General features: G+C 72.6%; 102 protein-coding genes and 2 pseudogenes (2 of these 104 only partly in view). 54 read left to right on the plus strand and 50 right to left on the minus strand.

Annotated features, from left to right (window positions below; all coding sequences use genetic code 11):
* Positions 1–219, minus strand: the start of a protein-coding gene (locus IO20_RS0134710; protein WP_030550141.1) for a dihydrofolate reductase family protein. It extends 354 nt beyond the left edge of the window; only the first 219 of its 573 coding nucleotides appear in the window; it begins with the start codon at positions 217–219; the stop codon falls past the left edge of the window.
* A 100-nt stretch (positions 220–319) separates the two neighbouring features.
* Complete coding sequence (locus tag IO20_RS0134715) at positions 320–2,350, minus strand: HelD family protein (RefSeq protein WP_030550139.1); 2,031 nt, start codon at positions 2,348–2,350, stop codon at positions 320–322.
* A gap of 256 nt (positions 2,351–2,606) precedes the next feature.
* On the opposite strand from IO20_RS0134715, the gene IO20_RS0134720 reads away from it, so the two are divergent.
* Both IO20_RS0134720 and IO20_RS0134725 read left to right on the plus strand, forming a co-directional pair.
* Positions 2,607–2,819 (plus strand): hypothetical protein, encoded by a 213-nt coding sequence (locus IO20_RS0134720; RefSeq protein WP_030550136.1) that lies wholly within the window; start codon positions 2,607–2,609, stop codon positions 2,817–2,819.
* 48 nt (positions 2,820–2,867) lie between these two features.
* On the plus strand, positions 2,868–3,206 hold the full coding sequence (locus IO20_RS0134725) for a hypothetical protein (RefSeq protein ID WP_030550134.1): 339 nt from the start codon (positions 2,868–2,870) through the stop codon (positions 3,204–3,206).
* A 15-nt stretch (positions 3,207–3,221) separates the two neighbouring features.
* Here IO20_RS0134725 and IO20_RS0134730 read toward each other — a convergent pair whose 3' ends face one another.
* Both IO20_RS0134730 and IO20_RS0134735 read right to left on the minus strand, forming a co-directional pair.
* The gene (locus IO20_RS0134730) at positions 3,222–4,862 is read right to left on the minus strand and encodes a DNA repair helicase XPB (RefSeq protein WP_030550131.1); all 1,641 of its coding nucleotides are present in this window, start codon (positions 4,860–4,862) and stop codon (positions 3,222–3,224) included.
* 85 nt (positions 4,863–4,947) lie between these two features.
* Positions 4,948–7,572 (minus strand): helicase C-terminal domain-containing protein, encoded by a 2,625-nt coding sequence (locus tag IO20_RS0134735; protein ID WP_245685166.1) that lies wholly within the window; start codon positions 7,570–7,572, stop codon positions 4,948–4,950.
* A 72-nt stretch (positions 7,573–7,644) separates the two neighbouring features.
* Here IO20_RS0134735 and IO20_RS0134740 point away from each other — a divergent pair, with 72 nt between their 5' ends.
* Complete coding sequence (locus IO20_RS0134740) at positions 7,645–8,535, plus strand: hypothetical protein (RefSeq protein WP_030550127.1); 891 nt, start codon at positions 7,645–7,647, stop codon at positions 8,533–8,535.
* 4 nt (positions 8,536–8,539) lie between these two features.
* Here the strand turns inward: IO20_RS0134740 and IO20_RS0134745 are convergent, their stop codons facing one another.
* From IO20_RS0134745 to IO20_RS0134755, 3 genes are read right to left on the minus strand one after another with little or no spacing between them, the layout of a single operon-like run.
* Positions 8,540–9,388, minus strand: a complete 849-nt coding sequence (locus IO20_RS0134745) for an ABC transporter ATP-binding protein (protein WP_031127845.1) — start codon at positions 9,386–9,388, stop codon at positions 8,540–8,542.
* The gene (locus IO20_RS0134750) at positions 9,385–10,446 is read right to left on the minus strand and encodes a FecCD family ABC transporter permease (RefSeq protein WP_030550124.1); all 1,062 of its coding nucleotides are present in this window, start codon (positions 10,444–10,446) and stop codon (positions 9,385–9,387) included. The genes IO20_RS0134745 and IO20_RS0134750 overlap by 4 nt, the downstream gene beginning before the upstream one ends.
* Positions 10,443–11,447, minus strand: coding sequence for a FecCD family ABC transporter permease (locus IO20_RS0134755; RefSeq protein ID WP_030550121.1), 1,005 nt, complete (start codon positions 11,445–11,447; stop codon positions 10,443–10,445). The genes IO20_RS0134750 and IO20_RS0134755 overlap by 4 nt, the downstream gene beginning before the upstream one ends.
* A gap of 132 nt (positions 11,448–11,579) precedes the next feature.
* On the opposite strand from IO20_RS0134755, the gene IO20_RS0134760 reads away from it, so the two are divergent.
* A complete protein-coding gene (locus IO20_RS0134760; protein WP_030550120.1) occupies positions 11,580–12,239 on the plus strand; it encodes an HAD family hydrolase in 660 nt (219 codons plus the stop codon).
* On the opposite strand, the gene IO20_RS0134765 is transcribed toward IO20_RS0134760, so the two are convergent.
* On the minus strand, positions 12,227–12,505 hold the full coding sequence (locus tag IO20_RS0134765) for a membrane protein (RefSeq protein WP_030550119.1): 279 nt from the start codon (positions 12,503–12,505) through the stop codon (positions 12,227–12,229). The genes IO20_RS0134760 and IO20_RS0134765 overlap by 13 nt on opposite strands.
* 141 nt (positions 12,506–12,646) lie before the next feature.
* Here IO20_RS0134765 and IO20_RS42115 point away from each other — a divergent pair, with 141 nt between their 5' ends.
* On the plus strand, positions 12,647–13,030 hold the full coding sequence (locus IO20_RS42115) for a cold-shock protein (protein ID WP_030550118.1): 384 nt from the start codon (positions 12,647–12,649) through the stop codon (positions 13,028–13,030).
* Between the two features lie 10 nt (positions 13,031–13,040).
* On the opposite strand, the gene IO20_RS0134775 is transcribed toward IO20_RS42115, so the two are convergent.
* The 4 genes from IO20_RS0134775 to IO20_RS0134790 all read right to left on the minus strand — a co-directional run bounded on the left by IO20_RS0134775 (position 13,041) and on the right by IO20_RS0134790 (position 16,653).
* Positions 13,041–13,895: a 1,4-dihydroxy-6-naphtoate synthase gene (locus tag IO20_RS0134775; RefSeq protein ID WP_030550117.1), complete on the minus strand. Its 855-nt coding sequence runs from the start codon at positions 13,893–13,895 to the stop codon at positions 13,041–13,043.
* 22 nt (positions 13,896–13,917) lie between these two features.
* Positions 13,918–14,691 carry a futalosine hydrolase gene (locus IO20_RS0134780; protein WP_030550116.1) on the minus strand — a complete coding sequence of 258 codons (774 nt, stop codon included), beginning with the start codon at positions 14,689–14,691 and terminating at the stop codon, positions 13,918–13,920.
* A 7-nt stretch (positions 14,692–14,698) separates the two neighbouring features.
* A complete protein-coding gene (locus IO20_RS0134785) occupies positions 14,699–15,178 on the minus strand; it encodes a hypothetical protein (RefSeq protein ID WP_030550115.1) in 480 nt (159 codons plus the stop codon).
* Between the two features lie 95 nt (positions 15,179–15,273).
* The gene (locus IO20_RS0134790) at positions 15,274–16,653 is read right to left on the minus strand and encodes an MFS transporter (protein ID WP_031127848.1); all 1,380 of its coding nucleotides are present in this window, start codon (positions 16,651–16,653) and stop codon (positions 15,274–15,276) included.
* A gap of 537 nt (positions 16,654–17,190) precedes the next feature.
* Between IO20_RS0134790 and IO20_RS0134795 the strand changes: the two genes are divergently transcribed.
* Positions 17,191–18,120, plus strand: a complete 930-nt coding sequence (locus IO20_RS0134795) for a DUF3027 domain-containing protein (RefSeq protein WP_030550106.1) — start codon at positions 17,191–17,193, stop codon at positions 18,118–18,120.
* Between the two features lie 180 nt (positions 18,121–18,300).
* Entirely contained in the window at positions 18,301–21,522 is a 3,222-nt protein-coding gene (locus tag IO20_RS0134800; protein WP_051874469.1) for a sacsin N-terminal ATP-binding-like domain-containing protein, read from the plus strand.
* A gap of 45 nt (positions 21,523–21,567) precedes the next feature.
* Here the strand turns inward: IO20_RS0134800 and IO20_RS0134805 are convergent, their stop codons facing one another.
* Positions 21,568–22,017 (minus strand): SRPBCC family protein, encoded by a 450-nt coding sequence (locus tag IO20_RS0134805; RefSeq protein ID WP_030550102.1) that lies wholly within the window; start codon positions 22,015–22,017, stop codon positions 21,568–21,570.
* Between the two features lie 267 nt (positions 22,018–22,284).
* Between IO20_RS0134805 and IO20_RS0134810 the strand changes: the two genes are divergently transcribed.
* Positions 22,285–22,893, plus strand: coding sequence for an HIT family protein (locus IO20_RS0134810; protein ID WP_030550100.1), 609 nt, complete (start codon positions 22,285–22,287; stop codon positions 22,891–22,893).
* A gap of 275 nt (positions 22,894–23,168) precedes the next feature.
* Here IO20_RS0134810 and IO20_RS0134820 read toward each other — a convergent pair whose 3' ends face one another.
* Together IO20_RS0134820 and IO20_RS0134825 are read right to left on the minus strand one after the other, a co-directional pair.
* Entirely contained in the window at positions 23,169–25,577 is a 2,409-nt protein-coding gene (locus tag IO20_RS0134820; RefSeq protein ID WP_030550098.1) for an HAD-IC family P-type ATPase, read from the minus strand.
* A 121-nt stretch (positions 25,578–25,698) separates the two neighbouring features.
* A complete protein-coding gene (locus IO20_RS0134825; RefSeq protein ID WP_030550096.1) occupies positions 25,699–25,986 on the minus strand; it encodes a DUF2530 domain-containing protein in 288 nt (95 codons plus the stop codon).
* 177 nt (positions 25,987–26,163) lie between these two features.
* On the opposite strand from IO20_RS0134825, the gene IO20_RS0134830 reads away from it, so the two are divergent.
* A complete protein-coding gene (locus IO20_RS0134830) occupies positions 26,164–27,609 on the plus strand; it encodes an NCS2 family permease (protein ID WP_030550094.1) in 1,446 nt (481 codons plus the stop codon).
* Here IO20_RS0134830 and IO20_RS0134835 read toward each other — a convergent pair.
* The gene (locus IO20_RS0134835; RefSeq protein ID WP_031127850.1) at positions 27,579–27,833 is read right to left on the minus strand and encodes a hypothetical protein; all 255 of its coding nucleotides are present in this window, start codon (positions 27,831–27,833) and stop codon (positions 27,579–27,581) included. The two genes, IO20_RS0134830 and IO20_RS0134835, sit on opposite strands and share 31 nt — an antisense overlap.
* A 201-nt stretch (positions 27,834–28,034) precedes the next feature.
* Between IO20_RS0134835 and IO20_RS0134840 the strand changes: the two genes are divergently transcribed.
* The 5 genes from IO20_RS0134840 to IO20_RS0134860 all read left to right on the plus strand — a co-directional run bounded on the left by IO20_RS0134840 (position 28,035) and on the right by IO20_RS0134860 (position 32,063).
* Complete coding sequence (locus IO20_RS0134840) at positions 28,035–28,478, plus strand: MarR family winged helix-turn-helix transcriptional regulator (RefSeq protein ID WP_030219227.1); 444 nt, start codon at positions 28,035–28,037, stop codon at positions 28,476–28,478.
* A 27-nt stretch (positions 28,479–28,505) separates the two neighbouring features.
* Positions 28,506–29,843: an MFS transporter gene (locus tag IO20_RS0134845; RefSeq protein ID WP_030550091.1), complete on the plus strand. Its 1,338-nt coding sequence runs from the start codon at positions 28,506–28,508 to the stop codon at positions 29,841–29,843.
* A 193-nt stretch (positions 29,844–30,036) separates the two neighbouring features.
* Complete coding sequence (locus IO20_RS0134850; protein ID WP_030550089.1) at positions 30,037–30,252, plus strand: hypothetical protein; 216 nt, start codon at positions 30,037–30,039, stop codon at positions 30,250–30,252.
* Positions 30,253–30,289: 37 nt separating this feature from the next.
* Positions 30,290–30,886, plus strand: a complete 597-nt coding sequence (gene thpR, locus IO20_RS0134855) for an RNA 2',3'-cyclic phosphodiesterase (protein WP_030550088.1) — start codon at positions 30,290–30,292, stop codon at positions 30,884–30,886.
* 187 nt (positions 30,887–31,073) lie between these two features.
* A complete protein-coding gene (locus IO20_RS0134860; RefSeq protein ID WP_030550087.1) occupies positions 31,074–32,063 on the plus strand; it encodes an aldo/keto reductase in 990 nt (329 codons plus the stop codon).
* A gap of 43 nt (positions 32,064–32,106) precedes the next feature.
* Here the strand turns inward: IO20_RS0134860 and IO20_RS0134865 are convergent, their stop codons facing one another.
* A complete protein-coding gene (locus IO20_RS0134865; protein ID WP_078945998.1) occupies positions 32,107–32,646 on the minus strand; it encodes a MarR family winged helix-turn-helix transcriptional regulator in 540 nt (179 codons plus the stop codon).
* Positions 32,647–32,700: 54 nt separating this feature from the next.
* Here IO20_RS0134865 and IO20_RS0134870 point away from each other — a divergent pair, with 54 nt between their 5' ends.
* Complete coding sequence (locus IO20_RS0134870; protein WP_030550086.1) at positions 32,701–33,102, plus strand: carboxymuconolactone decarboxylase family protein; 402 nt, start codon at positions 32,701–32,703, stop codon at positions 33,100–33,102.
* Between the two features lie 6 nt (positions 33,103–33,108).
* Here IO20_RS0134870 and IO20_RS0134875 read toward each other — a convergent pair whose 3' ends face one another.
* Together IO20_RS0134875 and IO20_RS0134880 are read right to left on the minus strand one after the other, a co-directional pair.
* Positions 33,109–33,789, minus strand: a complete 681-nt coding sequence (locus tag IO20_RS0134875) for a GDSL-type esterase/lipase family protein (protein ID WP_030550085.1) — start codon at positions 33,787–33,789, stop codon at positions 33,109–33,111.
* Between the two features lie 64 nt (positions 33,790–33,853).
* Entirely contained in the window at positions 33,854–34,702 is an 849-nt protein-coding gene (locus IO20_RS0134880) for an alpha/beta fold hydrolase (RefSeq protein WP_030550084.1), read from the minus strand.
* A 106-nt stretch (positions 34,703–34,808) separates the two neighbouring features.
* Between IO20_RS0134880 and IO20_RS0134885 the strand changes: the two genes are divergently transcribed.
* Both IO20_RS0134885 and IO20_RS0134890 read left to right on the plus strand, forming a co-directional pair.
* Positions 34,809–35,825 carry a membrane protein gene (locus IO20_RS0134885; RefSeq protein WP_030550083.1) on the plus strand — a complete coding sequence of 339 codons (1,017 nt, stop codon included), beginning with the start codon at positions 34,809–34,811 and terminating at the stop codon, positions 35,823–35,825.
* Positions 35,826–35,941: 116 nt separating this feature from the next.
* The gene (locus IO20_RS0134890; RefSeq protein ID WP_030550082.1) at positions 35,942–36,310 is read left to right on the plus strand and encodes a cupin domain-containing protein; all 369 of its coding nucleotides are present in this window, start codon (positions 35,942–35,944) and stop codon (positions 36,308–36,310) included.
* Between the two features lie 70 nt (positions 36,311–36,380).
* On the opposite strand, the gene serC is transcribed toward IO20_RS0134890, so the two are convergent.
* On the minus strand, positions 36,381–37,499 hold the full coding sequence (gene serC / locus IO20_RS0134895; RefSeq protein WP_030550081.1) for a phosphoserine transaminase: 1,119 nt from the start codon (positions 37,497–37,499) through the stop codon (positions 36,381–36,383).
* A gap of 51 nt (positions 37,500–37,550) precedes the next feature.
* Between serC and IO20_RS0134900 the strand changes: the two genes are divergently transcribed.
* A complete protein-coding gene (locus tag IO20_RS0134900) occupies positions 37,551–40,325 on the plus strand; it encodes an FAD-binding and (Fe-S)-binding domain-containing protein (protein WP_030550080.1) in 2,775 nt (924 codons plus the stop codon).
* A 1,904-nt stretch (positions 40,326–42,229) separates the two neighbouring features.
* Here IO20_RS0134900 and IO20_RS42520 read toward each other — a convergent pair.
* Positions 42,230–42,916, minus strand: a pseudogene (locus tag IO20_RS42520) (eCIS core domain-containing protein); the annotation flags it as partial.
* Between the two features lie 229 nt (positions 42,917–43,145).
* Positions 43,146–44,003, minus strand: a complete 858-nt coding sequence (locus IO20_RS0134910) for a LysR family transcriptional regulator (protein ID WP_030550078.1) — start codon at positions 44,001–44,003, stop codon at positions 43,146–43,148.
* Positions 44,004–44,202: 199 nt separating this feature from the next.
* On the opposite strand from IO20_RS0134910, the gene IO20_RS0134915 reads away from it, so the two are divergent.
* Positions 44,203–45,159, plus strand: a complete 957-nt coding sequence (locus IO20_RS0134915; RefSeq protein ID WP_030550077.1) for an EamA family transporter — start codon at positions 44,203–44,205, stop codon at positions 45,157–45,159.
* A 58-nt stretch (positions 45,160–45,217) separates the two neighbouring features.
* Positions 45,218–45,595, plus strand: a complete 378-nt coding sequence (locus tag IO20_RS0134920; protein WP_030550076.1) for a VOC family protein — start codon at positions 45,218–45,220, stop codon at positions 45,593–45,595.
* A gap of 21 nt (positions 45,596–45,616) precedes the next feature.
* On the opposite strand, the gene IO20_RS0134925 is transcribed toward IO20_RS0134920, so the two are convergent.
* Positions 45,617–45,985 (minus strand): ArsR/SmtB family transcription factor, encoded by a 369-nt coding sequence (locus IO20_RS0134925; RefSeq protein ID WP_031127853.1) that lies wholly within the window; start codon positions 45,983–45,985, stop codon positions 45,617–45,619.
* A gap of 110 nt (positions 45,986–46,095) precedes the next feature.
* Here IO20_RS0134925 and IO20_RS0134930 point away from each other — a divergent pair, with 110 nt between their 5' ends.
* The 8 genes from IO20_RS0134930 to IO20_RS0134960 all read left to right on the plus strand — a co-directional run bounded on the left by IO20_RS0134930 (position 46,096) and on the right by IO20_RS0134960 (position 55,327).
* A complete protein-coding gene (locus IO20_RS0134930; RefSeq protein ID WP_030550074.1) occupies positions 46,096–47,073 on the plus strand; it encodes a quinone oxidoreductase family protein in 978 nt (325 codons plus the stop codon).
* Positions 47,074–47,339: 266 nt separating this feature from the next.
* Positions 47,340–47,525 (plus strand): DUF1272 domain-containing protein, encoded by a 186-nt coding sequence (locus IO20_RS39430; protein WP_030550073.1) that lies wholly within the window; start codon positions 47,340–47,342, stop codon positions 47,523–47,525.
* Positions 47,522–48,013, plus strand: coding sequence for a hypothetical protein (locus tag IO20_RS0134935; protein WP_051874467.1), 492 nt, complete (start codon positions 47,522–47,524; stop codon positions 48,011–48,013). Before IO20_RS39430 ends, IO20_RS0134935 begins: the two co-directional genes overlap by 4 nt.
* A gap of 159 nt (positions 48,014–48,172) precedes the next feature.
* On the plus strand, positions 48,173–48,961 hold the full coding sequence (locus tag IO20_RS0134940) for a TIGR03084 family metal-binding protein (protein WP_030550071.1): 789 nt from the start codon (positions 48,173–48,175) through the stop codon (positions 48,959–48,961).
* Positions 48,961–50,652, plus strand: a complete 1,692-nt coding sequence (locus IO20_RS0134945) for an acyclic terpene utilization AtuA family protein (RefSeq protein ID WP_030550070.1) — start codon at positions 48,961–48,963, stop codon at positions 50,650–50,652. The genes IO20_RS0134940 and IO20_RS0134945 overlap by 1 nt, the downstream gene beginning before the upstream one ends.
* Positions 50,653–50,686: 34 nt before the next feature.
* Positions 50,687–52,288: an acyl-CoA carboxylase subunit beta gene (locus IO20_RS0134950; RefSeq protein WP_030550068.1), complete on the plus strand. Its 1,602-nt coding sequence runs from the start codon at positions 50,687–50,689 to the stop codon at positions 52,286–52,288.
* Between the two features lie 19 nt (positions 52,289–52,307).
* Positions 52,308–54,197 (plus strand): acetyl/propionyl/methylcrotonyl-CoA carboxylase subunit alpha, encoded by a 1,890-nt coding sequence (locus IO20_RS0134955; RefSeq protein ID WP_030550067.1) that lies wholly within the window; start codon positions 52,308–52,310, stop codon positions 54,195–54,197.
* Positions 54,194–55,327, plus strand: a complete 1,134-nt coding sequence (locus IO20_RS0134960; protein WP_030550066.1) for an acyl-CoA dehydrogenase family protein — start codon at positions 54,194–54,196, stop codon at positions 55,325–55,327. The genes IO20_RS0134955 and IO20_RS0134960 overlap by 4 nt, the downstream gene beginning before the upstream one ends.
* Here IO20_RS0134960 and IO20_RS0134965 read toward each other — a convergent pair.
* Positions 55,285–56,157 (minus strand): sporulation protein, encoded by an 873-nt coding sequence (locus tag IO20_RS0134965; protein WP_030550064.1) that lies wholly within the window; start codon positions 56,155–56,157, stop codon positions 55,285–55,287. The two genes, IO20_RS0134960 and IO20_RS0134965, sit on opposite strands and share 43 nt — an antisense overlap.
* 191 nt (positions 56,158–56,348) lie before the next feature.
* On the opposite strand from IO20_RS0134965, the gene IO20_RS0134970 reads away from it, so the two are divergent.
* From IO20_RS0134970 to IO20_RS0134980, 3 genes are read left to right on the plus strand one after another with little or no spacing between them, the layout of a single operon-like run.
* The gene (locus IO20_RS0134970) at positions 56,349–57,923 is read left to right on the plus strand and encodes an AMP-binding protein (RefSeq protein WP_030550062.1); all 1,575 of its coding nucleotides are present in this window, start codon (positions 56,349–56,351) and stop codon (positions 57,921–57,923) included.
* Complete coding sequence (locus tag IO20_RS0134975) at positions 57,920–58,666, plus strand: enoyl-CoA hydratase family protein (protein ID WP_030550060.1); 747 nt, start codon at positions 57,920–57,922, stop codon at positions 58,664–58,666. Before IO20_RS0134970 ends, IO20_RS0134975 begins: the two co-directional genes overlap by 4 nt.
* Positions 58,654–59,313 carry a TetR/AcrR family transcriptional regulator gene (locus IO20_RS0134980; protein WP_063761400.1) on the plus strand — a complete coding sequence of 220 codons (660 nt, stop codon included), beginning with the start codon at positions 58,654–58,656 and terminating at the stop codon, positions 59,311–59,313. The genes IO20_RS0134975 and IO20_RS0134980 overlap by 13 nt, the downstream gene beginning before the upstream one ends.
* Here the strand turns inward: IO20_RS0134980 and IO20_RS0134985 are convergent.
* A complete protein-coding gene (locus IO20_RS0134985; protein ID WP_030550056.1) occupies positions 59,310–60,377 on the minus strand; it encodes a M4 family metallopeptidase in 1,068 nt (355 codons plus the stop codon). The genes IO20_RS0134980 and IO20_RS0134985 overlap by 4 nt on opposite strands.
* Before the next feature lie 368 nt (positions 60,378–60,745).
* Here IO20_RS0134985 and IO20_RS0134990 point away from each other — a divergent pair, with 368 nt between their 5' ends.
* On the plus strand, positions 60,746–61,789 hold the full coding sequence (locus IO20_RS0134990; protein ID WP_030550054.1) for an isopenicillin N synthase family dioxygenase: 1,044 nt from the start codon (positions 60,746–60,748) through the stop codon (positions 61,787–61,789).
* Here IO20_RS0134990 and IO20_RS0134995 read toward each other — a convergent pair.
* Complete coding sequence (locus tag IO20_RS0134995; protein WP_030550052.1) at positions 61,768–62,868, minus strand: citrate synthase 2; 1,101 nt, start codon at positions 62,866–62,868, stop codon at positions 61,768–61,770. The two genes, IO20_RS0134990 and IO20_RS0134995, sit on opposite strands and share 22 nt — an antisense overlap.
* Positions 62,869–63,142: 274 nt before the next feature.
* Here IO20_RS0134995 and pdxH point away from each other — a divergent pair, with 274 nt between their 5' ends.
* Together pdxH and IO20_RS0135005 are read left to right on the plus strand one after the other, a co-directional pair.
* Complete coding sequence (gene pdxH / locus IO20_RS0135000; protein ID WP_030550050.1) at positions 63,143–63,790, plus strand: pyridoxamine 5'-phosphate oxidase; 648 nt, start codon at positions 63,143–63,145, stop codon at positions 63,788–63,790.
* Between the two features lie 104 nt (positions 63,791–63,894).
* Complete coding sequence (locus IO20_RS0135005) at positions 63,895–65,226, plus strand: PAS domain-containing protein (protein WP_030550049.1); 1,332 nt, start codon at positions 63,895–63,897, stop codon at positions 65,224–65,226.
* 71 nt (positions 65,227–65,297) lie between these two features.
* Here IO20_RS0135005 and IO20_RS0135010 read toward each other — a convergent pair whose 3' ends face one another.
* Positions 65,298–66,053, minus strand: a complete 756-nt coding sequence (locus IO20_RS0135010) for an SIS domain-containing protein (protein WP_030550047.1) — start codon at positions 66,051–66,053, stop codon at positions 65,298–65,300.
* A 150-nt stretch (positions 66,054–66,203) separates the two neighbouring features.
* Here IO20_RS0135010 and IO20_RS0135015 point away from each other — a divergent pair, with 150 nt between their 5' ends.
* The 4 genes from IO20_RS0135015 (at position 66,204) to IO20_RS0135030 (ending at position 71,583) form a co-directional block, all read left to right on the plus strand.
* Positions 66,204–66,893 (plus strand): iron-dependent transcriptional repressor DtxR, encoded by a 690-nt coding sequence (locus IO20_RS0135015; protein ID WP_030550046.1) that lies wholly within the window; start codon positions 66,204–66,206, stop codon positions 66,891–66,893.
* 621 nt (positions 66,894–67,514) lie between these two features.
* On the plus strand, positions 67,515–68,519 hold the full coding sequence (locus tag IO20_RS0135020) for an alpha/beta fold hydrolase (protein WP_030550044.1): 1,005 nt from the start codon (positions 67,515–67,517) through the stop codon (positions 68,517–68,519).
* A gap of 113 nt (positions 68,520–68,632) precedes the next feature.
* Complete coding sequence (locus IO20_RS0135025) at positions 68,633–69,859, plus strand: FG-GAP-like repeat-containing protein (RefSeq protein ID WP_030550042.1); 1,227 nt, start codon at positions 68,633–68,635, stop codon at positions 69,857–69,859.
* A gap of 617 nt (positions 69,860–70,476) precedes the next feature.
* Positions 70,477–71,583, plus strand: a complete 1,107-nt coding sequence (locus IO20_RS0135030; RefSeq protein ID WP_030550041.1) for a hypothetical protein — start codon at positions 70,477–70,479, stop codon at positions 71,581–71,583.
* Positions 71,584–71,609: 26 nt separating this feature from the next.
* Here the strand turns inward: IO20_RS0135030 and IO20_RS0135035 are convergent, their stop codons facing one another.
* The 10 genes and pseudogenes from IO20_RS0135035 to IO20_RS0135075 all read right to left on the minus strand — a co-directional run bounded on the left by IO20_RS0135035 (position 71,610) and on the right by IO20_RS0135075 (position 79,513).
* The gene (locus IO20_RS0135035; RefSeq protein WP_030550039.1) at positions 71,610–71,831 is read right to left on the minus strand and encodes a hypothetical protein; all 222 of its coding nucleotides are present in this window, start codon (positions 71,829–71,831) and stop codon (positions 71,610–71,612) included.
* 38 nt (positions 71,832–71,869) lie between these two features.
* Entirely contained in the window at positions 71,870–72,610 is a 741-nt protein-coding gene (locus tag IO20_RS0135040; RefSeq protein WP_030550037.1) for a VOC family protein, read from the minus strand.
* A 71-nt stretch (positions 72,611–72,681) separates the two neighbouring features.
* On the minus strand, positions 72,682–72,918 hold the full coding sequence (locus tag IO20_RS41920) for an alpha/beta hydrolase (RefSeq protein WP_245685167.1): 237 nt from the start codon (positions 72,916–72,918) through the stop codon (positions 72,682–72,684).
* Between the two features lie 602 nt (positions 72,919–73,520).
* Positions 73,521–74,216 (minus strand): annotated as a pseudogene (locus tag IO20_RS42250) (alpha/beta fold hydrolase); the annotation flags it as partial.
* A gap of 86 nt (positions 74,217–74,302) precedes the next feature.
* Positions 74,303–75,169 carry a GNAT family N-acetyltransferase gene (locus tag IO20_RS0135050; protein WP_030550035.1) on the minus strand — a complete coding sequence of 289 codons (867 nt, stop codon included), beginning with the start codon at positions 75,167–75,169 and terminating at the stop codon, positions 74,303–74,305.
* Positions 75,170–75,266: 97 nt separating this feature from the next.
* The gene (locus IO20_RS0135055) at positions 75,267–75,830 is read right to left on the minus strand and encodes a dihydrofolate reductase family protein (protein WP_030550034.1); all 564 of its coding nucleotides are present in this window, start codon (positions 75,828–75,830) and stop codon (positions 75,267–75,269) included.
* A 249-nt stretch (positions 75,831–76,079) separates the two neighbouring features.
* The gene (locus IO20_RS0135060) at positions 76,080–76,985 is read right to left on the minus strand and encodes a GNAT family N-acetyltransferase (protein ID WP_030550032.1); all 906 of its coding nucleotides are present in this window, start codon (positions 76,983–76,985) and stop codon (positions 76,080–76,082) included.
* A gap of 61 nt (positions 76,986–77,046) precedes the next feature.
* Entirely contained in the window at positions 77,047–77,790 is a 744-nt protein-coding gene (locus IO20_RS0135065) for a VOC family protein (protein WP_030550030.1), read from the minus strand.
* A 34-nt stretch (positions 77,791–77,824) separates the two neighbouring features.
* Positions 77,825–78,940 (minus strand): DUF6183 family protein, encoded by a 1,116-nt coding sequence (locus tag IO20_RS37990; protein ID WP_157850877.1) that lies wholly within the window; start codon positions 78,938–78,940, stop codon positions 77,825–77,827.
* A gap of 6 nt (positions 78,941–78,946) precedes the next feature.
* Positions 78,947–79,513, minus strand: a complete 567-nt coding sequence (locus tag IO20_RS0135075; RefSeq protein WP_031127867.1) for a GNAT family N-acetyltransferase — start codon at positions 79,511–79,513, stop codon at positions 78,947–78,949.
* Between the two features lie 162 nt (positions 79,514–79,675).
* Here IO20_RS0135075 and IO20_RS0135085 point away from each other — a divergent pair, with 162 nt between their 5' ends.
* Complete coding sequence (locus tag IO20_RS0135085; protein WP_030550024.1) at positions 79,676–80,146, plus strand: carboxymuconolactone decarboxylase family protein; 471 nt, start codon at positions 79,676–79,678, stop codon at positions 80,144–80,146.
* Between the two features lie 98 nt (positions 80,147–80,244).
* Here IO20_RS0135085 and IO20_RS0135090 read toward each other — a convergent pair whose 3' ends face one another.
* From IO20_RS0135090 to IO20_RS0135100, 3 genes are all read right to left on the minus strand, one after another.
* The gene (locus IO20_RS0135090) at positions 80,245–81,897 is read right to left on the minus strand and encodes a hypothetical protein (protein WP_030550022.1); all 1,653 of its coding nucleotides are present in this window, start codon (positions 81,895–81,897) and stop codon (positions 80,245–80,247) included.
* Positions 81,897–82,757 carry an ABC transporter ATP-binding protein gene (locus tag IO20_RS0135095; protein ID WP_030550021.1) on the minus strand — a complete coding sequence of 287 codons (861 nt, stop codon included), beginning with the start codon at positions 82,755–82,757 and terminating at the stop codon, positions 81,897–81,899. Before IO20_RS0135095 ends, IO20_RS0135090 begins: the two co-directional genes overlap by 1 nt.
* A gap of 75 nt (positions 82,758–82,832) precedes the next feature.
* Positions 82,833–83,498 (minus strand): bifunctional DNA primase/polymerase, encoded by a 666-nt coding sequence (locus IO20_RS0135100; protein ID WP_030214652.1) that lies wholly within the window; start codon positions 83,496–83,498, stop codon positions 82,833–82,835.
* A 294-nt stretch (positions 83,499–83,792) separates the two neighbouring features.
* Between IO20_RS0135100 and IO20_RS41930 the strand changes: the two genes are divergently transcribed.
* Both IO20_RS41930 and IO20_RS0135110 read left to right on the plus strand, forming a co-directional pair.
* Positions 83,793–85,160 carry an NsdA family TPR-like regulatory protein gene (locus IO20_RS41930; protein WP_369405426.1) on the plus strand — a complete coding sequence of 456 codons (1,368 nt, stop codon included), beginning with the start codon at positions 83,793–83,795 and terminating at the stop codon, positions 85,158–85,160.
* 108 nt (positions 85,161–85,268) lie between these two features.
* The gene (locus IO20_RS0135110; protein ID WP_030550017.1) at positions 85,269–86,687 is read left to right on the plus strand and encodes a hypothetical protein; all 1,419 of its coding nucleotides are present in this window, start codon (positions 85,269–85,271) and stop codon (positions 86,685–86,687) included.
* Between the two features lie 9 nt (positions 86,688–86,696).
* Here IO20_RS0135110 and IO20_RS0135115 read toward each other — a convergent pair whose 3' ends face one another.
* On the minus strand, positions 86,697–87,986 hold the full coding sequence (locus IO20_RS0135115; RefSeq protein ID WP_030550015.1) for an ABC transporter substrate-binding protein: 1,290 nt from the start codon (positions 87,984–87,986) through the stop codon (positions 86,697–86,699).
* A 180-nt stretch (positions 87,987–88,166) separates the two neighbouring features.
* On the opposite strand from IO20_RS0135115, the gene IO20_RS0135120 reads away from it, so the two are divergent.
* Both IO20_RS0135120 and purU read left to right on the plus strand, forming a co-directional pair.
* Positions 88,167–88,610 carry an SCO4402 family protein gene (locus tag IO20_RS0135120; RefSeq protein ID WP_030550013.1) on the plus strand — a complete coding sequence of 148 codons (444 nt, stop codon included), beginning with the start codon at positions 88,167–88,169 and terminating at the stop codon, positions 88,608–88,610.
* Positions 88,611–88,680: 70 nt separating this feature from the next.
* Positions 88,681–89,532: a formyltetrahydrofolate deformylase gene (gene purU / locus IO20_RS0135125; protein WP_030550011.1), complete on the plus strand. Its 852-nt coding sequence runs from the start codon at positions 88,681–88,683 to the stop codon at positions 89,530–89,532.
* Between the two features lie 15 nt (positions 89,533–89,547).
* Here the strand turns inward: purU and IO20_RS0135130 are convergent, their stop codons facing one another.
* Positions 89,548–90,834: a maleylpyruvate isomerase N-terminal domain-containing protein gene (locus IO20_RS0135130; protein WP_030550009.1), complete on the minus strand. Its 1,287-nt coding sequence runs from the start codon at positions 90,832–90,834 to the stop codon at positions 89,548–89,550.
* Positions 90,831–91,412, minus strand: a complete 582-nt coding sequence (locus IO20_RS0135135) for a sigma-70 family RNA polymerase sigma factor (RefSeq protein ID WP_030550007.1) — start codon at positions 91,410–91,412, stop codon at positions 90,831–90,833. Before IO20_RS0135135 ends, IO20_RS0135130 begins: the two co-directional genes overlap by 4 nt.
* A 185-nt stretch (positions 91,413–91,597) precedes the next feature.
* On the opposite strand from IO20_RS0135135, the gene IO20_RS0135140 reads away from it, so the two are divergent.
* Positions 91,598–92,041, plus strand: a complete 444-nt coding sequence (locus IO20_RS0135140) for an STAS domain-containing protein (RefSeq protein ID WP_063761399.1) — start codon at positions 91,598–91,600, stop codon at positions 92,039–92,041.
* On the opposite strand, the gene IO20_RS0135145 is transcribed toward IO20_RS0135140, so the two are convergent.
* Positions 92,013–93,527 (minus strand): class I adenylate-forming enzyme family protein, encoded by a 1,515-nt coding sequence (locus IO20_RS0135145; RefSeq protein WP_030550003.1) that lies wholly within the window; start codon positions 93,525–93,527, stop codon positions 92,013–92,015. The two genes, IO20_RS0135140 and IO20_RS0135145, sit on opposite strands and share 29 nt — an antisense overlap.
* A 165-nt stretch (positions 93,528–93,692) precedes the next feature.
* Between IO20_RS0135145 and IO20_RS0135150 the strand changes: the two genes are divergently transcribed.
* The 4 genes from IO20_RS0135150 (at position 93,693) to IO20_RS0135165 (ending at position 97,785) form a co-directional block, all read left to right on the plus strand.
* Positions 93,693–94,907, plus strand: a complete 1,215-nt coding sequence (locus IO20_RS0135150) for an amidohydrolase family protein (protein ID WP_030550001.1) — start codon at positions 93,693–93,695, stop codon at positions 94,905–94,907.
* Positions 94,907–96,040 carry an acyl-CoA dehydrogenase gene (locus IO20_RS0135155; protein WP_030550000.1) on the plus strand — a complete coding sequence of 378 codons (1,134 nt, stop codon included), beginning with the start codon at positions 94,907–94,909 and terminating at the stop codon, positions 96,038–96,040. Before IO20_RS0135150 ends, IO20_RS0135155 begins: the two co-directional genes overlap by 1 nt.
* Positions 96,041–96,045: 5 nt before the next feature.
* Positions 96,046–96,906 (plus strand): acyl-CoA dehydrogenase family protein, encoded by an 861-nt coding sequence (locus IO20_RS0135160; protein WP_030549998.1) that lies wholly within the window; start codon positions 96,046–96,048, stop codon positions 96,904–96,906.
* A gap of 363 nt (positions 96,907–97,269) precedes the next feature.
* A complete protein-coding gene (locus IO20_RS0135165; RefSeq protein WP_245685168.1) occupies positions 97,270–97,785 on the plus strand; it encodes an ATP-binding protein in 516 nt (171 codons plus the stop codon).
* Positions 97,786–97,849: 64 nt separating this feature from the next.
* On the opposite strand, the gene IO20_RS0135170 is transcribed toward IO20_RS0135165, so the two are convergent.
* Positions 97,850–98,776 carry a cyclase family protein gene (locus IO20_RS0135170; protein ID WP_030549995.1) on the minus strand — a complete coding sequence of 309 codons (927 nt, stop codon included), beginning with the start codon at positions 98,774–98,776 and terminating at the stop codon, positions 97,850–97,852.
* Between the two features lie 101 nt (positions 98,777–98,877).
* Here IO20_RS0135170 and IO20_RS0135175 point away from each other — a divergent pair, with 101 nt between their 5' ends.
* The 3 genes from IO20_RS0135175 to IO20_RS0135185 all read left to right on the plus strand — a co-directional run bounded on the left by IO20_RS0135175 (position 98,878) and on the right by IO20_RS0135185 (position 102,174).
* The gene (locus IO20_RS0135175) at positions 98,878–99,810 is read left to right on the plus strand and encodes an SDR family oxidoreductase (RefSeq protein ID WP_030549991.1); all 933 of its coding nucleotides are present in this window, start codon (positions 98,878–98,880) and stop codon (positions 99,808–99,810) included.
* Positions 99,807–100,856: a Zn-dependent alcohol dehydrogenase gene (locus IO20_RS0135180; RefSeq protein WP_030549989.1), complete on the plus strand. Its 1,050-nt coding sequence runs from the start codon at positions 99,807–99,809 to the stop codon at positions 100,854–100,856. The genes IO20_RS0135175 and IO20_RS0135180 overlap by 4 nt, the downstream gene beginning before the upstream one ends.
* Positions 100,857–100,926: 70 nt before the next feature.
* A complete protein-coding gene (locus IO20_RS0135185; RefSeq protein WP_030549987.1) occupies positions 100,927–102,174 on the plus strand; it encodes a hypothetical protein in 1,248 nt (415 codons plus the stop codon).
* Here the strand turns inward: IO20_RS0135185 and IO20_RS0135190 are convergent.
* Positions 102,126–103,115, minus strand: coding sequence for a GlxA family transcriptional regulator (locus IO20_RS0135190; RefSeq protein WP_030549985.1), 990 nt, complete (start codon positions 103,113–103,115; stop codon positions 102,126–102,128). The two genes, IO20_RS0135185 and IO20_RS0135190, sit on opposite strands and share 49 nt — an antisense overlap.
* Before the next feature lie 64 nt (positions 103,116–103,179).
* On the opposite strand from IO20_RS0135190, the gene IO20_RS0135195 reads away from it, so the two are divergent.
* Entirely contained in the window at positions 103,180–104,439 is a 1,260-nt protein-coding gene (locus IO20_RS0135195; protein WP_030549983.1) for an MFS transporter, read from the plus strand.
* Positions 104,440–104,533: 94 nt separating this feature from the next.
* Positions 104,534–105,862, plus strand: a complete 1,329-nt coding sequence (locus tag IO20_RS0135200; RefSeq protein ID WP_030549981.1) for an MFS transporter — start codon at positions 104,534–104,536, stop codon at positions 105,860–105,862.
* Here IO20_RS0135200 and IO20_RS0135205 read toward each other — a convergent pair.
* Genes IO20_RS0135205 through IO20_RS0135215 form a run of 3 tightly spaced genes read right to left on the minus strand, consistent with a single transcriptional unit; the run spans position 105,859 to position 109,547 of the window.
* Positions 105,859–106,467, minus strand: a complete 609-nt coding sequence (locus IO20_RS0135205; protein WP_245685169.1) for a flavin reductase family protein — start codon at positions 106,465–106,467, stop codon at positions 105,859–105,861. The genes IO20_RS0135200 and IO20_RS0135205 overlap by 4 nt on opposite strands.
* Positions 106,468–106,520: 53 nt before the next feature.
* Positions 106,521–107,309, minus strand: a complete 789-nt coding sequence (locus IO20_RS0135210; RefSeq protein WP_030549977.1) for an enoyl-CoA hydratase/isomerase family protein — start codon at positions 107,307–107,309, stop codon at positions 106,521–106,523.
* A gap of 15 nt (positions 107,310–107,324) precedes the next feature.
* Positions 107,325–109,547: an acetate--CoA ligase family protein gene (locus IO20_RS0135215; protein ID WP_030549974.1), complete on the minus strand. Its 2,223-nt coding sequence runs from the start codon at positions 109,545–109,547 to the stop codon at positions 107,325–107,327.
* Between the two features lie 224 nt (positions 109,548–109,771).
* Between IO20_RS0135215 and IO20_RS37995 the strand changes: the two genes are divergently transcribed.
* Positions 109,772–111,484: a VCBS repeat-containing protein gene (locus tag IO20_RS37995; RefSeq protein WP_051874464.1), complete on the plus strand. Its 1,713-nt coding sequence runs from the start codon at positions 109,772–109,774 to the stop codon at positions 111,482–111,484.
* Positions 111,485–111,548: 64 nt separating this feature from the next.
* Here IO20_RS37995 and IO20_RS0135225 read toward each other — a convergent pair whose 3' ends face one another.
* Positions 111,549–112,567 carry the 3' portion of a flavin-containing monooxygenase gene (locus IO20_RS0135225; protein ID WP_031127877.1) on the minus strand. Its footprint extends 184 nt past the window's final position, so 1,019 of the gene's 1,203 nt are visible here — the last part of the coding sequence; its start codon lies beyond the right edge, outside the window; its stop codon occupies positions 111,549–111,551.

Consider the following 112,567-nt stretch of genomic DNA (forward strand, 5'->3'; position numbering starts at 1 on the left):
CTCCATGGCGGGCCAGACGGGGCTGAACGCCTCGTAGCTGACGCGGCCGAGCAGCATCGCGCCGGCCTCCTGCTGCTCGCGTTCCTTGAGGGCGTAGACCTCGGGGAGGAACTCCACGTCCTTGAAGGTCCACCCCGAGTTCCGGTAGCCGGGCTCGCCGCCGGGGGCCTCCACGACGCCGTCGAGCGAGACGAAGGCGGAGCTGATCAGGGTGCGCATGGGGTTCTCCCGTTTCGGTCATGGCTGGTGTTCATCGGCAACTATCACGTAAGACCGGGGGCTCCACCGAAACTCATCGGTCCCGCAACGCCGACTTCGATCAGGATTCCAACTGGAGCGGGAGCGGCGCCGCGTGAACGATCGTCAGCCCGGACACCGCGCGGGTCAGTGCCACGTACAGGCGGCGCAGGCCCGTGCGCTCGTCCGGTTCGCCGTCGACGACCGCCGCCGGTTCGTCCAGGACCACGTAGTCGTACTCCAGGCCCTTCGCGAGCGTCGCCGGGACCAGCGTCAGCCGGGACTCGGCCGTCGTCTCCTCGCCGGGGGAGAGGTACGCGAGCCCGGCGGCCGTCAGCGCCTCCGCCAGCGGGGCGATCCGCGCGTCGGCGGCGATCAGGCCGATCGAGCCCTCGTGTGCGAGGGCCTCGGCGCAGGCCGCGACCACGTCCGCGTCGAGCGTGTCCGCCTCCGTGCGGCGCACGGCGAGCGAGCCCGGGTTCTCACGGACCGACTCGACCGCCGCGAGCCCCGGAGACATGTGCGGAAGCAGCCGGGAGGCGTACGCGATCACCTCGCGCGGTACGCGGAAACCGGCGGTCAGCTCCTCCACCACGGCCTCCGGCTTCCCCAGGTGCCCGAGCGCCTCCGCCCAGCTCGCCGTCGCCCACGGGGTGGTGCCCTGCGCCAGGTCGCCCAGGATCGTCGCCGAACCGGTCGTGCAGCGCCGGCCCACCGCCCGGTACTGCATCGGGGACAGGTCCTGCGCCTCGTCGAGGACCACGTGCCCGAGCGAGTGCGTCCGCTCCACCAGGTCCCGGGCCTCGTCGATGAGGACCGCGTCCGCCGCCGACCACTTCGCCGTCTTCACGCTCCGCGCGGGCTTCGCCCACAGCAGCAGCTTCTGTTCGTCCTCGGTGAGCAGTCCCTCGGCGTGCTCCGCGAGGAACTCGGGGTCGCCGAGCAGCCGGAGCACCAGCTTCTCGGGCTCCACCGGCGGCCAGCACTCCTTCACGACCGCCTTCACGGCCGTGTTCCGCGCGACCGTGTTCTGCACCCGGTCGTCGGGCGCCTCGCCCGCCTGCTCCATCCGGACCAGGACGGCGTGCGCGATGCGCTGCGGGAGCGCCTCGCGGGCCGCGCCGTACCGGATGTCACGGTCCATCAACTCCCGTACGATCTCATCCAGTTCGTATGCGGGAACCCGCCAGCGGCGCGAGCCGCGCACCACCATCAGGGGTTCCTTCGGCAGCGTGATGTGGGAGCGCACGGCCCGGCGCAGCACTTCCGCCATCCGGGCGTCGCCCTTGACGACCGCCGTCGCCGCCTCGTCCGTCCCCCGCACCTCGACCTGCCCGACGAGGTCGTCGACCGTCGCCTGCTTCACCTCCAGCTCGCCCAGGGCGGGAAGCACCTGCTCGATGTAGTGGAGGAAGGAGCGGTTCGGTCCGACGACCAGGGTCCCGGTGCGGGCGAGCCGCTCCCGGTGCGCGTACAGCAGGTACGCGACGCGGTGCAGGCCCACGGCCGTCTTCCCGGTGCCGGGACCGCCCTGCACGCACACGGTCCCGGACAGGCCGGACCGGACGATCCCGTCCTGCTCCGGCTGGATCGTGGCGACGATGTCCCGCATCGGTCCGACACGGGGTCGCTCGATCTCCGCCTGGAGCAGCCGGCTCGTCCGCTCCAGTTCCTGGGGGTCGGACAGGTGCTCGTCCTCGTACGCGGTGAGCTCGCCGGCCGTGTACCCGAAGCGGCGGCGCAGGCCGACGTCCTGCGGGTCCTTCTTCGACGCCTGGTAGTACGGCTGCGAGACCGGCGCGCGCCAGTCGATCACCATCGGGTCGCCGACGGCGTCGTGGACGTGCCGCCGACCGATGTAGAAGCGCTGCCCCTCCTGCGTGGTGTGCAGGTAGTCGAGCCGTCCGAAGAACAGCGGGGTGTGGGAGAGGTCGGCGAGCGCCTTGACGCGCTCCTCGATCTGGCGCCCGAGGACGACGGAGTTGACCCAGTTCGCCGTGACGTTCGTGATGTCGAGCGCCTCGACGTCCTCGCGCATCGCGCGCAGGGCGGCGCGGGACGAGGCCAGATGGTCGCGCTCGCGCGCGAGCGGATCGGGATCGGACACGGACACGTCGGACACGTCGGACACGGGGAAGCCTCCGGGCAGGTGGATACGCGGACACGTCGAGTGGCCGCCGGTTTCCGACCGGGCGGCGGCTCTCCACGGAGGGAGGCGGGGAAGCTGGCGAGTGTAACTCCGGCGGGGAGCGCGGGGCGAATGCTTTCCGGCCGTTCGTACCCGTAGGGGGCAAGGTCCGTCGTGAGGGGGACCCTGGTTCCACCCCCAGGCCGATGTGTTCGGAATGTCCGGATTCCATCATGGAGACATGACCGCGACGACGTTCACCCTCGTGACCACGATCCCCCGCCCCCGCGTCCGCCCGCTGAGCACGGCGTTCCGCGTGATCCGCGCCTTCGGCGGCGCGGCGGCCGGAGTCGTCCTCCTCGGCGACTACGGCCCGTCGGAGGCGGGGGTGAGGAACCCCCGCCCGGAGCACATCGCGAACCCGCGCCGTGAGTACGCGCCCGGTCCGGACTGAGTACGGGAGCGGTTGGTGGCGCCCCATGGCCCCTGATGTGATCGGAACATGACGACGAAGCCTTCCCAGGACGAGACCGCCGAGGCCGCGACCACTCCGGACGCGACCGCCGAAGCCGAGTCCGCCCCGTACACCTTCGACCTGCGCCTCGCCGCCGCCTGCGGACTGGTCTTCCTCCTCGCCTGCCTGGTGGCCACCGCCTCGATCGCCCTCGCCGACGCCATCGAAGGCGACGGATCCGGCGGCTTCCTCATCACCGCCGGCTTCTGGTCACTGGCCTTCGGAGCCGTCGCGGGCGTGGCGGCGCTCGTCGTGCCCCGCCGCGCCCTCGTCACCGCCCAGTACTGCCTGGGTGTCGCCGGCCCGCTCCTCGCCCTGATGGACTGAACGACCGGCCGACCGCTACGGCGCCAGCAGCTCGTCCGCGTCCACGATCCGGTACGCGTATCCCTGCTCGGCGAGGAACCGCTGCCGGTGCGCCGCGAAGTCCTGGTCGATGGTGTCCCGGGCGACCACCGAGTAGAAGTGCGCCTGGTGCCCGTCCGCCTTCGGCCGCAGCACCCGGCCGAGGCGCTGCGCCTCCTCCTGCCGCGACCCGAACGTGCCCGACACCTGGATCGCGACGGTCGCCTCCGGCAGGTCGATGGAGAAGTTCGCGACCTTCGACACCACGAGCACGCTGATCTCGCCGGTACGGAACGCGTCGAAGAGCTTCTCCCGCTGCGCGTTCGACGTCTCGCCCTTGATGACGGGCGCGTCCAGGTGCTCGCCGAGCTCGTCGAGCTGGTCGATGTACTGACCGATGACGAGGATCTGCTGCCCCTCGAACTTCTTCACCAGGGCCTCGGTGACCTTCCGCTTCGTCGCCGTCGTCGCGCAGAAGCGGTACTTCTCCTCGGCCTCCGCGGTCGCGTACGCGAGCCGCTCCGAGTCGGTGAGGTTGACCCGGACCTCGACGCAGTCGGCGGGCGCGATGTACCCCTGCGCCTCGATCTCCTTCCACGGCGCGTCGAACCGCTTGGGCCCGATCAGCGAGAACACGTCCGACTCGCGGCCGTCCTCGCGCACCAGGGTCGCGGTGAGACCGAGCCGCCGCCGGGCCTGCAGATCGGCGGTGAACTTGAAGACGGGCGCGGGCAGCAGGTGCACCTCGTCGTAGACGATGAGGCCCCAGTCGCGGGAGTCGAACAGCTCCAGGTGCGGGTAGACGCCCTTCCGCCTGGTCGTCAGCACCTGGTACGTGGCGATGGTGACCGGCCGGATCTCCTTCTTCGTCCCGCTGTACTCGCCGATCTCGTCCTCGGTCAGCGAGGTTCGCTTCACCAGCTCGCTCTTCCACTGCCGGGCGGACACGGTGTTGGTGACGAGGATCAGCGTGGTCGCCTTGGCCTGCGCCATGGCTCCCGCCCCGACCAGCGTCTTCCCCGCGCCACAGGGCAGGACGACCACGCCGGAACCGCCGTGCCAGAACCCCTCGACGGCCTGCTTCTGGTACGGGCGCAGGGCCCAGCCGTCCTCGGCCAGGTCGATCCGGTGCGCCTCGCCGTCCACGTACCCGGCGAGGTCCTCGGCGGGCCAGCCCAGCTTCAGCAGCGTCTGCTTGATCTGGCCGCGTTCGGAGGGGTGCACGGCGACGGTGTCGGCGTCGATCCGGTCCCCGACCAGCGGCTGCACCTTCCGCGACCGCAGGATCTCCTCCAGGACCGGCCGGTCGGTGCTGGTCAGGACGAGCCCGTGGGTGGGGTGCTTGGACAGCGTCAGCCGCCCGTACCGGGCCATGGTCTCGGCGATGTCGACGAGCAGCGCGTGCGGCACGGGATAGCGCGAGTACTCGACGAGCGCGTCGACGACCTGCTCGGCGTCGTGGCCCGCGGCCCGCGCGTTCCAGAGCCCGAGCGGCGTCAGCCGGTACGTGTGGATGTGCTCCGGCGCCCGCTCCAGCTCCGCGAACGGCGCGATGGCCCGCCGGCAGGCATCGGCGAGCTCGTGATCGACCTCCAGGAGCAGGGTCTTGTCACTCTGGACGATGAGCGGTCCACTCACGTGATCAGGTCCTTCCGACACCGTGCCGTTCCCGTAACGGCCAATCCTCCAGTGTGCCTGATGGGGGCCGCTGCCGGTGGGGGCGCTACACCTGCTCGTCCGCCAGTTCCGCGACGCCCGTGATGCGGTGCAGCGGGTACGTGCGGACCTCGTCGGCCGTGTGGTCGTAGCCCGTCACGAAGCCGCCCTCCACGCGGACCGGGGCGATGACCCGCTGGCTCGCCGCGCCCTCCGCGTTGACGTAGCCGATCCACACCGCCGAGCCCGTCATCGCCGCGGCCTGGACGGTGGCGAGCGTCTCCGCCGCCGACGTGCGCGGGAGGGTGCCCGCCGCCGCCGGGGCGGCCGCCGGTTCCTTCCGTACCGCCGTCGCAGCCCGGTCGCCCGCCCGGATCGCGCGCACCGCCGCGCCGAGCAGCGTCGCGTCGGGCGCGGGCGGCCCGTCCGGGACCGGGACGGGGGCCGTGCGCGCCGGCGTGCGGTACGCGTCGGTGCGGGTGATCAGGACGTCGCCCTCCGCCGACTCGGCGGCCGGCGCGTATCCCATCGACCGCAGCCCGTCGAGCAGCGACGCCGGGTCCGCCTGCGCCGCCAGGACCGTCGGCGCGATCCTCCGCAGCCCCAGCGCGGCCGACCGCCGGTCCGCGAGGATCTCGCCGAGGACGGCGTCGTCGTCGCAGCGCACGTACGCCGACGCCGCCCCGACCCGCAGATGGCCGTGGCGTCTCGCCACGTCGTCGATGAGGTAGGCGAGCGGCTGCGGGACCGGCGTACGGGAGTGCGCCTTCAGGAATTCGTGCAGGTCAGAGGCGGTCTGCCCGGCGTCGAGGGCCCGCCGCACCGACCCCGGCGTGAACCGGTAGACGGTGGCGCCACCCTTCGATTCCACGTCCGCGAGCACGGCGAGCGCGTCGGCCAGCGGGCGCCGCAGCGGCCCCGGCGCGACCGCCGTCAGGTCCGCCTGGAGGAGGACGTGGTCCACGGCCTCGGGAAGCAGCGGCGCGAGCAGGGTCGCGGCCCGCCCGGCGGCCACCGAAGGTTCGACACCGCCGCCGTGGTCGGCCGGGCTCGCGGCCTCGGCCAGCGGCAGGTTGAGCAGGGCCCGCGCCGGGCCCGACAGGGCGCCCCGCCCCGTGAGCCCGAGGAGTTCCGCCTCGGCGAGCGTCCAGCGGGCCAGCCGGGACCGCAGGTCGGTCGCTCCAGCGGGCCGCCCGTCCGATCTCCCGTCCGATCTCCCGTCCGGCCGCCCGTCCGGTCTCCCGTCACCGTGCTTGTCCTCACCCGGCTTCCCGTCACCGGCCTGTGCCGCCGCCGCGCCCCGCAGCGGCCGCTCCCAGCGGAGCCGCGCGAACAGCGTCTCCGGGTCGGCGGCCGCACCCGGCGGCAGCGTCGCGAGCAGTTCGAGCACCCGATGCCGGACCTCCGGCGCCGGCGCCCGGTCCAGGTCGGGTCCGAGGGCGGCGAGCGTACGGCCCTTCGTGTCCTGGCCGCCGACCAGACCCGGCGTACGGGTCGACGTCAGCCACGGGGTCACGAGCAGCGCCCAGCGTTCCGCGGGCGGCAGGTCCAGCCAGTGGTCGTAGGCGGGCGTCGGCGCGTACCGCTCGTCCGCCTCGCCGTCCGACGCGAGCAGCCCCGCCCCGTAACAGAGCTCCAGCCAGAACGCGGCCGTCTCCTCCGTGACGTCGAGCGCCGCCGCCGTCCGCTTCAGGTCCCGCACCGCGAGCCCGCCCGCGCGCAGCACCTGCGGGCCGCCCCGGTCCCAGGACTTCAAGAGCTCCTCGACCGTCGCGAGCGTCACGTGCGCCTGCCCGGCCGCCGCACTGTCCACCACCTGTGGACGGTACTCGCGCAGCACCCCCAGCTCCGGCGGCAGCGGCTCCGGCGCCCGGTGCGCCCGCCCGCCCCGCAGATGCAGCGCCACCTCGCGCGGCAGCACCATCGTCCGCGCCGACACCGGAAGCAGCAGCCCCCGGTCACGCAGCCAACGCACCGGAGGCGCCGGATTCGCCGACACCTCCCCGTACGGCGGGCCCCACACCAGCCGGTCCAGGACTCCCAGCGCCTCGGGGGACGCCGAATCGAGCAGCGCGCCCATGCGGTCCCGGTCCGTGAACAGTCCCGCCAGCGCCGCCACCGCCGACACCGGATCGTGCGTCGCGGGCAGCCCCGCCGCCGCGATGATCTCCTGCACCCGGCCCGGCGACATCCCCGACGTGGCCTCCGCGACCGTCGGTCCCAGACCCGTCGGCGACGGATGCTGCGCCGAAGGCGCAAGGATCTCCCGGGCGGTCCGCACCAGCTTCAGGCGCTCGTCCTCGCCCCACACGAGCGCCTGCTCACGCAGCAGCGCCAACGCGCCCGGCAGCGCCGCCTCGATCTCCGGATCACCGTCGTCGCCGGTGAGCAGCGCCAGGAGTACGGGGTACGGGGCCGGGTCCGGGGCGACGGCCAGCGCTTCGGCCGTCTGGAGCGCGAACCGGTCCAGCCGCTCGATGGCCCGCACCACGGAACCCCGCGTACCGGCACGGGTCGCCAGCTGCGTCAGGTCGTTCGGTACGGGACTCAGCAGGTCCGGCCGGGCCCGCAGCAGCGCGGCGAGCCCCTCGTCGCCCCGCGCGCGCAGCGCCTCCGCGAGTGTGCGGGGCGCCGCGGCGGCGCCAGTTCCCTCGGGCACGTGCGCCTCCCGGTCGAGCTCACCGATCCCCATCCGCACCACGTTAGCCGCTGCGCAGGCGCTAACGTCGGGCCGTACCGGGCGAACCGGCCGTGGAGGGGCACCGTGGGGATCGAGAGCGACCAGTTGGTCTACGACTATCTGAGCCGGGTCGGCGATCTGGCACAGCAGCGGCAACTGCCGGCGAGCGACCGGATGAAGCTGGTGTCGACACTCCGCGACGAGATCGACCGCCGCCGCGCCACGCACGGCGAGGAGAGCCCGTCGGCGGTACGCGGCATCCTCGGCGCCCTGGGCACGCCGGACGAGGTGGTGGAACGGGCGGACCCGGGCGCCTCGGCCCTGGTACCGGAGCCCCGCAAGGGCGACGAGCCTGTCCCGGCCCCCTCCGACGAAAGCCGTGTCACCGACTGGTGGCGTGCCGACGACACCGACGACGCCGACGGCGTCCTGGGCTTCGTAGGAGGCCTGGAACGCCCGGACCTCTTCAGTCCGCCGCCCCCGGAACACGACGAGGAGGACGAGGAGGACAGGAAGCCGGAGCCCGCCCTCGGCAAGCGCCGCCGCCTGGCCCGAATCCTCCGCCGCCGCAGCCCGGAGGCGGAGGCGACAGCGGAACCGACGGCGGAACCGGAGACGGCACCGGCCCCCCGCCCCCGCCTCGCGAACCCCTTCGTCCTGCTCGCCGCGCTGCTGCTGCTCGGCGGGGCGGCCTTCAGCTCACTGATCGCCCTGGCCGCGGGCTGGCTCCTCGCGTACGGCTCCCGCCGCCTGACCCCGGGCGAGATCAAGGCCGCCGTCCTGGTGATCCCGGGCGCGGCCGCCGCGTCGGGAGCGGTCTGGCTGTGGGGCCGCGTGGAGGGCCGCTGGGGAGCGGAGGTGGCGGCGGGCGGGGAGGCGCTGGGAGCAGCGATCTCGGAAACCTGGCCGTGGGTCCTCAGAGGCGCGGCCATCACCTCGGCCCTGTTCCTCCTGTGGCGATCCCGCAGACACTGACGTATCAGCCCCGCAGCGGCTTCGACAGGCTCGCGTCCGGCTCCGGCTCCCCGTCCTCCTCCGTGTCCGGGCGCCACGGAGCCCCCGGTACCACCAGGGGCGAACCCGTCACCGGGTCCGGGACGACGACCGACGTCAGGCCGAACACGTCCCGTACGAGTTCCTCCGTCACGATCTCGCCCGGCGGGCCCTCCGCGACCACCCGGCCCGCCTTCATGGCGACCAGGTGGTCGGCGTACCGGGCGGCCTGGTTCAGGTCGTGGAGGACCAGGACGACCGTGCGGCCGCGCAGCCGGTTCAGGCGGCGGACCAGGTCGAGGACCTCCACCTGGTGGGAGATGTCCAGGTAGGTGGTGGGCTCGTCGAGGAGCAGCAGGTCGGTCTCCTGCGCGAGGGCCATCGCGATCCACACCCGCTGCCGCTGCCCGCCGGAGAGCGCGTCGACGGACCGGTCGGCGAGCGCGGCGACGTCCGTGCGTTCCATGGCGTCGGAGACGGCCCGCTCGTCCTCCTCGGACCACTGCTTCCACCAGGCCTGGTGCGGCTGCCGGCCGCGCGAGACCAGGTCGGCGACGGTGATCGCCTCGGGCGCCACCGGCGTCTGCGGCAGCAGTCCGATGGAGCGGGCGATGCGCTTCGTGGGGAGCTTCGCGAGTTCCTCGCCGTCGAGGAGCACCGCGCCGCCGGCCGGCTTGAGGAGCCGGCCGAGCGCCCGCAGGGTGGTGGACTTGCCGCAGGCGTTGGGGCCGACGATCACGGTCACCTTGCCGTCGGGGATCGCGAGGTCGAGTTCGTGGACGACGGTGCGGTCCTCGTAGGCGAGCGTCAGCTCGCGCGCGGTCAGCCTGCTCACGCCTTGCCTCCTGCGGATGCGGTACGGCTCCGGACGATGAGCCAGATCAGATACGGGGCGCCGACCGCCGCCGTGAGGACTCCCACCGGCAGTTCGACGGGGGAGAGGAGCCGCCTGCCGAGCAGGTCGGCGAGGACGACGACCGCGGCGCCGGTCAGCGCGGAGCAGAGCAGCGGGATCTGCGCGGTCCTGGTCATGCGCCGGGCGATCTGCGGGGCGAGGAGCGCCACGAAGTCGACGGGCCCCGCGACGCCGGTCGCGACGGACGCGAGGACGACGCCGACGGCGACGAGCCCGAGCCGGACGCCGCCGAGGCGTACGCCGAGCGCGGTCGCCGTGTCGTCGTCGAGGGACACGGTCCGCTGGGCGCGGGCCGCCCACAGCACGGCGGGCAGCATGAGGAGCAGCGTCCAGCGGATGGGCGCGGACTCGTCCCAGCCGCGCCCGTTGAGGGAGCCGGTCATCCAGATCTGGGCCTGCTGGGCGACGAGGTAGTCGCCCTTGGTCATGAAGAGGGTGGTGAGGGACCGCAGGGCGATGGCGAAGCCGATGCCGATGAGGACGAAGCGGGTGGCGTGCAGTCCGCCGCGCCAGGCGAAGACGTACACGAGCGCGGCGGCGAGGACGCCGCCGGCGATCGAGAGGTACGGCAGGACGGTGTACGAGGTGAGGCCGAAGGTCATCGCGGCGACGGTGACGGCTCCGGCGCCCTGGCTGATGCCGATGATGTCGGGGCTGGCGAGCGGGTTGCGGGCGACGGTCTGGATGAGCGCGCCGGCGATCCCGAAGGCGGCGCCGACGGCGAGGGCGACGACGAGCCGGGGCTCGCGGAGTTCCTCGACGACGAACGTGGAGGGCGACGGCTGCCCGAGCAGGATCCGTACGACCTCGGTGGGGCCGACGAACCGTTCGCCGACGCAGAGGTAGGCGACGGAGGCCGCGGCGAGCAGGAGCAGCAGGCCCACGGCGACGAGGGCGGAGCGCCGGTGGAGCAGGAAGGAGGCGCGTCCGGCGCGGACGATCCCGTAGCCCGCGGGCCTCAGGTTCACGGTGGTCACGCGGGCACCGCCTTCCGGCGTACGAGCGTGACCAGGAACGGCACGCCGATCAGGGCGGTCATCACTCCGGCCGGTACCTCGCCCGGCGGGAACACGATCCGTCCGGCGACGTCGGCGACGAGCAGCATCACCGGGCCGATGACGGCGGCCATCGGCAGGACCCAGCGGTGGTCGGAGCCGACGATGGCCCGTGCGATGTGGGGGACGGCGAGGCCGACGAAGGCGACGGGTCCCGCGGCGGCGACGGCCGCGCCGGTGAGGACGGTCGCGCCGATCCCGCCGACGATCCGTACGGTCGCGACGCGCTGCCCGAGCCCCTTGGCGACGTCCTCGCCGAGCGCGAGCGCGTCGAGCCCGCGGGCCACGGAGACGACGAGGACCGCGCCGAGCAGCAGGAAGGGCCAGATCTGGCCGACGATCTGGGTGTCGCGGCCGTCGAGCGAGCCGATCTGCCAGAACCGGAACTCGTCGAGGGCGGAGGCCCTGGTGGTGAGGATGCCGGTGGTGACGGAGAGCAGCAGCGCGTTGATCGCGGCGCCGCCGAGCGCCAGCTTCACGGGGGTGGCGCCGCCGCGTCCGCCGGAGGCGACGGCGTGGACGGCGACCGCGGCGAGCGCGGCTCCGGCGAAGGCGAACCACACGTAGCCGGTGAGGCTGTGCACCCCGAAGAAGGCGATGGCGAGGACGACGCCGACGGAGGAGCCCTGGCTGATGCCGAGGATGCCGGGGTCGGCGATCGGGTTGCGGGTGATGCCCTGGAGGGCGGTGCCGGCGAGCGCGAGGGCGGCACCGACCATCAGCCCGATGAGCGTGCGGGGGACGCGCAGCTGCCGTACGACCTCGGCGTCGGGGCTCGTACCGCCGTGCAGCAGGGCGTCGAACACCGTGGACGGGGCGATGGCGCGGGCGCCGACGGCGAGGCTGAGGAGGACGGCGAGGAGCAGGGCGACGACAGCCGCCGAGGTCGCGAGGACCCGTCTGGTACGGAAAGCGGCTGGCATCAGGACCCATCGGGTGGTGCGTCGGGGGTGCGGCGGTGGTACGTCGGGAGTGCGGGGTTCGGTAAGGCTTGGCTCAGTGTAAGCAGCACCGAGATTCGAACACCCGACCCGGAGGTCCCCCAGAATGAGTGCATGACGACCACGCCCGCCACGCCCGCCGCCCCCACGCCCCCGCCCGCCCCCGGCTCCCCGCTCACCGTCGGCTTCGACCTCGACCTGACGCTGATCGACACCCGCCCCGGCATCAGGGCGGCCTGGCAGGCCTTCGCCGCCGAGACCGGCGCCGAGATCGACGCGGACCTCGTCGTCACCCGCCTCGGCCCGCCCCTCGAACACGAGATGGCGTACTGGTTCCCCGAGGAGCACGTCACGGAGATGGTGGCCCGCTACCGGGCGCTCTACCCGACGTACGCGATCGAGCCCTCGCACCCGATGCCGGGCGCCCGGGACGCGATCGAGGCGGTACGCGAGGCCGGCGGGCGCACCATCGTCGTCACCGCGAAGAACGGCCCGCACGCCGAGCTGCACCTCGCGCACCTCGGCATCACCCCGGACGCCGTCGCGGGCGGCCTGTGGGCCGAGGGCAAGGCGGAGGCCCTGCGCGCCCACGGCGCCCGGGTGTACGTCGGGGACCACGTCGGGGACGTCCGCGGCGCCATGACGGCGGGCGCCCTGTCGGTGGCCGTGGCGACCGGCCCCTGCGCCGCCGAGGAGCTGAAGGAGGCCGGCGCGGACGTGGTCCTGCCTGACCTGACGGACTTCCGTCCCTGGTGGGAGGGCTACCTGGCCTGAACCGGTGCGGCGGCCCCGGCCTTGGCCTGCCGCCGCTGCGCGGCGATGGCCCGCAGCACACCGGCGCCGGCGACGAGGAATCCGACGCCCATCAGCATGGAGACGGTGTACGCGACGGTGGGGAACGGGTCGGTGCCGAGGAACAGCGGAGCCACGGTGACCAGCGTCGCCACCGCGCCGACGGCGAAGAGGACGACACCGGCCTTGACGAGGCCGTCACCCGGAGCGCTGTCGTTCGCCGGTGCGGCAGGGGTTTCACTACGCATCCAGCCAGGGTAGTTCCCAGGCCACAGGAACACACCGGCACCGTCTTGTCACCGGCCTCCGGGCCATTAGCCTTGGTGCCGGCGGGTCGGTGGACCCGCTGTTCGCCATACCCGACGACGAGTACGAGGACGAGGACAGACGTGCCTACCGGCAAGGTCAAATGGTTCAACCCCGAGAAGGGCTTCGGCTTTCTCTCCCGTGACGACGGCGGCGACGTCTTCGTCCACTCGTCGGTGCTCCCTGCCGGAGTCGACGCACTGAAGCCGGGGCAGCGGGTGGAGTTCGGGGTCGTCGCCGGTCAGCGCGGCGACCAGGCGCTCACCGTCACGATCCTCGACCCGACCCCGTCCGTCGCCGCGGCCCAGCGCCGCAAGCCCGACGAACTGGCGTCCATCGTGCAGGACCTGACGACGCTCCTGGAGAACATCACACCGGCCCTGGAACGGGGCCGCTACCCGGAGAAGACCCAGGGCAAGAAGATCGCCGGCCTGCTGCGCGCGGTCGCCGACCAGCTCGACGTGTAGTCCGGAAGGTTCAGGGGAACGACAGCGCGTCCGGGCCGAGGGGCGGTACGAGTCCCTCGGCCGCGGCGCGGGTGAGCAGCCCGCGGACCGCCGCGTAGCCGTGCTCGCCGAGGTCGGCCGTGAACTCGTTGACGTAGAGGCCGATGTGCTGGTCGGCCACCTTCGGGTCCATCTCCTGCGCGTGCTCCAGGACGTACGGGCGGGAGACCGACGGGTCGTCCCAGGCCATCCGTACCGAGGCGCGGGCGGCCTCGGCGAGCCGCTCGAGGGTCTCGGCGCCCAGCGAGCGGCGGGCGACGATCGCGCCGAGCGGGATCGGCAGCCCGGTCGTGGACTCCCAGTGCTCGCCCATGTCGGCGAGGCAGTGCAGTCCGTACTCCCGGTACGTGAAGCGGGCCTCGTGGATGACGAGCCCCGCGTCGACCTTCCCGTCGCGTACGGCGGGCATGATCTCGTGGAACGGCATCACGACGACGTTCCCGACCCCGCCCGGCACGCTCTCGGCCGCCCACAGCCGGAACAGCAGGTACGCGGTGGACCGCTCGCTCGGCACCGCGACCGTCTTCCCCGCGAGATCGGCCCCGGTGCCGTCCTCGCGCGTGAGGACCAGCGGCCCGCAGCCGCGGCCCAGGGCGCCGCCGCAGGGCAGCAGCGCGTACTCGTCGAGGATCCACGGCAGCACGGCGTACGACACCTTGAGGACGTCGTGGTCGTCGTCACCGCCCTCCGCCCAGCCGTTGGTGACGTCGATGTCCGCGAAGGTCACGTCGAGCCGGGGCGCCCCGGGGACGCGGCCGTGGGCCCAGGCGTCGAAGACGAAGGTGTCGTTCGGGCAGGGCGAGTAGGCGATCTTCAGCTTGGTCACGACGGCTCCAGCTCCAGCTTGGTCACGACGGGTCAAGGTCCACGAAGACGGTCTTGCCGAGCAGCCCGAAGGCGTGCCCGAGCGATTCCAGGGCCTCGCCGATGCGCCAGGCGGCGCGGTCGCGGGGGCCGACGGCGTTCGACACGGCGCGGATCTCGACGGCGGGGACGCCGTACGCGGCGGCGGCCTCGGCGACGCCGAAGCCCTCCATCGCCTCGGCGGCGGCTCCGGGATGGCGTGCCGCGAGTTCGGCGGCGCGTCCGGCGGTGCCGGTGACGGTCGAGACGGTGAGGACGGGCCCGACGGTGTGCGCCCGGCCCCCGGCGGTGAGGGCGGCGGCGATACGGCCGGTCAGGGCCTCCGGCACGGCGTGCGCGGACCGGCCGAAGCCGAGTTCCTCGACGGTGAGGTAGCCGTCGGGGGTCTGGGCGCCGAGGTCGGCGGCGACGACGGACGCCGAGACGACGACCGACCCGATCGGCGCGAGGGGGACGAATCCGCCGGCGATCCCGGCGGAGACGATCAGGTCGTAGGGGGTGCCGGCGCCCGCTTCCGTCAGCGAGGCGTACGCGAGTGCCGTTCCCGTCGCGGCGGCGACGGCCGCGGGACCGACCCCGCCGACGAGCACGTCGACGAGCACGCCGGCGCGACCGGCCGGCGCCGACCCGTCCGTGTGGCGGCGCAGGACGAAGCCGCCCGGCAGCGGGACGAGCTCCTGGCCGCCGAGGCCGAGGCCGGCGGAGACGGAGTCCGCCTCCGCCGCCACGGCCGTCACGATCAGGATCCGGTGGAGCACCGGAGGATCAGGATTCCTTCTTCAGCTGGAAGTGCCAGACACCGGTCAGCTTCTTGCCGGTGTTCTCGACGATGGTCACCTGGGTCTTGTCGGTGGCCTCGCCGCCCTGGCTGGAGAAGAAGGCGCTGGCCGGAATGGTCCGGTACGTCTTCTTGTACGGCTCCGGCTCGGCCTGCTGGCCGCCGAGGAAGATCGTCCAGCCGTTGTCCGCGATCTCGGGGTCGACCCCGAAGCGGACCTTGTCGTCCATCGCGACGGTGATGGTCTTTTCGGCCTTCTTGTTGAGGCACTGCTGGATCTGCGACTCCTTGATGGCGTCGCCGTCGTTGTAGCAGGCGGCCTCGGAGTGGATCGAGTCGGTCCCGACCGTCACGGTCGCGAGCGGAGTCGGCTTGTCGCAGGCGGAGAGAACGAGGAGCCCGGCGGAGACGGCCCCGAGGGCGACGGCGGCCCGGCGGCCCGAGCCGGAGAAGAACGCAACGGTCATGAGCCGAAGGCTATCGGGCCGCCGCGCCCGCGCCACGCCGGGGTACGGCGTGCCGCCTTCCGGTACGGATCCGTACCCGGTCCGAACGAGAGGCCTCAGGCCACCGGGGTCTTCGGGCGGCCCTTGGAACCGGGCCTGCGCCGGGCCTCCGCGAGGAGGCCGCGGACCGCGAGCAGCGCGCCCACGCCCAGGAACCCGGCCGCCACGGCCATCCCCAGGGCGCCGTTCAGCGGCAGGGCGATGCCGATCGCGCCGCCCACCACCCACGCCATCTGCAGGGCCGTCTCGGAGCGCGCGAACGCCGAGGTCCGCACGACCTCCGGCACGTCCCGCTGGATCAGCGCGTCGAGGGACAGCTTCGACAGGGCCTGCGTGAGGCCCGCGACCGCGCCCAGGACGGCCACCATCACCCCGCCGAAGAACACCGCCGCGCAGATCGCCGTACCGCAGACCACGCTGATCATGGTGGCGATGATCACCTCGGGGCCGTGGCCCCGTTCCCGGAGCAGCGAGCCGACGGCCGTGCCGCACGCGTTGCCCACGCCCGCCGCCACGCCCACGATCCCCAGCGACACGGCGGCGCTCTGCCCCGACAGCGGGTGCTCGCGCAGCAGGAACGCCAGGAAGAAGATCAGGAAGCCCGACAGCATGCGCTGGGCGGCGTTCGCCTGGAGGCCGTGCAGCACCGAGGGGCCGACCGTCCGCAGACTGGGTTTCTTCTCGCCGTGCGTCAGCAGGTGCGCCCGCCGCTCGCCCTTCGCCGAGTCCACCTTGGGCGGCATCCGCAGCGCCCAGAACGCCCCCAGCAGGAACAGCGCGCACGCCCCGTACAAGGGATACGGCGGCCCGACCATCTGCAGCCCCGCCCCGACGGGCGCGGCGATCCCGGTCGCGAGCAGCCCGGCCAGGGTGACCCGGGAGTTCGCCTTCACGAGTGAGAACCCCGGTGGCAGGAGCCGCGGCACGACCGCGCTGCGCACCACCCCGTACGCCTTCGAGGCCACCAGGACCCCGAGCGCCGCCGGATACAGCTCGATGCCGCCGGTGGCGACCACCGCCGACATCATGATCGCGAGGACCGCGCGGGTCAGCATCGCGCCGGCCATCGCCGCCCGCCGCCCGTGCGGGATGCGGTCCAGGAGCGGACCGATCACCGGGGCGAGGAGGGTGAAGGGGGCCATCGTGATGGCGAGGTACAGGGCGACGCGGCCGCGGGCCTCGTCGGTCGGCACGGAGAAGAAGACGGTGGACGCGAGGGCGACGGTGATCATGACGTCCCCGGCGCCGTTCACGGCGTGCAGCTCGATCAGCTTGCCGAGCCCCGACTCGCCCGCGCCGTGCGCGTGGGTGGCCTTCCTGATGCCCTTGGCCGTCCCCGTGAAGGGCAGGTGCAGGGCGCGGCCGACCGACCGGCCCGCTCGGCGGAGCGGTCCGGCATGATCTTCGGATCGTGCGGGAGACCGTGCGGCTGCCACTCCGTCATAGTGCCCCACCGGCACGCCGGACGAACCGTGGCGCGGCGGGGAAGGCCCCTTCGGACCGCCTCGGGAACCCCACCCGAGGCACTCCGACGGCCCTCGGACCGGACGTGCAGCACCCCTCCCACCAGCCTCGGACGCCCCTCCGAGCCGTCCTGCGACCGCCCTCCGACTCTTGTCCAATCGTTCTCCAGCGGTCCTCAAGCCGCCCTCCAGCTGCCCTCCGGCCGGTCTCCGAACGCCCTCCGACCCCCCTCCGGCCGTCCGCGATCCGGGCCACTTGGGGCGGGCAGGTGGGCTGACGCCCGCGAACGGGGTAGCGTGCGTAGCGCGTCACCGGCGGAAGCTCTCGGCCGCGCGCCTCTTCGGCATCCCGCAGAATGGATGACGATAGGTGTGCCCGAGACATGCGAGACAAGTCGGGTGCGCGGACGTCGATGCGGCCCTCAGGTCCGCTCCGCCCGCCATCCGCGGCTTCGCTCCCGCCCCTCGGCCGGCGCACCCGTGAGACGGCGTAGGAGAGAAGCGATACCTGTGAGTGCTGCGACGACGCGAAGCGGTAGCCCGCGTACCCCGCGAGCCACGCGTACCCCCGACCGCCTGTGCGCGGAGGCCGTGGACCTCGCGCGGGAGGCCGCCGAGGAGGCGGCCGCCCCCGGCGTCGTCGGCGCACACGTCGAGGTGGTCGCGGAGGGTGACCGCGTCGTCACCCACTACTTCGAGTCTAAGGAACCCGGCTACCGGGGCTGGCGCTGGGCGGTCACCGTCACCCGCGCCTCCCGCGCCAAGAACGTCACGCTTGACGAAACCGTCCTGCTGCCCGGCTCCGACGCCCTCCTGGCCCCCGAGTGGGTGCCGTGGAGCGAGCGGCTCCGCCCCGGCGACATGGGCCCCGGCGACCTCCTCCCCACCGAGCAGGACGACCTGCGCCTGGAGCCCGGCTACACGGGCGAGGACGCGCCGCCGCCGAACTCCGTGGTGTCGGAGGAGCTGGAGGAGCACCTCGACACCGAGGACGCCGAGATCGTCACCCGTACCCCCGCGCGGGGGACGGTCGCCGCGGTCGCCGAGGAACTCGGCATGCGCCGGGCCAGGGTCCTTTCCCGGTACGGCCTGCACGTGGCGGCCGACCGCTGGGACGAGGCCTTCGGCGCCGCTACGCCGATGGCGCAGGCGGCCCCCGCCTCCTGCGAGTCCTGCGCCTTCCTGGTGCCGCTCGCCGGCTCCCTGAAGCAGGCGTTCGGCGTCTGCGCCAACGAGTTCTCCCCGGCCGACGGCCGCGTCGTCTCCCTCGCGTACGGCTGCGGCGGCCACTCGGAGGCCGCGATCATGCCGAAGCCGCCGCGCCCCGCGCCGCCGGTCTTCGACTCGACGGCCGTGGACGCCTTCCCGCTCCGTCCGGCCAAGGACTCCGGCTCGACGACGGAACCGGACGACTCCTTCGAGGACCTGGGGCACTCGTAGGCCCTGAAATCGCGGCCCGCCCCTGACCCGCACCGGACCCGTCCGGAGGCGTGGGAGGAGCGGGAAGCGGGACTCACGACCGACCCGGCCTGGCGGCAGGGCGGGTGCGGCGCGCGGTACCTTCGGGCCCCGGGACTTCGGGTCCCGGAAGCACGACACCCCCCGCGCCCCGCCCCCAGAGTGGAGTCAGACGTGAGCGTCAGCGTCCGGACGACGACCGACGGAACCGACCCCTTCGGCACCGCACGGCTGCGGCGGGGCGTGCTCGACGCCTGGGGCGCCTCGCCCGCCCGCTTCCGGGAGGACGCCAACGCCGAGGAGGACCTCGCCCTCGGCGGCTACCGCGACCGCCTCGTCGTCGAACTCGCCCAGAACGCCGCCGACGCCGCCCACCGCGCGGGCGTCACCGGCCGCCTCCGCCTCACCCTGCACCCCGCCGACCACGAGGGCCCCGCCGTCCTCGCCGCCGCCAACACCGGCGCGCCACTGGACGCCGCGGGCGCCGAGTCGCTGTCCACACTCCGCGCCTCCGCCAAGCGCGAGCAGACCTCCGGCGCCGTCGGCCGCTTCGGCGTCGGCTTCGCCGCCGTCCTCGCGGTGACCGACGAGCCCGCCGTCCTCGGCCGGCACGGCGGCGTCCGCTGGTCCCTCGCCGAGGCCCGCGGCCTCGCCGCCGAGACCGCCCGCTACAGCCCCGGCCTGGGCGACGAACTGCGCCGCCGCGACGGCCACGTACCCCTCCTGCGGCTTCCGCTGCCCGCCGAGGGCACCGCCCCCGAGGGCTACGACACCGTCGTCGTCCTCCCGCTGCGCGACACCGCCGCCCGCGACCTGGCCGAACGGCTCCTCGCCTCCGTCGACGACGCCCTGCTGCTCACCCTCCCCGGGCTCGCGGAGATCGTCGTCGAGACGGCCGAGGGCGTACGGACCCTCCGCCGCTCCGAGGACGACGGCTACGTCCGTGTCGACGACACCGCCACCGGCACCCACCGCTGGCGGACCGTCTCCCACGGCGGCCCGCTCGACGCCGAACTCCTCAAGGACCGCCCGGTCGAGGAGCGGCTCCGCCCCCACTGGTCCGTCACCTGGGCCGTCCCCGTGGACACCGAGGGCGCCCCGCGCCACCCGCGTACGACCCCGGTCGTGCACGCCCCCACGCCCACCGACGAGCCCCTCGGCATCCCCGCGCTCCTCATCGCCTCCCTGCCCCTGGACACCGCGCGACGGCACCCGGCGCCCGGCCCGCTCACCGACTTCCTGGTGCAGCGCGCGGCCGACGCGTACGCCGAACTCCTCGCCGAATGGCAGCCGGTGACGACCGCGACGCTCGACCTCGTCCCCGGCCCGCTCGGCAAGGGACCCCTCGACGGGGCGCTGCGCGAGGCCATCCTCGACCGGCTGCCGAGGGTCGCGTTCCTGGCACCGGCGGCCCCCTCCGAGGAACTCCCGGCACTCCGCCCGATCGAGGCCGAGGTAGCGGAGGGCGCGGGCGCGGAGACGGTCGCCGTCCTCGCGGAGGTCTTCCCGGCGCTCCTCCCGGCGGGCCTGGAACGCCGGCCGGAGCTGCGCACGCTCGGTGTCGGCCGCGTACCCCTGACGGAGGCGATCGACCGCCTGGCGGGGGTGGACAGGCCCCCGACGTGGTGGTGGCGCCTGTACGACTCCCTGGCGGGCGTCGACCCGGACCGCCTGACGGGCCTCCCGGTGCCGCTGGCGCAGCCGGACGGGGCACGGGGCACGGGGGCGGAGCCGAGGTCGGACGCGAGGTCGGACGCGGATACGGAGCCGGGGTCCCACTCCGAGGGAGGACCCGCCACCCGCGTCCGTACGGCGATCGGCCCCCGCCAGGTCCTCCTTCCGCAGGACAGGACTCCCGCGGAACTGACCCGGCTCGGCCTGAAGGTGGCCCACCCCGACGCCGCCCACCCGCTCCTGGAGAAGCTCGGCGCCCTGCCCGCCACACCCCGCGCGGTCCTCACGACCCCGCAGGTACGGGCGGCGGTCGCGGCCTCGCTCGACGCGGGCGAGATCTGGGACGAGGAGGCGCTGGACGCGGAGGAACTCGCGGACACGGTCCTCGCGCTGGTCAGGGACGCGGATCTCGACCCCGGCGACGAGCCCTGGCTCGGCGCGCTCGCCCTCCCCGACGAGGACGGCGAACTCTCTCCGGCGGGCGAACTCGTCCTCCCCGGCTCGCCCTTCGCCGCCGTCATGCGCGAGGACGAACTGCCGTACGTGGACGCGGACCTGGCCGCGCGCTGGGGCGAACAGCCCCTCGCCGCCTGCGGAGTCCTCGCGAACTTCGCCCTCGTCCGCGCCACCGACCTGCTCCTCGACCCGGACGAGGTCGAACCCCGCGAGGGCGACTACCCGGAGCCGGACGACGCCGGACTCCTCGACGCGGTCGACGTGTGGTGCGAGGACGTCCTCGACCGGCTGCCGGAAACGCCGGTGCCGCCGGTGGCGACGGAGATCGTGGCCGTACGGGACCTGGACCTCGTCGACGACGACGCCTGGCCGCAGGCCCTCGCGCTCCTGGCGCGGCCCCCGCTCAGGGACGCCCTCACCCAGCCGGTACGGGTCCTCCTGCCGGACGGCACGACGGAGACGGTCCGCTCGTACACGGCGTGGTGGCTCCGCGACCACCCGGTCCTGGACGGCCGGCGTCCGGCGGGCCTGCGCGCGGCGGGCTCGGACCCCCTCCTCATCGGCCTGTACGACTCCGCCGACGCGACCGGCTTCGAGGACGAGCAGGTCCTCCGGGCCCTGGGCGTCCGCACCTCGGTGACGGCGCTCCTCGAGGAACCGGGGGGCGCGGCGGAACTCCTGACCCGCCTGGCGGACCCGTCGAGGGAGGTCACGGGAGTCCAGCTGCACGCCCTGTACACGGCCCTGGCGGACCTGGACCCGGACCAGGTGACGCTCCCGGACGAACTGCGGGCGGTGGTCGACGGCGAGCTGGTGGTGGTCGACGCGTCGGAGGCCCTCGTGGCGGACGCCCCGGACCTCCTGCCCCTGACGGACGGGGTGCCGCTGCTGCCGGTGGCGCCGTCGCGGGCGGCGGACCTGGCGGAACTGTTCCAGGTACGGCGCCTGAGCGAGGCGGTGGAGGCGGAGGTCACGACGGTGGGCGAGGAGCACGAGGTCCCGCCCTCGGTCCACGCCCTCCTGGGCCCGTCGACGCCGTCCTCGTACCTCGAACACGAGGAGCTGCAGGCGGGCGGGGTGGAACTCGACTGGCGCCACACCCCGGACGGCGTCGTGCACGCCTCCACCCTGGAGGGCGTGGCGGCGGGCCTGGCCTGGGCGGCGGGCCAGTGGCCCCGCCGCTTCGAGGTGGCGGCCCTCCTGGAGGACCCGTCGAGGACGACGGAACTGGCGAGGGACCGCTGGTTCGACTGAGGGGTGGGGGACAGAGGGCGCCCTGCAGGGCGCCCCGCCCGGCCCCTACCGGGCGCCGGACTCCATCAGCTCCTTCAGGTGCTCTTCGTTCCGCGGCATCTCCTTGCGGATGTGCGGTTTGACCATGAACGGGACGAGGACCTTGCCGATGCCGTGCGACTCGAAGTCGATCGACAGGGTCAGCCGGGACCGCCGGCCGTCGTCGAGCGGCTCGATCGTCCCCTGGACGTCACCGCGGACCGGCCCGTCGACGCCGTGGAAGTGCCAGCTGCGCGACGGGACGAGCTCCCTGACCTCCATGGTCATGGGCATCTCGCGGCGCCCGATGCGGCGCTTGACGTGGATCCGGGAGCCGACCGCGAGCGGCCCGTCACTGAGCTTGCGCGCGGCGACGGCGCTCTCCTGCCACTCCGGCATGTGGGAGGGGTCCATCACATAGGAGAAGACTTCCTCGGGGCTGCGGGAGATGTCGATGGATTTCTCGATACGGGACATTGTGCCCCCTCGGTTAGTTCCTAGGACAAAATCATCCCACGCTTGAGGGCGACGGGGCGAGGCCTTGCGAGCCCTGGTGTGGCGGCCGGGGGCTCGGTGCGTAGTGGGGCCTGAAGCCCGGCCATCCGACCTCCCCGACCTGCTGAGCGCCGCAGGGCCGCCCCCTTCGACTTCCGCACACCGCGTGCCGGTCGAGACGGACCCACCTACCCCCGCCGCGAACCCCCCGCCCTTGCGGGGCGGCGAGGTCCAACTAGCCTTCGGGCCATGGCTTTGCGACCTGATGAGTTCTACGACCACGCGCTCGCTGCGACGGATGGTGAGCGCCGGCTGCCGCTCGCGCGGATGACGGGGTGGGATGTCAGCCCGTTCGAACCGGACGGGCTGCGCGTCGCGCCCCTGCGGCCTCCGGTGCTGCCCGAGCCGCCGCGCCACGGCGAGGACCCGTCGAACTGCGACGCGTGTCGTGACCAAGGCGATGGAATCTGGTTCAACGACAGTTGGCGGCTCACTCGGATCGCCGGAGTCGGTGTGCCGCTGGTGCTCATGCTCCATCCCCGCGAGCACTACGACATGGCTGACCTGCCCGATGAACTGGCGGCCGAGTTGGGGGTCCTGACCACTCACGTCGTCCGCCATGTGCAGGCCCTGGCGCACATCTCGCGCGCCCACGTCTACCGCATCGGGGACGGAGGCGCGCACCTGCACATCTGGTTCTTCGCCCGGCCCGAGGGGCAGGCGCAGCTCTACGGATCGTGGATGCCCGTCTGGGACGACCTGCTGCCGGAATACCCGGCGGATGTCGCGGAGGCGGACGCGGCCCTCGTGGCGGACGCGCTGGTCGCCTCCATCGGCGGCCGCCGGAAGGCCACGTGACGGGTTTCTGACGCCCGGACGCTCCGGGGCGTGCTCCGCCACGTCCCGGTGCTGCTCGACGCCCTGTTGATCAACGGCAGAGAACTGCCCAACCCGCCCCTCCCGCTCCCCAACTGGCCTTCCCACACGTTCGGGTGAAGGAGCGCCCGGAGTGCGGACGGATGCGGCACGGTCTGCCGCAACAACGGCATATGACAAGTCGGCCCCCGAAGCCGGACGCCCTCCACCGGCCCTCCGCCCTCCACCGGCCAGCCGCCTGACCGGTCCGGTGGCCTCTACGTCGGGAACCTGCGGCTCACCCAGTGCCATGACAGTTCGAGCAGCATGCCTCCCGCGGCCGCGATGACCACCGCCGCCCACGGCATCGTCGTGCCCACCAGTTTCAGGGCGAAGAAGTCCTGGAGCCAGGGGATGATCAGGACCAGGAGGAAGGCGCCTCCCATCGTGGCGACCAGGGTGAGGCGCCACCACGTGTAGGGGCGGGCGATGATCGCCAGGACCCACATCGAGACCAGGAACAGGGTGAGCGTGGCCGCGCTGGTCTCCGCCTCCAGGGCGCCCGCGCCGCTGTAGTGGTGGCGGGCCAGGAGGTACGTGGTGAAGGTGGCCGCCGCCGCGATGACGCCGCCGGGGATCGCGTACCGCATCACCCGGCGTACGAAGTTCGGCTTCGCCCGTTCCTTGTTGGGGGCGAGCGCGAGGAAGAAGGCCGGCACGCCGATCGTGAGGGTGGAGAGGAGCGTGAGGTGGCGGGGGAGGAAGGGGTACTCCACCTGGGAGACCACCACCAGGACCGCCAGGAGGACCGAGTAGACGGTCTTGGTGAGGAAGAGGGTCGCGACCCGCGTGATGTTGCCGATGACCCGGCGGCCCTCCGCCACCACCGACGGGAGGGTCGCGAAGCTGTTGTTCAGCAACACGATCTGGGCCACGGCCCTTGTCGCCTCCGAGCCCGAGCCCATCGACACGCCGATGTCGGCGTCCTTCAGGGCCAGGACGTCGTTGACGCCGTCGCCCGTCATGGCGACCGTGTGGCCGTGGGACTGGAGCGCCGCCACCATGTCCCGCTTCTGCTGCGGGGTGACCCGGCCGAAGATCGCGTTCTCGTCGAGGACCTTCGCCATTTCCTCCCGGTCGGTGGGGAGGGTGCGGGCGTCCACGGTGTTCGCCGCGCCGGCCATCTCGAGTTTTCCGGCCACCGCGCCGACCGAGATCGCGTTGTCGCCCGAGATGACCTTCGTGGCGACGTTCTGTTCGGCGAAGTAGGCGAGGGTGTCGGCCGCGTCAGGACGTAGGCGCTGTTCCAGGACGACGAGGGCCGTCGGGTGGGCGTCGTTGGCCACCTCGGGGGAGTCGAGGTCGTGGGGCGTGCTCGCGAGGAGCAGGACCCGCAGGCCCTGCTCGTTGAGGTGGTCGATCTCCTGGAGCGTCGGGTCGGCCGCCTTGAGCAGTACGTCGGGGGCGCCCAGGAGCCACGTGGAGTTCTCGCCGTCGCCCTCGCTGAACGCGGCGCCGCTGTACTTGCGCGCCGAGGAGAACGGCAGCGCCTCCGTGCACCGCCACTCCACCGTGTCCGGGTAGGCGTCGATGATGGCCTGGAGCGAGGCGTTCGGGCGCGGGTCGGATTCGCCGAGCGCGCCGAGGACCTTCCGTACGTACGTCTCGTCGCTGCCGTTCAGCGGGCGGAGTTCCGTGACGTCCATGCCGCCCTCGGTCAGCGTGCCCGTCTTGTCCAGGCAGACGACGTCGACGCGGGCGAGCCCTTCGATGGCGGGGAGCTCCTGCACCAGGCACTGCTTGCGGCCAAGGCGTACGACTCCGATCGCGAAGGCGACCGAGGTGAGCAGGACGAGGCCCTCGGGGATCATCGGGACGATGCCGCCGACCGTGCGGGCGATCGAGTTCTTGAGGTCGTTGTCCTTGACGACGAGCTGGCTGATGATCAGCCCGATCGCGGTCGGGACCATCATCCACGTCACGTACTTGAGGATCGTGGAGATGCCGCTGCGCAGTTCGGAGTGGACCAGGGTGAAGCGGGAGGCCTCTTCGGCGAGCTGGGCCGCGTACGCCTCGCGGCCGACCTTGGTGGCCGTGAAGGCGCCGCCGCCCGCGACGACGAACGAGCCGGACATCATCGGGTCGCCGGGTTTCTTCACCACCGGGTCGGCCTCGCCGGTGAGGAGGGACTCGTCGATCTCCAGGCTGTCGGCCTCGGCGACCTCGCCGTCGACGACGACCTTGTCGCCCGGACCGAGTTCGATGAGGTCGCCGAGGACGATCTCGGAGGTGGAGAGTTCGGCGGTGACGCCGTCCCGCCGGACGGTCGGTTTGGCCTCGCCGATGACGGCGAGTCCGTCGAGGGTCTTCTTGGCGCGGAGTTCCTGGATGATGCCGATGCCGGTGTTGGCGATGATCACGAAGCCGAAGAGGCTGTCCTGGATCGGCGCGACGATCAGCATGATCACCCAGAGCACGCCGATGATCGCGTTGAAGCGGGTGAAGACGTTGGCGCGGACGATGTCGGTGGTCGAGCGGGAGCTCCGTACCGGTACGTCGTTGACCTCGCCGCGCGCGACGCGTTCGGCGACCTCGGCCGAGGTGAGTCCGGCGGCGCGGTGCACGACGGGTGGTCCGGGCGCCTCGGTCTCGCTGCCGTCCGTGTCGATCTTCGCCCGCTGAGTCATGTTTTCGACGGTACGACCGGAACCGGGCGTTCACCTGCCGAGCAGGGCGAAGATCCGACCAGGGGAGGAGGGGAATGGTCCTGTGGTGCTACGGAACCAGGGCCTGTGCCAAGCGGCAGGCCTACGCGCCCGGTGTCGCCCCGGGGGTGGAACCCGCCGCCTTCGCCGCCTCGTGCCGCTTGATCGCCGCGTCCCGCTTCCGTACGTACCAGATGCCGATCAGGCCGAGTCCCGCGCCGGCCAGGCAGGTCCACACCCACCAGGTGAGGTCCCGGTCGTCGAACCAGCCGTAGAACGGGACCTGGACGAGGAAGAGGACGAACCAGAGGATCGTGCCGCCGGTGATGGTGGCGACGACGGGCCCTTCGAGGGGCTCGGGTGCCTCGTGCTTCGGTGTCCACTTCGCCATGCGCCCAGTCTAGGTGGCGGGGGAACGGGGCCGGTGGGGGAGCGCACCTCACGAGGTCTACGCGCGGAGATAGACGCTCGCTCATTCATGTGTTCATACTGAAACGGTTTGCCTCTGGCGGGTTTCCTTCGTATGAACCGCCAAAAAAGGAACTTCTCCGAAGAGGACCCCACCCCCATGAGCACCACGGCCCCCGCCAAGGCCACGTCCCCCGAGGGCCCCGGAGCCCCCGCCTCGGGACTCGACCGCTACTTCAGGATCTCCGAGCGCGGCTCGACCGTCGCCCGCGAGGTCCGGGGCGGCTTCGCCACCTTCTTCGCGATGGCCTACATCATCGTGCTGAACCCGATCATCCTCGGCAGCGCCAAGGACATGTACGGGAACCAGCTCGACAGCGGCCAGCTCGTCACCGCCACCGTCCTCACGGCGGCGTTCTCCACCCTCCTCATGGGCGTCATCGGCAACGTCCCGATCGCCCTCGCCGCCGGCCTCGGCGTCAACACGGTCGTCGCGCTCCAGCTCGCGCCGAAGATGTCCTGGCCGGACGCCATGGGCATGGTCGTCCTCGCCGGCGTCGTCGTGATGCTGCTCGTCGCGACCGGCCTGCGCGAGCGCGTCATGAACGCGGTCCCGGTCGGCCTGCGCAAGGGCATCGCGATCGGCATCGGCCTCTTCATCATGCTGATCGGCCTCGTCGACTCGGGCTTCGTCTCCCGCATCCCCGACGCCGCGCACACCACCGTCCCGCTCCAGCTCGGCGCCGACGGCCACCTCACCGGCTGGCCGGTCCTGGTCTTCGTCCTGGGCACGCTGCTCACCCTCGCCCTGATCATCCGCAAGGTGCCGGGCGCGATCCTCATCTCGATCGTCGTCATGACGATCGTGGCGATGGTGATCAACGCGGTCGCGACCATCCCGTCCTGGGGTCTGACCACCCCGGAGTGGCCGGGCAACCCGGTCGCGTCGCCCGACTTCGGTCTGGTCGGCGAGGTCAGCCTCTTCGGCGGCTTCGAGAAGGTCGGCTACCTGACCGGCGTCCTCTTCGTCTTCACCGTGCTGCTGTCCTGCTTCTTCGACGCCATGGGCACGATCCTCGGCGTCGGCGACGAGGCCAAGCTGATCGACAAGGACGGCAACTTCCCCGGCATCAACAAGGTGCTGCTCGTGGACGGTCTGGCCGTCGCCTCCGGCGGCGCGACCTCCTCCTCGGCCACCACCTGCTTCGTGGAGTCCACGGCGGGTGTCGGCGAGGGCGCGCGCACGGGTCTCGCGTCGGTCGTGACCGGTGGTCTGTTCTCGGTGGCGCTGTTCCTCACGCCGCTGGCGACGATGGTCCCGTCCCAGGCGGCGACGCCCGCGCTGCTCGCGGTCGGCTTCCTGATCCTGGCCGGTTCGGTCAAGGACATCGACTGGAGCGACTTCACCATCGCGGTGCCGGCGTTCCTGGCCATGGTGATGATGCCGTTCACGTACTCGATCACGAACGGCATCGGCATCGGCTTCATCGCGTTCAGCGTGCTGCGGCTCGCGGCCGGCCGGGGCCGTGAGGTCCCGGCGGCCATGTACGTCGTGTCGGCGGTCTTCGTCTTCTACTACGCGATGCCGGCACTCGGCCTCACGTGATCCCGGGGCGCGTCGGCCACCGGTTCCGTGCCGGTGGCCGTGTCGGCCGCCCCGTAGAACTTCTCCGTCTCGTCGACGGCGGTCTTGAACCGTTCGTCGAAATCCTCGCGAATGAGCGTCCGGGCGACATAGTCCTGGACGCTCATTCCTCTTTTCGCGGCGTGGCTTCTGAGCCGGTCGAGCAGCTCACCGTCGATGCGCAGGCTGAGCACTGTCGATCCCATGCCGTTCAGGGTCGGGGCAGCCGGGGCCTCTTTGCGTCACTTTCTGGATCCGGCTCACTCGTTTGGGTGATACATGGATGCCGAAGCGTGACCTTCTCGCGTCGTTGTTGCCGGAGGTGCGCGCGTGTATGGCTGTGATCCGTGCGACGTTGACGCATTCCGGTTGGTATTTAGCGAGGGTAATGAGTTAGGCTAACGAACATGCCTGACCTGTCCCACGGCACCGCCGATGACGCTGCGGCCGTGAACGCGCTCCGCTCCTCCGTCATGCGACTGGGCCGACGCCTCAAGCACCAGCGCGTCGACGAGTCGCTGAGCCCCACCGAGATGTCGGTACTCGGCACCCTCGCGCTCTGCGGCACCGCCACCCCCGGCGAGCTCGCCCGCAAGGAGCACGTCCAGCCGCCGTCGATGACCCGCATCGTCGCGCTGCTCGAAGCCAAGGGACTGGTCCGGCTGGAGCCGCACCCCGACGACCGCCGGCAGAAGGTGGTCAGCCCGACCGAGCAGGCCGAGGCCATGCTCGAAGAGTCCCGCCGCAAGCGGAACGCCTGGCTGGCCTCCCTCGCCGAGGGCCTGGACGAGGACGAATGGGCCAAGCTGCGCGCGGCCGCCCCCGTCCTGGAGAAGCTCGCCCATCTGTAGACCCGCAGCCGAGGAGGCGAACGCACTTTGAGTACGGGACCCGGAGCAGACTCCGCACCCGTCCACAAACCCACCCTCAAGACCCGTGGGCGGGGGGAAACCTTCTCCTCGCTCCGTATCCGCAACTACCGGCTGTTCTTCACCGGAGCCATCGTCTCCAACACCGGTACGTGGATGGCCCGCATCACCCAGGACTGGCTGGTCCTGAGCCTCACCGGCTCGGCCGCCGCCGTCGGCATCACCACGGCCCTGCAGTTCCTGCCGATGCTGCTCTTCGGCCTGTACGGCGGTGTCATAGCCGACCGCTACCCGAAACGGCTCCTGCTGCTCTTCAGCCAGGCCGCCCTCGGCATCTGCGGCCTCGCGCTCGCCGTCCTCACCCTCTCCGGCCACATCCAGGTCTGGCACGTCTACCTGATCGCCTTCCTCCTCGGCATGGTGACCGTCGTCGACAACCCGGCCAGGCAGGCCTACGTCGCCGAGATGGTCGGCCCGGACCAGCTCCGTAACGCCGTGTCGCTCAACTCGGCGAACTTCCAGTCCGCGCGGCTCGTCGGCCCCGCCGTCGCCGGCGTCCTCATCGCCGGAGTCGGCAGCGGGTGGGCCTTCCTCCTCAACGGACTGTCCTTCCTCGCCCCCCTCGTCAGCCTCCTGCTGATGCGGACGAGCGAACTCCACAAGGTGGAGCGCGCCCCGCGCGGCAAGGGCCAGCTCCGCGAGGGCCTGCGGTACGTGGCCGGGCGGCCCGACCTGATCTGGCCGATCGTCCTCGTCGGCTTCATCGGCACCTTCGGGTTCAACTTCCCGATCTGGCTCACCGCCTTCTCCGGCGACGTCTTCCACGTCGGCGCCGGTACGTACGGCTTCCTCAACACCCTCATGGCGGCCGGCTCGCTCGTGGGCGCCCTCGCGGCGGCCCGGCGCGGCTCCACCCGGCTGCGGATGCTGGTCCTCGCGGTCGGCGTCTTCGGCGTCCTGGAGATCGCGGCGGCCCTGTCGCCGACGTTCTGGCTCTTCGCGCTGCTGCTCGTGCCGATCGGCATGATCGGCCTCACGGTCAACATCACCGCCAACTCGGCCGTCACGATGGCGACCGACCCGGCCATGCGGGGCCGCGTGATGAGCCTCTACATGATGGTCTTCGCCGGTGGCACGCCGATCGGCGCGCCGCTCCTCGGCTGGGTCACCGACACGTACGGCGCGCGCGTCGGCTTCGCCACGGGCGGTGTGATCTCGCTTGCCGCGGCGGTCGTCGTCGGCCTGGTGCTCGCGAAGATCGGCGGCCTCAAGGTCGCGATGGCCTGGCGCCACGGGCACCCGCAGGTGCGGTTCGTGGCGCGCGAACGGCTGGCCACCGCGGCGTAGCCCTTGGGCGGGCGGCGGGCTGGTGTTCGGCGTGTGGGTGGCCCCCCCGCCGGGGCCGGGGCCTCCGCGGGGGGCACGAGACGACGTCGGCGTCCTTCCGGGGGACCGTCCGCCCCCGCGCCACCGGCACCGGCGTCCCTCCCCGACGGCTCGCTCGGCATCGACTGGGCCGGGGAGACGGGCGGGTGGACCGGTGACGAAGATCGGCGGCGGCTGGAACGTGTACGCCGACATCGTCGGCATCGGCGACGGCAACAAGGACGGCCGCCCCGACCTCTACGCCCGGACACCGGCGGGCGAGACCTACTTCTACCCCGGCACGGGCGACTACAACATCCCGTTCAAGCCCCGGTCCGCCACCCAGACCGGCGTCGCCCCCGCCGAGACGGCGTACAACCAGCTCTTCTGAGACCTGGTCCGGCCGGGTCTCCTGCCAGACTTGTCCCATGAGGCTATTCGCCGGTGTCCTGCCGCCCCCGGAGCAGCTGGCCGAGCTCGCGCACGTCGTGGACCGGCTGCACCGGCTCCCGGGGGCGGACGGGCTGCGCTGGACCTCGCGGCCCGGGTGGCACCTCACGCTCGCCTTCATGGGCGAGGTCGACGAGGAGCTGCTGCCCGAGCTGAGCGTCCGGCTCGCCCGTGCCGCGCACCGCACGCCGCCGTTCCCGCTGCGGCTGCACGGCGGCGGGCACTTCGGGCGGAGGGCCCTGTGGACCGGGGTCGCCGGGGACCTGGACGAGCTGCGGCTGCTCGCCGAGCGCGCCGACGCCGCCGCGCGCAGGGCGGGGGTGCCGATGGACGAGCACCGCCGCTACCAGGGGCACCTGACGCTCGGGCGCGGGCGGACGGACGACGTGGACCTCCATCCGTTCCTCGACGAGCTCCACGCCTTCGAGGGCACGCGGTGGCAGGTGGGCGAGCTGGAGCTTGTCCGCTCGAACCTGCCGGTGAGCGGGGTGCCGGGCGAGCAGCCGCGGTACGAGAAGGTCGGCGGCTGGCCCCTCGAGGGAGCCGGGGGCGGGCGGGACGTCCGGGCGGGTTAACCTCGAAGGGTGGATCCCAAGACCCGTAACCGAATCATGGCCGGCGTGCTCGTACTGATGTTCGCGATCATCGCGGTGGCATCCGTGGCAGGCCTGTAGGGCCTGTCCTGGCGCCGCGGGCGCGCGCCTGCCACTCCGTGGGAACCCCCTTGCTTCGAGCGCACTCGAAGCAGTTGGCTTGACGTCCATGGAGTACACACAGCTCGGACGCACCGGACTCAAGGTCAGCCGACTCGTCCTCGGGACGATGAACTTCGGACCGCAGACGGACGAAGCCACCAGCCACGCCATCATGGACGCGGCGCTGGACGCGGGGCTCAACTTCTTCGACACCGCCAATGTGTACGGCTGGGCCGAGAACAAGGGGCGGACGGAGTCGATCATCGGCTCCTGGTTCGCGCAGGGCGACGGCCGTCGCGACAGGACCGTCCTCGCCACCAAGGTCTACGGCAACATGGGCCCCGACGGCGAGGCCTGGCCCAACCACGACAAGCTGTCGGCGCTGAACATCCGCCGCGCCGTGGAGGCCAGCCTCAAGCGCCTCGGCACCGACTACATCGACGTCTACCAGTTCCACCACATCGACCGGTCGACCCCCTTCGACGAGATCTGGCAGGCCGTCGACGTCCTGATCCAGCAGGGCAAGGTCCTCTACGCCGGTTCCTCCAACTTCCCCGGCTACAAGATCGCCCAGGCCAACGAGACCGCCGCCCGGCGCGGTTCCGTCGGCCTCGTCAGCGAGCAGTGCCTCTACAACCTGTACGAGCGGCGCGCCGAGATGGAGGTGATCCCGGCCGCGCAGGAGTACGGCCTCGGGGTCATCCCCTGGTCGCCGCTGCACGGCGGTCTGCTCGGCGGCGTCCTGAAGAAGGAGACCGAGGGCAAGCGGCGCACGGAGGGCCGCGCGGCGGCCACGCTGGCCGACCCGGCGGTGCGGACGCAGTTCCAGGCGTACGAGGACCTGCTCGACAAGCACGGCCTGGAGCCGGGCGAGACGGCCCTCGCGTGGCTGCTCACCCGGCCGGGCGTGACGGGGCCGATCGTCGGCCCGCGGACGCCCGAGCAGCTGACGAGCGCGCTGCGCGCCCTGGAGGTGGAGCTGAGCGAGGAGCTGCTCGCCTCCCTGGACGAGATCTTCCCGGGCCCGGGCCCGTCCCCGGAGGCCTTCGCCTGGTGATCCCTAGGGGGCGCCAGGGGGCGTCACCCGTAAGGACCATGCCTCAGGGGGCGCCGAGCCAGCTGGTGGCGTCCAGGCGGAACGCCGTCTCCGCGGGGACGACGTTCCGCAGGGACGTCTCGATGTCCCGGACGCGGTCCGCGCCGAGGGTCGCGACCCATTCCGCCCGCAGTTCGTCGAAGATCACGGCGGAGCGGGCGAGGGCCTCGTACCCGTGCGGGGTGAGGTGGACGAGTTTGCGGCGGGCGTCGGTGGGGTCGTCGGCGCGCTGGGCGTAGCCGAGGGCGAGCAGTCGGTCGACGGTCTTGCCGGCGGCCTGCTTGGAGACGCCGAGGCGCCGCCCGATCTCGCTGGCGGTGGCGCCCCGGGAGCCGATGGCCTGCATGGCGAAGCCGTAAGCGGGGCGCATGTCGGGGTGTCCCTCGTCGGCGAGTCGGGCGTGCAGCCGGTCGATGAGGGTGCGGAAGCCGCCGAAGAGGAGCAGGGGCAGCTCGAACCCCGGCCCGTCGGCCCTTTCCGCTCTTTCTCCCTTGCCAGTATCGACAACCTGGTTTACTTTTTCCCTCGACACATGGTCAACCATGTTGTCGATTCTAGTCCATCCAGGGGGAGCCCGACCTTGTCCGTGCCCGAAAGCATGACCGCCCGCGCCGCCAACGCCGTCACCCTCCTCAAGGAGTCGCCCGAGACCCTCGACGGCTTCATGAGGCTCAGTCAGATCTTCGAGTCCACCACCCTCGACCCGCACTCCCGCGAGACGGTCATCCTGACCGTCGCCCACCGCAACCAGTGCCACCTGTGCGTCGACATGCACGACGCCAAGATGGCCGCCCTCGGACCGGCACCCGAGCCCGAACGCCTCGACGCCGTACGGAGGTTCACCCTCCAGGTGCTCGCCACCTCCGGCGCGGTCGACGACGCCGAACTGGCCGCCTTCGAGAAGGCCGGCTACACCCGCCGCAACGCCCTGGAGGTCGTCCTCGGCGTCGGCACGTACACCCTGTCCACCTTCGCCAACCGCCTCACCCGCGCGGCCTGAGCGCGACTACCGGGCGTACGGGCCGCCCAGGCCCCACGCCTGGTGCATCGCGTCGGCGAACGCCCCGGCCAGTTTGTGCTCGCCCGTGGGACCCGGGTGCGTGCCGTCGTAGGTGTCCGCGTCGAGGTCGTACGACTCCGGGACGGTCGCGAGCAGCAGTGGCGAGGCCGCCGTGTCCAGGTCGGCGACCGCCTTCGCGAGGAGCTCGTTGAAGCGGGCGCACTCGGCCGCGAAGGGGGCGTCGTAGCCGGCGCGGACGTTGGGTATGACCGGCAGGAGGACGGCGCGGACGTGCGGGTTCGCGGTGCGGGCCGCCGCGACGAAGGCCCGCACGTTCTCGTGGGTCTGCTCGCTGTCGGTGTAGAAACCGAGGTCGATCAGACCGAGGGAGATGAGCAGCACGTCGGCCCGGGTCGCCGTGACCGTCTCGCCGATCACCGGCGCCATGTGCAGCCAGCCCTCGCCCCAGCCGGCCAGGTGGCGCCGGGCGGGGGCGGGGAAGGCGGGGTCGGCGTACGCCTCCGAGGTCGCCGCGTCGTCCTCGGGGACGTAGAGCCGCGAACGAGGGCCGACGATCTCGTACGCGCCGGGAAGTGTGGACTCCAGGTGCCGCCACATGCGGTACCGCCAGGTCCAGTCGCCGGCGCGTCCGATGGTCATGCTGTCGCCGACGAACAGAAAACGCATGGTCATATCATCGCGGACGCCGTCCCGGACCTGCGACGTGATCCGGGACACGAGCCCCGGCCCGTCAATGCTTGAGGAACCCGTCGACCGCAGCCGTGAACCACTTCGCGTCGTCGTGCCACGGATAGTGCCCGCCGCCCGGGAGGACGGCCGTCTCGGCCTTCGGGAACAGCTCCGCGTACGCCGTGGCCGTCGGCACCGGGGTGTTCGCGTCGCCCTCTCCGGCGACGACGAGCACCGGACGCCCGAACTCCGCGAGCACCGCGCGCGTGGCCGCCGGATCGTAGGCGCCCTCGCTCCCGTAGACCCCGGCGCCCTCCCCGTTCCGCTGCCGGACGGTGGCCGCGTCCCGTTCCCGCGCGGCCTCGTCCCACGTCCCGTGGAAGAACGGCGCGACCGCCTTGAACGTCTCGGCCGACCCACGCCCCGCCGCGAGCTCCTCCAGAGCCGCGTATGCCTCCGCGAACCACGGCTCGCCGCTCCGCAGCCGCGCCGCCGCGAGCCGCTCCGCGCCGGACGTGTCGAGCCCGGCGGCAGCGGTGCCCGGCGTGACCAGGACCAGCCGGGCGACGCGCTCGGGGAACCGGGCGGTGTAGAGCGCGGCCAGGTTCGCGCCGGCCGAGTGCCCGAGGAGATCGACCGTGTCGAGCCCGAGGTGCACGCGCAGCGCCTCCACGTCGTCGACGAGCCGGTCGCAGCGGTACGAGGACGGGTCCTCCGGCACCGCCGACGCACCCGTGCCCCGCAGGTCGAGGCGGACCAGCGGCCGGTGGGCGTCGAGCCCGCCGAGGTTGCCGAGGTAGGCGGAGTCCTGCAGGGGGCCGCCGGGCAGACAGACCAGCGGCGCTCCGGTTCCGGAACCGGACGCGTGGTACGCGAGCAGGGTGCCGTCAGGAGCGGGGAAAGTAGGCATGGGCGCGACCCTGACAGCGCCCCCACCGCAGGTCAAGCAGGTTTCAGGGACAGATCAGGGACAGCGTCCAAGGTCATCCGTGCCTCGCCGTGGCAGGCTTGAGCCCATGCGATCTGCTCTGCGCGGCCTCGGTACGGCTCTGTGCGCCCTCGGTGCGGCGGCGGCCCTGGTGCTGCTCCCCGCCGGTCATGCCCGCGCCGAAGGGCAGGAGGCAGACCGGGACTTCACGATCGAGGACCCCCGGATCACCGAGTCCAGCGGCCTCGCCGCGAGCCGTGCCCACCCCGGGATCTACTGGACCCACAACGACCAGGACGCGCCCCTGATCTACGGCATCGACTCCCGTACGGGAAAGACCGTCGCGACCCTGACCATGCAGGGCGTCGGCACCCCCCGCGACATGGAGGCCGTCGCGGTCGGGCCGGACGGCGACATCTACGTCGGCGACATCGGCGACAACCTCGACGGCTCCTGGGACCACGTCTGGATCTACCGCTTCCCCGAGCCGAAGACGCTGAAGGACCAGAAGGTCGCGGCCCGGCAGTACGTCGTGAAGTACGCCGACGACGCGCGCAACGCCGAGGCCCTGATGGTCCATCCGAAGACCGGCCGGGTGTACATCGCCAGCAAGAACGAGGACGGCGGCGGGCTGTACGCGGGCCCGGAGCGCCTCTCCTCGTCCGGGACGAACGTTTTCCGGCGTATCGGCGAGGTGCCGTGGGTGACCGACGGCGCGTTCTCCCCGGACGGCGGCCGGCTCGTCCTGCGCGGCTACTTCAGCGCGAGGGAGTACGGGTGGAACGACGGCCGCATGGACGGTGACGGCACGTCCGTCGGGGCGCCCTTCCAGGGGCAGGCGGAGTCGGTGACGTACACGCAGGACGGCTCGGCGTTCATGTTCGGCTCGGAGGGCCGGGAGAGCAAGGTCGTCCGGGTGGACAGATCGGGCGCAGGGAGCCCTGCGGGGCAGCCGTCGGGCACACCGGACACCCCGGGCGCGACGCGGGCGCCGGGCGCGTCGGCTGTCGAAGGGGAGGAGGGCGACGTCACCGTCGGCTTCCTGGTCCTCGCCGGTGCGTTCGTCCTCGTCTTCGGCGTCAAGCGCCTGCTGCGGAGGGACTGACGGACGCCCCCGCCCTTGCGCCGCCTCCGTGCCGCCTCCCGTGTCGACCGGACGCGGTACCGGGTCGAGACTGGAGGGGAGGGGGTCGGAGGGGTCGTACGAGGCGTGGAGGAGCCATGACCGGATTCACTCGCGAGGACACCCCTGTCGCCATGGAAGGCGGCGGCCTGGACTTCCGCATGCAGGAGGCCGGAGGCGACATGAGCGTCGCCTTCATCCACCTCCCCAAGGGCACGGACATGGGTCCGGCGCTCAAGGGCCTGGAAGGCGACCTGTGCCAGTGCCCCCACTGGGGATACCTCTTCAAGGGCCGTATCAGGATGCGGACCGCCTCGGGCGAGGAGATCTACGAGGCCGGACAGGCCTACTACTGGGGGCCGGGCCACGCACCCGAGGCCCTGGAGGACGTCGACGTCGTGGAGTTCTCGCCGACCGCCGAGTTCAACGCGGTGATCGACCACGTGAAGGCCCAGTCGGGCGGCTGAGCCGAGCCGGACACGGCGAAGGGCCTTCCGTGGCATCCACGGAAGGCCCTCCGTACGCGTACGGGGAAGGTCAGAGCTTCTCGATCACGTAGTCGACGCAGGCCGTCAGGGCGCGCACGTCCGCCGGGTCGATCGCCGGGAACATCGCGATCCGCAGCTGGTTGCGGCCCAGCTTGCGGTACGGCTCGGTGTCCACGATGCCGTTCGCGCGCAGCACCTTCGCGACGGCCGCCGCGTCGATGTCGTCGGCGAAGTCGATCGTGCCGATGACCTGCGAGCGCTTCGTCGCGTCCGTGACGAACGGGGTCGCGTACTTGGACTCCTGGGCCCAGCCGTACAGCGCGTCCGAGGACTCCTTCGTCCGGGCCACGGCCCAGTCGAGACCGCCCTGCCCGTTGATCCACTTCAGCTGCTCGTTGAGCAGGAAGAGGGTCGAGAGCGCCGGGGTGTTGTACGTCTGGTTCTTCAGCGAGTTGTCGATCGCCGTCGGCAGCGAGAAGAACTCGGGGATGTGCCGGCCGGACTCGTGGATCTTCTTCGCCCGCTCCAGAGCGGCCGGGGAGAAGGCCGCAAGCCACAGGCCGCCCTCGGCGGCGAAGGACTTCTGCGGGGCGAAGTAGTAGACGTCGGTCTCGGTGATGTCGACCGGGAGGCCGCCCGCACCGGACGTCGCGTCGACCAGGACGAGCGCGCCCTCGTCGGCACCGGCGACCCGCTTGATCGGGGCGGCGACACCGGTGGAGGTCTCGTTGTGGGTGTACGCGTAGACGTCGACGCCCGCCTCGGCCACCGGCTCCGGGTGGGTGCCCGGGTCGGAGGAGATCACGGTCGGCTCGGCCAGCCACGGGGCCAGCTTCGCGGCCTTCGCGAACTTGGAGGAGAACTCGCCGAAGGTGAGGTGCTGCGACTTGTTCTCGATGAGACCGTGGGTCGCGACGTCCCAGAAGGCGGTGGAGCCGCCGTTGCCCAGGATCACCTCGTAGCCCTCGGGGAGCGAGAAGAGGTCACGGATGCCGGTACGAACCTCGCCGACCAGGTTCTTCACGGGAGCCTGGCGGTGAGACGTGCCGAGGAGTGAGGTGCCGGTGGCGGCCAGGGCGTCCAGCGCCTCCGTACGCACCTTGGAGGGGCCCGCGCCGAAACGGCCGTCGGCGGGCTTGATGTCAGCGGGAATCTGGATATCAGCCACGAGGCGGAGAGTATCGGGTCGGGAAGGGGCCGGTCGTCGGATGTCCGCCCGATGAGACGAGCGCTGAGACATCCTGGCGTTGTGGGAAGACACCAGGAACACGCGTCCGGGCTCGCCGCCGACCTGCGCGCCGCCGTGGCGGGAGACGTCGACTTCTCCGTCACCGCACGGGCCCTGACCACCATGGACGCCTCCAACTACCGCCGGGTGCCGGTGGGTACGGTCGCCCCGCGCGACGCCGACGACGTGGCGGCCGTCCTGGAGGTGTGCCGGGCGCACGGGACGCCGGTCGTGGCGCGCGGCGGCGGTACGTCCATCGGGGGCCAGGCCACCGGTACGGGGGTCGTGCTCGACCTCACACGGCACATGGGAGGCCTCGTCTCCCTGGACCCGGAGGGCCGGACGGCCGTCGTCCGGCCGGGGCTCGTCCTCGACCGGCTGCGGGACGCGGCACGCCCGTACGGGCTCACCTTCGGCCCCGACCCGTCCACGCACAGCCGCTGCACCCTCGGCGGGATGATCGGCAACAACGCGTGCGGGGCGCACTCGGTCGCCTGGGGGACCACGGCGGACAACGTGCGCTCGCTGGATGTGGTGACGTACCGGGGCGCGCGATTGACGCTCGGCCGTGACGGGCAGGGCGCGCCGCCCGGACTCCGGGAGCTCGTCGACCGCCGACTGGCCCTGCTGAGGACCGGCTACCCGGCCGGGCTCCCGCGCCGGATCTCCGGGTACGCGCTCGACGCGCTGCTGCCGGAGCGGGGCGTGGACGTGGTCCGGTCGTTCTGCGGGAGCGAGGGCACGCTCGGGGTGGTGACGGAGGCGACGGTACGGCTCGTCCCGCTGCCGGCCGACCCGGTGCTCGTGGTCCTGGGTTACCCGGACGAGAGCGCGGCGGCGGAGGCGGCGGCGGGACTGCTCGTGCACGGGCCGCTGACGGTGGAGGGGATGGCCGCCGACCTGATGCCCGGCGGTGCGCGGGGGCTGCCCAGGGGCGGGGCGTGGCTGTTCGTGGAGATGGACGGGGAGGGCGCGGCGCGGGGACTCGTCCGGGCGGCGGACGCCCTCGACTCCGCCCTGGTCCGGGATCCGGCCGGGCAGCGGGCGCTGTGGCGGATCCGCGAGGACGCGGCGGGGACGGCGACACGGACGCCGGAGGGCGGGGAGGCGTGGCCGGGCTGGGAGGACTGCGCGGTGCCGCCGGCGCGCCTGGGCGCGTACCTGCGCGAATTCCGTGCGCTGCTGGCGGAGTTCGGCCTCCGGGGGACCCCGTACGGGCACTTCGGGGACGGCTGCGTACACGTCCGGATCGACTTCGACCTGTGGACGCGGAAGGGCGTACGGGACTTCCGCCGCTTCTCGGAGGCGGTGGCGGACCTGGTGGTCGCCCACGGCGGGTCGCTCTCCGGGGAGCACGGCGACGGGCAGGCGAGGGCGGAGCTGCTGCCGAGGATGTACGGGGAGGAGCTGGTCGGCCTCTTCGGCGAGGTGAAGGACGTGTGGGACCCGGACGGGGGCCTGAACCCGGGGATGCTGGTCCGCCCGAAGCCGCTGGACGAGGGGCTGCGGTTCACGGGACTGCCGGTGGTGGGGGTGGGGAGGGCTGCCGCCCGATGCGTGGGGGTCGCCAAGTGTCGTGTGGAAGAGCCGAGTTCGGGGGCGGGGGTCATGTGCCCCTCGTACCGGGCGACGGGGGAGGAGAAGCACTCCACGCGGGGGCGGGCGCGGCTGCTGCACGAGATGGCGCTCGGGGAGGTGATCACCGACGGCTGGCGCTCGGAGGAGGTCCGGGAGGCGCTCGACCTGTGCCTGTCCTGCAAGGGCTGCCGCAGCGACTGCCCGGTGGGCGTCGACATGGCGGCGTACAAGGCGGAGTTCCTGGACCGGCACTACGCGGGTCCGGCGGGCGTCCTGCGCAGGCCGCGCTCGCACTGGACGATGGGCAGGCTGCCGCGCTGGCTCGACCTGTTCGGGCGGGCGCTGAACCCGGCGATGGGGCTGCCGTTCGCGGCGAGGCTGGCGGGGGTGACGCCGGAGCGGGCGATGCCGAGGGTCGCGGACCGGACGCTCGTGTCGTGGTTCGGCGCACGGAGCTCGCGCCGCCAGGCGGTGCTGACCCTGTGGCCGGACACGTTCACGAACCACCTGGCGCCGGAGGTGGGAAGGGCGGCGGTCCGCGTCCTGGAGGCGGCGGGTCTTGGGGTGGCGCTGCCGCGGGGAAGGGTGTGCTGCGGGCTGACGTACGTGTCGACGGGGCAGCTGGGGGCGGCGCGGAGGGTGATGCGGCGGACGTTGGACGTGCTGGAGAGAGCGGGGGAAGAGGCGGGGCCGTTGGTGGTACTGGAACCCTCGTGCGCGGCGACCCTCCGCACCGACCTGCCGGAGCTGCTGCCGGACGATCCCAGGGCGGCCGGGGTCGCGGCCTCGGTGCGCACCTTCGCCGAGGCGCTGGAGACGCTGGCACCGGAGTGGGAGCCGCCGCGCCTGGACCGCCGGGTGGCCGGCCAGACGCACTGCCACCAGCACGCGGTGCTTGGGGACGCGGCGGACCGCCGCCTCAGGCAACGCGCGGGCCTCACGGGGGAACTGTCGGGCGGCTGCTGCGGCCTGGCGGGCAACTTCGGCTTCGAACCGGCCCACTACGAGGTCTCGATCGCATGCGCGGAGGACCAACTGCTGCCGTCCCTCCGAGCGGCGGACCGGGCCACGGCCGTCCTGGCGGACGGCTTCTCCTGCAGGACCCAGATCGGCCACGTGACGAACGCCCGGGCCCGTCACCTGGCGGAACTGCTCGCGGAGGGGCTGGACGCGGGGGCGGGTTCCTGAGGCGCGCGGGGGCGTCGTTTCTGGCGGCCGCACCAGAAGTCCTCGCGAACCCGCCCCCACGTCCGGGGCTCCTGGCGTGACTCGGCGACGTACGGCATCCTCCGCGTGGAGTGGGAAGCACTCAGAGCGTGCTTCAACTCAGTACGGAGCCCAAGTATGGGTTTCGGTAACGGTGTTGGGTGGCTGGAGTCGGGACGTCAAAGGCTCTTCTTCGCCGCGTCCAGTTCGTCCTGCTTCATCTGCGCCTCGATCCTCGCGCGGATCGCCTTCTTCTTCGCGTTGCCCAGCGCGGTGCTCTCTTCGAGCTCGCCACGGCTGTCCTGGTGCAGCGGGTGGGAGTAGTGCCGGAAGTCGTCGGGCGTCGCCTGGGTGCCCCCTCCGACGCGCTCCGTGGCGAAGAAGTGCCCGATCGCGTCACGGAGCATCGCCCGGTCCCGCTCCCCGAAGGCGCCCGCCCACGTGCCGTCGGTGACCTTCTGGTCGTCCGTCCTGGCCTCACCGAGGAAAGCCCGCCCGTACTGCGGACCGAGGATCGCTTCCAGCTTCCCGCCGCGCTCCCAGCCCTTGGACGGGTATTTTTCCACGTCCTTCTCGTTGTCCACATCGGCGCCGTTCTCGGGCCTGGGCTGGTTCGGGGAGATGTCGATCGACAGGGTCTTGATCCCGGCGAAGGCGAACTGATCGGTGACGCCACTGCGCATGCCGATCGCGCCGACGATCGTGAAGTTCTCCTTGAGGTAGCTCAGCAGTGCCAGTTCGCTGCGACGGCCCTTCACTCCCTCCCACTCCCAGTACTTGAGCAGGTGCGGCCCGGGGACGGTGTCCGGTTCCGGATAGCCGCCGATGAGGACGGGCTGCGCACCCCCGAGGTCGGGGTGGTCCCTGATCATGCTCTGGAGCTGGGCCAGACCGTCCCGCCCGGTGTCGAGCGCGGGGGCGTTCCCCTCCCCGGTGTGGCCGCTGTCCCGGTAGTTCACGATGACGTACGGGACCCCCGGCGCGAACCTGCTCAGCGGGTGACTGGGATTCGAGCGAGCGGAGTCGAAAGCCTCTGCGGTGGTGGCGTCCGGAGCCGCGTAGTCGCGGTAGAAGTCCTGCATCCGCGTCGCGTCGCCCCCGGCGCCGACCCAGGCTCCCCGCTCCAGCATGCCACTCTTGAACTTGTTGGTGGAGATGTTCTCCCCGCCGCCGTGCGCGAGCCCGAGGCTCTCCCCGGACTTCTTGGTGAAGAAGACCCGGTTGGGCCCCAGATCCTCGTGGAGCTGGTACATGTGCGTGGCTTTGCGGGCGATGGCACGCTTCGCACGGGGGCGGTCGTCGCTCTCCTCGGCCAGCCTGCGCTCGGTTTCGGCGTCGATTTCCCGCTCCATGCTCTCGGCGTAGGCACCCAGAATCTCTGCCTCTGCCGCCTCGATCTGGAGGTCCGCTTGCTGCTTGCGCCACTTCTTCGGCGGGATGGTGACATCGTCCGGAACGACCAGATCAGTGCTTCCTTGCTGGATCTCCCGCTTTCTGGCCTTGAAGTCGTCGTCGCGTCCACGCTTTGCTGCAAGTTTCGCCGGGGTGTTCTCCTCCGTCATCCTCGCGGTGCGCACGGAGCCCGCGATGCGAGGGCGGTCGGCCGCCTCGTCGAAGTCGTCCAGCAGGCCGTACATGAGGAGCTTGAGGCCCGGGTCGAGGAGCATGGCGGCCCGGACGTGGTACATGTCGCCGGAGTGGCCGGCGTTCACGACGAGAGTGTTGTCGGCATTCAGCCCGTGGGCGGTCGCCTCCTCCGCGGTGCTGATCTCGGTGCCGTACGCCGGAGCGGTCGCGACCGCCGTCTCCTGCGCGGGCGGTGCGGAGGAGGAGGACGAAGAGCTCGTCGTCTGCTCCGGATCCGTCAGCACGCGCTGGACGGAAGGGGCGGAGGACCGCGTCCCCCCGGCCGTGCGCTGCACGGGCTCGGCGACGGCACCCGCCGCCGGAGCCGGAGCCGAGCCCGACAGCGCGCGCCGGGCGTTTGCCTCGGCCTCCCGCTCGAAGCGGTCCGAGGGGTCGGAGACGCGCAGACCGGAGCCGTTGTCCGTGCCGGAGACCGGGCCCTGACGCTGCTGGATGACGTGCGTCAGCTCATGCGCGAGGGTGTGGCGGTCGCCGCCGCCGTCGCCGATGACGATGTGGTTGCCGGAGGTGTACGCGCGGGCGCCGACCTCGGCTGCGGACGCGCGGGCGGCGCTGTCGTTGTGCACGCGCACGTCGGAGAAGTCGGCGCCGAGCCGGGACTCCATGTCGGCGCGGGTGCCGTCGTCGAGGGGGCTCCCGGAGCTGCGCAGGACGCCGTGCACGGCGGAACGCTGTACGGGGGCGGGCGCGGCCTCGGGGCTCTGCGCGTGGCCGCAGCCGGCGCCGTGCTGGTGCCGGGACTCCTCGACCAGCCGGGAGACGGCGGCGTTGCCGATGGTGCGCTGGAGGGCGAGGACCGTCTGCGGGGACAGGACACCGCCGACACCGGTAGTGGGGGTGACCGTGCCGCCGCGCGGCCCGTCACGACGAGCGCCCGCCTCTGCCCTCGTCGCGGTCGACGGCTTCGGTGCGTCCTTGGCGTGCATGGAAATCCCCCTGAAGGGCGCGGTACGGGTACGTTCCTCCCTGTCTAGTCGGCGGGGCCGACGGGGCACAACGTCCGCCAGGGCAGCGCCCGATGGGCGAACGGGCAACCCGGGCCCGGGTGGATCTTCATGATCTGAGCGTAGAAGGGGCGGGCTCTGCGCCTCGCCGACGACTGATCTCCTCGCCCTGACGCGACGCCGGCCACAGACCTCGTCTTGTGGCAGTCAGTCAGTCCCCGCTGACGATCTCCCGTGCCATCGCGACCAGCGCCCCCGTCGCCGGGTGCGGGAACGCGTCCCGCCAGGCCAGGACCACCGGCAGCGCGGGCGCGCCCGTCAGCGGGCGGTAGGTGACGCCCGGGTGGGGGTGCAGGGTGGCCGTCGACGCGGACGAGACGCCGACGCCCCGGCCCGCCGCGATCGTGGTGAGCCAGTCGTCGGTGTTGGCGACGGTGACCGTGGCCGCCGGGCGGTCGCCGGGCGGCCAGAGCGTGAGCGTGGTCGTACCGGAGACGGTGTTGAGTACGACGGTTCCGCCCGCCAGGTCGCCGAGGGTGAGCCGGGACCGGTCGGCGAGCGGGCTGTCGGAGGGTACGGCGGCGACCCGTTCCTCCGTGGTGAGCTCCTCGGTGACCAGGCCCGGCGTGTCGACCGTGCCCCTGAGCAGGGCCGCGTCCACTTCCCCTCGTGCGAGGCCGGCCGTGCGGTCGTCGACGCGGAGGAGTTCGAGCGGGGTCTCGGGGTGTTCGCGCTGCCAGCGCCGGAGCAGCGGAGTGGTGTACGGGCCGAAGGCCGACCAGGCGTGTCCGAGGCGCAGGGGGCGGTGGCGCAGCCTCGCCGGGTCGACGGCGGCCTCGAACGCGGCGAGCGCGGCGGCTGCCCGGTCCTGGAAGGCGCGGCCCTCGGCGGTGAGGGCGAGGTGGTGGGTGGAGCGGTCGACGAGCCGGGCGCCGAGGTGCTGTTCCAGGGCGGCGAGCGTGCGGGAGACGGCCGGCTGGGTGAGGTGGAGCCGGGCGGCCGCTCTGGTGAGGCTGTTCTCTTCGGCGATGGCGAGGAAGCAGCGGAGGTGGCGTAGCTCGATGCCCATGCGTCCGGAGCATAACCGCAGGGCAATCGGCATTTCCGGTGCCGCGCGGCGGCTCGTAGCGTGGGAGGGGAGGGAGTGGGCGGAGCCGCCGGGTGGTGCAGTGTGATGGACTTGTAGTCCAGTATGGTGGACTGTAGGCGGGCTCGGCGAGTCTCCGATTCCGTGAACTTTCGTGTGTGACGTGGTGGAGGAGCAGTCGGTGGACAGTCCGGTCAAGGATGTGGCCCCCGTCGCGGCCTCCGTCGTGCCCCCCGACGCGGCGGCCGTCTCCGGTCCCCGAGCCGCTCCGGCGCAGCCGGGGTCGGCGGCCGGGCGGCGGCTCGGGCCGGTGGCGCTCGTCGTCGCGGGCGGGCTCTCCGTACAGTTCGGCTCCGCCGTCGCCGTACTCCTCATGCCGCGTGCCGGGGCCCTCGGGGTCGTCACCCTGCGGCTCGTGCTCGCCGCCGCCGTCCTACTGATCGTCTGCCGGCCCAAGGTCCGCGGCTACAGCCGCGCCGACTGGGGGACCATCGCCGCCTTCGGCGCCGCCATGGCGGGCATGAACGTCCTCTTCTACCAGGCCGCCGACCGGATCCCGCTGGGTGCCGCCGTGACCCTGGAGGTCCTCGGCCCGCTGATCCTGTCCGTGGTCGCGTCGCGCCGGCTGGTGAACCTGCTGTGGGCCGGACTCGCCCTGGGCGGCCTCGTCCTCCTCGGCGGAGGCGGCTTCGACCGTCTCGATCCGCTCGGCGCGCTCTTCGCGCTCGCCGCGGGCGCCATGTGGGCCGCGTACATCGTGTTCAGCGCACGTACGGGTCGGCGCTTCCCGCAGGCCGACGGGCTCGCGCTCGCCATGGCCTTCGGCGCGGTGCTGACTCTGCCGCTCGGCATCGCGGAGGCGGGCGGCAAGCTCCTCGTGCCGTCGACGATCGGCCTGGCCCTCGCGGTCGCGCTGATGTCCTCGGTGCTGCCGTACACGCTCGAACTCCTCGCCCTGCGCCGGCTGCCCGCGCCCACCTTCGCCATCCTGATGAGCCTGGAACCGGCCATCGCGGCAGCCGCCGGCTTCCTCATCCTCAGCCAGGCCCTGTCCGTCACCGACGCCGTCGCCATCGCCCTCGTGATCGCGGCGAGCATGGGCGCGGTCCGCACCCAGTCGCGCCGGCGTGAGCGGTAGTGGGGGGCTACGGCGGTGTCCTGAAGCCGCGCGTCGGCCCTGACCCTAGACTCCGGGCATGATCGCCGATCTCCAGTGCGTCGTGCTCGACTGCCCCGCCCCTCGCGTGCTCGCGGAGTTCTACCGCGCGGTGCTCGGCGGCGAGGTCGACCGCCCGGACCGGCGCTGGTCGATCGACGAGGCCTGGTCCACCCTCCACGCGCCGGGCGGCCTCGTCCTCTGCTTCCAGGGCGTCCCCGATCACCGCCCGCCGACCTGGCCGGGTTCCGAGCGTCCGCAGCAGTTCCACCTCGACTTCGGTGTCGCCGACCTGGACGCGGCCGAGGAGCAGGTCCTCGCGCGGGGCGCGACCCTCCTCGACGGCGGGGCGGGCACGCGGTCCTGGCGGGTGTACGCGGATCCGGCGGGTCATCCGTTCTGCCTGGTCAGGCACTGACCCGATCGCCCGTCCGAAGGGTCAGCCGGCGCTGACGCCGCTGTCCGCGCTGCCCGTGTCGTCGGCGCGCAGGAGCAGGTCGAGCAGTCCGGGGAAACGTGCCTCGAACTCGTCGCGGCGCAGTCGGTTGACCCGCTTGGGCCCCTGGTCGCGCTGTTCGACGAGGCCGGCGCCGCGCAGCACCGAGAAGTGATGGCTGAGCGCCGCTTTCCCTACGGGTACGTCGAAGCTGCCGCAGCTGCGCGTCCAGTCGGCGGAGTCGGCCAGTTCGCGGATCAGCTGGATGCGTACGGGATCCGCGAGCGCGGACAGTGCGGTCAGGAGGGGGACCTCGTCGGGATCCGTGTGCACGGGTGCGGCACGGTGTCCGCCCGCCGCCTGGTCCGGCATGCCGCTCTCCTCGCGTTCGTCGTTCCGTCCCCTTGCCGAGTGTTCGATGGCGATCATACACTCCGAGTGTTCGCTTTCCATTGAACACCTGTCGAAGGGTGCGTTCCGTCATGCGTGCAGTCGAGTTCCAGGAGTACGGCGGCCCCGAGGTACTGAAGGTCGTGCGGGCCGAGATCCCCGAGCCGGGACCCGGCCAGGTCGCCATCGACACCGCCTACGCGGGCGTGAACTTCGCGGACCTCAAGGCGCGCGCCGAGGGCTACCGGGTGGAGTCGCTGCCCTTCGTCCCCGGCCTGGAGGTCTCCGGACGGATCCGCGCCGTCGGCCCCGGCGTCGAGGGGCTGCGTCCCGGACAGGAGGTCGCCGCGCTCGTCGGTGCCGGCGCCTACGCGGAGGTAGTGGTCGCCGACGCCGTCACCGTCTTCCCCCTCCCGGAGGGCATGGACCTGCGGACCGCGGCCGCGCTCCCCACCGTGCTGCCGACCGCGTACGCCCTGCTCCACGAGGTGGGGCGGCTGCGCGCCGGGGAGAGCGTGCTGGTGCACGGCGCCGCGGGCGGCATCGGCACCGCGGTCGGGCAGCTGGCCCGCGCGGCCGGCGCCGGTGCGGTGTACGGAGTGGTCTCCTCCGCCGCCAAGGCCGAGCACGCCCTCGCGTACGGCTACGACGAGGTGTTCGTGGGCGACTCCTTCCCCGAGGACGTCCGCCGCGCCACCGGCGGCAGGGGCGTCGACCTGCTGCTCGACCCGGTCGGCGGCGACACCCTTCGCCGAGGACTCGACGCGCTGGCCGTCTTCGGCCGCCTGGTGTCCTTCGGCAACGCGAGCGGGGCGGCCCCGTGGCAGGTGGGGCAGCCCGAGCTCTACCCGGAAGGCCGTTCCGTCGCCGGCTTCTCCATCCTCGCGCTCGCGCGGTCGGCGCCGGAGGCGCTGCGGTCGCTCACCGAGCGCGCCTTCGGTGCCGTCACCGACGGCATCGTGAAGCTTCCGGTCACGGCCGAGTTCCCGCTGTCGGAGGCGCCCGCGGCCCACGCCCTGATGGGCGGGCGCACCTCGACGGGCAAGCTGCTGCTGCGGATCGCCGACTGACCGTGTCCGCCCCCTCCGAGGAAGGTGCACGCACATGAGCGCGAACGGCCCCGAGCACTTCGGTTCGGTGAAGTTCGTGAACTGGTAGGACGGCGCGCATGCGCGAGGGTGCCCGGCCGGCGCGCGTCCCGGCCGGGCACCCTTTCGCGTCTCCGGCCGGCGCTGACCCGATTCTGTTGATCTTTGGCCGTCGCGGCGGTGGAGGGGGCCCGGTGCGGCCGCTGACCATGGGGGTGTTCGCAGTCGTACGAAGGAGGGGGCCGACCATGGCTCTGGAGATGCGAGACCGGTGTGAGCGCTGCGAGACGGCGGCCCTCACGCCCGACGGGCCCGCGCGGATCTGTTCGTACGAGTGCAGCTTCTGCGTTCCCTGCGCCGACGCCATGGCGGGTGTGTGCCCCAACTGCGGTGGTGAACTGGTGCCGCGGCCGCGTCGCGCCGCCGCGGCGTGAGCGGCGAGGGGTACGGCGAGGGCGGCACGGGCTTTGCGCTGCCGCGCGGCGCGACGGGCTTCTTCGTGGCGAAGGACGGCCCGCTTCCGGAGACCGACCTGCGGGCGTTCCGAGGCGCTCTGCACGCCGCCGCCCGGGCCGCCGAGGGCCGGCTGGGCGAGGTCGAGGTCCAGGAGTACCCCCGCACCTTCCACACCGCTTCGATCGCCGATCGCACCGGCGAGACCGCCGTCCTGTGTCACGCCCATCACCCCTGGATCGCCTTCGCCCGGGAGCGCCGGAACTGGTACGCCGAGGGGCTGTTCCTCGATCCTCCGTCGTGGGCCTCGGTCTTCGCGGCGGCGGGCTTCGTGGTGCTGAGCGGCGAGCGGCTCGCCACGCCTCTCTCCGGCGTGGACACGTCGGCGTTCACGCGGGTGGAGTGGCGCCAGGTGCGCACCTACGGCGTCACCACGTTGGGCGGAGTGCTCTTCAACGCGTGGGCGTGACGCGACCGCCCCCTCGGAAGCGCCCCTCGGAAGCACCCATCGGAAGCACTCCCTAAGTACCCCTCGAAAGTAAAGCAAGCACGCTTGATTGTTTCTGGTGTCGCTGTCATGCTCCTCGGCGAAGGCCCGTGAACGCCCGTCCCCCGAGGGGAGCGCACCGTGTCCGACCCCGTCGTCGTGCTCGACGACCTGCGTGCCGAGAGCGACGAAGTCGATCTGCTCGTAAGCGAATTGAGCCAGGAGCGGTGGGGTGCGCCCACCCCCGCGCCCGGCTGGACCGTCGCCCACCAGATCGCGCACCTCGCCTGGACCGACCGCGCCGCGCTCCTCGCCGCCACCGACGCCGAGGCCTTCGCCGCCGAGACCGCGAAGGCCCTCGCCGCGCCCGACCGTTTCGTCGACGAGGGCGCCGAGGAGGGCGCGAAGCTGCCGCCCGCCGAGCTGCTCGCGCGCTGGCGCGAGGGTCGCGCGCAGCTCCAGGAGGCGCTGCGCGCGGTGCCGCCGGGGGTGCGTTTCCCCTGGTACGGGCCGCCGATGAGCGCCTCCGCCATGGCCACCGCCCGGCTCATGGAGACCTGGGCGCACGGCCAGGACATCGCCGACGCCCTCGGGGTCGTCCGCGCGCCCACCGCCCGCCTCCGGCACGTCGCCTGGATCGGTCACCGCGCCCGCGACTACGCCTACCTGGTGCGGGGCCTTCCGGCGCCCGCCGACCCGTTCCGGGTGGAAATCGTCGCGCCGGACGGGCAGTTGTGGGCCTACGGTCCCGAGGGTGCCGCCCAGAAGGTCACCGGGCCCGCTCTCGACTTCTGCCTCCTCGTCACCCAGCGCGTCCACCGTGACGACACCGCCCTCGTCGCCGAAGGCCCCGACGCCGAGCACTGGCTCACCATCGCCCAGGCCTTCGCGGGCCCCGCGGGTCCGGGCCGCGCCCCTGAGGGGTCCTAGTGGTCCTCCGTATCGGCAACGCCTCCGGGTTCTACGGCGACCGCTTCGACGCCGTCCGAGAGATGCTCACCGGCGGCGGGCCCGGCGGTGCGCTCGACGTCCTCACCGGCGACTACCTCGCCGAGCTGACCATGCTCATCCTCGGCCGCGACCAGCTGAAGGACCCGAAGGCCGGGTACGCGAAGACGTTCCTGCGCCAGATGGAGGAGGGCCTCGGCCTTGCCCACGAGCGCGGGGTCCGGATCGTCGCCAACGCGGGCGGGCTCAACCCCGCCGGGCTCGCCGACGCCCTGCGCGCCCTCGCCGCGAAGCTCGGCCTGCCGACCCGGATCGGGTACGTGGAGGGCGACCTGCTGCCCGCCACGGGCGGCGCGCTCACCGCCAACGCCTATCTCGGCGGCGCCGGAATCGCCGCCTGTCTCGCCGCCGGGGCCGACGTCGTCGTCACCGGCCGAGTCACCGACGCCGCCCTCGTCACCGGGCCCGCGCAGTGGCACTTCGGCTGGGGTCCCGAGGAGTACGACAGGCTTGCGGGCGCGGTCGTCGCCGGGCACGTCCTGGAGTGCGGCACCCAGGCCACCGGAGGCAACTACGCCTTCTTCGGCGAGCACGACCCGGAGGTCCTGCGCCGCCCCGGCTTCCCGGTCGCCGAGCTGCACGCGGACGGCAGCGCGGTCATCACCAAGCACCCCGGGACCGGCGGCCTCGTCGACGTCGGCACGGTCACGGCGCAGCTCCTCTACGAGACGGCCGGTGCCCGCTACCCCGGCCCGGACGTGACCGCCCGGCTCGACACCGTCCGGCTCACCCAGGAGGGACCCGACCGGGTCCGGATCGACGGCGTACGGGGCGAGGCGCCGCCCCCGACGCTCAAGGTCGGGCGCAGCAGGCTCGGCGGCTTCCGCAACGAGGTGGTGTTCGTCCTCACGGGTCTCGACGTCGAGGCGAAGGCCCGGCTGGTGCGGGACCAGGTCGAGGACGCGCTCACGAAGTCCCGCCCTGAAAAGGTGCGCTGGGAGCTTGTGCGGACCGACAGGCCCGACGCCGGCACCGAGGAGACCGCGAGCGCCCTGCTCCGGCTCGTCGTCCGGGACGGGGACCCCGAGAAGGTCGGCCGCACCCTGACGGGGGCCGCCATCGAGCTGGCCCTCGCGAGCTACCCCGGCTTCCACGTCACCGCCCCACCCGGCAGGGGCGCCCCCTACGGCGTCTTCGACACCGCGTCCGTACCGGCCGCCGAGGTCCCGCACACGGCCGTGCTCCCCGACGGGACCCGCGTCCCCGTCCCCGTACCGCCCCGGACCCTCGACCTGGCACCCGTACCCGACCCGGATCTTCCCGAGCCCCTCCCGTACGGGCCGGCCCGGCGTGTTCCGCTCGGCCGGATCGCCGGGGCCCGCAGCGGCGACAAGGGCGGCGACGCCAACGTCGGCGTGTGGGTCCGCACGGAGGAGGAGTGGCGCTGGCTCGCCCACGCCCTCACCGTCGGCACGTTCAAGGAGCTCCTCCCGGAGACCGCCGGCCTGACCGTCACCCGGCACCTCCTGCCGCGTCTGCGCGCGCTCAACTTCACCGTCGCCGGAATCCTCGGCGAGGGCGTCGCCTCGCAGGCCCGGTTCGACCCGCAGGCCAAGGCGCTCGGCGAGTGGCTCCGCTCGCGCCACATCGACATCCCGGAGGGACTCCTGTGACCGTCGCACCGAAAGCCGTACGGGGGGATCGCCCGTGACCGTCCTCGCCTCCGCCCTCGACACCGGCGGACCCGACTACCGGGCGCACCGCGCCGCCATGCTCGACAAGCTGGCAGCCCTCGACGCCGAGCACGCCAAGGCGCTCGCGGGAGGCGGCGAGAAGTACACGGCCCGGCACCGGGCGCGCGGCAAGCTGCTCGCCCGCGAGCGGATCGAGCTGCTCGTCGACCCCGACTCGCCGTTCCTGGAACTCTCCCCGCTCGCCGCCTGGGGCAGTGATTACACGGTGGGCGCGTCCCTGGTCACCGGGATCGGGGTCGTCGAGGGCGTCGAGTGCCTGATCACCGCCAACGACCCGACCGTGCGCGGCGGCGCCTCCAACCCGTGGACGCTGAAGAAGGCGCTGCGGGCCAACGAGATCGCGTTCGCCAACCGGCTGCCCGTCATCTCGCTCGTCGAGTCCGGCGGCGCCGATCTCCCCTCCCAGAAGGAGATCTTCATCCCCGGCGGGGCGCTCTTCCGCGACCTGACGCGGCTGTCGGCGGCCGGCATCCCGACCGTCGCCGTCGTCTTCGGGAACTCGACGGCCGGCGGGGCGTACGTCCCCGGCATGTCCGACCACGCCGTCATGATCAAGGAGCGGTCGAAGGTCTTCCTGGGCGGTCCGCCGCTGGTGAAGATGGCGACGGGGGAGGAGAGCGACGACGAGTCCCTCGGCGGTGCCGAGATGCACGCGAGGACGTCGGGGCTCGCCGACCACTACGCCGTCGACGAGACGGACGCGATCCGCCAGGCCCGCCGGATCGTGGCCCGTCTGAACCACCGCAAGGCCCATCCCGATCCGGCAGGTCTCGCCGAGCCGCCGAAGTACGACGAGGACGAACTCCTCGGGATCGTGCCCGGCGACCTCAAGACGCCGTTCGACCCGCGCGAGGTGATCGCCCGGATCGTCGACGGTTCCGACTTCGACGAGTTCAAGCCGCTGTACGGGCCGAGCCTGGTGACCGGGTGGGCGAGTCTGCACGGGTACCCCGTCGGTGTCCTCGCCAACGCGCAGGGCGTGCTCTTCGGCCCGGAGTCGCAGAAGGCGGCGCAGTTCATCCAGCTCGCCAACCAGCGGGACGTCCCCCTTCTCTTCCTCCACAACACCACCGGCTACATGGTCGGCAAGGAGTACGAGCAGAGCGGCATCATCAAGCACGGCGCCATGATGATCAACGCGGTGTCGAACTCCCGCGTGCCCCACCTGTCCGTCCTCATGGGGGCGAGCTACGGCGCCGGGCACTACGGGATGTGCGGCCGGGCGTACGACCCGCGCTTCCTCTTCGCCTGGCCGAGCGCCAAGTCCGCCGTCATGGGCCCGCAGCAGCTCGCCGGGGTCCTGTCGATCGTGGCGCGGGCGAGCGCCGTCGCCAAGGGGCAGCCGTACGACGACGAGGCCGACGCCGGGCTCCGCGCCCTCGTCGAGGCGCAGATCGAGTCGGAGTCCCTGCCGATGTTCCTCTCCGGACGGCTCTACGACGACGGGGTCATCGACCCCCGCGACACCCGCACGGTCCTCGGGCTGTGCCTCTCCGCGATCCACACGGCACCGGTCGAGGGCGCGCGCGGCGGCTTCGGCGTCTTCCGAATGTGAGGCACCTTCCTTGATCACCATGATCACCTCCGTTCTCGTCGCCAACCGGGGCGAGATCGCCTGCCGGGTCTTCCGCACCTGCCGTGACCTCGGCATCTCCACCGTCGCCGTGTACTCCGACGCGGACGCCGACGCCCTGCACGTCCGCGAGGCCGACGCGGCGGTACGGCTGCCGGGGGCCGCGCCCGCGGAGACGTACCTGCGCGGCGACCTGGTGGTGAAGGCGGCCCTCGCGGCGGGCGCGGACGCCGTCCACCCCGGCTACGGCTTCCTCTCCGAGAACGCCGACTTCGCGCGGGCCGTGACCGACGCGGGCCTGGTCTGGATCGGGCCGCCGCCGGAGGCGATCGAGGCGATGGCCTCGAAGACCCGGGCGAAGCGGCTCCTGGGGGTCGAGCCGCTCGTCGACGTCACCGAAAGGGACCTGCCGGTCCTGGTGAAGGCGGCGGCGGGCGGCGGCGGGCGCGGCATGCGGGTCGTCCGCGAACTAGGCGACCTCGACCAGGCGTTGAAGGCGGCGTCGGCCGAGGCGGCGAGTGCCTTCGGGGACGGCGAGGTGTTCGTCGAGCCGTACGTGGAGAACGGCCGGCACGTGGAGGTGCAGGTCCTCGCGGACGCGCACGGCGGTGTCCTGCTGCTCGGCACCCGCGACTGCTCGCTCCAGCGCCGCCACCAGAAGGTGATCGAGGAGTCGCCCGCCCCCGGCCTGCACACGGACGGGACCGGCGAGCTCCACGCTCGGGTGAGGGACGCCGTGTCGCGGGTCGGGTACGTGGGCGCGGGAACGGTGGAGTTCCTCCACGAGGACGGCCGCTGGCACTTCCTGGAGATGAACACCCGGCTCCAGGTGGAGCACCCGGTGACCGAGGCCGTGTACGGCGTCGATCTCGTCGCCCTCCAGATCGCCGTCGCGGAGGGCGCGCCGCTTCCCACCGGCCCGGTGGTGGAGACCGGTCACGCGGTCGAGGCGCGGCTCTACGCCGAGGACCCCGCCACGGGCTGGACGCCGCAGACGGGTGTCCTGCACCGGTTCGAGTTCCCGGCCGGTCCCGGCGTCCGCGTCGACACCGGGTACGCCTCGGGGGACACCGTGCCGGTGCACTACGACGCCATGCTCGCCAAGGTCGTGGCGCACGCGCCGACCCGCGCCGAGGCCGTGCGCAAGCTGGCCCACGTCCTGGAACGGGCGGTGATCCACGGGCCGGCCACCAACCGGGACCTGCTCGTCGCCTCGCTGCGGCACCCGGAGTTCCGGGACGTCGACCGGCTGGACACCGGCTTCTACGGGCGGAACCTGGAGGCGCTGACCCGCCCCCGGGACGGCGAGGCGTACGCGGCCGTCGCCGCCGCGCTCGCCGACGCCGCCGGGGCCGGAGGGAGGTTCGGCGGCTGGCGGAACCTTCCTTCGCAGGACCAGGTGAAGGCGTACGGGGAGCACGAGGTCCGCTACCGGCCGAGCCGGGGAGGCGGATACGAGGTCACCGCCCCGGAAGGCGTCCGGGTCGTGTCGGCGGACCCCGCCCGGGTGCGTCTCGAAGTGGGCGGTGTCGTACGGGACTTCGACGTCGCCCGGTACGGCGAGAGCGTCCACGTCGGCCCGTACCGGCTCACCGCCCGCCCCCGTTTCCCGGACCCCGCCGACCAGCGGGAGCCCGGCTCCCTGCTCGCCCCCATGCCCGGCACCGTCGTCCGGGTCGCGGACGGTCTGGCCGTCGGCGACCGGGTCACCGACGGGCAGCCGCTCCTCTGGCTGGAGGCCATGAAGATGGAGCACCGCGTCATCGCTCCCGCCTCCGGCACGCTCACCGCGCTCCACGCCGCCCCCGGCCGCCAGGTCGAGGTCGGTGCCCTGCTCGCCGTCGTACAGGCAGACGTCACGACCGAAGCACAGGAGGAAGACCCCGTATGAGCACCGACATAGAGCCGAGGGAACACACCGAACTCCGCGCCGCCGTCTCCGCGCTCGGCCGTCGCCACGGCGCCGGTTTCGACCGGGCGACGCTGTGGGCGGAGGCCGGGAAGCTCGGCTACCTGGGCGTGAACCTGCCCGAGGAGTACGGCGGCGGGGGCGGCGGCATGGCCGAGCTGTCGATCGTCCTGGAGGAGGCGGGCGCCGCCGGCGCCCCGCTCCTCATGATGGTCGTCTCGCCCGCCATCTGCGGCACGGTCATCGCCCGCTTCGGTACGGAGGGGCAGAAGCGGGCGTGGCTCCCGGGCCTCGCGGACGGCACGAGGACGATGGCGTTCGGCATCACCGAGCCCGACGCGGGCTCGAACTCGCACCGCATCACGACCACCGCGACCCGCACGGAGGAGGGCTGGGTCCTCAACGGCCGGAAGGTCTTCGTGTCGGGCGTCGACATCGCGGACGCGACGCTGATCGTGGGCCGTACGTCGGACGCCCGCACCGGCAACCTCAAGGCCTGCCTCTTCATCGTGCCGCGTGACACCCCCGGCTTCGGGCGGCGCCACATCGAGATGGAACTCGCGGCGGACGAGAAGCAGTTCGAGCTGACCCTCGACGACGTGCACCTGCCGGCGGACGCCCTCGTCGGCGACGAGGACGCGGGGCTCCTCCAGCTCTTCGCGGGCCTCAACCCGGAGCGGATCATGACGGCGGCGTTCGCGATCGGCATGGGCCGCTACGCGCTCGAACGGGCCGTGACGTACGCCAAGGAACGCCAGGTCTGGAAGGCCCCGATCGGCGCCCACCAGGCCATCGCCCACCCCCTCGCCCAGGCGCACATCGAACTGGAGCTGGCCCGCCTGATGATGCAGAAGGCGGCGAAGCTGTACGACGCGGGCGACGACCTGGGCGCGGGCGAGGCCGCGAACATGGCGAAGTACGCGGCGGCGGAGGCGTGCGTGAAGGCCGTCGACACCTCGGTCCACACCCTCGGCGGCAACGGCCTCACGAAGGAGTTCGGCCTGGCCCGACTGATCACGGCGGCCCGGGTGGCCCGGATCGCCCCGGTCAGCCGGGAGATGATCCTGAACTACGTGTCGACCCACACCCTGGGGCTGCCCAAGTCGTACTGAACCCGTATGCGGTCGTCGACGGCCTTGTCGGGCAGGGCGGCGACCTCGTCGATCCACTGCCGGGCCCGCGCTTCGAAGTCGACGTGGCCGACCTCGTGATGGGCGGCCACGTGGCGCAGGGCCGGCGGCTTCTGCCACCAGTCCTTCTCCGTCAGCCCGGACCTGCGGAGGAAGATCTCGGCGCCGACAGCGTTGCTGTGGACGTACAGCTCCATGTTCTGCGGGCGCCCCTGCCCGCTCGCCTCCAGGGAGGCGACGAGCCGGAAGGCCTGCCGCATGTAGAGGATGTGCCGCTCGGTGCGAGGGATGTAGTCGTCTTCGATCTGCGCGCTGCGACAGCTGTACCCGGCGGCGGCGAAGGCGTCGAGGAGTGCCTCGTGCAGCGGGGTCGCGGTGATGCGCAGGGGGTCGCTGTCCGTCCGGTCGGTGATGCCGTCGGCCTCGACGTAGGTGTACGCGGCAAGGCGCACGCCGTCGAGCTGCCTGCCGCGTACCTCGGACACCGGGGTCTCCCAACGGAGACGGAAGCGGAGGGGCACCCGCGTCTCCTCGCCCTTGCGCACGGTGAAGAGGTTGGTGACGCGGAAGTGCGCGATCCTGTCGCCGGAGTCGGTGTCGGCCTCGCCGCTCTTGCCGACGGCGGCCGGCGCGTTGGCGACGAGCTTCATGTCGACGTTCCGCACGTGCACGTCCCGGTCGGATGCGCGCAGCACGATCTCGCCGCTCAGTAGCCCGCCCGGCGGGACCGGTTCGTCCGGCAGGACGGTGTCGATCTCCAGCGGTATCCCGCCGCTCCCCTTACCGCTGCCCAGCAGCCGTTTGAATACCATGCGCGCAGGCTAACGGGCTTCACCGGGGCGCGGGTTGGCATCCACGGCATCGTCCGGCTCGGATGACGCGGCCTGCCCAAGAATCATGCAGGCGTGCTTGATTGTTTCGATGGAGTGCTGCCAGGGTCTCCCCAAGCCGTACCGGCACGGGCGATCCTGGCGATCACCTTCCACCGCTCAGGGGGCAACGCATGCTGTTCCGCAGTGAGTACGAGAACGTGTCCACCGTCTCCCTCCCCATCCACGACGCCGTCCTCGGCCGCGCCGCCGAGCGCGGCGACCTGCCCGCGCTGATCGACGGGACCGGCGAACTCACCCTCACCCACGGGCAGGTCGACGCCTTCCACCGGCTCGTGGCCGCCGGGCTCGCCGAGGCCGGGGTGCGGAAGGGGGACGTGCTCGCGCTGCACAGCCCCAACACCGTGCTGTTCCCCGTCGCCTTCTACGCCGCCACGCGTGCCGGCGCCGCCGTCACCACCGTGCACCCGCTCGCCACGCCCGAGGAGTTCGCCAAGCAGCTCAGGGACTCGGCCGCGCGCTGGATCGTGACCGTGTCGCCGCTGCTCGCCTCCGCCCGCGCCGCCGCCGAACTCGCGGGCGGGATCGAGGAGATCTTCGTCTGCGACCAGGCGGAGTCGGGTGACGTGCGGTCGTTGCAGGCGTTCCTCGGCTCCACCGGACCCGTGCCCGAGATCGACGTCGACCCCGACGAGGACGTCGCCGCCCTCCCGTACTCCTCCGGCACCACCGGCGTCCCCAAGGGCGTGATGCTCACGCACGCCTCCATCGCCACCAACCTGGCCCAGCTGGAGCCGGTCATCCCGATGGGACCGGGCGACCGCATCCTCGCCGTACTGCCCTTCTTCCACATCTACGGGCTCACCGCGCTCATGAACGCGCCCCTCCGCCAGGGCGCCACCGTCGTCGTCCTGCCCCGCTTCGAGCTCGACACCTTCCTCGCCGCCATCCAGAAGCACCGCATCAACGGCCTGTACGTGGCGCCGCCGATCGTCCTCGCCCTCGCCAAGCACCCGGCCGTCGCCGACTACGACCTGTCCTCCCTGGAGTACATCGTCAGCGCCGCCGCCCCGCTCGACGCGGCCCTCGCCGAGGCCTGTTCGGCGCGGCTCGGGCTGCCGCCGGTCCTCCAGGCGTACGGCATGACGGAGCTGTCCCCCGGCACCCACGTCGTCCCCCTCGACGCCGCGAACCCGCCGCCCGGCACCGTCGGCAAGCTGCTGCCCTCCACCGAGATGCGGATCCTCTCCCTCGACGACCCGTCGAAGGACGCCGCCCCGGGCGAGGAGGGCGAGGTCGCCATCCGGGGGCCGCAGGTCATGAAGGGCTACCTCGGACGCCCCGACGCCACCGCCGCCATGATCGACGCCGACGGCTGGGTGCACACCGGCGACATCGGACGGGTCGACGCCGGCGGCTGGCTGTTCGTCGTCGACCGCGTCAAGGAACTCATCAAGTACAAGGGCTTCCAGGTCGCCCCCGCCGAGCTCGAAGCGCTCCTCCTCACCCACGACGGCATCGCCGACGCCGCCGTCATCGGCGTCACCGACGCCGAGGGCACCGAGATACCCAAGGCCTTCGTCGTACGCCAGCCGGCCGCGCCGGACCTCTCCGCCGAGGACGTCATGGCGCACGTCGCGGCCCGCGTCGCCCCGTACAAGAAGGTCCGCAGCGTCGAGTTCGTCGACACCGTCCCCCGGGCAGCGTCCGGGAAGATCCTCCGCAGGGAATTGAGGGACCGCACATGAGCCCGGCCGCCGACAGCGCCACCGTCATCGTCACCGAGGAACGGGGCATCACCACCCTCACCCTGGACTCCCCGGCCACCCGCAACGCGCTCTCGGGGACGCTCGTCACCGAACTCGCCGACGCGCTCACCGCCTGCGGCAAGGACCCGGCGGTCCGGGCGGTGGTCCTCACCCACACCGGCACCACCTTCAGCGCGGGCGCCGACCTGAAGGCGCCGCCGAGCCCGTACGCCTTCGTGGACCTGCTCCGGCAGATCGTCGAGCTGCCGAAACCGGTCGTCGGCCACGTCACCGCCGGTGGTCACACCCGGGCCGGCGGTCTCGGTCTGCTCGGCGCCTGCGACATCGTGCTGGCCGGGGAGGGCGCGGACTTCGCCCTCACGGAGGTACGGATCGGGGTCGCGCCCGCCGTCATCTCCCTCACCCTCCTGCCGAAGCTGGAACCGCGCGCGGCGGCCCGCCACTACCTGACGGGCGAGCGGTTCGGCGTCCCCGAGGCCGTCGCCATGGGGCTCGTGACGGCGGGCGACGAGGACCTGCCCGGCATCCTCGACTCCTTGCGCGCCGCCTCCCCGCAGGGCCTGCGGGAGGCCAAGCGGCTGGTCACCGCTAGAGTCCTGGAGACCTTCGAGCGCGACGCGGAGGACCTGGTGCGGACGTCGGCCACGCTCTTCGCCTCCGCCGAGGCGCGCGAGGGGATGACGGCCTTCCTCGAACGACGGGACCCCGCATGGCGGCTCTGACCGCACCTGACCGGCAGCCGGACCGGAATCCCGAGCCGGACCGGAACCCGAAGCAGGACCGGAACGCCAAGGCGGACCGCAACCCCAAGCAGGACCGGAGCCGCGCCACCCGGCAGCGGCTCCTGGAAGCCGCCGTGTCCTGCCTGGCCGAACACGGCTGGGCGGGCTCCACGGTGGCCGTCGTCGCGGAACGGGCCGGCGTCTCCCGGGGCGCCGCCCAGCACCACTTCCCGACCCGCGAGGACCTGTTCACGGCGGCCGTCGAGTACGTCGCCGAGGAACGCTCGCAGGCGCTGCGCGCCCTCCCGTCCGACAACCGGGAGCAGGCCGTCTCCGGCATCGTCGACCTCTACACGGGCCCCCTCTTCCGGGCCGCCCTCCACCTGTGGGTCGCCGCCGCCAACGAGGACCAGCTCCGCGACCGGGTCGCGGAGCTGGAGGCCCGTGTCGGCCGCGAGTCCCACCGCATCGCCGTCGAGGTCCTGGGCGCGGACGAGTCCCGCCCGGGCGTCCGGGAGACGGTTCAGGGGCTCCTGGACATGGCGCGGGGTCTGGGCCTCGCCACCCTTCTGACGGACGACCGCGCCCGCCGGGAACGGGTGGTGTCCCAGTGGGCGCGGCTCGTGAACGAAGCCCTGAGCGATTAGACCCCCGGGATCTCCCGGGCCTGGAAGGCCGCCCGCACGGCGTTCGCCGCCGACGCGCCGTACATCCGCTCCGCCGTCGCGACCGTCGTCCGGGCCGCCGCCTCGAAGCTGGTGTCGGGCGCGAAGCCGAACTGCGCGTTCACGATGATCCGGCCGGCGGTGCGCGCGCCGAGCGAGGTGTGGATGTCGAGGAGCGCCCGGGACCAGATCTCGCCGTCGGCGTGGACCTCGCCCTCGCGGTCCGCGTACGTCTTGGTGCCGTCGAGGCGGCGCAGGCAGTGCGGGGCGGCGCTGTAGCCGGTGGCGTCCCAGTCGGCGACGCAGGCCGCGTCGGCCTTCAGGGGCCAGCCGTACTTCTCGACCGCGTGCGTGCCGACGGCCATGGCCAGGTAGTCGCCGAAGGCCTCGCCGATAGCGCCGGACTCCGCGGTCGTGCCGAAGCCGGGGACCTGGGCGTGGTGCACGGCGTGGCCGTACTCGTGGACGACGACCTCGGCGTCCTCGGCGTCGTCCACGCCGCCCTTGCCGAGGCGGATCTCGGCCTTCTTGTCGGTGAAGTAGGAGTTGTCGGCGCCCCACTGGTTGAGCCGGACCGGCTGCACGCGGTCGTTGGCCCCGGGCAGCTCGGTGCCGAAGCCGAGACCCTGGAGGTATTCCTGCGCCTCGTTGACCCAGAAGTACGCCATGACCTGCTCGAACTCGTCGTCGGAGCGGTTGTACGAGGTGGCGGCGGCGACGGAGGCGGGCTTGCCGGTCTCGGAGCGGACCTGGGCCCACTTGCCGGACAGGCCGCCGCTCGCGTCGAGGTTCCGCAGCGTGGCGAGGGTGTACGCGGAGGCGGGGACGTCGCTCGCGGCGTCCTTGTGGTCGGCGAGGGTCTGGTCGCCGGTGGACTGGACCGGGTTCACCATGAAGATGCGGGCCTGCGGCAGCGAGGCGGCCGACAGCGACGAGGGCTGCGGCGAGGCGGCGACGGCGCCCGTGGACGGGAGCAGCGCCGCGGTGGCGGTGGCCACGGTGACGGCGGCCGCGGCGACCAGGCCACGAGAGGTGCGGCGGGTCATGGACATCCTCCTGCGATGGGATGCTGCGACGGGAAGCTTGGCGTGTACTCAACACGCAGTGGCGGCGATCTTCGCGTACGCCCGGCACTTTGAACAGCCCCCGAGGAGTCCGCCCCGGACGTGACCCGGGCCACAGGCGATCTCCCCGGCCCGCAGTACTCTGGTCGCATGCCTACGCTCGTACGCCGTCGCCACGTGGACTTCGTCCGCGTCACGACCATGAGCTGTCGCCGCTCCGCCTGACCCTCCCGGGCTCCACCACCGCCCCCTGGGTCCCCCGTCAGAGCCCCAAGCCGACCGGCACCCGTGGCCCCCGCCCCACCCTCAGGCGGCCGCCCCGGGCACCCGTACACCCCGCGGATGCACCCATGACGAACAGCTCGTACCCGTCCCAGCTCCCCATCGTCGACCTCTCGGCCGCCGACCGGGACCCCCAGGCACGCCGGCTGCTGCACGCGCAGCTCCACTCGGCCGCCCACGACGTCGGCTTCTTCCAGCTCGTCGGGCACGGTGTGACCGAGGCCGAGACCCGGGCCCTCACCTCCGCGATGCACGCCTTCTTCGCGCTGCCCGAGGCCGACCGGCTCGCCCTCGACAACATCAACTCGCCGCACTTCCGCGGCTACACCCGCATCGGCGACGAGCGCACCCAGGGCGCCCGCGACTGGCGCGACCAGCTCGACATCGGCGCCGAGCGCCCCGCGCACGCTCCCGCGCCCTGGGAAGCCCCGTACTGGTGGCTCGAAGGCCCCAACCAGTGGCCGGCCGCGCTCCCCGAGCTGCGTACCGCCGCCCTGCACTGGATCGACCGGCTCAGCGGCGTCGCCGAGCGGCTGCTGCACGAGCTGCTCGCCTCGATCGGCGCGCCCGCGGACTTCTACGACGACATCTTCGGGCCGCGCGCCCACCCGCAGCTCAAGCTGGTGCGCTACCCGGGCAGCAGCGGCGAGGGCGACGACCAGGGCGTCGGCGCGCACAAGGACTACGGCTTCCTCACCCTGCTGCTCCAGGACCAGGTGGGCGGGCTCCAGGTCCAGCGGGAGGACGGGAACTTCCATGACGTGCCGCCGCTGCCGGGCGCGTTCGTCGTGAACCTGGGCGAGCTGCTCGAGGTGGCCACGAACGGCTACCTGCTGGCGACGAACCACCGTGTGGTGTCCCCGCCCGGGGCGACGGAACGGTTCTCCGTGCCCTTCTTCTACAACCCGCGGCTCGACGCCCGGATCGCGCCGCTCGCCTTCCCGCACGCGGCCACGGCCCCCGGCGTCACCCACGACCCGGCGAACCCGCTGTTCGCCGAGTACGGGTTCAACGCCCTGAAGGGGAAGCTCCGCGCGCATCCGCTCGTGGCGGCACGCCACCACGCGGAGCTCCTCCTCCACCCGGAGGCTCAGCCGGCGATGTCGGCGTAACCCTCGATGTCGCGCGGGTCCCGCTTGCCGGGGCCCGTGTAGCGGGCGGACGGGCGCACCAGGCGCCCGGTGCGCTTCTGCTCCAGGATGTGCGCCGACCAGCCGGCCGTGCGGGCGCAGCTGAACATCGACGTGAACATGTGCGCGGGGACCTCGGCGAAGTCCAGGACGATGGCCGCCCAGAACTCCACGTTCGTCGCCAGGATCCGGTCGGGCCTGCGGCTGTGCAGCTCTTCGAGGGCGGCCTTCTCCAGGGCGGCGGCGACCTCGTAGCGCGGGGCGTCGAGTTCCTTCGCGGTGCGGCGCAGCACGCGCGCGCGGGGGTCCTCGGCGCGGTAGACGCGGTGGCCGAAGCCCATCAGGCGCTCGCCCTTGTCGAGGGCCTGCCTGACGTACGCGGTGGCGTCGCCGGACCGCTCGATCTCCTCGATCATGCCGAGGACGCGCGAGGGCGCGCCGCCGTGCAGCGGGCCCGACATGGCGCCGACGGCGCCGGAGAGGGAGGCGGCCACGTCGGCACCCGTGGAGGCGATCACGCGCGCGGTGAACGTGGACGCGTTCATGCCGTGCTCGGCGGCGGAGGTCCAGTAGGCGTCGACGGCCTTGACGTGCTTAGGGTCGGGCTCGCCGCGCCAGCGGATCATGAAGCGCTCGACGACGGACTCGGCCTTGTCGATCTCGCTCTGCGGGACCATGGGCTGGCCCTGGCCGCGGGCGGACTGGGCGACGTACGAGAGGGCCATCACGGCCGCGCGGGCGAGGTCGTCGCGGGCCTGCTCGACGGAGATGTCGAGGAGCGGTTTGAGGCCCCACACGGGCGCGAGCATGGCGAGCGCGGACTGGACGTCGACGCGGATGTCGCCGGAGTGCACCGGGATGGGGAACGGCTCGGCGGCGGGCAGCCCGGGGTTGAAGGCGCCGTCGACGAGCAGGCCCCAGACGTTGCCGAACGAGACGTGACCGACCAGGTCCTCGATGTCGACGCCGCGGTACCGGAGGGCGCCGCCTTCCTTGTCGGGTTCGGCGATCTCCGTCTCGAACGCGACGACTCCCTCGAGCCCGGGTACGAAGTCGGACATCAGGCGGCTCCTCTATCGATGATCGATCAACCGGATGGTGGTCGATGGTGGGAATGCAACAGTCGTCCAGCCCAAGAGTCTGTACGGTTCCGATGATGCGGGGAAGCGTGACATCCGGCACACTGCGCCGATCCGGCGAGTATGGGTTGATGGCACGTGGTGCCGGGCAGACTGGGGCGCTGCGGCAGGACTCCTCGGTGCCGGGCGCGACGCGCTGCTGCGGCAGGATGGCCCCGTGACCGACACCGCGAACGACGCACTGGATCCCGCCGACATGCGCGAGCAGTACCGCACCACGGAACTCTCCGCGGCCGACCTCGCGCCCGAGCCGATCGCGCAGTTCACCCGCTGGTTCAAGGAGACCGCCGAGAACCCGGCGATCCACGAGCCGAACGCGATGATCGTCTCCACCGCCACGGCCGACGGCCGGCCGTCCTCCCGGACGGTCCTCCTGAAGCACTACGACCGGGCCGGATTCGTCTTCTTCACCAACTACGACTCGCGCAAGGGCACGGAGCTCGCGGCCAACCCGTACGCCTCGCTGCTCTTCCCCTGGCACCCGCTGGCCCGGCAGATCATCGTCACCGGCCGCGCCGAGCGCGTCGGCCGCGACGAGACGGTCGCGTACTTCCGCACCCGCCCGCACGGCTCGCAGCTCGGCGCCTGGGCGAGCCGCCAGTCCTCGGTGATCGCCTCCCGCGCGGAACTCCTCGCCCGGTACGAGGAACTGGCCGCGCGCTACCCCGAGGGCACCCAGGTGCCGGTGCCTCCGGAGTGGGGCGGCGTCAGGGTCGTCCCGGACGCGGTCGAGTTCTGGCAGGGCCACGAGAACCGCCTCCACGACCGCCTGCGCTACGTCCGCGAGGACGGTCAGGACGGTGAGGGTGACGTGACCTGGCGGGTCGAGCGCCTCGCGCCCTGAGCACGCGCGCGTACCCGTCTGTTTCCGGGATGCAACGATTTCGGTGAAGCCGATGTGCTCTGCGTCACGTTCCAGTTGAATGGCCGCAGCATGGGGGGTGCGGCATGAGTGCTTTCACGGGGTCCGCGAGCGAGACCGCCTCCGTTCCCGGGGCGGGGGCCGATCTGCTGGCGGCGCTGCTCGACGGGATGGACGCGGCGCTCTGCGCCTTCGACGCCGACGGGACGGTCACCCACTGGAACCGCGAGGCCGAGCGGATCCTCGGCTGGTCCGCGGAAGAGGCCGTCGGACGGCACGGCTTCGAAGGGTGGGCGGCGCGCAGCGCCGACGCCGAGGAGACCCTGCGGCGGGTCATGGGCGCCATGACGGGCCCCGGGCGGCAGGTCCACGAGCTGGCGCTGCTCCGCAAGGACGGCGGCCGGGTGCTCGTACGGAGCCAGGCCGCCGGGGTGCGCGGCGCGGACGGCAGGCCCGCGGGGGTCTACTGCGCGTTCAGCGAGGTCCACGTCCAGCTCGACCTGGAACGCTCGGTGGCCCTCAGCGAGGCCCTGTTCGAGGACGCCTCCTGGGGGGTCGTGCTCGTCGACGCCGATCTGCGTCCCGCCATGGTCAACGGCCACGCGGCCCGCGCCTTCGGAACCGGCCGTACGGCCCTGCTCGGGCGCCCGCTCGGTGACGTCGTCGTGCAGGGCGCGGAGGAGCTGGAGGGCGCGCTCCAGCACGTCCTGGCGGAGGGCAGTCCGTCCGCGCCGGCCGAGGTGTGGGTGACGATCCGGACGACGGCGGGGGAGCGGCGCCGGTGCTGGCGCAGCGGCTTCCTGCGGCTTTCGTCGCCGATGGCGGAGGAGCCGGTGCCGTTGGGCGTGGCCTGGCTGTTCCAGGATGTGACGGAGGAGCGCCTCGCGGCGCGGGAGGCGGACCGGCTGCGGTTCCGGTGGAGCCAGCTGCACCGGGCGGGCGCGGCGGCGGCGGAGTGCGAGGACCCGGCGGAGGCGGCGGCGGTGCTCCTCGACTTCGCGCTCGCGGGGTTCGCCGACCACGCCCTGGTCGACCGGGTGGCGGGGGAGCGGCGCTTGACCCGGACCCTGGCGACTCCGGCGGGCGCCCCCGGCCCCGCCTCGCCGGTCGTGGGCGGCGGCATCCCGCTGCGGTACGGGCCGAGGCATCCGGCGCTGCAGGCCTGGGACCGGGTGGGCACGGTACGGGCGAGCGCGGGCCGGACGGCCGAGGTGTGGGCGGAGGCCCACCAGTGGCCGGGTGAGGCGGCGCACGCGGTGTGCGTGGCGTTGCGCTCCCGGGGCCGCACCCTCGGCGTCCTGACGTTCCTGCGGGACGCCCGCCGGGCGCCCTTCGAGCGGGACGACGTGGTCTTCGCGGAGTCGGTGGCGTCGAGGGTGGCGGCGGCGCTGGACCTGGGGGACCGCCCGGAGGCTTAGTCCCTGGTGCCTGGTGCCTGGTGCCTGGTGTGCCTGGTGTGCCTGGTGTGCCTGGTCCCAGTGCCCAGCGTCTAGTGCCGGTAGAAGATCCGGTCCCCGTACTCGGTCATGACGCGGCCGTTCCACTCGTGGCCGCCGTCGACGTTCCCGGAGCGCAACAGCGGCGGCTCGATGCCGCGCCGGACGAGGTCCTCGGCGGCGGCGGCCATCGTGGCCTGCATGAGGGCGCTGGTGACGACGGTGGAGGCGGGCGCGAAGGGGGCCTCGATGCCCTCGTGGGTGAGTTCGGCGTCGCCGACGGCGATCCGGGAGTCGAGGACGATGTCGCAGTGGTCCTTGAGGTACGTCCCCGAGACGTGCCGCGACTTGGTCTCCGTCGCGTACGCCACCGAGGTGACGCCGATGACGGTGAGGCCGAGCGCGCGGGCGTTCATGGCCATCTCCACCGGCAGGGCGTTGCGTCCGGAGAGGGAGATGATGATCAGGACGTCCCCGGCCTTGGCGGGGGAGGAGTCCAGGACGGCTCCGGCGAGTCCGTCGACGCGTTCGAGGGCGGAGCCGAGCGTCGCCGGCATGACGTCGACGCCGACGACGCCGGGGACGACGAGCAGGTTCATGAGGGCGAGGCCGCCGGCCCGGTAGACGACGTCCTGGGCGGCGAGGGAGGAGTGGCCCGCGCCGAACGCGAAGAGCCGGTTGCCGTTCGCCACGGCCTCGGCGATAGCGGCCCCGGCGGCGGCGATCTCCTCGGAGTCCCCGTCGCGGACCTCCTTGAGCAGGCCGATCGCGGCGTCGAAGAACTGTCCGGCCAGCTTGCTCTCGCCCATGGCGGCGGCTCCTTTGCGTCGTGGTCGCGGATCACGGTGCGGTCTGGACCATTGCTCTGTCAATACCGCCCTTCGGTCGTGCGGCCCGGTTGTCCGCGCGATGCGTCAGAATTGGGGCAGGGCCAGCGCACGACTCATCGAGGGGCACGTATGTCCGGACTGATCGACACAACGGAGATGTATCTCCGCACCATCCTCGAGCTTGAGGAGGAAGGTGTGGTCCCCATGCGCGCCCGGATCGCCGAGCGGCTCGACCAGAGCGGCCCGACGGTGAGCCAGACCGTGGCCCGGATGGAGCGCGACGGCCTGGTGGCCGTGGCGAGTGACCGCCATCTGGAGCTGACGGACGAGGGCCGCCGCCTCGCCACCCGCGTCATGCGCAAGCACCGCCTCGCGGAGTGCCTGCTCGTCGACGTGATCGGCCTGGAGTGGGAGCAGGTGCACGCGGAGGCCTGTCGCTGGGAGCACGTGATGAGCGAGGCCGTGGAGCGGAGGGTCCTGGAGCTGCTGCGTCACCCGACGGAGTCGCCGTACGGGAACCCGATCCCGGGCCTTGAGGAGCTCGGCGAGAAGGCGGAGGCGGAGGCCTTCCTCGACGACTCGATGGTGTCGCTCGCCGAGCTGGACGCGAGCGACGGCAAGACGGTGGTCGTCCGCCGGATCGGCGAGCCGATCCAGACGGACGCCCAGCTGATGTACACGCTGCGGAGGGCGGGCGTGCAGCCCGGCTCCGTGGTGTCGGTGACGGAGTCGCCGGGCGGTGTCCTGGTGGGCAGCGGCGGCGAGGCGGCCGAGCTGGACGCGGACGTCGCGGCGCACGTGTTCGTGGCGAAGCGCTGACCGGTCGTGCCGTGGGTCGGCCGTCCCTCCGCGTCAGCGGAAGGGGGCGGCCGACCCCCGGAACGCCGAGTCAGAGGAGCCCGAGGAGTCGGAGGAGCCCGAGGGTTCCTTGCGTACCCACCCCGCCCACCCGCCCTGCTGACTGACGCTCAGACGATCAGGGCGAGGTCGCGAAGCCGTATCCACGCCTCCCCGGGCGTCAACTTCCCGCCGTGCGCCCCGTTTACGCCGGAATGGCCACGCGCGCGCCCTTGTCGTGCCACGCTGGACTGAGCGGTGCGATGCGGGAGGGGTGGGGTCATGCGACGGACGGATTCCGTACGCCGGATGCCGAACGCCCCGGAGGGTGAACGGATTCGGGCGACAGAGGGCCCCGGCGCCCTTGGGCGCCGGGGCCTGTCCTCCCCTGATCCGACCTGGAGCCCCGAGCTCTCAAGGTCGTTCCCCTCGGACCGTTTTCCCCGAGCGGTCCGCCTCCCGTTGAAGATCTCCCCTCGGCAGCGGCCGTCAATCCTTGAGGCCTGTCACTCGAACGAGGGGTGTTGGATGGCAGGAGCGCATTTTCGAATGCGAGTTCGATAGTCTGGCGGGGTTCGACGGGAAGCAGAGGGGGTGCCAGGGATGGCGCGACGACTCGACGTCACCGGGGCCGACGGCGTAAGGCTGGCGGCCTGGGACTTCACGCCCGGGCCCGGGACGACCACCACCACCGCACGGATCGCCCGCCAGCCGTCCAGGGAGGTGGGGGGCCAGGTCCCCGTACCGCACACCACGGCAGCGCAGACGCCGGCACCGCACCCGGCCGGTCACACCGCCCCACAGGCCGCACCGCCGCGCACCGTCGCGCAGGCCGCCACCGGCCCCGGTGTCTTACTCCTCCACGGCCTGATGGGCCACGCCGCCCACTGGGCGCCCGCCGTGCGCCGCCTCACCGCCGGCCACCGTGTCGTCGCCCTCGACCAGCGCGGCCACGGCGCGAGCGAGAAGCCCCCCGCGGGCGCCTTCACCCGCGAGGCGTACGTGGCGGACGCGGCCGCCGCCGTCGAGCAGCTCGGCCTGGGCCCGGTCACCCTCGTCGGCCACTCCATGGGCGCCCTCACCGCCTGGCAACTCGCCGCCGAGCGCCCGGACCTGGTCCGCGCCCTGGTCATCTGCGACATGCGGGCCTCGGCCCTCGGCGCCGCCTCGCAGCGCGCCTGGCAGGACTGGTTCCGCAGCTGGCCCGCCCCCTTCCCGTCGCTCGACGCCGTCCGCCGCTGGTTCGGCGAGGAGGACGCGTGGGTGGAGCGTCCCAACCCGGCCAGGGGCGCCTTCTTCGCCGAGGTGATGACGGAGCACCCCGACGGCTGGCGACCGGTCTTCGACCCGTGGCAGATGCTGACGTCCCGCGCGACCTGGGTGCACGACGCCCACTGGGATTCCCTCGCCCAGGTCCGCTGCCCCACCCTGGTCGTACGCGGCCTGGACGGCGAGCTGGGCCGCGCCGAGGCGCAGGAGATGGTCAGAGTCCTGCCCCATGGCGCGTACGCGGAGATCCCCGATGCCGGCCACCTCCTCCACTACGAGCACCCGGAGGCCTGGGCGGAGGCCGTCGAGCCCTTCCTGAACGGTGTCCTGACGCCGTAGACCGGCATTCCGGACGAGGGGCACCCCCGGGTTGGCGTGGATCGTACGGCCGGATACCGTCCCTCTCGCGGCGCGTCCGAGGTCTACTCCGCGCCGCCTCAGGGAGGAAATGCATGCGCACATCCATGCTGCGGCGCCTGGCCACGGTGGCCACGGCGCTGGGGCTCACCTCGGCAGGCTTTCTCGGCGCGGGCGCGGCGCCCGCGCAGGCCGCCATCAGCGACTGCCCGTCGGGATATTTCTGCGCCTGGAAGACCGACAACGGCACCGGCACGATGTACAAGACGAACGTGAACACGGCGACGCTCGGCGCCTGGGACAACACGTTCCGCTCGGTCGTGAACCGCACGAACAAGTTCGTCTGCCTGCACGAGGACGCCAACTACGGCGACTCGAGAGCCGTCTACTCCTCGCCGCCGGACCCTGCGGGCACCGAGTGGGGTGGTCCGGGGACCAACTCGGTCAGCTCGCTGAAGTTCGTTCCCACCGAGCGCGAGTGCGTCCTGCCCGCGTACCCGGAGTGGTTCTCCTACACCGCGCCCAAGGCCGCAGGCTTCGGCGACATGAACGCCGACCGGAAGTCGGACGTCATCGTGCGGGACAGGGCCGGCCGCCTCTGGTTCCTGCCCGGTGACAACACGGGCCGGATGGTCGGCAGCGGCGGCTGGAACGCCATGAACACCCTCACCCGGCACGGTGACTTCAGCCGTGACGGTCGCGAGGACGTGATCGCCCGCGAGGCGTCCACCGGACAGCTCTGGCTCTACCCCGGCACCGGGACCGGCGCCCTCGGCAGCCGCAAGCTGATCGGCTCCGGCGGCTGGAACGCCATGACCAAGATCACCGCGTTCGGCGATCTGACCGGCGACGCCCGGGCGGACCTCCTCGCGGTCGAGAAGTCCACCGGCAAGCTCTGGCTCTACCCGGGCACGTCGACGGGCACCCTTGGCGCGCGCAAGCTCGTCGGCAGCGGCGGCTGGAACGCGATGAACACCCTGGTCGCGCCCGGTGACATGAACGGCGACGGCCGGGCCGACCTGATCGCCCGCGAGGCCTCCACGGGCAAGCTCTGGTTCTACCCGGCCACCAGCACCGGCGCCCTCGGCTCGCGCGTGCTGATCGGTTCCGGCGGCTGGAACGTCATGGAATCGATCCTCGGGGTCGGCGACTACAGCGCCGACGGCCACAACGACCTCGTCGGCATCACCACCAGCGGCTACAGCGGCGAGGGCTGCATGGGCGTGGGCTGCCTGGTCCTCTACGGCGGCAAGGGCACCGGCGGGCTGAACGCGGGCCTCCCCGAGGACGCCAACTGGATGTGGCTGAACGGCGCCTTCTGATCCGACAGCCGTACGCGAGTGACGTGAGGGCCTCCACCCCGACGGGTGGGGGCCCTCGCGGCATCCCACCCCCGTCCCAGCGGCGAGGGCATCCGCCCAGCTCAGAAACCCGGAACCGTCCCGCCGTCCCACCGGGACGTGGTTCGTTGCGACGGCCCGGGACGCCCGCCCTTCGTCACGCGGGCGTGCACTTCGATGTCGTACGGATCGGGGGCTTCCTGGGTGAGGACGTGGCGTACCGCCTCATGGCGTTCACGGACTTCCAGGCGGGCCCGATCGTCAGGGAGGCCACGGGGGGAGCGGAACTACTAATTCCTGGTCCCGCCGCAGACCGTCGGCGACTACGCGTGGCCGGCTCCGGCGCGGGCGCTGAGCCGGAACGGTCGGAGCGAAGCGTTCGTGGGGATTCCGGCGCTGTACGGGGTGACCTGGCCGTTGGACTGGAGGTCGCGGCCGACAATCGAAGATCCGTTCGTGGAACCGGAGTTGTTGCGTCGCACGGTGAAGTGTGCGCTACGGTAAGCGCGTTATCACGCTCCGTAAATGGAGCGGTCCCCGGGGGTGCGCCAACACCATCCGAGGACCTTCACTGCCAGTGGAAGCAAGGTCCACCAGAAATGCTTCGGCATGCTATCGCGCGGGTTCGTAGCTACACCCAGGTATCGAACAGTGTCGTGCGCCACCCGCGTCTGAACAGCGACGCGAAGATCCTCCTCATCTACGTCCAGGGCCTCCCCGACATCGCGTGCGACAAAGCGCTCGGGGAGCACGCCAACGACCTGGGCATGAAGCCCCGGGCGTACAGCCGGGCGAAGGAGGCGTTGGCGGCCTGCGGGTTCCTTCACGAGTGGAAGGAACAGAACCGGCACGGGCGCTGGACCACCGAGCAGCTGATCTCGAACGTCACCCTCACGCGTGAAGAGGCGAGCGCGCTCCGGGACGGGGTTCCGGTTGCCGAGGTTCCGAAGGCCGGTCGACCGACTGTCGGTTTTTCGAGGGGTCGGGGAGTCGGCGGCCAACTACCTGGAGACGAAGACTGGGATAAGACCTACTCCCACCCACCCACCAAAGCGCAGGCGCCGGAATCGGAACCGGGCCAGGAGCCCCGAGAGGCTCCGGAAACCCCACCGGCTCCCGAGCCGGAAGAGGCCGCGGCTCCCGAGGACCCGGCGGCTCCCGAGGACCCGGCGGCCCCCGAGGTCGTCGTAGCCGAACGCGTCCTGCTGTCCCTCCGGCACCAGAGCCGGGATCTGCTGCTGGGGGTCCGGGAGGCCCGTGGGCTGGCCGAGTCGGCGGCGGAATGGCTGCGGAGGGGTGTGTCCGTGGCGGACCTGCGGCATGCGCTGACGGCGCATCTGCCGCGTGGCGGCGTACGTTCGGCGGTCGGTTTCCTCAGGCACCGCCTGACCGAGAAGCTCCCGGTCGAAGCCGCCCCCCAGGCCGCGCAGGCCGCGCAGGCCCCACAGGCCCACCCACAGGCTTGGCCCGACCCGTCCGCCCCGGCCGCGTCCTCCCCGGCCCGCCCCGCCGAGCTGGTGACCTGTGACGGCCCGGGGAACACCCACGTCTTCCGGCCCGCCGGGGACGAGACGTTCTGCGGCCCCTGCCGCATGGAGGAGGCCTGGAAGGCTCACGAACGCCGCTTCCAGCCCCGACCCGAAAAGGGCGCCCCGATCCCCTGGCGGGAGCGGGTGGACGCGATCCTGCAGGCAGAGCCGTCCTGAGGGCGGGGCGGGCGGTGGTCGGGCCGTCAGTCGTCCTCGGGCAGGTGGTAGTAGACGGTTCCGGACCGCCAAGGGCCGTGCTCGGTCATCTCGTCCGAGAGGACGACGTCCTGGACCTCGACGGGCCCCAACGCCTCGATGGAGTCGGCGAGGCGGCGCAGGAGGTCGGGCACGCTGTCACAGCCGGGCCCGAAGGGATTGGCCTGCGAGAAGTGGCGCACCGTCCAGTGCTTCGGAGTCTCGATCACGCCCCGACCCTAGGGGGTGCCTTGCCGATCAGGCCGGATCAGCGAGGAGCGAGGAGGCAGAACTCGTTGCCTTCCGGGTCGGCCAGTACCGTCCAGGAGATCGCGGACTGGTCGATCCCGGGGTCGGTGGCGCCCAGGGCGCGCAGTCGGGCTTCTTCGGCTGCCAGGTCGTCACCGGGGTAGGGACGGACGTCGAGGTGGACGCGGTTCCACACGCTCTTGGTGTCGGGGGTGCGGACGAACTCCAGGTAGGGGCCGACGCCTTCGGCGGATCGCATGGTCACGTGATCGTCGGCGACCACGTGCACCGTCCAGTCCGTCGCCTGGCCCCAGAACCGGGCCATCCCGCGGGGGTCGGCGCAGTCGACCACCACCGTGGCGATCGGCCCGGTGTCCCGGTACATCGGGCGGGGCTCCAGTACGCAGAACTCGTTGCCCTCCGGGTCGGCCATGACCGTCCAGGGGACGTCGCCGCCCTGACCCACGTCGGCGAGGGTCGCGCCGAGATCCTTCAAGCGCGCGACCAGCTCCGCCTGATGGGCGAGCGAGGTGGTGGCCAGATCGAGGTGCACCCGGTTCTTCACCGTCTTGGCTTCCGGGCGGGCGATGATGTCGATGCAGACGGCCACGGGGTCGGGGTAGGCGAAACCCACGGGTTCGAGGTTGGTGACGCCGGGCCCCTCGCTGTCGACACCCCACCCGAGTGCCTCCGCCCAGAACCGGCCGAGCGCGGAGTCGTCATGGGCCTTCATGTTGATCTGTACGAGTCTCGTTGCCATGCCGCAGATCCTAGAAGCCGCCGCCCCAGGGCCGCCGCGATCAGACACGTACTCGCTCCGGACGCCAGGGGCTACACCTCGCAGGTCAGGTCGTGTGCGGGGAGCCGGCCGGTGCGCAGGTACGTGTTGACGTGGGTGTCGACGCAGGTGTTGCCGTACTCGCCGTACAAGCCGTGCTGGCGGGCGCCGCTCACGGTGAGGAGGCGGGAGCTCGGCCACTGCTCGCGTACGGCCCGGGCGCCGGCGTAGAGGGTGCGGGGGTCCCCGGTGGCGGCGACGAGCAGGGCCGGGACGTCGTTGTCGAGCACGGTCGGCGGCTCGGCGGGGCGGTCCCAGAACTCGCAGGGGGTGATGTTGTCGGCCAGGGCCCGGCGAGGGGGAACCGCTCACGGGAGTTCTGGACGGCGTGCCAGTAGCTTCCTATGCCGCGTCGTTCGGCGACGTCGCCGCAGATGATCGCGGTCATCTGGCTCGAGGGGGCCGACCCCGTCCTGGTCAGCAGGAAGTCCAGTTGCCCGGCAAGCGCCTCGGACGGCTCGACCGGCTCCCGGTCGGCGGCGCGCGCCAGGATGCGGACCGTCGAGGCCAGGGCGGCGCGGTTTCTGTCGAGGTCGCTGCCGAGGCCGCCGATGAGGAGGGCGGGGAGGACGTGCTCGTCGAGCTGGTGGGTCTTCCCGATCCGCAGCGGCTTCTGTGCGGCGGCGTCGAGGAGGTGCCGGACCGTCGCCAGGACCTCGGCGCGCGTGGCGCCGAGCCCGTACGTGCCGTGGCGTGCGGCGGTCCACGACGCCCAGGCGCGCAGGGCCGCCTCGTTGGCCGCCTCGGCGCCACGCAGCAGGTTCTGGGTGTAGCGCCGCGGGGGGTTGACGCCGTCGAGCACCATGCGGTCGGTGCGGCCGGGGAAGAGCTGGGTGTAGACCTGGCCGAGGTAACCGCCGTAGGAGTAGCCGAGGTAGGAGAGGGCGTCCTCGCGGAGGGCGGCACGGATGACGTCCATGTCGCGGGCGGTGTTGCGGGTGGTGACGTACGGCAGTACGTCACCGTGGGCGCGCTCGCAGCGCGCGGCCAGCTCGCGCGCGACGGCGACCTCGTCGCGGTACGCGGCCCGGTCGGCGCCCGCGGAGCGGAGGAGCGCGGAGCCGAGGTCCCAACCGCAGTCCAGCGGGGTGCTGCGGCCGACGAAGCGCGGGTCCATGCCGATCAGGTCGTAGCGGTCGGCGACGTCTCCCATCACCTCGGACGTGGTGAGCGGCATGTGGAGGCCGGGCCCGGCGGGACCGCCGTCGTTGAGCAGCAGCGGGCCGATGCGGTGGGCGGTGTCGTTGGCCTTCAGGCGGGATAAGGCGACGGTGATGGTGCGGCCGCCGGGGTCGGTGTAGTCGAGCGGCACGGTGACGTCGGCGCAGTCGGCCCCTGCGGCGTCCAGGCTCCGGCCGAGCTCGTCGTCGGCGCCGAGGGCGCAGGCGCGCCAGTCGAGGTGCTGGCCGTGGAAGCGGGCGAGCGGGTCCGGGCGGGCGGCGGCGCTTGTGGCGGTGACGGCGGTGGCGGTGACAGTGAGCATCGCGGCGCAGGCCGCGATGACCTTGGTACGTACGGAGGTTGCCATGGCTCCACGCTAGGTCGGCGGACACCTCGGCAACTCCGGGACATCCCCGAAACGGCGTGAGGGTCGCCCCCCAAAAATCTCAGGTCCTAGGAGTCCCGGTACTGATCCTGGACCTCGGGGCGCTGCCGGAAGCCGGCTGAGCGGTAGGTGGCGACGGCGGCGGCATTGCTGCTGGGGGTGAAGACGATCGCGCTCGACGAGCCCAGCTCCCGGAGTGCGGCCGCCGCGGCCAGGGTGATGGCCCTGCCGTAGCCGTGACCGCGATGGTCCCGGTGCACGCCCATCGGTTCGAGCAACCCGGGCCTGCCCGGGCCGGCCGACCACACCGTCACGGCCGCCACCGCGTCGTCCTGGTCGTCGTACGCGACGAGACACCGGGCGTCGGCGTACGGCGAACCGGCCGCCATCGCGTGCCAGAGGTCGGCCGTGAAGCTCGACCCGTCGAACGATGCCCGCTGCACGGCGGCACGCACGTCCGCCGTCTCCGGCCCGACCACCTCGATCCGCAGGCCCGGATCCCCCACCGGCTCCGCGAGGTCGCGGCACAGCGGCGTCCACGGCTCACCGGCCTTCCAGCCGGCCGCGAACAGCAGGTCCCGGACCAGTGAACCGGCCGGCGTCTCGATGTCCGCCCTCCCCTCGGGCAGCACGCCGCGCTCCGACCCGGTCACGTCGTCGACCAGCTGCCGCGCCAGTTCCTCGTCCCGCTGGGCGTCCGGCGCGATCGTCAGCCTCAGGAGACCGGGACCGTCCAGCAGCCCGACGGCGAGAACGCGTCCGTCCCGGCTCCACGTCCTGACCGCCGCGGCCGTCGCCTCTGCTCCGAACCGCCAGAACCAGCCGAGATCCCCCGTGTGCAGTTGCATCGGGGCCCCGTCGGTCTGCCACTCCCGCAGCGCACCCACGGCCTCGCCCAAACCGTCGACTCCGACCTTGTCCAACACGATCGCCATGCCCTGATCACACACCACGCCACCGGTGGTCCGCACCCGGATTCCGACAAGGGTGAGTCGGCTTGGGGAAGGCAGGCAACAACCGAAGAGGAACGACCTAGCGGGTCACACGGTGGCGGAGGTGGACGACCCTTGAGTTGAAGGTGCGGGTCTCGACGAGTTCGAGGTCCACTCGGCGCTCGCTCCGGGGGAAGTACGGGATGCCACCGCCGACCAGCACCGGGTAGACCATGGTCCGGTACTCGTCGATCAGGCCCGCTTCGGCCGCCTGGGCGGCCAGGGTCGCGCCGCCGATCGCGATCTCGCCCTCTCCCGGCTCGGCCCGCAGCCGTGCGATCTCCTCCGCCAGGTCGCCGGACGCCAGGCGGGCGTTGCCCTGCACCGTCGACAGGGTGGTGGAGAACACCACCTTCGGGAGCGGGTTCCACAGCGAGATCCACTCGCGCGTCGGGGCGTCGATCGAGGGGTCCTGGTCGGCGGTCTCCCAGTACAGCATCGTCTCGTACAGCCGCCGTCCCAGCAGGTGGACGCCGACGCCGCGGATCTCGTCGATCCAGAAACGGAAGACGTCGTCGCCGGGCTCCGTCCAGTCGAAGTCGCCGTCCGGTCCGACGATGTAGCCGTCCAGGGAGACGCTCATCGAGTAGGTCACGTCGCGCATCAGAAGTCCTCCTCGGGAACAGGAAGGACCCTACGACCGCCGACGACCGGCCACGCGCCCGACACCCCGACACCCCCGACAGCGGGACACGCCCACCCGTTCGGTACGGTGACCCGCCCTCGGCGAGGAGCCCGGGTCTCGAGAATCGCCTCGTCGGTCACCGGGCGCGGTGATAGACAACCGGAGTGATGCTCCGTGCCTGGGAGCCGGAGGCGTAGGGAAACGCCACGACCGCCGCCTGTCAGGCGGTCAGAGGAAGTGGCCGCTGGCCAGGTACGGCGCGGGGACGTTCATGCCACGGACGGCGATGTACCCCTCCTGCCCGATGTCGAGGCGGGCGGCGAGGCCGACGTCCAGGGCCCAGTCGTTCGGGGTGGTGACGCAGTTGACGAGGGTGATTCCCCGCGACGAGGCCAGGGCCTCCCACAACAGCCCGCTCGCGGTCTCCGGGTCCACGGCGGCCAGGAGCGAGGCCTGTCCGCGGTCGTCGAGGTAGACGTACCCCGGTTTCCTCCTGTCGCGGGTGACGACCAGCCGAAGGGTGTCGAGCATGTAGCCGTGGTCGGGGCCGTGGCCCGCGACGCGCAGGTCCCGGTCCAGCCGGTCCATCCACTCGAAGTCGTCGGCCCGGCCCTCGCGCAGGCCGTCGATCGCGGGAAGAGTGGACCGGTCGACGGTGCCGACCATCCGCATCGCCGGGTGGAGGGAGAATCCCGCGAGCCGGTACCGACGGGTGGCGCCCGCGTGGACGCTGGAGACGAAGATGCCCTGCCGGCCCTCCGCATGGTCGAGGACGGCGTCCATCAGTCGCCTCCCGATGCCCTGGGCGCGATGGCTCGGCAGTACGCCATAGGTCGCGAGGAACCACAGAGGGCCACGGTTCTGGGAGATGGCGAAGCCGACCACCTCACCGGGTCCGGGAACCACACCCACCGCGCCGTCCTGGACCGCGACCCAGCACCCACCCGGATCGACGTCCAGGAAGAACCGCATGCGGTCGATCCACTGCTTCGAGGCGGCTGCCGAACGCGGCTCGACCTGCGGGTCGTTCACCCGCCGGGTGCTGCTCTCCGCTTCGAAGAACGTCGCCGCGGACGCCCGCTCGGCCGAAGCCAGATCGTCCTCGCGCATCGGCCTGACTCGTACAGGGTCCATCGCGTCAGCCTAGGGACCCACAGGGCAGGCCCGCATCCGCATATCCCGCCGCTTCTCCCGATCACTCCGACAGGGCGAGTACGCAGAACTCGTGGCCCTCCGGGTCGGTCAGACACGTCCAGGGCACCTCGCCCTGGCCGAGGTCGAGGTCGCCGGCGCCGAGGGCCCGCAGCCGGGCCACCTCCGCGTCCTTGTCGTCGCCGGGGTACGGCAGCAGGTCGAGGTGGACGCGGTCCGGCGCGGTCGCCACGTCGGACGAGCGGAGGAACTCGAGGTACGGGCCGGTGCCCTTGGCGGAGCGCAGTACCGCCTGGTCGTCGGTCACCTCGTGCTGGCTCCAGTCCATCGCCTCGCCCCAGAACCGGGCCATGGCCCGCGGGTCGGCGCAGTCGACGACCACCGCGGCGATGGGCCCGGTGTCCCGGTAGACGTCCCGGGGCTCCAGTACGCAGAACTCGTTGCCCTCGGGGTCGGCGAGGACCGTCCACGGCACGTCGCCCTGACCCACGTCGACGGGCGTGGCACCGAGGGCCAGCAGACGGGCGACCAGCTCCGCCTGGTGGGCGGCGGAGGTGGTGGCGAGATCGAGATGCGTACGGTTCTTCGCCGCCGTCTTGGGGCGCGGTACGGGAACGACGTCGACGCAGACCGCGACCGGATCGGGCCAGACGAGACCTCCGGCGGGCCCCACGTACGTGGTCACACCGGGGCTGTACGCGTGCCAGCCGAGCGCCTCCGCCCAGAACCGCCCGATCGCCGCCGCGTCAACGGCCTTGATGTTCACCTGAACAGGTCGCAGCGCCATGCCGGCGATCGTACGTGCGTGACCAGGACGTGTCCTAGTCCGTGTCCGTGGCCGCCAAGACCGCGAGTCGGCGACCGTCGGGGGAGAGGGCCGCGATGCCGTAGTCGTGGATCTCGTTGTGGAACCACTCCGCGTCGCACTGGAAGTGGAACCAGGCGCTCTCCATGACGAGGCGCTCCACCTCCTCCGCGCTCGCACCGGGAGGCGCTCCGGCGAGGCCCGCGAGGGACCACCAGGTCGACCGACGGCCGTACGCGCCCTGGGCCCCGTGGCCGTACACGCCGCCCATCGACGCCATGCCGAAGAGGATCCGCCAGATGTCCGCCGGCGGCCGGCGCACGATCTCGAAGCGGGCGGTGGGGCCGAGGTCCGCCACGCACGGCATCGGCAGGGTGGGGACGAGGGCGGGCACGAGGACCGGGTCCAGGGGTGCGTCCAGGGCGAAGACCCAGGCGTCGTAGTGGCCGAACTTGCCCGCCGCCGGGGCCGCGACGATGCTCTCGTGCACGTCGGTGGTCGCGATGTTCCGGAGCGGCGAGCGTTCCGTCGTACGGGGGGTCGGCGGGTCCAGGCGCTCCACGGCGCTGAGCCCCCACCACCCCCCGCCCGAGCCGCCGTCGACCGAGCGGCTTGGGAAGGTCGCGCCGGTCTCGAACGGGCGGAGGGTGGCCGGGAGCCACGACAGCGCCTCCCCTTCGGGCCGCACGGTGGCCTGGCGGCGCAGTGGTGGGTAGGCCTCCGGGTCCACGCCCCGCAGGAGCAGTTCGTGGAACAGGCAGGCGCGCAGCTGGTCGAGCCGGTCCCGCTCCGTGCGGTCGTACAGCAGCTCGGCCAGGTCGGCGGGTTCCTGCGCCTCCGCGAGGAGCGAGGCGACGAGGCGCGGGTCCGTACCCGAGCGGCCGGACGGGCCGTGCTCGTCGAGGAGCCGGATCAGCTGTACGAGGCTGTCCCGGCCGGGTGTGAGGGCGAGGGTCCGCACCACGCGGGCGAAGGCGTCCCCGTACAGCCGTACCTGTTCGGCGGCGGCTTCGAGTCCCTCGGCGAGCCGCGCCCCCAACTCCCGTACGTACGCCGCGTCCCCCTGTCGTGCCCGTGGTGCGGCCTGCTCCCACACGAGCCGTGCGAGTGCGCGTGCTTCGTCGTTCGTCACGGCCGGTCAGCCCACCGCGCTCAGGTGCCAGACCTGGACCTCACCGGTCTCGGCCGGAGCGAGGGCCTCGGCCGGGCGGCGGCCGCCCTTGGTGAAGCCGAGGCGGGCGGGGACGGCGGCGCTGGCGGTGTTGGCCGGGTCGTGGAGGATCTGGACGCGGTCGACGCCCGGGAGGCGGAACGCCTGCTCGGTCAGCGCGCGGGCGGCCCGTGTGGCGACCCCGCGGCCGGTGGCGGAGGGGTGCAGCCAGTAGCCGATCTCGCGGGTGCCGGCGGGGGTGTCCTCGTACCGGATGAGGCCGCAGGAGCCGACGATGGCGCCGTCGAGGACGATCGCGTAGCTGTACTCCTGGCCGCTCGCCCACAGTCCGGCGCGTCCGGTCAGGAAGCCGGTGGTGCGGTCGCGGCTGTGCTCGGCGACCCACGGCATCCACGGGCGCAGATGATCGAGCGACTCCTCGATGACCCGGAAGAACTCCGGGAGGTCAGCCCCGGCGTCGAACGCGCGCAGGGTGAGGTCGTCGTCGACGGTGATCACGGGCTGCGGGAGGGCGAGGGGGTGGGGGAGGCTCATGTGGCGAGGATCGTACGCGGCGACCGCGCGGAGCAAGGGATTCCGCACCTGCACGGCCCCCGGCCGTCGATCGTGACGCAGGTCACGATCGACGGTGTCACGTTCCGGTGCGGCCGTTCCGTCATGGGGGTGTAGTCACCGACCAGCACGGAGGAGCCCACCATGAACGCCCGTCTGAACATGTTCGAGAGCCAGATCTCCGGCAAGGTCTGGAAGCACATCATCGCCGCCGGCAAGGCGCTGGAAGGCTCGTCGGTCCCGGCCGCCACGCTGGAGCTCGTGAAGATCCGCGCCAGCCAGATCAACGGCTGCGGCTTCTGCCTCGACATGCACACCAAGGACGCCACCGCCGCGGGCGAGAGCTCGGTACGCCTCCACCTGGTCGCCGCGTGGCGGGAGGCCAAGGTCTTCACCGAGCCCGAGCGCGCGGCCCTCGCACTGGCCGAGCAGGGCACCCGCCTCGCCGACGGCGGCGGCGTCTCCGACGAGGTCTGGGAGAACGCCGCCAAGCACTACGACGAGGAGCAGCTCGCCGCCCTGGTGGCCGCCATCGCCGTCATCAACGCCTTCAACCGGGGGAACGCGATGATCCAGCAGCCCGCGGGCGACTACCAGCCCGGCCAGTTCGGCTGACGGCCCCGGCCCGCCCCCGGCTGCCCCTCGGTCGGCGACGGGTGCGGTCCTGCAGGTACCCCGTACACGGGTGGCAGGGGTACCTGCAGGACGCGCGCCTACCCCTTGCTCACCGCCGCCAGGATCTCCGGCAGCCGGCTCGCCGTGCGCGGAGCCGCGACCTTGAGGCCCGCCCACACGAGCAGCGCGCCGTAGAGCGTGCCGGCCGGCAGGAGGAGCCAGAGCAGGGAGTCCTGGTCGGAGAGGTGCAGGTAGATCGTCGCGCCGATGACGGGGGCGCAGAGCAGCGGTGCCGCGAGCATGCCGCCGAAGATCGAGATCCAGGCGAGGCCCGTCTGCCCGGGGGCGACGTTCTTGTAGCCGCTGTCCTGGGGGATCGAGTACGGGAAGAGCGCCGAGACCACCGCGCCCGTCGCCAGCATCGCGCCGAGGAGCGCGAACGCGAGCCCGAGGCCCTCCGCGAGCCGCGCCCAGTCGCCGAGGACGGCGGTCGTGAGGACCGTGACGAACGTTGCGTACGGGAGGGTGACCAGGAGCAGGGCGAGGGCGCGCGCGCGTAGTTCGGCGTACGCGTCGGCCGTCGTCGACAGGGTCTGCGCGACCATCCAGAACGCCGACGTGTCCTGCCCGAACTGGTTGTACATCAGCAGGCCGAGCATGCCGGAGGCGAAACAGGCCCAGTAGATGGAGCCCGCGCCCTGGAAGGCGTTGGCGAGCGGGACGATCAGGCCGATGGCGAGCGAGGACACCCACGCGGCCTTCGTCTTCGGGTCGCGCCACATGTAGCGCAGGCTGCGCTCCATGACGGCGCCCGTGCGCCCGCCCGGCAGGATCCGGGACAGGAGCCCCGTACCCGCGGACTTCTCCCGGGCGTCGCCGCCCGGGGACGCGCCGATGGTGGAGCCGTCCGGCTCGACCATCAGACGGACGAGGCTCCGCTGCCACCAGTACACGAGCGCCGCGAGCGCGGCGGCGGTCAGCAGCAGCCGGGCCGCCGCGGCCGCGTACTCGCCGTCACCGGCCGCGTCGACCGCGCCGATCGCGGCGGCGGGCGGCAGCCAGTCGACGACGGCCGCCGCCGGTTCGAGCGCGGCCAGACCGCCGGGCCGGCTGAGGCGCTGGGCGCCGAAGTTGACGGCCTGCATGCCGACGGCGATGACGAGACCGCTCAGCATCGCCAGGTCCCGTCCCTTGCGGGAGGTCAGGAGGCGGATGTTGGCGGCGGCCAGGGCCCGGGAGAGCGCCACGCACACGGCGACCGTGAGCGGGACGGCGAAGACGGCGGCGACCGTGGCCGCCGCGCCGTGCGCGACGGACAGGGCCGCGCCGAACGCGAGGAAGAGGGTGAGTACGGGTCCGACGCCCACGAGCGAGGCCACGAACAGGGCGCGGACCAGCGGCCGGGGGGTCAACGGCAGCATCACGAGCCGTGAGGGGTCGAGGGTCTCGTCGCCGCCCGGGACGAACAGCGGCATCACGGCCCACGAGAGCGCGACGACCCCCGTGAGGAGGACGGCGATCGTGGCGGCGTCGGCGCTGCCCCGCAGCAGGACGAAGCCCAGGACCATCGCCGCGGCGAACAGGACGCCGAAGACGATCGAGACGATGTACACGGCGGTCCGGCCGCCCGACTGCTTCAGCCCGTTGCGCAGGAGCGACAGCTTGAGGTGGACGAAGACGGAGGTGAGCGACGGAACGGACGACGAGGCGGCCGGGGCCGTGGCCCCGGTGGAGGTGGTCATGGCACTCATCACCGCGCCCCGCCGCCGCCGTTGCCCCCGCCGCCCAGCCAGTCCAGCGAGTCCCCGGCCGCCTCGCGCCCGTTGGCGCCGACGAGTTCGAGGAACGCGGCCTGAAGGGAGGGCGCGTCGCCCCGGACCTCGGCGAGGGGGCCCTGCGCCCGGATCTGGCCGGCCGCCATCACGGCGACCCAGTCGCAGAGCGACTCGACGAGCTCCATGACGTGGCTGGAGAAGACGACGGTCGCGCCGGAGGACGTGTACCGCTCGAGGACGCCACGGATGGTCTGCGCCGAGACGGGGTCGACGCCCTCGAAGGGCTCGTCGAGGAAGAGGACCTCGGGGTTGTGGAGCAGCGCGGCCGCGAGCCCGATCTTCTTCCGCATGCCGGTCGAGTAGTCCACGACCAGCTTGTGCTGCGAACCGGCCAGGTCGAGGACGTCGAGGAGCTGGGTGGCCCGCTTGTCGACCTCGGCGCCCGGCAGCCCCCGCAGCCGGCCGCTGTACGCGAGGAGTTCACGGCCCGAGAGGCGCTCGAAGAGCCGCAGGCCCTCCGGCAGGATGCCGATCCGGGCCTTGACCCGGGCGACCGACTCGGGGTCGGCCCACACGTCGTGCCCGGCGACCTGGATGCGGCCCTGGTCCGGCCGGAGCAGGCCGGTGATCATGGAGAGGGTGGTGGTCTTTCCGGCGCCGTTGGGTCCGACGAGCCCGATGAAGCGGCCCGCGGGCAGGACCAGGTCGATCCCGCTCACCGCGATCTGCTGGCCGAATCGTTTCCACAGCCCCTCGACACGCACAGCGGGCGCCGCACCTTCCCCCGGTGCGGCGCCCGCCTTGTCGAACTTTCCTTCAAATGCCTGGTCAGGCATGGTCTTTCAACCCCTCGTGAGTCCCCGTGAGTAGTACGGGCCCACCCTAAGGGCGGGCACGCCGGAGACCCAGGGTCAGGACGTACGGCTTCTCGCCTCCGCCGCCTCCCGGCCACACGCGTACGCGAGGGCGCTGATCAGTTCCTCCGCGTCGGGCAGCCAGCGGTTCGCCGGGGTGGGGCGCCGGGCCCACTGCACCGCGCCGGAGCCGCCGATCCGGGTCGGCGGGGCCGCCACGTAGTGGCCCTCGCCGCGCGTGGTGAGGTCGATGGAGGCGGGCACCCAGCCCAGCTTCCGGACGAGGTCCGGCACCTTGGCGGCGGCGCCGGGCAGCACGAAGAAGTACATCCGGCGGTCCGGCGTGCAGGTCACCGGGCCGAGCGTCAGCTCCATGCGCTCCATCCGGGCCAGCGCCAGGAACCCCGCCGACTCGGGCACCTCGATCGCGTCGAACGTGCGGCCCGTCGGCAGCAGGATCGAGGACTTCGGCTGCTTCGACCACATCCGCCGGGCCCCGACCCCGCTGCCGGTCGCCTGGGTCGACCAGTCGGGCCTGACCGCGTGGGCGCCGGGCACGGCGCACGCGTCCGCGCCGCACGAACAGCGCTCCCTGCCCTCGACGGCCTCCAGCCAGGTCCCGGGAAACACGTCCCAGTGCCGCTCTTCCGCGTACCGCACGGCGCTGTCCAGCAGCTGCTCGCCCCGCTGCTTGGGGATCTGTGCGGCTTCCGTGACTCCCATGGTCTCTTCCACGGTGAACACAACTTCCCCCGTCACCTGGGGTTACGGGCGCGGTGGACGACGTGTTGACGCATCGATCCTGCACATGGGGCGCATCGGTGCACGGGCGGGGGCGCGCGGGGGGCCGGGGAGCGGGGGTGGGTACGGACAGGTGGGGGCGCCGGTGGCGAGGACGCGGCCGACGTGTCCGGTTTCGCGTGTTCACATCGGCATTGACCGGATATTCGACGGGCAGTGATCCCTTCTCCGGTGATCACCGCACGGCCTCAGGGGGTACTCATGGCAGCCAGGCCACTGGTTCCACGCCAGCTCAACGAACGGCTCCAGGCGCTCATTCAGGAGGCCGGCTGCTCCAACGCCGGTCTCGCCCGCAGGGTGAACATGGTCGGCGCGGAGCGCGGCCTCGACCTGCGGTACGACAAGACGTCGGTGGCGCGCTGGCTGCGCGGGCAGCAGCCGCGCGGCCGCGCGCCGGGGATCATCGCCGAGGCGCTGGGCCGCAAGCTGGGCCGTACGGTCACGATCGACGAGGTCGGCATGGCCAACGGCCGCAACCTCGCCGCCGGGGTCGGCCTCCAGTTCGCGCCGACCGTGCCCGGGGCGATCGAGCAGGTCTGCGAGCTGTGGCGCAGCGACGTGGGCCGCCGGGACTTCCTGTCCGGCTCCACCGTCGCGGCCTCCGCGCTGGTCGAGCCCAGCAGGGACTGGCTGATCACGGGGCCCGACCCGCACGTGGCCAGGACGGCGGGCGCGCGCGTCGGTGTCGCGGACGTGGCGGCGGTACGGGAGATGACGAGCGCCCTCGTCGACCTCGACCGGCGGTTCGGCAGCGGCCATGTGCGGCCGGTGGTCGTCCACTACCTCAACAGCGTGGTGTCGGGCATGCTGTCCGGCTCCTACCGGGAGGCCGTGGGGCGGCAGCTGTTCGCGGCGGTCGCCCGACTGACCGAGCTCGCCGGGTACATGGCGGTGGACACCGGTGAACCTGGGCTCGCCCAGCGGTACTACATCCAGGCGCTGCGGCTCGCGCAGGCGGCCGGCGACCGGGGCTACGGCGGCTATGTGCTGGCCGCGTCGATGAGCCATCTCGCCGCGCAGCTGGGAACCCCGCGGGAGATCTCCCAGTTGGCGCGGGCCGCGCAGGAGGGGGCGCGGGGGAAGGTGCCGCCGCGGGCCGAGGCGATGTTCCTCGCGGCCGAGGCGCGGGGCCACGCGCTCCTCGGGGACGTCCGCGCCTTCGAGGCGGCGGCCGGGCGGGCCGTGCGGGCCATGGAGCGGGCCGATCCGGAGGCGGGCGACGACCCGGCGTGGATCGCCCACTTCGACCAGGCGTACCTGGCGGACGAACTGGCGCACTGCTACCGCGACCTGGGGCAGGCGGAGGCGGCGGCGCGGGCGGCGGAGGAGGCTGTCGCCGGGCACCCGAAGACGCGGGCGAGGCGGCGGGCGATCGGCCTGGCCCTGCTCGCCTCGGCGCAGGTCCAGCAGCGGGAGGTCGAGCAGGCCTGCCGTACGGGGACGCGGGCGCTCGAACTCCTCGGCACGCTGCGGTCGTCGCGGGGCGCGGAGTACCTGGAGGATCTGAGGGAGCGCCTGGAGCCGTACGCGGGGGAGGCGGTGGTGCGGGAGTTCGGGGTGCGGATGGAACTGTTCGCGGCCTGACCGCCGTGCGAGAAGGTGGTGTAACCGGGCTCACACGTATGTGCGGAGGCCCGCGCCCACCCGGTAGCGTGAGCCGACGATTCCGTAGGTCCATCAGTAGGAGTCCCGGTGACGCAGAACGGACAGGGTCCGGAGCCGCAGTACCCGGCGGTGCCCCCCGCGCAGGACGCCCAAGGGGGAGCACAGCCGTGGGGTGGCGCCTGGGGTCCCGCCGGCGCCTCGCCGGGCGGTCAGCCGCTGCCGCCCGCGCAGCCGCTGCCTCCTGAGGCGACGCCGGGCGGCGCCGCGGACATGCAGTCCACCCAGTACCTGCCGCCGGTGCCGCCGGGCGGTCAGCCGCAGCCCGGCTACGGCTACCCGGCTCCGGGCGGGATGCCCCCGGCTTCCGCGCCGCAGCCTGCGGGCTACGGATATCCGCCGCCGGTGTCCGCTCCGCAGCCCGGCTACGGGTACCCGCACCCGGCCGCCGCGGACATGCAGGCCACCCAGCACATAGCCCCCGTGCCGCCGCAGCAGCAGGGCGGCGGCCAGACCCAGTTCCTGGGCACGGGACCGCTCCCGTCGCAGGGCTCCGGTGCCGGGCCCGCGGGCGCCTCGGACGCGACCCAGTACATCGCGCCCGTACCGGCGCAGGAGCCCGGTGAGCGGCAGCCGCCCGCCGAGTTCGACAACCTGTTCCGTACGGAGGCCCCGCGGGCGCCGCAGCAGCCCCAGCCGCACATGCAGCAGCACACGCAGGCGTACCAGCAGCCGCCGGTGCCTGCCCCGTACCAGCAGCAGCACCAGCCGCCGCAGCACCACCAGCAGCACCACCAGCCGCCGGCGCCCCCGCAGCAGTACGCGTACCAGGAGGCCTACTACGACGGCGGCGAGCCCGAGCCGCCGCGTCGCAAGTCGCCGGTCGCGCTGATCGCCGCCGTCGTCGTCGGCTGCGCGGTCGTCGGCCTCGGCGCCGGTGCGCTGCTCAGCGGCGGGGACGAGGAGAAGGACCCCAAGACGGGCGGCCAGAACGTCGTGGCCACCAGCTCCGCCCCGCCCACCGGCGAGGCGCCCACGGAGAAGCCGGCCGATCCGGCGGAGCCGCAGGCGCGGGAGCTGAGCAAGCTGCTCGCGACCAGCAGCGACAGCCGTGACACGGTGATCAGCTCGGTCGAGTCCATCAAGCAGTGCAAGAACCTCGACAAGGCCGCCGCCGACCTGCGCGGCGCCGCCCAGCAGCGCCGGGCCCTGGTCACCAAGCTCCAGTCGCTCTCGGTCGACAAGATCCCGGACGACGCGGCGCTGACGGCCGCGCTCACCAAGGCCTGGCAGGCCTCGGCGGCCGCCGACGACCACTACGCCGCCTGGGCCGACCAGATGAAGGCCAAGAAGGCCTGCAAGGACGGAAGGGCCCGCTCGACCAACCAGTTGGTCGCCGCGAACACGAAGAGCGGCGAGGCCACCACCGCCAAGAAGAAGGCGGCTTCGCTCTGGAACCCGACGGCCGACAAGTACGGCCTGCAGAAGCGGACGTACTCGCAGCTGTGAGAGGGCGGGCTACGGGGCGCTGAGGACGGTCTCGCCGACGTCGACGAAGCCGGGCTTCTGCGCCACGAGCCGCCCCTGGCGGACCACCTGGAACGTCACCTCGTGGTTGACGATCCGGGGGAAGCCCGGAGCGCCGAGCAGGTCCTCGTACTTCCAGCGCAGGGCCGGGGTCAGACCGCCGGTGTCGATCTGCGCGCCCCGGTCCAGGGCGTGCGCGATCTTCGTGGCCGTGATCTTGTCCTCGTCGAGGGTCTCGATGACCTCCTTGAGGACGGTGTACGCGATCCAGGTGGTCTGGACGCCCGCGTCGGCCGGGTCGACCCGGTTGTCGGCGAAGGCGTGCTCCTGGATGACCTTGCGCATCGGCGCCCAGCTCTTGTCGCCCGCCTCCGGGTACCAGCCGGTGACGAACGCGCCCTCGAAGGGACTGCGGGCCCCGCCGGTGCGGTCGATCACGGGCTGGCCGACGCTGCCGAGGACGGACGAGATCCGCACGGCGTCGGGCTTGTCGTCCGTGGCGCCACCGCTCTCGCCGTCCGGGAGGCGGCGGAAGGAGTCGAAGAACGTCTGGGTGCGCTCGCCGAGCACGGCGGTGACGCAGCCGTCCTCGTCGCCGGCCTTGTCGCGGGCCTGGCCGGCCTGCGCGGTGTACTCGGCCGCGTCCTCGACGGCCGGGATGTCGACGGCGTTGCGCTGGCTCGCCTTGCGCAGTCCGGAGTTGAGGAGTTCGGGAAGCTTGTCGCCGGCGAGGGTGTCGGGCCTGACGAGGGAGACCGTGCGGCAGGACTCGGCGAGCTGCATGCCGTGTCCGGCGATGAGGGAGGCCTGTCCGCCGTTGACGGGGTAGGAGAGCTGGCTGGTGAACTCGTCCTCCGAGATCCCGTAGCCGCCGATGTACGGGATGCCGGCGGCTTCGAGAGGGGCCATGAAGGCGCGGCCGTTCTGGCTGTACGAGCCGACGACGGCGACCGCCTTCTCGTGGACCGCCCGGCGGGCGCAGGCGGCGGCGCCGGCGCTGCTGTTGTGTTCGTTGCAGGTGAGGACACGCAGCTCGTGCCCGTCGATGCCGCCCTGGGAGTTCACCCAGCGGGCGTATGCCTGCGCCATGGCGGGCATGCCGGGCATGTTGGTCGCTCGGGTCTGGTCGGGAGCCCACGTCATCACCGTGACGGGCTCCCTGGAGCCCCCCGTGGCCCCAGGGAGCACACCACACCCGGTGAGCAACGAGGCTCCGGTCGCCGCGGTCGTGACGTACGCGAGGAGATGGGTCAGTCGCCTACCGGTCATGTGCATGCACATTTCCGCCTCATGGGTAACGCGGGAGTGAGCATGGTTCAACGACGGGTGACGTGAAGGTGAATTACGGGGGCGGAGAGGGGGCGGCTCCGCTTATCGGACAAGGGAACGTACGATCGAAACGTGTCCAGTCCAGTCTCCGGTTCGGTTAACTCTTCCCGTCGCGGCCGTCGCTCCTCCACCATGGGCGGCATGCCGCTCAATGACATGCCGTGGTGGCGCTGGCGCAGCAACGTGCGCTCGGCGCTTCACATGCTCTCCGACCCCGGGTTCCACGAGACGACCTGGCTCGCCGGCCTCGACGGGTATGGCGACGTCACCGACGCCGTCTACCGCCTGGTCGAGGACACCTGGCTCGACAACTGGTCCGCCGAGAAGTACGTCGGCTCGATCTTCCGCGACACCGGCGAGGCCGCCCTCGTCGACGTCGCCGTCCTCCGGGTGCTCCGGATCATGCACCAGGTCGGGCCCGACGCCCCGGTCTCCGCCTACCTGGAGCACCAGGGCTGGCCCGAGGCCGTACGGGCCGCCCGCGAGGCCCACGTACGCCTCGCCCAGGCCGACGGCGAGGACCCCGACACGCCCCCGCGCTCCCTCGACGTGCTCCGCATCATGACCCGGTCCTGAAACGGCCCCCGCCGTTCCGTCTGACGGACAGTGGCTCTGCGTGCCCGCCCGGGTGTGGCAGGCTGACGGGATGACCGACCAGTACGTCCTCACCCTCTCGTGCCCCGACAAGCAGGGCATCGTGCACGCCGTGTCGAGCTACCTCTTCATCACGGGGTGCAACATCGAGGACAGTCAGCAGTTCGGAGACCGTGACACCGGTCTCTTCTTCATGCGGGTCCACTTCTCGGCCGAGGCCCCCGTGAACGTCGACAAGCTGCGGGCGAGCTTCGCCGCGGTCGGCGACTCCTACGCGATGGACTGGCACATCAACCGGGCCGACGAGCGCATGCGCGTCGTCCTCATGGTGTCGAAGTTCGGCCACTGCCTGAACGACCTGCTGTTCCGGTCCCGGATCGGCGCGCTGCCGGTGGAGATCGTCGCGGTCGTCTCCAACCACACGGACTTCGAGGAGCTCGTCGGCTCGTACGGGATCCCGTTCCGGCACATCCCGGTCACGAAGGACACCAAGGCGGCGGCGGAGGCGGAGCTGCTCGAACTCGTCCGCTCAGAGGACGTCGAGCTGGTCGTCCTCGCCCGCTACATGCAGGTCCTCTCCGACGACCTCTGCAAGCAGCTCTCCGGCCGGATCATCAACATCCACCACTCCTTCCTCCCCAGCTTCAAGGGCGCCAAGCCCTACCACCAGGCGCACACGCGCGGGGTGAAGCTGATCGGCGCGACGGCCCACTACGTGACGGCCGACCTCGACGAGGGCCCGATCATCGAGCAGGAGGTCGAGCGCGTCGGCCACGAGGTGACCCCCGACCAGCTGGTCGCGGTCGGCCGGGACGTGGAGTGCCAGGCGCTGGCCCGCGCGGTCAAGTGGCACGCGGAACGCCGCATCCTCCTGAACGGCCGCCGCACGGTCGTCTTCGCGTAACGCAGGCCGGCCCTTTCACAGGCGGCTCAAGGACGCCGCCGCCGACAGGACGTCCCGGATCGCCTCGCGGTCGCCGTCCTGGCCCGCGGCCGCCTCCTCCGGCGAGATGTGACCCGCCACCAGCTGGCAGAACTCGACCCCGTCCATCGCCACCTGCGCCACCGCCCGGTCCGGCGAGCCGATCGCCGCCGGGGAGTCGAGCGCGATGTACCAGTGACCGCCGCCCGCGCCCTCCACCTCCAGGTGGAGCGAGCGGCCCGGCGCGCCCGCCGTGACCAGATGGCGGGCCGGCGCGGCGAGGCCCGTACGGCGCCGCCCGGCCAGGGCGGCCGGGAGCAGCCGGGCCGCCAGGTCGATCATGTCGTGCAGATGCGGGCCGCTGGGCGGGGCGTACGGGTACGCCACCGCGTTCGCGATGTCGTCCGCGTGCACCCAGCACTCGAAGGCCCGCTCCAGGAGCGAGTCCCGCAGCGGCAGCGCGAAGTCCTTGTACGTGACGGTCAGGTCGGCCACTCCGCGCCCCGCGAACGAGACCGTACGGATCAGGGTGTGGCTCTGCTCCCGCCAGGGGTCCCGCAGCGACCGGTTCGCCGGCCGGTCGAGGCCCGCCCAGAACGCCTCCGTCCGCTCGGACGGCGACAGCTCCGGCGTGCCCGCGCCCAGCGGGTCGTCGAGTCCGAGCGCTGCCGACACCAGGCCGTCCACGGCGAGGAGGTGGCCTATGACCCCGGCGACCGTCGCCTTCCGGCGGACGATCCGGTCCTCCTCGTACCACTTGAGCCGTACCGGCGCGTGCCACTCCGACTCGCCGATGTCCCGGAGCAGCGCGTCGAGCCGCGCGGTCTCCGCGTCGTACGGCGTGATCCACCCGGGGATCGGGATGCGGGCCGGGCGGCGGCCGAGGCAGTTCTCCAGGACGCGGGACCGCAGCAGCGGGTCGAGGTCCAGGTCGCGGTCCTCGTGCAGCAGCGCCACGGCGTCACGGAGCCGCAGGGCCTCGTCCGCGCACGGCGCGCAGGCCGTGAGGTGGTCCTCGACGGCCCGCGTCTCCCCGGCCGAACACGCCGACAGGGCCCACGCCCCGAGGAGGGACTTGAGCACGCCGTGGGTGAGGACCGGCACCTCGGGCTCCGGCTCCGGCTCGTGCTCCGGCTCGCGTTCCGGCTCCGGCCCGGGTTCCGGCTGGGCTTCCGGTCCCACGGCGGGGTTCTCCAGATCCGCGTGATCGTCCGCCGCACGGCGGGGTCCCGGTATCCACGGGGCGCGCGCGACGCCGTCCGCGTCGCCGTTCGCCCCGGTCACCGCGCTCGTCCGTAGCCGGGCGGTCCGCCGCCCTCGGGGTGCCGGGTGTTCGCCGAGGAGAGCAGCTGGAGGCCGAGGCGCAGGCGGCGACGTGCCTCGTCCTCGGTGACGCCGAGGTCGACTGCGGTCTGGCGGTAGTCCCGCCGCTGGAAGTACGCCAGTTCGAGCGCGGCCCTGAGCGGTCTCGGCATGGACGTCACGATGTAGTCGGCGCGGGCCGCGACCGAGGCTCTGCGCACCTTCTGCTCCAGTTCCTCGACGGAGCCCCGGCCCGTCTCCGCGTACGCCGTCGCCTCGTTCTGCCGCAGCCGGTGCACGGCCTGGGACTGGGTCAGCCTGGCGATCCACGCGCGCATGTTTCCCTGCTTGGGGTCGTAGGCGTCGGGGTTCTCCCAGATGTAGCCGAAGACCTCGCGGGTGATCTGATCGGCCGCGTCGTCGTCGTCGAGGACGCGGTGGGCGAGGTTGTGCACCAGGGCGGCGAACCGGTCGTACAGCTCACCGAGCGCGGCCGCCTCCCCGCGCGCGAGCCGCTGCTGCATCCTGCGGTCCCAGCGCGGTGGTGTGTCCATCGCCATCCGACTCTCCGCCCCTCCCGGTCCCCGGCTCCCGGCTCCTTGGTCCTCCTCCAACGTAGTGCGCGGTGCCGACAACGCACGTCTGTTTGCCGCAAGTGCGCCCTTGACGCCGGTCCGGGTGGTAAGGAAAGCGCCATCCTTCGCCGGGCGGGTTTCGGCCGGTTGAGGTGGGGCAGGCGGCGTCCGTGACGACGATCGAGGTCGACGAGAACGAGGACGGCTCCTGGACGGTGTTCCGTGTGCGGGGCGAACTGGACCTGGTCACCTCCCCAGGCATACGCCGCCGCGTCCACGAGGTCGTGGCGGGTGGCCGCCACGACCTGGTGATCGACCTGTCCGCCGTCCGGTTCTGCGATTCGAGCGGGGTGGGCGTGCTGATCGCGGCCCGCCGGCTGCTCCGCTCCTGCGGCGGCAGACTGCGGCTGATCCTTCCCGAGGACCGGGAGGGCCACGTCGGCCGGGTGCTCGCCGCGCTCGGGGTGCGGCGGCTCTTCGAGGTGTACGAGAACGTGGCGGATGCGCTCACGGGGACCGACCCCGTCGACGCGGCGCTCGCCTCGGAGGGGGTGGCGGCGGCCGACCGGCTGACCGCGACAGGGCTCACCGCGACGGACCGAATCGCTCCCTGAGTTTGTACTTGAGCACCTTCCGCAGTGTCTCGTTGCGGGGGAGCGCGTCCACCACCTCCAGCTGTTCGGGCAGCTTGTGGACGGAGAGGCCCGCCTCCCGGAGGAAGGCGGTCACCGCCGGGAGGGTCAGCGGGGCGGCCCCCGGGGGCTGTTCGACGACGGCGCAGACGCGTTCGCCGCGCTCGGCGTCCGGCAGGCCTATGACGGCCGTGTCGCCCACGTCCGGGTGCCGGTGGAGGAGGTCCTCGATCTCCTTGGCCGAGATGTTCTCTCCCTTACGGATGATGATGTCCTTGATCCGGCCGGTGAGGACGAGGTGCCCGCTCGGGGTCAGGTGCCCGACGTCCCCGGTGATGAGGAACCCGTCCTCGTCGAAGGCGGCGGCGGTCTGGGCCGGGTCGAGGTAGCCCCGGCAGACGGCCTCGCCGCGCAGCCGGATCTCGCCGGAGCCGGTGATCCGGATCTCCATGCCGGCGGGCGGGCGGCCCTCGGTCGTCGCGAGGTTCTCGGGGGTGTCGTCGGGCGCGCCCATGGTGATCATGGGGACTTCGGTCATGCCGTAGCCGTGGGTGAGCTGGCAGCCCAGCTCCTCGCGTACGGCGTGGTAGATCTCGGGCGGTTTGGGCGCCCCGCCGCCCGCGAGCAGCCGCAGCGTGGGGATGACCGGCTCGTCCGGCCGCTTGCGCTGCTCGGCGAGGAACATCGCGTAGAAGGCGGTGGAGCCGCCGGCCACCGTCACCCCGTGCCTGCGGTACTCGTCGAGGGCGTCGGGCAGCGCGAACTGCTCGAACATGACGGCGGGGAATCCGTAGAGCAGCAGCATCACCGTGTAGTCGGGCCCGGCGATGTGCGCGTACGGGAAGGCCATCGAGCCGACGTCGGCGGCGGTGAGCCGCAGCGCGTGCGCGAGGCAGGAGCCGCCGGCGAGGAGCGAGCGGTCGGTGTGCAGGACGCCCTTGGGGTCGGAGGTGGTGCCCGAGGTCCAGTAGATCCAGCGGATATCTGTTCCCGAGGCGGGCGGCGGGGGAAGGACGGCGGGGTCGCCGTCGGGGAGGGACTCGGGGCCGTACGCCTCGAAGACGCCGTGGGCGCCGAGCCGCCGGGCCATCTCCGTGTGGTCGAATCCGCGCCAGGTCCCGGGGACGGCGAAGAACTCCGCCTTGGACTCGCGCAGCGCGAAGCCGACCTCCTTGTCCCGGTAGAAGGGGATGACCGGTGTCTGTACGGCTCCGACGCGGGCGAGCGCGAAGGAGAGCACGGCGGTCTCGATGCGGGTGGGCAGCTGCCAGGCGACGACGGTGCCGGGGCGCACGCCCATGGCGTACAGGCCGGCGGCGCATCGCTCGGCGCGCTCGCGGAGGCCGCCGAAGGTGAGGACGCGGTCGCCCTGGAGGAGGACGGGCCGGTCGGGGGTGAGGGCGGCGCGGCGTTCGACGAGCTCCCAGAGCGTGCGGGACTCGCCGAGCGTGTGTGCGGTCTCATTCATCCCGTACTCCTCCTGGCTGACGTTCCGTCAGATGGTGCGGTGAGCGTAGAGGTCCGGCGCTTGTCGGTCCAGGGGTGCGCGGCTAGCCTGATCCCGTCAGATCTGACGGGTCATCAGAAACGGGCGGTCGGCGACGGCGGCCCGGCGAATCCGGGAGAAGGCTCCATGACGGAACTGCCCCGCATCATCAGCGTCGACGACCACGTGATCGAGCCGGCCCACCTCTTCGACACCTGGCTCCCGAAGAAGTACCGCGACCGCGGCCCCCGGCCCCTCACGGCCGGCATCGGCGAGCTGGCCTACGTCGCCGGCAAGTACCAGATCACGATGGACCCCGAAGGGCCCCCGACCGACTGGTGGATCTACGAGGACCTCAAGTTCCCGTACAAGCGCAACATCGCCGCCGTCGGCTTCGACCGCGACGACATGACCCTCGAAGGGATCACCAGGGAGGAGATGCGCCGCGGCTGCTGGGACCCCAAGGCCCGCCTCGCCGACATGGACCTCAACCACGTCGAGGCCTCCCTCTGCTTCCCCACCTTCCCGCGCTTCTGCGGCCAGACCTTCGCCGAGGCCCACGACAAGGAGGTCGCCCTCGCCTGCGTCCGCGCCTACAACGACTGGATGGTCGAGGAATGGTGCGGCGACAGCGGCGGCCGGCTCATCCCGCTCTGCATCATCCCGCTCTGGGACATCGACCTGGCCGTGGCCGAGATCCGGCGCAACGCGGCCCGCGGCGTCAGGGCCGTCACCTTCTCCGAGATCCCCACCCACCTCGGACTGCCGTCGATCCACTCCGGCTACTGGGATCCGTTCTTCGCCGTCTGCCAGGAGACCGGCACGGTGGTGAACATGCACATCGGCTCCAGCAGCCAGATGCCGGCCGCCTCCCCCGACGCCCCGCCCGCCGTCCAGGCCGCCCTCAGCTTCAACAACGCCATGGCCTCGATGATGGACTTCCTCTTCTCCGGCGTCCTCGTCCGGTTCCCCACGCTCAAGCTCGCCTACAGCGAGGGCCAGATGGGCTGGATCCCCTACGCCCTCGAACGCGCCGACGACGTCTGGGAGGAGCACCGCGCCTGGGGCGGCGTCCGTGACCTGATCCCCCAGCCCCCGTCCACGTACTACTACCGGCAGATCTTCTGCTGCTTCTTCCGCGACAAGCACGGCATCGCCTCGCTCGACGTCGTCGGCCGCGACAACGCCACCTTCGAGACCGACTACCCCCACGTCGACTCGACCTTCCCGCACACCAAGGAGGTCGCCCTCGACCACGTCCAGGGCCTCGACGACGAGACCGTCTACAAGCTCATGCGCGGCAACGCCATCCGCATGCTGGGCCTGGACCTCGACCGCCACCGCGACCGGGGAACCGTCTGATGGACCTGTCCTGCACCGACGAGGAGGAGGAGTTCCGCGCGCGCCTGCGGGAATGGCTCACCGCCACCCTGCCCACCCTCCCGCCGAGACCCGACCCGCTCGACTGGCCCGCCCGCCGCGCGTACGACTGCGGCTGGCAGCGCCGCCTGTACGACGCCGGATACGCCGACACCCACTGGGACGCCTCCCCCACCCAGCGGCTGATCTTCCTGGAGGAGACCGAACGCGCCGGCGCGCCCTACGTCGGCGCCAACTTCGTCGGACTCCTCCACGCGGGCCCGACGATCGCCGCCGAGGGAACGGCGGAACAACGGGCGCGGTGGCTGCCGCCGATCCTGCGCGGCGACGAGGTCTGGTGCCAGGGCTTCAGCGAACCCGACGCCGGCTCCGACCTCGCCTCGCTGCGGACGAAGGCCGTCCGGGACGGGGACACCTACGTCGTCACCGGCCAGAAGATCTGGACCTCCCACGCCGAGGTCGCCGACTGGTGCGAACTGCTCGTACGGACCGACCCCGACGCGCCCCGGCACCGGGGCATCAGCTGGCTCGCCATGCCCATGGACGCGCCCGGCGTCACCGTACGACCGCTGCGCACCCTCGCCGGGTCGACGGAGTTCGCCGAGGTCTTCCTCGACGAGGTACGCGTGCCCGTCGGCCACCGGATCGGCGCCGAGAACGACGGCTGGCGGGTCACCATGGTCACCCTCTCCTTCGAACGCGGCACCGCCTTCGTCGGCGAGGTCGTCGCCTGCCGCCGCCTCCTCGGCGAACTCGCCCGCACCGCACGCGAGAACGGCACCTGGGACGACCCCGTCCTGCGGCGGCGGCTCGGCAGGCTCTCCGCCGAGTTCCAGGCCCTCTGGCGGCTCGTCCAGGCCAACGTCAGCGAGGCCCAGGCCACCGGCGGAGTCCCCGGCGCCGGCGGCTCCGTCTTCAAACTGCACTACTCCCACGCCCGCCAGGAGCTGTACGAGGCCGCCGCCGCCGTCGTCGGACCCGACGCGCTCGACCTCGACCGCGACTGGACCCTCGACCGCCTGTCCTCGCTCTCGTACACCATCGCGGCCGGCACCTCCCAGATCCAGCGCAACATCGTCGCCGAGCGCATCCTCGGCCTCCCGAAGGGCCGGTGACCACCGTGGACTTCCGACTCACCGAGGACCAGCGGGCACTGCGGAAGGGGGTACGGGAGCTGCTCGACCGCCGCTTCGACCGGGACGCCCTGCGGGGCGCCGTCGACGCGGGGCGGCTCGACCGGGCGCTGTGGCGGGAGCTGGGGGCGGCGGGATTCTTCGCGCTGCGACTGCCGGAGTCGCAGGGCGGGGTGGGGCTCGGCCTCTCCGAGGCGGTGCTCGTCTTCGAGGAGGCGGGACGGGTGCTGCTGCCGGGACCCCTGGTGGCGACGCACCTGGCGGCCGGGGCCGTGCCGGGGGCGGCGGAGGGGGACGCGGTGGTGACCGAGGCGGCGGAGGGGCTGGTCCCATGGCTGGACGCGGCGGACGTGGTGTTGGGTGACGTGACCGGGGCCGTACCGATGCGGTCGGTGGACCCGCTGACGCCGCTGCACAGGGTGCGCGATGACGGGCGGACGAGCGATCCGACCGCCGTCCTGCTCACCGCCGCCGAGCAGGTCGGGAGCGCGGAGGCCACCACCAGGACGGCCGTCCGGCACGCCCGCGAGCGGGAGCAGTTCGGGCAGGCGGTCGGGGGGTTCCAGGCCGTCAAGCACCTCTGCGCCGGGATGCTCGTCCGTACCGAACTCGCCCGCGCCGCCGTGCGGGCCGCCTCGGTCACCGCCGACCCCGTCGAGATCGCCGGGGCGAAGCTGCTCGCGGACGAGGCCGCCACCGGCAACGCCCGGGACTGCCTCCAGGTCCACGGCGGCATGGGCTTCACCTGGGAGGCGGACGTCCATCTGCATCTGAAACGGGCCTGGGTACGGGCCCGGCTGCGGCTGCCGGCGGCCCGCGCGGAGGAGACGGTGGCCGCCGCTCTGTGACGGCTCCATAGCGCTCCGTGCCCGAGGTGTCACGGAATGTCGATACCGGGTTGTGTCCTTCGGCGCGGCCGTCACGGCCCGGAGTCGGCCTCCGGCTCCGGTACGCTCCGTGGGATGCGAGAGCGCGTTGTCCCGGATCGTCCCGGTGTCGCCCCTGAGGTGACTCCGGGTCGGGTGATGCGCGCCGCTCGCACCCGGCGTTCGACTACCCGCAGAGTGCGTCGCACAGTATGGACCATGCGTACTCCTTCGCGCTGGAATATGCCCGAAGCGCTTGTTGCGGTGACTGTACGTCAACCATGCTGTCCCTTAAGGGAATCACGTTCCGTAAAGGTGTGTCCGCCGGTTCGGATGGTGTGAGCGGTGCAGGTGCTTCAGGTGCAGTTGGAGGTCGGGGCCGACCCGGCGGAGGTGGGGCGAGCCCGGAGGTGGGCCCGGTCACGGCTCGCCGGTTCGGGCATACGGGATGACGAGCCGCTGGCCGAGACGCTGGTGCTGATCATCTCGGAGCTGGTGACCAACGCCGTGGTGCACACCGGCTGTCCGGCCGTGCTGCGGATGCTGATCGCGGCGGAGGGCGGGGTGCGGGTCGAGGTGGCCGACGCGAGCGAACGCCCGCCGAAGCCGAGGCACGCCGAGGGCGAGGACACCAACGGGCGCGGCCTGGAGCTGGTGGACGGCCTCGCGGACCGGTGGGGCTGGCAGCCCGAGGGGGCCGGCAAGAGCATCTGGTGCGAGGTCGACCGGGCTCCGGTCGCGCCTTCGCCGGTCCCGGGGGCACCAGGGGTATCGGTACCAGGGGTGCCGGTCCCGGGGGCGCCGGTGCCAGGGGCGTCGGTCCCGGGGGCGTCGGTCTCGTCCGGCCGCGTGCACTGCTGAGGGTCCAGGGGGTCTGCCTTCCGGATCGGGCCGCGAGGTCGGCGTGCGCGCCGGAAGGCAGGCCCTACAGGATCGCCACGGGGGCGACCGGTGTACCCGTGGCGCCGACGAACGGCTCGGGCATCGCGGAGAGCAGGAACGCGTACCGCCCCTCTTGTGCACAGGCTGTGGACAGACTTTCCAGATTCCAGTTCTGGCCCTGGAGCATCCCCATCTCGACCAGGTCGAGCGCGTGCACGGGCAGCCACAGGTCCTCGATCTCCGGCGGGAAGATCTCGAACGTGAGGGTGTCGTTGGCGACGGCCGCGACGTCCCGGTCGTGGAACCACTCCGGCGTACGGACCGAGAGTCCGGGTGACGGAAAAGCGTACCCGTGGCGGTCGCCGGCCAGGTACGACCGCATCTGACCCGTCCGTACGAGCACGATGTCGCCCGACCCGACCGTCACCTCGCCGAACTCGGCCGCCTCGTCCAGGTCCTCGGGCGTGACGGCGTGGTCCCCCGGCAGCCGGTCCAGGCCCTTCGCGGCGGCCACGTCGAGCAGCACGCCCCGGCTGACCAGGTGCCGGGCGGTGTGGATGCCGCTGAACTCCGAGCGGCCGTGCGCGGTGATGGTGGCGGCGGGCCGGCCGTTGTAGAGGCGGCCCGAGTGCGAGACGTGCGTCAGGGCGTCCCAGTGGGTGCCGGCCTGGAGGCCCAGGGTCACGGCGTCGTCGCTGGTGGCGACCGTCCCGGGGCCGAACAGTTCCTGGTTGATCTGGACCATGACGTGGAGCGGGTTGACCCGGCCGGGGATCATGCCGGTCTGTACGCCGTCCTGCTTCAGGTCGACGGCGAGCGGGACGCGCAGGCCGGTGCGGACGGTGGCGACGGCGTTCCGCACGACCTCGTCCGTGACGAGGTTGAGGGTGCCGATCTCGTCGTCCTGGCCCCAGCGGCCCCAGTTGTTGACGCGCTTGGCGATCTCGTGGAATGCGGCGGGCAGAGACATCGGGGCCTCCGGGGTCTTGTTTTCCGGTATCTGACGGACCGTAGAATCCTGACGACGAACGAATCTAACGGACCGTCAGAAAGTGACGGAAGGGGCCGGGCGTGGGGAACTTCTTGGCTGGCAAGGTCGTCGCCGTGACGGGCGCGGGACGCGGCATCGGCCGCGCCGTCGCCCTGGCGTGCGCGGCGGAGGGCGCGAAGGTCGTCGTCAACGACTACGGGGTGTCGATCGAGGGCGGCGAACCGACCTCGGAGATCGCGCTGTCCGTCGTGAAGGAGATCGAGGCGGCGGGCGGCGCGGCCGTCGCGGTCGCCGACGACATCTCGACGATGGCGGGCGGACAACGGGTCGTCGACACCGCGCTCGCGGAGTACGGGCGGATCGACGGGGTCGTGTGCGTGGCGGGCATCCTGCGCGAGCGGATGCTCTTCAACATGTCGGAGGAGGAGTGGGACCCGGTCGTCGCCACCCACCTGAAGGGCACGTTCACCGTCTTCAGGGCGGCCTCCGCGGTCATGCGCAAGCAGGGCTCCGGCACCCTGATCGGCTTCACCAGCGGCAACCACCAGGGGTCCGTGGCCCAGGCCAACTACTCCGCCGCGAAGGGCGGGATCATCTCGCTCGTCCGGTCGGCGGCGCTCGGCCTCCACAAGTACGGGGTCACGGCGAACGCGGTGGCGCCGGTGGCGCGTACGCGGATGTCTGCGAACGTCCCCATGGAGCTGAAGGAGATCGGCGAGCCCGAGGACGTGGCGGCCCTCGTCGTCTACCTGCTCTCCGAGCGGGCCAGGGAGGAGCGGATCACCGGCCAGGTGTACACGATCGCGGGCCCCAAGATCGCGGTCTGGGCGCAGCCGAGGGAACTGCGCGCCGGGTACGCGGAGGGCGGCGCCTGGACACCGGAACGGATCGCGGACTTCCTGCCGGGGACGGTGGGGGTGGACCCGATGCCGATGCTGGCACGGCTCGACGAGATGGCCAGGGCGGCGGCGGCAGGGTCGCGCCCCAACACGGTGAAGGGGAACGGCTCATGAGGGGTGTCGTGTTCGACGGCAAGTCCGTGACGGTCGTCGACGACCTGGAGGTACGGGACCCCGGGCCCGGTGAGGTCCTCGTCGGGATCGCCGCCGCCGGTCTCTGCCACAGCGACCTGTCCGTCATCGACGGGACCATCCCGTTCCCCCCGCCCGTCGTCCTCGGACACGAGGGCGCCGGGGTCGTCGAGGCCGTCGGACCCGGCGTCACCCACGTCGTCCCCGGCGACCACGTCGCCCTCTCCACGCTCGCGAACTGCGGCGCGTGCGCCGACTGCGACCGGGGGCGTCCCACGATGTGCCGGAAGGCGATCGGGATGCCGGGGCGGCCGTTCTCACGGGCCGGGCAGCCGCTCCACCAGTTCGCCTCGAACTCCTCGTTCGCGGAGCGGACCGTCGTCAAGGCCGTCCAGGCCGTGAAGATCCCGCGGGACGTCCCGCTCACCTCCGCCGCCCTCATGGGCTGCGGCGTCCTCACCGGCGTCGGGGCCGTGCTCAACCGGGCGAAGGTCGGCCGCGGCGAGACCGTCGTCGTCATCGGCACCGGCGGCATCGGCCTCAACGTCCTCCAGGGCGCCAGGCTCGCGGGCGCCCTGACGATCGTGGCCGTCGACACGAACCCCAGGAAGGAGGCGGTGGCCCGGCGGTTCGGGGCGACGCACTTCCTCGCCTCCACCGACGGCGTACGGGACGTCCTGCCCACCGGCGCCGACCACGTCTTCGAGTGCGTCGGCCACACCGGCCTCGTCCGCACCGCGATCGACCTCCTCGACCGGCACGGCCAGGCGATCCTGCTCGGCATGACCGCCCCGAAGGCGGAGGCGAGCTTCCCGCCGGCGGCGATGTTCCTGGACAAGTCGATCCTGGGCTGCCGCTACGGCTCGTCCCGCCCCCAGAAGGACATCGCGCTGTACGCCGAGCTGTACCGCTCGGGCCGACTGCTCCTCGACGAACTGGTCACCGCCACCTACCCGGTCGAGGACTTCGCCCGGGCCGCCGAGGACGCGGAACGGGGGAAGGTGGCGCGGGGGGTGCTCACTTTCTGAGCCGTACGGGCCCACGAAGCCGTGGAATTTCCCTGGGTGACAGGACCACCTGACCGTTACGGTCATGGCCATGTCCTACCGGGAGCTCGCCACCCGCCCTGTCCTCGTCTGGTGCGCCGTCACCGCCGCCGGGCGGATGCCCGTCGCCATGGCGCCGCTCGCGCTCGTCTTCCTCGTGCGCGAGCGACCCGGCGGGTACTCCCTCGGGGCCGCGCTCGCCGCCGCGTACGTCATCGGGGAGATCGTCGCCGCCCCCGTCCTCGGCATGCGCGTGAACGCGGAGCGCGCCCGGCCGCAGCTCGTCACCGGGCTCACCGTCGGTGCCGTCGGCTTCGCCGGGCTCGGGCTCGCGCCCGGGGCGCATCCCCTCGTCCTCGCCGCGCTCGCGATCGTCGCGGGCGCGGCACCCGCGGCCGTCGCGGGCGGGCTGCGCGCGCTCCTGACGAGCATGGTCCCCGAGCGGGCCGTCACACAGGCGATGAGCATGGAGACGATGCTGACCTTCGGCGTCTGGGCGGCCGCCCCCGCGCTCGCCGCCGGCCTCGCACTCGGCGCCGCCCCCGCCGTACCGCTGCTCCTCATGGCCGTCCTGATGGGCCTGTCGGCGGCCGGAATGCGGCTGCTGCCCGCCGGCTGGGCGGCCGGGCCGCCGGAGGATGGGGTCTCTCCGCGGCGGGCGCTGCTGCGGGCCTGGCCCGTGTACGTCCTCGGGGCCGCCGGGCTCTCGCTGCTCGCGCTCGCCGAACTGATCCTGCCCGCCCTGCTCGAACAGCGCGGGATCGCCCTCGGCTGGGCCGGTCCTCTGCTCGCCGGGTTCTCGATCGGGTCGGCCGCCGGCGCGTTCGTCTACGGCCTGCGGGCGCACTGGCCGGGCCCGCTGCTCGTGCAGTCCGTCGTCCTGGTCCTCGCGGTCACCACGGGAGTCGCCCTCGTCGCCCTCCTGCCCTGGGCCACCGCCATCGGCGCCGTCCTGGTCGTCGCCGGACTCCTCCAGGCCCCCGCCGCGCTCTCCCGCAACCTCGCCCTGCGCCGGCTCCTCCCGCCGTCCGCGCTCGCCGCCGGGTACTCGGTCATGTACGCGGCCGTCGGCGCCGGTTACGCGGCGAGCGGGGCCCTCGCGGGCGGCCTGCTCAAGGTCGTGGCCCCGTCGACCGCGATCCTCTGCGGCGTCGCGCTGACCGTGCTGCTCACGGCGGTCGGCGCGCTGGGGGAGCGGCGGCTGACCCGCCGCACCGAGGAGTCCGAGGAGTCCGAGGAGTCCGAGGTGCTTCAGGAGGCGGACGCGCCCGTCGTGGTGGAGCGGAAGGTGCGCCGGTAGGACGTTGGGGTCACCCCGATCGCGCTCATCAGGTGCGCCCGCAGCGACTGGGCCGTGCCGAAGCCCGCGTCCCGCGCCACCCGGTCGACGGGCAGGCCCGTGGACTCCAGGAGGTGCCGGGCGCGCTCGACGCGCTGCTGGGTGAGCCACTGGCCGGGGCTGACGCCGACCTCGTCACGGAAGCGGCGGGTGAACGTCCGTACGCTCATCGCCTCCTTCTCGGCCAGGTCCCGCAGCTGGATCGGCTCGTGGAGGTGGGCCAGCGCCCAGGCCCGCGCGGCGGTCGTGGTGTGGGTGCCGGACTCCGGCAGGGGCCGCTCGATGTACTGGGCCTGGCCGCCGTCCCGGTGCGGCGGTACGACCGTCCTGCGGGCGACGTCGTTGGCGACCGCCGTGCCGTGGTCGCGGCGCACGATGTGCAGGCACAGGTCGATCCCGGCGGCCACGCCCGCCGAGGTGAGGACGTCGCCGTCGTCGACGAACAGGACGTCGGCGTCGACCCGTACGCGCGGGAACAGGCGCTGGAAGTGCTCGGCGGACGACCAGTGGGTGGTGGCGGGGCGCCCGTCGAGGAAACCGGCGGCGGCGAGCACGTACCCGCCGGTGCAGATGGACACGAGCCGGGTGCCGGGCCGGATGTGGGCGAGGGCGGCGGCCAGCTCGTCGGTGAGCCGGCCCTCGTCGTAGACCGGGCCGAGTTCGTACGAGGCGGGCACGACGACCGTGTCGGCGGTGGCGAGGGCCTCCGGGCCGTGCTCGACGTGCACGGAGAAGTCCGCGTCGGTGGGGACGGGCCCGGCGACCGGGGCGCAGGTGACGATCTCGTAGAGCAGCCGCCCCTCGGCGTCGCGGGCGCGGCCGAAGATGCGGTGCGGGATGCCCAGTTCGAAGGGGAGGAGGCCGGGCAGCGCGAGGACGGCGACGCGGTGGGGCGTGGGCACGGGCGGTGCTCCCTCCGAAAATGAGTGGTGGTGTAGACCAGCTGGCTGGTAGCTCTTCGTCTCCGTGACGGACAACACGTACAAGTCTGAGGCCGCCGAACGGATTCCCGCCCCGCCGGAACCGCCCGCCGAGCCGCCCGCACTGTGGAACCGTAACTTCCGGCTCTTCTTCGTCGCCCGCGCGGTCGCCGTCTTCGGCGAGGGCATGGTCCCGGTCGCCTTCGCCGCCGGACTCCTCGGCGCCGGGCATCCCGGCTCCACCGTCGGCTACGCCCTCGGCGGCTGGACGGCCGCCTTCGCGCTCTTCGTCCTCTTCGGCGGCGTCCTCGCCGACCGGTTCACCGCCCGCCGCATGATGATCCTCGCCGACCTGCTGCGGCTGCCGGGAGCCGCCGTCCTCGCCGTCTCCTTCACCCTCGGCAGCCCGCCCCTGTGGGCCGTCTACACCCTCTCCCTCCTCAGCGGCATGGGCGCCGCCCTCTTCCAGCCCGGCGTCGCCTCCACGATCCCCCGCATCGCCTCCGACGTGCAGCGCGCCAACGCCGTCCTGCGGGTCGCCGAGGCCCTGATGACCATGGCGGGCCCGGCCGCCGCCGGCCTCCTCGTCGCCCTGTGGGACGCGGGCGCCGCGTTCGCCGTCAACGGCGCCACCTTCGCCGTCAGCGCCCTCTGCCTCGCCCTCATGCGGATCGCCCCGATCCCCTCCGACTCCTTGCGGAGCGACTCCCTCGGCGCCGAACTCGTGGGCGGCTGGCACGAGTTCAAGGCCCGGAGCTGGCTCTGGGGAGTCATCGCCATCTGGACGGTGTACGGACTGACCGTCGCGGGCCCCATGGTGCCGCTCACCGCGAGCCTCGTCACCGAGGACCACGGCTCCGCCGCGTACGGCGTCCTCATGGCCGTCAACGGCGTCGGCAGCGCCGTCGGCGGCCTGCTCGCGCTCCGGCTGCGCCCGCGGGCCCCGCTCGCGGCGGGCGCGGTGGCGCTCCTCGGGCTCCCCGTGAACCTCGCCCTGCTCGGCCTCGCCGCGCCCGTGCCCCTGCTCGCCGCCGGCCAGTTCATCGGCGGGACGGCCTTCGCCTTCTGGCTGGTGATGTGGTCGACGGCCGTCCAGACGCACGTACCGCAGGAGGCCCTGAACCGGATGCACGCGTACGACGTGGCCGGCTCGCTCCTGATGATGGGCGTCGGCCGCACCCTGTCGGGGCCGGTGGCGGCGGCGGTCGGCACGGAACAGGTGCTGCTCGCGGGGGCGGGCATCGCGGTACTCGTGGTGGGCGCGCTGCTCGCGGTACGCCCGATCAGGACGTTGCCGAGGCTGTAGCGGCCGCGGGCCTGACAGCCGGTGGCCCGATCCTTTGCAAACCTGTCATCCGGGCCAGTCGTCGGGCCGGGCGGGAGGCGGGAGGCTCGGTGGCATGGCCCAGACAACCGAGAAGCCCGTCGAACCGTCCGACGGCCAGGCGCCCCCACACCTCCTCCGCACGCCCCGCACCCCGCGTATCCACCGCGCCTGGTTCGTCGCGGCGGTCACCTTCGTCACGATCATCGGCGCCGCGGCCTTCGCGTCCCTGCCGGGCCTGCTGATCGAGCCGCTGCACGAGGAGTTCGACTGGTCGCGGGGCACCATCGGCTTCGCCGTCTCGGTGAACCTGGCCCTCTACGGCCTGACCGCCCCCTTCGCCGCCGCCCTCATGGACCGGTTCGGCATCCGCCGGATCGTCGCGGCGGCCCTGACGGTGATCGCCCTCGGCTCGGTCCTCACCGTGTGGATGACGGCCCCCTGGCAGCTGGTCCTCTTCTGGGGCGTCCTCGTCGGCCTGGGCAGCGGCTCCATGGCGCTCGCCTTCGCCGCGACCGTCACCAACCGCTGGTTCGTGGCCCGCAGGGGCCTGGTGACCGGCATCCTCACCGCGGCCGGCGCGTCGGGCCAGCTGGTCTTCCTCCCCCTCCTCTCCTGGCTGGTCGAACACCACGGCTGGCGCCCGGCGGCCGTCACCGTCTCGCTCGCCGCCCTCGCGGTCGTGCCCTTCGTGTGGCTGCTGCTCCGGGACCACCCGGCGGACGTCGGCCTCGCCCCGTACGGCGGTGAGTACGCCGACAAGCCCGCCCCGGTGACGGGCGCGGCCCGCCGCGCGGTCACCGTCCTGTTCAAGGCGGCCCGCACCGGCCCGTTCTGGCTCCTCGCGGGCACGTTCGCGATCTGCGGTGCGTCGACGAACGGCCTGGTCAAGACGCACTTCGTGCCGGCCGCCCACGACCACGGGATGCCGGTGACGGCGGCGGCCGGGCTCCTCGCGGTGATCGGCGTCTTCGACGTCGTCGGCACGATCGCCTCCGGCTGGTTCACGGACCGCTTCGAGGCGCGTCGGCTGCTCGCGGTCTACTACGCGCTCCGCGGGATCTCCCTCCTCTTCCTGCCGATGCTGCTGGCCCCCTCGGTCCACCCCCCGATGCTGTTCTTCATCGTCTTCTACGGCCTGGACTGGGTGGCCACCGTCCCGCCCACGATCGCCCTGTGCCGCGAGCACTACGGCGAGGACTCGGCGATCGTCTTCGGCTGGGTCCTCGCCTCCCACCAGGTGGGCGCGGCGGTGGTCGCCTTCGCGGGCGGCGCGGCCCGGGACGTCTTCGGCTCGTACGACGTCGTCTGGTACGCCTCGGGCGCCCTGTGCGCGGCGGCGGCCCTGATGTCCCTGGTGATCAGACGCCCCCGGACGCAGGGGCTCTCCCTGACCGGAAGCTAGGAGCTGAACCGCCCGAACCGTCCCCGGTGGAAGAGCAGCGGATCGCTGTCCTCCGTCGCGCCGAGGGATTCGACCCGCCCCACCACGATCAGGTGGTCACCGCCCGTGTGCACGGTCGTGATCGTGCAGTCGATCCAGGCGGGCGCCCCCGGCAGGCGGGGGGAGCCGGTCTCCGGGGTCGGGGTCCAGTCCACGCCCGCGAACTTGTCCGCGCCGCTCACCGCGAACGACCGGCACAGTTCGCCCTGGTCGGCGCCGAGGACGTTGACGCAGAAGGTGCCGGCCGCCGCGATCCGCGGCCACGTCGTCGACGTGCGGGCGACCATGAAGGCCACCAGGGGCGGGTCGAGGGAGAGCGAGGCGAAGGACTGGCAGGCGAAGCCCGTCGGGCCGGTCGCGTCGAGGGCGGTCACGATCGTGACGCCGCTCGCGAAGTGGCCGAGGACGCGCCGGAACGCGGCCGGGTCGACGGGTGGTCGCTCGTCCTCCCGTACCGCGCGCAGTACCGGCCGGGGCAGTGGTTCCACGGCCGTCGGCGAACCGGCCGCTCTCAGGTGTCGGACGGCGGTGGCCGCCATCCCCGCGTGTCCCATCACGTCATCCATTGAACCTGACGGGTCGTCAGATAGGAAGCCCTGGGGGCGGTCGACGGCCGAGGTCAGCGCCCCTCGTACCGCGCCTCCCGCCGTTCCACGAAGCTCGCCACCCCCTCCTGCGCGTCCCGCGTCGTCATGTTGAGCTCCTGCGCCACCGCCTCCGCCGCGAAGGCGGTCGCCCGGTCCGTGTCCAGGGACGCGTTCACCAGCTGCTTCGTGAGGGCGAGGGCCCGCGTCGGGCCCTGGGCCAGGCGCTCGGCCCACTCGCGGGCCGTCTTCTCCAGGTCCTCCGCCGGAACGACCCGGTTCACCAGGCCCAGTTCCCGCGCCTCCGCCGCCGACACCCCGTCCCCGAAGAACATCAGCTCCTTCGCCCGCTGCGGCCCGATCAGCCGGGGGAGGAGATACGCCCCGCCCCCGTCCGGGACGAGCCCCCGCCGTACGAACACCTCGACGAACCGCGCCGAGTCCGCCGCGAGCACCAGGTCGCAGGCGAAGGCGAGATGGGCCCCGATCCCCGCCGCCGTCCCGTTCACCGCCGCGATCACCGGCTTCTCGCAGTCCATGACCGCTCCGACGAACCGCTGCGCGCCCAGCCGGATCATCCGGGCCACGTCCCCCGCCACCCGGTCCCCACCTGCCGCGGGCGCACCCCGCAGGTCCGCGCCCGCGCAGAAGCCCCGGCCGGTGGCCGTGACGACGACCGCGCGGACCCCGGGATCGGCGGAGGCCTCGGCGAGGAGGGCGATGATCCGTTCCCGCTGGTCCCAGGTGACCGCGTTCATCGCCTCGGGACGGTTGAGCGTGATCCAGGAGACGCCGTTCCCCACGGCGTGCAGGACCTCGTCCACAGGGGCTCCTCTCGACTATCGGCAGACCGCCAGCGCGTCCAGGGCCACCGCGCCCTGCCCGCGCGGCAGCACCATCAGCGGGTTGATGTCCAGTTCGGCGAGTTCGCCGTCGAGTTCGAGGGCCATCCGCTGCACCCGCAGGACCACTTCGACGAGCGCGTCGACGTCGGCCGGCGGGGCACCCCGTACGCCGTCGAAGAGGGCACGCCCCCGCAGATCGGCGAGCATCGAGCGGGCCTCCTGCTCCCCGAAGGGCGGGACGCGCACGGCCGTGTCGCCGAGGACCTCCACCAGGACCCCGCCCAGACCGACCGTGACCGTAGGCCCGAACAGCTCGTCGCGGGTCACGCCCACCACCATCTCGACCCCGCGCCCGACCATCTGGCAGACGAGGATGCCGTCGAGGTCGATGGACTCGAAGCGGGCGATGTCGGTGAGCTCGCGGTACGCGTCCCGTACCTGGCTGGCGGAGGTCAGTCCGACCTTCACGAGGCCCAGTTCCGTCTTGTGGGCGAGCTGTGCGCCCGAGGCCTTCATCACCACCGGGTAGCCGACGAGCCCGGCGGCGCGGACGGCCGCCGCCGCGCTGGTGACGAGCTGCTCGCGCGGCACCCGTATCCCGTACGCCCGCAGGAGCTGCTTCGCCGCGTGCTCGCTGAGCCGCCGGCCGGGCCGCATGAGGGCCTGGGCCTTGCGGAAGGAGGGGGAGGGGGTGCGGGGCGCCTCGTCGAAGGGGGAGCGGTAGCCGCTGGTGAAGCGGTGGTGGTCGAGATAGGCCTTCACGGCCCCGATGCAGTTGGAGAACGTACGGAAGGTGGCGAGGCGCGAGGAGCCGAGCAGCGTCGTCCGGTAGGCCTCCTCCGTTCCGACGGGGGACCCCCAGACCACGCACACCAGCTTGTCCGTCGCCTCCGCCGCGTCGGCCAGGTCCTGGGCGAGCCGGTCGCTCATGGGCGGGAAGGGGCCGGTGATCGGACAGATCAGCACCCCGACGGAGGGGTCGGCGAGGATCGCGTCGATGATCTTCCGGCCGCGCCAGTCGCCCACGGGGTGTCCGCCGTTGTCGACGGGGTTGGCGACGCTCAGGTACTCCGGTATCCACTGGTGGAGTTCGTCCTGCTTGGCCTGGGGGAGGGTGGGGAGTTCGAGTCCCGCCGCCGTGGCCAGGTCCGCGAAGTGGGCGCCCGTACCGCCGGAGATCGAGTAGACGACGACGCCGTCGGCGACCGGCCGGCGGGCGCGGGCGAGGAGGGTCGCGGTGTCCTGGAGCTGGTCGAGCCCGTCGACCCTGATCACCCCGTACTGGCGCATGGCCGCGTCGACGACCTGGTCGGCGCCGGTGAGCTTGCCGGTGTGGGAGGCGGCGGTACGCGCTCCGGTCTCGGTGCGGCCGACCTTCACGGCGACGACGGGGACGCCCTGGCGGGCGGCCCGGTCGGCGGCGAGGAGGAAGGAGCGGCCGTCCTTGAGTCCTTCGACGTAACAGGCGATGGCGCCGACCTCGGGCCGTCCGGCGAAGTACGAGATGAAGTCGGAGGTCTCCAGGTCGGCCTCGTTGCCGGTGGGCGCCCAGTGGGACAGGCGGACGCCCAGCTCCTGGAGGGTGAAGACGGGCCGCCCCTGGTGGCCGGACTGGGTGATGAGCGCGACGGCGGGCCCTTCGAGGTCCTCGCGGAAGCGTTCGAAGGCGTTGAGGTTGGTGTTGGGGCCGAGGAGCCGGAGCCCGGACTGGCGTACGGCGGCGGCGAGACGTTCCTGCGCGGCGGCGCCGGCCTCGCCGGTCTCGGCGAAGCCGGAGGCGAAGGCGACCGCGAACCGGACTTTGGCGGCGGCCAACTCCTCGATGACCGGCAGCGGGTCGGCGACGAGGAGGACGGCGAGGTCGACGGGTTCGGTGAGGGCGCCGACGGACGGGACGCAGTCGATCCCGAACACGCTGGTACGGGTCGGGTGCACGGGCACGATCCGGGCCCCGACCCGCTCGGCCCAGGCGAGCAGCTGCCGGGTGATGCCGGTGTTGGGCCGCCCCTCGGTGTCGGAGGCGCCGACGACGGCGACGGACTCGGGCCGGAAGAACCGGTCGAGGTCGGGTACGGGCGCGTACAGCGGGCGCCCGCTGACGTCCTGGTCGCCGGGGGCGGCGGTGACGCCGTGCACGACGACCGGGGGTGCCTCGCCGCAGGCGACCACGCGGGCGCGGAGACCGGTGGTGAACGTGCCGTGAGTCGATCCAAGCATGTGTTCCGCCCGCCCTTCACCCATCCGTATACAGCTGACGCCCAGTCAGATTACAGAACTGACGGCCAGTCAGGAATGGGTGCGCGGCGGTCCGTGCCAGAACGGATCCTTCGGGCAGCGGCGGAACGATCCCCGACCTCGTACAACCATTCGAGGGGGAGGCGTGTCTCACCTCTCGGACGACATGCCCCAAACGTCCGACGACCACCACCCAGGGAGATCACGTGACCCGCTCCACCCGCACCCGGGGGCGCCGCCGCGCCCTCGGCACCGCCCTGGCCGTCCTCGCCTCCTCCGCCGCCCTCGCGGCGGTCACGGGGACCCCTGCCCAGGCCGCCGGGGACGCGCCGAAGCCCCGGGTGGTCTTCACCGAGTACACGTACGTCGACGGCGTCCGTACCCCAGGCACCATCGTCACGGTCAACACCGACGGCACCGACCGGCGTGTGCTCGTGCCCACCGGCGGGGGTCTGACGACCACGGCCGCGATCTCCGGCGTCGCCTTCTCGCCCGACGGTCTGCGCATGGCCTTCCTCACCAGCGCCAGCGCCCTCTGGGTCGCGGACGCCGACGGCAGGAACGCCCGCGTGGTCCGCAAAACCCTCATAGAACCCGATGTCCGGCCCGACAGCCTCGACTGGACCGCCGACGGCCGGCAGGTCGTCGTGAGCTACGTGCCCAGGCCCGGGAGCGACGACAGCATCCACGACCATCTCTCCGTCTATCGCGTCGACATCGCCAGCGGCGACGTCCACAGCGCCCTCCCCGACAGCGGGGTCAGTCAGGCGGACGTGGCCTGGGACGGGAAGATCACCTTCGTGAAGGGCTTTAGGAGCGACTCCAAGGTCTACCTCTGGGACCCGCGCGTCGGCGGCGAGCCGAAGCTCATCGCCCCGGGCGTGAACCCGAGGTTCTCGCCGGACGGCGAGCGGATCTCCTTCGCGGGCGGCGCCGAGGGGTGGGAACCGCGCGCCCACGTCCTCGACACCGGCAGTGAGTACGAGCTGACCCCGGGCGAGGGCGGGTGGTTCGGCGCCGAGTGGTCCCCGGACGGCAGTCAGATCGCCTACACCGCCGGCGGGGCAGTCGTCAGGAGCGCGAGCACGCCCGACGGCGCCCGCACGGTCCTCTCGGCGCCCGGCACCTACGTCGACGACATCTCCTGGATCGCCCCGCGCGGCTGGAGCCCCCGGGGCACCTTCCGCCACGACTTCACCGGCGACGGCCGCCCCGACGTCCTCGCCCAGGACGCCGCCGGTGCCCTCTGGCGCTACGACGGGAACGGCGCGGGCGGCCTGAAGGCCCGGGTCAAGATCGGGTGGGGCTGGACCGGGTACCGCTTCACGGTGGCCGGCGACCTCAGTGCTGACGGCATCCCCGACGTCGTCGCCCAGGACACCGCGGGCAATCTCTGGCGGGTCGACGGGAACGGGGCCGGCGGCCTCCGGCCGAAGGTGAAGATCGGCTGGGGCTGGCAGGGGCTGAAGCTCTCCGGCGTCGGCGACCTCGACACCGGCGCCCTCCCGGCCGACGGCTTCTCGGACCTCCTCGCCATCGACGGCAAGGGCGACCTGTGGCTGTACGGCGGGGACGGTCGCGGTGGCCTCAAGCCGCGCGTCAACCACGGCATCTCCTACGGGGGCTACCGGGTGACCGGCGTGGGCGCCCTCTCCGGGACCGGCGACCAGTCCTACCTCGGGCAGAAGTACGACGGTGAGCTGCGCCGCTACGACAACGTCGAGGGAGTCACGAAGATCGGCTGGGGCTGGAAGGACCTGACCCTGACCGGCGTCGGCGACCTGACCGGCGACGGGGTTCCCGACGTGCTCGCCCGCGACACCTCCGGTGTCCTGTGGCGGTACGACGGTGACGGCGCGGGCGGCCTGAAGACGCGCGTGAAGATCGGCTGGGGCTGGAACGGCCTCTCCACGTTCTGATCCCGTTCCCCCCGGGATCAGCAGGCGCCCCGCTCCCATTCCCCTGGGGGGCGGGGCGCCGTCGTCAGCCGCGGGACGCGATCGCGCTCGGCCTCGCCGCCGACTTCGCCGCCGTCCGTTCGGCCCTCGCGACCCGGCGCGCGATCTTCTCCGCGTCGATCGCCAGTTCCCGCAGCATCCCGCTGATCGGGTTCGTGAACCCCGTGAAGTACAGCCCGGGCGCCTCGCGCGGGCAGCGCGCGCCGTGCGCCACCGGGCGTCCGTGCTCGTCGAGCACGCCGTCCAGGTGCCCGAGCAGCGGTTCCAGGGCCCGCCGGTAACCGGTGGCGGCGATGACGGCCTCCGGGGCGATGCGGGTGCCGTCCGCGAGGAGCACCTCGTCGCCCTCGAAGCCCTCGACGGCGGCCACGATCTCGACCTTCCCGGCCCGCACCGCGTCGATCAGGCCCACGTCCTGCACCGGGACCGCGCCTTCGCGCTGGCGCGTGGCGATACCCGTGTCCGGGCGGGGCAGCCCGTACGCCGTCAGGTCCGGCGTGGCGAACCTGGCGAGGAGCGCGCCGAGGCGGTCCACCAGACGGGCCGGCAGCCGCCTGATCAGGATGCCGGAGCGCTGGGCGGGCCAGCCGGCCGTCGTGCGCTTCACGATGTGCGGGACCGTCCGCACCGCGAGCCGGACCCGCTTCGCGCCCCCTTCGGCGAGGTCGGCGGCGATCTCGGCGCCGGTGTTGCCGATGCCGACGACGAGGACGTCCTTCCCGGCGTACGGCTGCGGGTTGCGGTAGGACCGGGCGTGGTTCAGCTCGCCCCGGTAGGCGTCGCGGCCCGGCCAGTCGGGCAGGCGCGGGGTGTGGTTGTAGCCGGTGGCCACGACGACCGCGCTCGCGACGAGCCGCCGGCCGCCGGTCGCGTGCAGGACCCACTCCGTGCCCGTCCGCTCGACGCGGTGGACCTCGACGCCCGTCACGACGTCGAGTTCGTGTTCCTCGGCGTACTTCTCCAGGTACCGCACCACGTCGGCGCGGGCGACCCAGCGCCCGAAGGAGCGGGGTATCCGCAGTCCCGGGAGGGCGGAGAGGCGGC

The sequence above is a fragment of the Streptomyces exfoliatus genome, assembly GCF_000725545.1.
Taxonomy (GTDB): Bacteria; Actinomycetota; Actinomycetes; order Streptomycetales; family Streptomycetaceae; genus Streptomyces; species Streptomyces exfoliatus.

Coding starts and splice junctions, on each gene's coding strand:
- IO20_RS0134720 (WP_030550136.1), top strand. CDS start 2,607: ATGACCGCGACGACGTTCACCCTCGTGACCACGATCCCCCGCCCCCGC.
- IO20_RS0134725 (WP_030550134.1), top strand. CDS start 2,868: ATGACGACGAAGCCTTCCCAGGACGAGACCGCCGAGGCCGCGACCACT.
- IO20_RS0134735 (WP_245685166.1), bottom strand. CDS start 7,572: ATGGGGATCGGTGAGCTCGACCGGGAGGCGCACGTGCCCGAGGGAACT.
- IO20_RS0134755 (WP_030550121.1), bottom strand. CDS start 11,447: ATGCCAGCCGCTTTCCGTACCAGACGGGTCCTCGCGACCTCGGCGGCT.
- IO20_RS0134760 (WP_030550120.1), top strand. CDS start 11,580: ATGACGACCACGCCCGCCACGCCCGCCGCCCCCACGCCCCCGCCCGCC.
- IO20_RS0134765 (WP_030550119.1), bottom strand. CDS start 12,505: ATGCGTAGTGAAACCCCTGCCGCACCGGCGAACGACAGCGCTCCGGGT.
- IO20_RS0134785 (WP_030550115.1), bottom strand. CDS start 15,178: ATGACCGTTGCGTTCTTCTCCGGCTCGGGCCGCCGGGCCGCCGTCGCC.
- IO20_RS0134805 (WP_030550102.1), bottom strand. CDS start 22,017: ATGTCCCGTATCGAGAAATCCATCGACATCTCCCGCAGCCCCGAGGAA.
- IO20_RS0134810 (WP_030550100.1), top strand. CDS start 22,285: ATGGCTTTGCGACCTGATGAGTTCTACGACCACGCGCTCGCTGCGACG.
- IO20_RS0134820 (WP_030550098.1), bottom strand. CDS start 25,577: ATGACTCAGCGGGCGAAGATCGACACGGACGGCAGCGAGACCGAGGCG.
- IO20_RS0134825 (WP_030550096.1), bottom strand. CDS start 25,986: ATGGCGAAGTGGACACCGAAGCACGAGGCACCCGAGCCCCTCGAAGGG.
- IO20_RS0134830 (WP_030550094.1), top strand. CDS start 26,164: ATGAGCACCACGGCCCCCGCCAAGGCCACGTCCCCCGAGGGCCCCGGA.
- IO20_RS0134835 (WP_031127850.1), bottom strand. CDS start 27,833: ATGGGATCGACAGTGCTCAGCCTGCGCATCGACGGTGAGCTGCTCGAC.
- IO20_RS0134840 (WP_030219227.1), top strand. CDS start 28,035: ATGCCTGACCTGTCCCACGGCACCGCCGATGACGCTGCGGCCGTGAAC.
- thpR (WP_030550088.1), top strand. CDS start 30,290: ATGAGGCTATTCGCCGGTGTCCTGCCGCCCCCGGAGCAGCTGGCCGAG.
- IO20_RS0134860 (WP_030550087.1), top strand. CDS start 31,074: ATGGAGTACACACAGCTCGGACGCACCGGACTCAAGGTCAGCCGACTC.
- IO20_RS0134865 (WP_078945998.1), bottom strand. CDS start 32,646: ATGGTTGACCATGTGTCGAGGGAAAAAGTAAACCAGGTTGTCGATACT.
- IO20_RS0134870 (WP_030550086.1), top strand. CDS start 32,701: ATGACCGCCCGCGCCGCCAACGCCGTCACCCTCCTCAAGGAGTCGCCC.
- IO20_RS0134875 (WP_030550085.1), bottom strand. CDS start 33,789: ATGCGTTTTCTGTTCGTCGGCGACAGCATGACCATCGGACGCGCCGGC.
- IO20_RS0134880 (WP_030550084.1), bottom strand. CDS start 34,702: ATGCCTACTTTCCCCGCTCCTGACGGCACCCTGCTCGCGTACCACGCG.
- IO20_RS0134885 (WP_030550083.1), top strand. CDS start 34,809: ATGCGATCTGCTCTGCGCGGCCTCGGTACGGCTCTGTGCGCCCTCGGT.
- IO20_RS0134890 (WP_030550082.1), top strand. CDS start 35,942: ATGACCGGATTCACTCGCGAGGACACCCCTGTCGCCATGGAAGGCGGC.
- IO20_RS0134900 (WP_030550080.1), top strand. CDS start 37,551: ATGAGACGAGCGCTGAGACATCCTGGCGTTGTGGGAAGACACCAGGAA.
- IO20_RS0134910 (WP_030550078.1), bottom strand. CDS start 44,003: ATGGGCATCGAGCTACGCCACCTCCGCTGCTTCCTCGCCATCGCCGAA.
- IO20_RS0134920 (WP_030550076.1), top strand. CDS start 45,218: ATGATCGCCGATCTCCAGTGCGTCGTGCTCGACTGCCCCGCCCCTCGC.
- IO20_RS0134925 (WP_031127853.1), bottom strand. CDS start 45,985: ATGCCGGACCAGGCGGCGGGCGGACACCGTGCCGCACCCGTGCACACG.
- IO20_RS0134930 (WP_030550074.1), top strand. CDS start 46,096: ATGCGTGCAGTCGAGTTCCAGGAGTACGGCGGCCCCGAGGTACTGAAG.
- IO20_RS39430 (WP_030550073.1), top strand. CDS start 47,340: ATGGCTCTGGAGATGCGAGACCGGTGTGAGCGCTGCGAGACGGCGGCC.
- IO20_RS0134955 (WP_030550067.1), top strand. CDS start 52,308: ATGATCACCTCCGTTCTCGTCGCCAACCGGGGCGAGATCGCCTGCCGG.
- IO20_RS0134960 (WP_030550066.1), top strand. CDS start 54,194: ATGAGCACCGACATAGAGCCGAGGGAACACACCGAACTCCGCGCCGCC.
- IO20_RS0134965 (WP_030550064.1), bottom strand. CDS start 56,157: ATGGTATTCAAACGGCTGCTGGGCAGCGGTAAGGGGAGCGGCGGGATA.
- IO20_RS0134970 (WP_030550062.1), top strand. CDS start 56,349: ATGCTGTTCCGCAGTGAGTACGAGAACGTGTCCACCGTCTCCCTCCCC.
- IO20_RS0134975 (WP_030550060.1), top strand. CDS start 57,920: ATGAGCCCGGCCGCCGACAGCGCCACCGTCATCGTCACCGAGGAACGG.
- IO20_RS0134980 (WP_063761400.1), top strand. CDS start 58,654: ATGGCGGCTCTGACCGCACCTGACCGGCAGCCGGACCGGAATCCCGAG.
- IO20_RS0134985 (WP_030550056.1), bottom strand. CDS start 60,377: ATGACCCGCCGCACCTCTCGTGGCCTGGTCGCCGCGGCCGCCGTCACC.
- IO20_RS0134990 (WP_030550054.1), top strand. CDS start 60,746: ATGACGAACAGCTCGTACCCGTCCCAGCTCCCCATCGTCGACCTCTCG.
- IO20_RS0134995 (WP_030550052.1), bottom strand. CDS start 62,868: ATGTCCGACTTCGTACCCGGGCTCGAGGGAGTCGTCGCGTTCGAGACG.
- pdxH (WP_030550050.1), top strand. CDS start 63,143: ATGCGCGAGCAGTACCGCACCACGGAACTCTCCGCGGCCGACCTCGCG.
- IO20_RS0135005 (WP_030550049.1), top strand. CDS start 63,895: ATGAGTGCTTTCACGGGGTCCGCGAGCGAGACCGCCTCCGTTCCCGGG.
- IO20_RS0135010 (WP_030550047.1), bottom strand. CDS start 66,053: ATGGGCGAGAGCAAGCTGGCCGGACAGTTCTTCGACGCCGCGATCGGC.
- IO20_RS0135015 (WP_030550046.1), top strand. CDS start 66,204: ATGTCCGGACTGATCGACACAACGGAGATGTATCTCCGCACCATCCTC.
- IO20_RS0135020 (WP_030550044.1), top strand. CDS start 67,515: ATGGCGCGACGACTCGACGTCACCGGGGCCGACGGCGTAAGGCTGGCG.
- IO20_RS0135025 (WP_030550042.1), top strand. CDS start 68,633: ATGCGCACATCCATGCTGCGGCGCCTGGCCACGGTGGCCACGGCGCTG.
- IO20_RS0135030 (WP_030550041.1), top strand. CDS start 70,477: ATGCTTCGGCATGCTATCGCGCGGGTTCGTAGCTACACCCAGGTATCG.
- IO20_RS0135040 (WP_030550037.1), bottom strand. CDS start 72,610: ATGGCAACGAGACTCGTACAGATCAACATGAAGGCCCATGACGACTCC.
- IO20_RS0135050 (WP_030550035.1), bottom strand. CDS start 75,169: ATGGCGATCGTGTTGGACAAGGTCGGAGTCGACGGTTTGGGCGAGGCC.
- IO20_RS0135055 (WP_030550034.1), bottom strand. CDS start 75,830: ATGCGCGACGTGACCTACTCGATGAGCGTCTCCCTGGACGGCTACATC.
- IO20_RS0135060 (WP_030550032.1), bottom strand. CDS start 76,985: ATGGACCCTGTACGAGTCAGGCCGATGCGCGAGGACGATCTGGCTTCG.
- IO20_RS0135065 (WP_030550030.1), bottom strand. CDS start 77,790: ATGGCGCTGCGACCTGTTCAGGTGAACATCAAGGCCGTTGACGCGGCG.
- IO20_RS0135075 (WP_031127867.1), bottom strand. CDS start 79,513: ATGAGCCTCCCCCACCCCCTCGCCCTCCCGCAGCCCGTGATCACCGTC.
- IO20_RS0135085 (WP_030550024.1), top strand. CDS start 79,676: ATGAACGCCCGTCTGAACATGTTCGAGAGCCAGATCTCCGGCAAGGTC.
- IO20_RS0135090 (WP_030550022.1), bottom strand. CDS start 81,897: ATGAGTGCCATGACCACCTCCACCGGGGCCACGGCCCCGGCCGCCTCG.
- IO20_RS0135095 (WP_030550021.1), bottom strand. CDS start 82,757: ATGCCTGACCAGGCATTTGAAGGAAAGTTCGACAAGGCGGGCGCCGCA.
- IO20_RS0135100 (WP_030214652.1), bottom strand. CDS start 83,498: ATGGGAGTCACGGAAGCCGCACAGATCCCCAAGCAGCGGGGCGAGCAG.
- IO20_RS0135115 (WP_030550015.1), bottom strand. CDS start 87,986: ATGTGCATGCACATGACCGGTAGGCGACTGACCCATCTCCTCGCGTAC.
- IO20_RS0135120 (WP_030550013.1), top strand. CDS start 88,167: ATGGGCGGCATGCCGCTCAATGACATGCCGTGGTGGCGCTGGCGCAGC.
- purU (WP_030550011.1), top strand. CDS start 88,681: ATGACCGACCAGTACGTCCTCACCCTCTCGTGCCCCGACAAGCAGGGC.
- IO20_RS0135135 (WP_030550007.1), bottom strand. CDS start 91,412: ATGGCGATGGACACACCACCGCGCTGGGACCGCAGGATGCAGCAGCGG.
- IO20_RS0135145 (WP_030550003.1), bottom strand. CDS start 93,527: ATGAATGAGACCGCACACACGCTCGGCGAGTCCCGCACGCTCTGGGAG.
- IO20_RS0135150 (WP_030550001.1), top strand. CDS start 93,693: ATGACGGAACTGCCCCGCATCATCAGCGTCGACGACCACGTGATCGAG.
- IO20_RS0135155 (WP_030550000.1), top strand. CDS start 94,907: ATGGACCTGTCCTGCACCGACGAGGAGGAGGAGTTCCGCGCGCGCCTG.
- IO20_RS0135170 (WP_030549995.1), bottom strand. CDS start 98,776: ATGTCTCTGCCCGCCGCATTCCACGAGATCGCCAAGCGCGTCAACAAC.
- IO20_RS0135180 (WP_030549989.1), top strand. CDS start 99,807: ATGAGGGGTGTCGTGTTCGACGGCAAGTCCGTGACGGTCGTCGACGAC.
- IO20_RS0135185 (WP_030549987.1), top strand. CDS start 100,927: ATGTCCTACCGGGAGCTCGCCACCCGCCCTGTCCTCGTCTGGTGCGCC.
- IO20_RS0135200 (WP_030549981.1), top strand. CDS start 104,534: ATGGCCCAGACAACCGAGAAGCCCGTCGAACCGTCCGACGGCCAGGCG.
- IO20_RS0135205 (WP_245685169.1), bottom strand. CDS start 106,467: ATGGATGACGTGATGGGACACGCGGGGATGGCGGCCACCGCCGTCCGA.
- IO20_RS0135215 (WP_030549974.1), bottom strand. CDS start 109,547: ATGCTTGGATCGACTCACGGCACGTTCACCACCGGTCTCCGCGCCCGC.